This is a genomic window from Pseudomonas sp. FW300-N2A2 (assembly GCF_017351735.1).
GTDB lineage: Bacteria > Pseudomonadota > Gammaproteobacteria > Pseudomonadales > Pseudomonadaceae > Aquipseudomonas > Aquipseudomonas migulae.
Genome location: NZ_JACNDU010000007.1, coordinates 1 through 113,317, shown reverse-complemented (window position 1 = coordinate 113,317; position 113,317 = coordinate 1). Strand labels below are relative to the sequence as shown.

General features: G+C 59.2%; 102 protein-coding genes and 1 riboswitch (1 of these 103 cut by a window edge). Of the genes, 69 read left to right on the top strand and 33 right to left on the bottom strand.

The features are described from left to right. The 12 genes from sdhC to J4E42_RS12405 all read left to right on the top strand — a co-directional run. Nucleotides 1-88, top strand: the final stretch of a protein-coding gene (gene sdhC, locus J4E42_RS12460; RefSeq protein WP_017127965.1) for a succinate dehydrogenase, cytochrome b556 subunit. The gene continues 287 nt to the left of window position 1, outside the view; only the last 88 of its 375 coding nucleotides appear in the window; the start codon falls outside the window, past its left edge; its stop codon occupies nt 86-88. Continuing rightward, nucleotides 82-450 (top strand): succinate dehydrogenase, hydrophobic membrane anchor protein, encoded by a 369-nt coding sequence (gene sdhD, locus J4E42_RS12455; protein WP_008032661.1) that lies wholly within the window; start codon nt 82-84, stop codon nt 448-450. Before sdhC ends, sdhD begins: the two co-directional genes overlap by 7 nt. A 3-nt stretch (nt 451-453) precedes the next feature. Then, nucleotides 454-2,229: a succinate dehydrogenase flavoprotein subunit gene (gene sdhA / locus J4E42_RS12450; protein WP_008032662.1), complete on the top strand. Its 1,776-nt coding sequence runs from the start codon at nt 454-456 to the stop codon at nt 2,227-2,229. Between the two features lie 11 nt (nt 2,230-2,240). Beyond that, nucleotides 2,241-2,945: a succinate dehydrogenase iron-sulfur subunit gene (locus J4E42_RS12445; RefSeq protein WP_008032664.1), complete on the top strand. Its 705-nt coding sequence runs from the start codon at nt 2,241-2,243 to the stop codon at nt 2,943-2,945. A gap of 259 nt (nt 2,946-3,204) precedes the next feature. Beyond that, entirely contained in the window at nt 3,205-6,036 is a 2,832-nt protein-coding gene (locus J4E42_RS12440; protein WP_008032666.1) for a 2-oxoglutarate dehydrogenase E1 component, read from the top strand. Between the two features lie 42 nt (nt 6,037-6,078). Continuing rightward, nucleotides 6,079-7,299: a 2-oxoglutarate dehydrogenase complex dihydrolipoyllysine-residue succinyltransferase gene (odhB, locus tag J4E42_RS12435; RefSeq protein ID WP_207285353.1), complete on the top strand. Its 1,221-nt coding sequence runs from the start codon at nt 6,079-6,081 to the stop codon at nt 7,297-7,299. 108 nt (nt 7,300-7,407) lie between these two features. After that, the gene (gene lpdA / locus J4E42_RS12430) at nt 7,408-8,844 is read left to right on the top strand and encodes a dihydrolipoyl dehydrogenase (RefSeq protein ID WP_008032670.1); all 1,437 of its coding nucleotides are present in this window, start codon (nt 7,408-7,410) and stop codon (nt 8,842-8,844) included. Between the two features lie 196 nt (nt 8,845-9,040). Then, nucleotides 9,041-10,207 (top strand): ADP-forming succinate--CoA ligase subunit beta, encoded by a 1,167-nt coding sequence (gene sucC / locus J4E42_RS12425; RefSeq protein WP_007898980.1) that lies wholly within the window; start codon nt 9,041-9,043, stop codon nt 10,205-10,207. Beyond that, complete coding sequence (sucD, locus tag J4E42_RS12420) at nt 10,207-11,088, top strand: succinate--CoA ligase subunit alpha (protein ID WP_008032672.1); 882 nt, start codon at nt 10,207-10,209, stop codon at nt 11,086-11,088. Before sucC ends, sucD begins: the two co-directional genes overlap by 1 nt. Nucleotides 11,089-11,530: 442 nt before the next feature. Beyond that, entirely contained in the window at nt 11,531-12,844 is a 1,314-nt protein-coding gene (gene brnQ / locus J4E42_RS12415) for a branched-chain amino acid transport system II carrier protein (RefSeq protein ID WP_192417000.1), read from the top strand. A gap of 249 nt (nt 12,845-13,093) precedes the next feature. Next, nucleotides 13,094-13,831 carry a DUF599 domain-containing protein gene (locus J4E42_RS12410; RefSeq protein WP_008032675.1) on the top strand — a complete coding sequence of 246 codons (738 nt, stop codon included), beginning with the start codon at nt 13,094-13,096 and terminating at the stop codon, nt 13,829-13,831. Further along, nucleotides 13,831-14,232 carry an MAPEG family protein gene (locus J4E42_RS12405; RefSeq protein WP_008039237.1) on the top strand — a complete coding sequence of 134 codons (402 nt, stop codon included), beginning with the start codon at nt 13,831-13,833 and terminating at the stop codon, nt 14,230-14,232. Before J4E42_RS12410 ends, J4E42_RS12405 begins: the two co-directional genes overlap by 1 nt. 67 nt (nt 14,233-14,299) lie before the next feature. Here J4E42_RS12405 and J4E42_RS12400 read toward each other — a convergent pair whose 3' ends face one another. Continuing rightward, nucleotides 14,300-14,533 (bottom strand): hypothetical protein, encoded by a 234-nt coding sequence (locus J4E42_RS12400; protein ID WP_008039236.1) that lies wholly within the window; start codon nt 14,531-14,533, stop codon nt 14,300-14,302. 158 nt (nt 14,534-14,691) lie between these two features. Here J4E42_RS12400 and J4E42_RS12395 point away from each other — a divergent pair, with 158 nt between their 5' ends. From J4E42_RS12395 to htpG, 3 genes are all read left to right on the top strand, one after another. After that, entirely contained in the window at nt 14,692-15,168 is a 477-nt protein-coding gene (locus J4E42_RS12395; protein WP_008032683.1) for a PaaI family thioesterase, read from the top strand. Then, the gene (locus J4E42_RS12390; protein WP_008039225.1) at nt 15,165-15,617 is read left to right on the top strand and encodes a PaaI family thioesterase; all 453 of its coding nucleotides are present in this window, start codon (nt 15,165-15,167) and stop codon (nt 15,615-15,617) included. Before J4E42_RS12395 ends, J4E42_RS12390 begins: the two co-directional genes overlap by 4 nt. A gap of 81 nt (nt 15,618-15,698) precedes the next feature. Further along, on the top strand, nt 15,699-17,603 hold the full coding sequence (gene htpG, locus J4E42_RS12385; protein WP_207285352.1) for a molecular chaperone HtpG: 1,905 nt from the start codon (nt 15,699-15,701) through the stop codon (nt 17,601-17,603). A gap of 232 nt (nt 17,604-17,835) precedes the next feature. Here the strand turns inward: htpG and J4E42_RS12380 are convergent, their stop codons facing one another. Both J4E42_RS12380 and J4E42_RS12375 read right to left on the bottom strand, forming a co-directional pair. Then, on the bottom strand, nt 17,836-18,696 hold the full coding sequence (locus tag J4E42_RS12380) for a pirin family protein (RefSeq protein WP_207285351.1): 861 nt from the start codon (nt 18,694-18,696) through the stop codon (nt 17,836-17,838). A gap of 61 nt (nt 18,697-18,757) precedes the next feature. Next, nucleotides 18,758-19,174 (bottom strand): OsmC family protein, encoded by a 417-nt coding sequence (locus tag J4E42_RS12375; RefSeq protein WP_207285350.1) that lies wholly within the window; start codon nt 19,172-19,174, stop codon nt 18,758-18,760. A 264-nt stretch (nt 19,175-19,438) separates the two neighbouring features. On the opposite strand from J4E42_RS12375, the gene J4E42_RS12370 reads away from it, so the two are divergent. Beyond that, a complete protein-coding gene (locus tag J4E42_RS12370; RefSeq protein WP_207285349.1) occupies nt 19,439-20,620 on the top strand; it encodes a hypothetical protein in 1,182 nt (393 codons plus the stop codon). Nucleotides 20,621-20,695: 75 nt separating this feature from the next. Here the strand turns inward: J4E42_RS12370 and J4E42_RS12365 are convergent, their stop codons facing one another. From J4E42_RS12365 to purM, 3 genes are read right to left on the bottom strand one after another with little or no spacing between them, the layout of a single operon-like run. After that, nucleotides 20,696-21,409 (bottom strand): DUF3108 domain-containing protein, encoded by a 714-nt coding sequence (locus J4E42_RS12365; RefSeq protein ID WP_008039220.1) that lies wholly within the window; start codon nt 21,407-21,409, stop codon nt 20,696-20,698. An 8-nt stretch (nt 21,410-21,417) separates the two neighbouring features. Continuing rightward, on the bottom strand, nt 21,418-22,068 hold the full coding sequence (purN, locus tag J4E42_RS12360; RefSeq protein WP_008039219.1) for a phosphoribosylglycinamide formyltransferase: 651 nt from the start codon (nt 22,066-22,068) through the stop codon (nt 21,418-21,420). Then, nucleotides 22,068-23,126: a phosphoribosylformylglycinamidine cyclo-ligase gene (gene purM / locus J4E42_RS12355; RefSeq protein ID WP_008039218.1), complete on the bottom strand. Its 1,059-nt coding sequence runs from the start codon at nt 23,124-23,126 to the stop codon at nt 22,068-22,070. Before purM ends, purN begins: the two co-directional genes overlap by 1 nt. Before the next feature lie 385 nt (nt 23,127-23,511). On the opposite strand from purM, the gene J4E42_RS12350 reads away from it, so the two are divergent. From J4E42_RS12350 to J4E42_RS12325, 6 genes are all read left to right on the top strand, one after another. Beyond that, nucleotides 23,512-24,570: a DUF2066 domain-containing protein gene (locus tag J4E42_RS12350; RefSeq protein ID WP_008039217.1), complete on the top strand. Its 1,059-nt coding sequence runs from the start codon at nt 23,512-23,514 to the stop codon at nt 24,568-24,570. Nucleotides 24,571-24,608: 38 nt separating this feature from the next. Beyond that, nucleotides 24,609-25,682, top strand: coding sequence for an AI-2E family transporter (locus J4E42_RS12345; protein ID WP_008033540.1), 1,074 nt, complete (start codon nt 24,609-24,611; stop codon nt 25,680-25,682). A 230-nt stretch (nt 25,683-25,912) separates the two neighbouring features. Next, a complete protein-coding gene (gene hda / locus J4E42_RS12340) occupies nt 25,913-26,617 on the top strand; it encodes a DnaA regulatory inactivator Hda (RefSeq protein WP_008033543.1) in 705 nt (234 codons plus the stop codon). A gap of 213 nt (nt 26,618-26,830) precedes the next feature. Next, nucleotides 26,831-27,457 (top strand): C40 family peptidase, encoded by a 627-nt coding sequence (locus J4E42_RS12335; RefSeq protein WP_008033546.1) that lies wholly within the window; start codon nt 26,831-26,833, stop codon nt 27,455-27,457. 220 nt (nt 27,458-27,677) lie between these two features. Continuing rightward, nucleotides 27,678-28,214 carry a C40 family peptidase gene (locus J4E42_RS12330; RefSeq protein ID WP_008033547.1) on the top strand — a complete coding sequence of 179 codons (537 nt, stop codon included), beginning with the start codon at nt 27,678-27,680 and terminating at the stop codon, nt 28,212-28,214. Between the two features lie 15 nt (nt 28,215-28,229). Continuing rightward, nucleotides 28,230-28,883 (top strand): O-methyltransferase, encoded by a 654-nt coding sequence (locus tag J4E42_RS12325; protein WP_207285348.1) that lies wholly within the window; start codon nt 28,230-28,232, stop codon nt 28,881-28,883. 119 nt (nt 28,884-29,002) lie between these two features. Here J4E42_RS12325 and J4E42_RS12320 read toward each other — a convergent pair whose 3' ends face one another. Both J4E42_RS12320 and J4E42_RS12315 read right to left on the bottom strand, forming a co-directional pair. Next, nucleotides 29,003-30,316: a sorbosone dehydrogenase family protein gene (locus J4E42_RS12320; protein WP_207285347.1), complete on the bottom strand. Its 1,314-nt coding sequence runs from the start codon at nt 30,314-30,316 to the stop codon at nt 29,003-29,005. 68 nt (nt 30,317-30,384) lie between these two features. Then, nucleotides 30,385-30,969, bottom strand: coding sequence for a hypothetical protein (locus J4E42_RS12315; RefSeq protein WP_008033558.1), 585 nt, complete (start codon nt 30,967-30,969; stop codon nt 30,385-30,387). Between the two features lie 154 nt (nt 30,970-31,123). Then, nucleotides 31,124-31,359, top strand: a riboswitch (cobalamin riboswitch). An 80-nt stretch (nt 31,360-31,439) separates the two neighbouring features. On the opposite strand from J4E42_RS12315, the gene cobO reads away from it, so the two are divergent. The 14 genes from cobO to J4E42_RS12250 all read left to right on the top strand — a co-directional run bounded on the left by cobO (nt 31,440) and on the right by J4E42_RS12250 (nt 42,975). Next, a complete protein-coding gene (gene cobO, locus J4E42_RS12310; protein WP_008033559.1) occupies nt 31,440-32,051 on the top strand; it encodes a cob(I)yrinic acid a,c-diamide adenosyltransferase in 612 nt (203 codons plus the stop codon). After that, entirely contained in the window at nt 32,048-33,430 is a 1,383-nt protein-coding gene (locus tag J4E42_RS12305) for a cobyrinate a,c-diamide synthase (protein WP_207285346.1), read from the top strand. The genes cobO and J4E42_RS12305 overlap by 4 nt, the downstream gene beginning before the upstream one ends. Next, nucleotides 33,427-34,077 carry a 5,6-dimethylbenzimidazole synthase gene (bluB, locus tag J4E42_RS12300; protein WP_207285345.1) on the top strand — a complete coding sequence of 217 codons (651 nt, stop codon included), beginning with the start codon at nt 33,427-33,429 and terminating at the stop codon, nt 34,075-34,077. The genes J4E42_RS12305 and bluB overlap by 4 nt, the downstream gene beginning before the upstream one ends. Then, entirely contained in the window at nt 34,074-34,982 is a 909-nt protein-coding gene (gene cbiB, locus J4E42_RS12295; RefSeq protein ID WP_008033562.1) for an adenosylcobinamide-phosphate synthase CbiB, read from the top strand. The genes bluB and cbiB overlap by 4 nt, the downstream gene beginning before the upstream one ends. Then, a complete protein-coding gene (gene cobD, locus J4E42_RS12290) occupies nt 34,975-35,967 on the top strand; it encodes a threonine-phosphate decarboxylase CobD (RefSeq protein WP_207285344.1) in 993 nt (330 codons plus the stop codon). Before cbiB ends, cobD begins: the two co-directional genes overlap by 8 nt. Continuing rightward, on the top strand, nt 35,964-37,415 hold the full coding sequence (locus tag J4E42_RS12285; protein ID WP_207285343.1) for a cobyric acid synthase: 1,452 nt from the start codon (nt 35,964-35,966) through the stop codon (nt 37,413-37,415). The genes cobD and J4E42_RS12285 overlap by 4 nt, the downstream gene beginning before the upstream one ends. Before the next feature lie 128 nt (nt 37,416-37,543). Then, entirely contained in the window at nt 37,544-38,065 is a 522-nt protein-coding gene (cobU, locus tag J4E42_RS12280; RefSeq protein WP_008033566.1) for a bifunctional adenosylcobinamide kinase/adenosylcobinamide-phosphate guanylyltransferase, read from the top strand. After that, entirely contained in the window at nt 38,062-39,117 is a 1,056-nt protein-coding gene (gene cobT, locus J4E42_RS12275; RefSeq protein ID WP_207285342.1) for a nicotinate-nucleotide--dimethylbenzimidazole phosphoribosyltransferase, read from the top strand. The genes cobU and cobT overlap by 4 nt, the downstream gene beginning before the upstream one ends. Then, entirely contained in the window at nt 39,114-39,689 is a 576-nt protein-coding gene (gene cobC, locus J4E42_RS12270) for an alpha-ribazole phosphatase family protein (protein ID WP_207285341.1), read from the top strand. The genes cobT and cobC overlap by 4 nt, the downstream gene beginning before the upstream one ends. A gap of 2 nt (nt 39,690-39,691) precedes the next feature. After that, entirely contained in the window at nt 39,692-40,426 is a 735-nt protein-coding gene (locus tag J4E42_RS12265; RefSeq protein ID WP_207285340.1) for an adenosylcobinamide-GDP ribazoletransferase, read from the top strand. Between the two features lie 154 nt (nt 40,427-40,580). Next, the gene (locus J4E42_RS12260) at nt 40,581-40,985 is read left to right on the top strand and encodes a MarR family winged helix-turn-helix transcriptional regulator (protein ID WP_008033571.1); all 405 of its coding nucleotides are present in this window, start codon (nt 40,581-40,583) and stop codon (nt 40,983-40,985) included. 52 nt (nt 40,986-41,037) lie between these two features. Beyond that, complete coding sequence (locus J4E42_RS12255; protein WP_008033572.1) at nt 41,038-42,246, top strand: MFS transporter; 1,209 nt, start codon at nt 41,038-41,040, stop codon at nt 42,244-42,246. Next, the gene (locus tag J4E42_RS29450) at nt 42,243-42,365 is read left to right on the top strand and encodes a hypothetical protein (RefSeq protein ID WP_008033574.1); all 123 of its coding nucleotides are present in this window, start codon (nt 42,243-42,245) and stop codon (nt 42,363-42,365) included. The genes J4E42_RS12255 and J4E42_RS29450 overlap by 4 nt, the downstream gene beginning before the upstream one ends. Nucleotides 42,366-42,426: 61 nt before the next feature. Next, complete coding sequence (locus J4E42_RS12250) at nt 42,427-42,975, top strand: glutathione peroxidase (RefSeq protein WP_404943247.1); 549 nt, start codon at nt 42,427-42,429, stop codon at nt 42,973-42,975. Nucleotides 42,976-43,065: 90 nt separating this feature from the next. Here the strand turns inward: J4E42_RS12250 and J4E42_RS12245 are convergent, their stop codons facing one another. The 3 genes from J4E42_RS12245 to J4E42_RS12235 form a co-directional block, all read right to left on the bottom strand. Then, entirely contained in the window at nt 43,066-44,346 is a 1,281-nt protein-coding gene (locus tag J4E42_RS12245) for an OmpP1/FadL family transporter (RefSeq protein ID WP_008039174.1), read from the bottom strand. Between the two features lie 146 nt (nt 44,347-44,492). Continuing rightward, nucleotides 44,493-44,975, bottom strand: coding sequence for a hypothetical protein (locus J4E42_RS12240; RefSeq protein WP_008033583.1), 483 nt, complete (start codon nt 44,973-44,975; stop codon nt 44,493-44,495). Nucleotides 44,976-46,270: 1,295 nt separating this feature from the next. Next, complete coding sequence (locus J4E42_RS12235; protein WP_008031832.1) at nt 46,271-46,495, bottom strand: hypothetical protein; 225 nt, start codon at nt 46,493-46,495, stop codon at nt 46,271-46,273. Nucleotides 46,496-47,492: 997 nt separating this feature from the next. Here J4E42_RS12235 and J4E42_RS12230 point away from each other — a divergent pair. Beyond that, nucleotides 47,493-47,816: a sel1 repeat family protein gene (locus tag J4E42_RS12230; protein ID WP_032832831.1), complete on the top strand. Its 324-nt coding sequence runs from the start codon at nt 47,493-47,495 to the stop codon at nt 47,814-47,816. A gap of 175 nt (nt 47,817-47,991) precedes the next feature. Then, nucleotides 47,992-49,356: a DNA recombination protein RmuC gene (gene rmuC / locus J4E42_RS12225; RefSeq protein WP_207285394.1), complete on the top strand. Its 1,365-nt coding sequence runs from the start codon at nt 47,992-47,994 to the stop codon at nt 49,354-49,356. A gap of 116 nt (nt 49,357-49,472) precedes the next feature. Here rmuC and J4E42_RS12220 read toward each other — a convergent pair whose 3' ends face one another. Together J4E42_RS12220 and J4E42_RS12215 are read right to left on the bottom strand one after the other, a co-directional pair. Further along, nucleotides 49,473-52,943, bottom strand: a complete 3,471-nt coding sequence (locus tag J4E42_RS12220; protein WP_008031826.1) for a hybrid sensor histidine kinase/response regulator — start codon at nt 52,941-52,943, stop codon at nt 49,473-49,475. Nucleotides 52,944-53,191: 248 nt separating this feature from the next. Continuing rightward, entirely contained in the window at nt 53,192-53,731 is a 540-nt protein-coding gene (locus J4E42_RS12215) for a TetR/AcrR family transcriptional regulator (RefSeq protein WP_207285339.1), read from the bottom strand. 91 nt (nt 53,732-53,822) lie between these two features. On the opposite strand from J4E42_RS12215, the gene J4E42_RS12210 reads away from it, so the two are divergent. After that, entirely contained in the window at nt 53,823-55,019 is a 1,197-nt protein-coding gene (locus tag J4E42_RS12210) for an MFS transporter (protein WP_207285338.1), read from the top strand. Between the two features lie 45 nt (nt 55,020-55,064). On the opposite strand, the gene J4E42_RS12205 is transcribed toward J4E42_RS12210, so the two are convergent. Beyond that, complete coding sequence (locus tag J4E42_RS12205; protein WP_207285337.1) at nt 55,065-55,814, bottom strand: SDR family NAD(P)-dependent oxidoreductase; 750 nt, start codon at nt 55,812-55,814, stop codon at nt 55,065-55,067. A 160-nt stretch (nt 55,815-55,974) separates the two neighbouring features. Between J4E42_RS12205 and J4E42_RS12200 the strand changes: the two genes are divergently transcribed. The 4 genes from J4E42_RS12200 (at nt 55,975) to J4E42_RS12185 (ending at nt 60,435) form a co-directional block, all read left to right on the top strand. After that, nucleotides 55,975-56,874 (top strand): LysR family transcriptional regulator, encoded by a 900-nt coding sequence (locus J4E42_RS12200; RefSeq protein WP_207285336.1) that lies wholly within the window; start codon nt 55,975-55,977, stop codon nt 56,872-56,874. 34 nt (nt 56,875-56,908) lie between these two features. Beyond that, nucleotides 56,909-57,220, top strand: a complete 312-nt coding sequence (locus tag J4E42_RS12195) for a cupin (RefSeq protein WP_207285335.1) — start codon at nt 56,909-56,911, stop codon at nt 57,218-57,220. 105 nt (nt 57,221-57,325) lie between these two features. Beyond that, a complete protein-coding gene (locus J4E42_RS12190; protein ID WP_207285334.1) occupies nt 57,326-58,474 on the top strand; it encodes a TDT family transporter in 1,149 nt (382 codons plus the stop codon). Nucleotides 58,475-58,560: 86 nt separating this feature from the next. Beyond that, complete coding sequence (locus tag J4E42_RS12185) at nt 58,561-60,435, top strand: MFS transporter (protein ID WP_207285333.1); 1,875 nt, start codon at nt 58,561-58,563, stop codon at nt 60,433-60,435. Between the two features lie 48 nt (nt 60,436-60,483). On the opposite strand, the gene J4E42_RS12180 is transcribed toward J4E42_RS12185, so the two are convergent. From J4E42_RS12180 to J4E42_RS12160, 5 genes are all read right to left on the bottom strand, one after another. Further along, on the bottom strand, nt 60,484-61,410 hold the full coding sequence (locus J4E42_RS12180) for a GGDEF domain-containing protein (protein WP_008031811.1): 927 nt from the start codon (nt 61,408-61,410) through the stop codon (nt 60,484-60,486). Between the two features lie 377 nt (nt 61,411-61,787). After that, nucleotides 61,788-62,528, bottom strand: coding sequence for a YciK family oxidoreductase (locus J4E42_RS12175; protein ID WP_008031809.1), 741 nt, complete (start codon nt 62,526-62,528; stop codon nt 61,788-61,790). Between the two features lie 179 nt (nt 62,529-62,707). Then, the gene (gene mupP / locus J4E42_RS12170; RefSeq protein WP_008031808.1) at nt 62,708-63,379 is read right to left on the bottom strand and encodes an N-acetylmuramic acid 6-phosphate phosphatase MupP; all 672 of its coding nucleotides are present in this window, start codon (nt 63,377-63,379) and stop codon (nt 62,708-62,710) included. Nucleotides 63,380-63,383: 4 nt separating this feature from the next. Then, on the bottom strand, nt 63,384-64,082 hold the full coding sequence (gene ubiG, locus J4E42_RS12165) for a bifunctional 2-polyprenyl-6-hydroxyphenol methylase/3-demethylubiquinol 3-O-methyltransferase UbiG (protein WP_008031806.1): 699 nt from the start codon (nt 64,080-64,082) through the stop codon (nt 63,384-63,386). 56 nt (nt 64,083-64,138) lie between these two features. Continuing rightward, nucleotides 64,139-65,473, bottom strand: a complete 1,335-nt coding sequence (locus J4E42_RS12160; RefSeq protein ID WP_207285332.1) for a TRZ/ATZ family hydrolase — start codon at nt 65,471-65,473, stop codon at nt 64,139-64,141. 108 nt (nt 65,474-65,581) lie between these two features. On the opposite strand from J4E42_RS12160, the gene mtnA reads away from it, so the two are divergent. The 11 genes from mtnA to J4E42_RS12105 all read left to right on the top strand — a co-directional run bounded on the left by mtnA (nt 65,582) and on the right by J4E42_RS12105 (nt 79,224). Further along, nucleotides 65,582-66,658: an S-methyl-5-thioribose-1-phosphate isomerase gene (gene mtnA / locus J4E42_RS12155; protein WP_008031801.1), complete on the top strand. Its 1,077-nt coding sequence runs from the start codon at nt 65,582-65,584 to the stop codon at nt 66,656-66,658. Nucleotides 66,659-67,085: 427 nt separating this feature from the next. Continuing rightward, the gene (gene gyrA / locus J4E42_RS12150) at nt 67,086-69,740 is read left to right on the top strand and encodes a DNA gyrase subunit A (protein WP_192226146.1); all 2,655 of its coding nucleotides are present in this window, start codon (nt 67,086-67,088) and stop codon (nt 69,738-69,740) included. A gap of 252 nt (nt 69,741-69,992) precedes the next feature. Beyond that, nucleotides 69,993-71,078, top strand: coding sequence for a 3-phosphoserine/phosphohydroxythreonine transaminase (serC, locus tag J4E42_RS12145; protein ID WP_008042110.1), 1,086 nt, complete (start codon nt 69,993-69,995; stop codon nt 71,076-71,078). Further along, nucleotides 71,078-72,172: a prephenate dehydratase gene (pheA, locus tag J4E42_RS12140; protein WP_007899727.1), complete on the top strand. Its 1,095-nt coding sequence runs from the start codon at nt 71,078-71,080 to the stop codon at nt 72,170-72,172. The genes serC and pheA overlap by 1 nt, the downstream gene beginning before the upstream one ends. 10 nt (nt 72,173-72,182) lie before the next feature. After that, nucleotides 72,183-73,295: a histidinol-phosphate transaminase gene (gene hisC / locus J4E42_RS12135; RefSeq protein ID WP_008031795.1), complete on the top strand. Its 1,113-nt coding sequence runs from the start codon at nt 72,183-72,185 to the stop codon at nt 73,293-73,295. 28 nt (nt 73,296-73,323) lie between these two features. Then, on the top strand, nt 73,324-75,531 hold the full coding sequence (locus J4E42_RS12130; RefSeq protein WP_230427588.1) for a bifunctional prephenate dehydrogenase/3-phosphoshikimate 1-carboxyvinyltransferase: 2,208 nt from the start codon (nt 73,324-73,326) through the stop codon (nt 75,529-75,531). Continuing rightward, on the top strand, nt 75,528-76,217 hold the full coding sequence (cmk, locus tag J4E42_RS12125; protein WP_008031791.1) for a (d)CMP kinase: 690 nt from the start codon (nt 75,528-75,530) through the stop codon (nt 76,215-76,217). The genes J4E42_RS12130 and cmk overlap by 4 nt, the downstream gene beginning before the upstream one ends. A 119-nt stretch (nt 76,218-76,336) precedes the next feature. Continuing rightward, entirely contained in the window at nt 76,337-78,025 is a 1,689-nt protein-coding gene (rpsA, locus tag J4E42_RS12120) for a 30S ribosomal protein S1 (protein ID WP_008031789.1), read from the top strand. A gap of 217 nt (nt 78,026-78,242) precedes the next feature. Further along, a complete protein-coding gene (locus J4E42_RS12115; RefSeq protein WP_008042112.1) occupies nt 78,243-78,521 on the top strand; it encodes a hypothetical protein in 279 nt (92 codons plus the stop codon). A 148-nt stretch (nt 78,522-78,669) separates the two neighbouring features. Then, entirely contained in the window at nt 78,670-78,963 is a 294-nt protein-coding gene (ihfB, locus tag J4E42_RS12110) for an integration host factor subunit beta (protein ID WP_008042113.1), read from the top strand. Between the two features lie 21 nt (nt 78,964-78,984). After that, nucleotides 78,985-79,224 (top strand): lipopolysaccharide assembly protein LapA domain-containing protein, encoded by a 240-nt coding sequence (locus tag J4E42_RS12105; RefSeq protein WP_192226150.1) that lies wholly within the window; start codon nt 78,985-78,987, stop codon nt 79,222-79,224. Nucleotides 79,225-79,331: 107 nt separating this feature from the next. On the opposite strand, the gene J4E42_RS12100 is transcribed toward J4E42_RS12105, so the two are convergent. The 10 genes from J4E42_RS12100 to wecB all read right to left on the bottom strand — a co-directional run bounded on the left by J4E42_RS12100 (nt 79,332) and on the right by wecB (nt 91,854). Then, a complete protein-coding gene (locus tag J4E42_RS12100; protein WP_008042115.1) occupies nt 79,332-80,345 on the bottom strand; it encodes a glycosyltransferase family 4 protein in 1,014 nt (337 codons plus the stop codon). After that, nucleotides 80,342-81,301 (bottom strand): SDR family oxidoreductase, encoded by a 960-nt coding sequence (locus J4E42_RS12095; RefSeq protein WP_192226152.1) that lies wholly within the window; start codon nt 81,299-81,301, stop codon nt 80,342-80,344. Before J4E42_RS12095 ends, J4E42_RS12100 begins: the two co-directional genes overlap by 4 nt. 2 nt (nt 81,302-81,303) lie before the next feature. Further along, nucleotides 81,304-82,482 carry a glycosyltransferase family 4 protein gene (locus J4E42_RS12090; protein WP_008042130.1) on the bottom strand — a complete coding sequence of 393 codons (1,179 nt, stop codon included), beginning with the start codon at nt 82,480-82,482 and terminating at the stop codon, nt 81,304-81,306. Between the two features lie 7 nt (nt 82,483-82,489). Then, nucleotides 82,490-84,136, bottom strand: a complete 1,647-nt coding sequence (locus J4E42_RS12085; protein WP_207285331.1) for a heparinase II/III family protein — start codon at nt 84,134-84,136, stop codon at nt 82,490-82,492. Between the two features lie 55 nt (nt 84,137-84,191). Next, on the bottom strand, nt 84,192-86,030 hold the full coding sequence (gene asnB, locus J4E42_RS12080; RefSeq protein WP_008042146.1) for an asparagine synthase (glutamine-hydrolyzing): 1,839 nt from the start codon (nt 86,028-86,030) through the stop codon (nt 84,192-84,194). Beyond that, nucleotides 86,030-87,577 carry an O-antigen ligase gene (locus J4E42_RS12075; protein WP_008042161.1) on the bottom strand — a complete coding sequence of 516 codons (1,548 nt, stop codon included), beginning with the start codon at nt 87,575-87,577 and terminating at the stop codon, nt 86,030-86,032. Before J4E42_RS12075 ends, asnB begins: the two co-directional genes overlap by 1 nt. Before the next feature lie 21 nt (nt 87,578-87,598). Then, on the bottom strand, nt 87,599-88,060 hold the full coding sequence (locus J4E42_RS12070) for a serine O-acetyltransferase (RefSeq protein ID WP_008042166.1): 462 nt from the start codon (nt 88,058-88,060) through the stop codon (nt 87,599-87,601). A gap of 2 nt (nt 88,061-88,062) precedes the next feature. Then, on the bottom strand, nt 88,063-89,307 hold the full coding sequence (locus J4E42_RS12065) for a hypothetical protein (RefSeq protein WP_207285330.1): 1,245 nt from the start codon (nt 89,305-89,307) through the stop codon (nt 88,063-88,065). A 144-nt stretch (nt 89,308-89,451) separates the two neighbouring features. Continuing rightward, nucleotides 89,452-90,717, bottom strand: coding sequence for a UDP-N-acetyl-D-mannosamine dehydrogenase (wecC, locus tag J4E42_RS12060; protein ID WP_192416960.1), 1,266 nt, complete (start codon nt 90,715-90,717; stop codon nt 89,452-89,454). Between the two features lie 3 nt (nt 90,718-90,720). Beyond that, entirely contained in the window at nt 90,721-91,854 is a 1,134-nt protein-coding gene (gene wecB, locus J4E42_RS12055) for a non-hydrolyzing UDP-N-acetylglucosamine 2-epimerase (RefSeq protein WP_008042169.1), read from the bottom strand. Nucleotides 91,855-93,031: 1,177 nt separating this feature from the next. Between wecB and J4E42_RS12050 the strand changes: the two genes are divergently transcribed. The 4 genes from J4E42_RS12050 to fabF all read left to right on the top strand — a co-directional run bounded on the left by J4E42_RS12050 (nt 93,032) and on the right by fabF (nt 97,780). Then, the gene (locus J4E42_RS12050; protein WP_032832695.1) at nt 93,032-95,026 is read left to right on the top strand and encodes a nucleoside-diphosphate sugar epimerase/dehydratase; all 1,995 of its coding nucleotides are present in this window, start codon (nt 93,032-93,034) and stop codon (nt 95,024-95,026) included. A gap of 112 nt (nt 95,027-95,138) precedes the next feature. Continuing rightward, a complete protein-coding gene (locus J4E42_RS12045) occupies nt 95,139-95,474 on the top strand; it encodes a helix-hairpin-helix domain-containing protein (RefSeq protein ID WP_008042174.1) in 336 nt (111 codons plus the stop codon). Nucleotides 95,475-95,678: 204 nt separating this feature from the next. Continuing rightward, nucleotides 95,679-96,473 carry an SDR family oxidoreductase gene (locus J4E42_RS12040; protein ID WP_008031779.1) on the top strand — a complete coding sequence of 265 codons (795 nt, stop codon included), beginning with the start codon at nt 95,679-95,681 and terminating at the stop codon, nt 96,471-96,473. A gap of 32 nt (nt 96,474-96,505) precedes the next feature. Further along, entirely contained in the window at nt 96,506-97,780 is a 1,275-nt protein-coding gene (fabF, locus tag J4E42_RS12035) for a beta-ketoacyl-ACP synthase II (RefSeq protein ID WP_207285329.1), read from the top strand. On the opposite strand, the gene J4E42_RS12030 is transcribed toward fabF, so the two are convergent. After that, nucleotides 97,777-98,334, bottom strand: a complete 558-nt coding sequence (locus tag J4E42_RS12030) for a TetR/AcrR family transcriptional regulator (protein WP_207285328.1) — start codon at nt 98,332-98,334, stop codon at nt 97,777-97,779. The two genes, fabF and J4E42_RS12030, sit on opposite strands and share 4 nt — an antisense overlap. A gap of 176 nt (nt 98,335-98,510) precedes the next feature. Here J4E42_RS12030 and J4E42_RS12025 point away from each other — a divergent pair, with 176 nt between their 5' ends. Both J4E42_RS12025 and J4E42_RS12020 read left to right on the top strand, forming a co-directional pair. Continuing rightward, entirely contained in the window at nt 98,511-99,164 is a 654-nt protein-coding gene (locus J4E42_RS12025; protein WP_207285327.1) for a GntR family transcriptional regulator, read from the top strand. A 15-nt stretch (nt 99,165-99,179) separates the two neighbouring features. Beyond that, nucleotides 99,180-100,031, top strand: coding sequence for a DUF1989 domain-containing protein (locus tag J4E42_RS12020; RefSeq protein WP_008031773.1), 852 nt, complete (start codon nt 99,180-99,182; stop codon nt 100,029-100,031). Between the two features lie 51 nt (nt 100,032-100,082). On the opposite strand, the gene J4E42_RS12015 is transcribed toward J4E42_RS12020, so the two are convergent. Together J4E42_RS12015 and eat are read right to left on the bottom strand one after the other, a co-directional pair. After that, a complete protein-coding gene (locus J4E42_RS12015; RefSeq protein WP_008031772.1) occupies nt 100,083-100,250 on the bottom strand; it encodes a DUF2897 family protein in 168 nt (55 codons plus the stop codon). Between the two features lie 125 nt (nt 100,251-100,375). Beyond that, nucleotides 100,376-101,740 carry an ethanolamine permease gene (eat, locus tag J4E42_RS12010; RefSeq protein WP_207285326.1) on the bottom strand — a complete coding sequence of 455 codons (1,365 nt, stop codon included), beginning with the start codon at nt 101,738-101,740 and terminating at the stop codon, nt 100,376-100,378. A 393-nt stretch (nt 101,741-102,133) separates the two neighbouring features. On the opposite strand from eat, the gene kdpF reads away from it, so the two are divergent. The 6 genes from kdpF to J4E42_RS11980 all read left to right on the top strand — a co-directional run bounded on the left by kdpF (nt 102,134) and on the right by J4E42_RS11980 (nt 110,234). Beyond that, nucleotides 102,134-102,223, top strand: coding sequence for a K(+)-transporting ATPase subunit F (kdpF, locus tag J4E42_RS12005; RefSeq protein WP_007899818.1), 90 nt, complete (start codon nt 102,134-102,136; stop codon nt 102,221-102,223). An 8-nt stretch (nt 102,224-102,231) separates the two neighbouring features. Further along, the gene (kdpA, locus tag J4E42_RS12000; RefSeq protein WP_207285325.1) at nt 102,232-103,926 is read left to right on the top strand and encodes a potassium-transporting ATPase subunit KdpA; all 1,695 of its coding nucleotides are present in this window, start codon (nt 102,232-102,234) and stop codon (nt 103,924-103,926) included. 10 nt (nt 103,927-103,936) lie between these two features. Further along, the gene (gene kdpB, locus J4E42_RS11995; protein WP_032832696.1) at nt 103,937-105,994 is read left to right on the top strand and encodes a potassium-transporting ATPase subunit KdpB; all 2,058 of its coding nucleotides are present in this window, start codon (nt 103,937-103,939) and stop codon (nt 105,992-105,994) included. A 150-nt stretch (nt 105,995-106,144) separates the two neighbouring features. Further along, nucleotides 106,145-106,690, top strand: a complete 546-nt coding sequence (gene kdpC, locus J4E42_RS11990) for a potassium-transporting ATPase subunit KdpC (RefSeq protein ID WP_207285324.1) — start codon at nt 106,145-106,147, stop codon at nt 106,688-106,690. Nucleotides 106,691-106,821: 131 nt separating this feature from the next. Next, nucleotides 106,822-109,479 (top strand): sensor histidine kinase KdpD, encoded by a 2,658-nt coding sequence (locus J4E42_RS11985; RefSeq protein WP_008042182.1) that lies wholly within the window; start codon nt 106,822-106,824, stop codon nt 109,477-109,479. 56 nt (nt 109,480-109,535) lie between these two features. Next, entirely contained in the window at nt 109,536-110,234 is a 699-nt protein-coding gene (locus J4E42_RS11980; RefSeq protein ID WP_032828669.1) for a response regulator, read from the top strand. Between the two features lie 144 nt (nt 110,235-110,378). On the opposite strand, the gene J4E42_RS11975 is transcribed toward J4E42_RS11980, so the two are convergent. Beyond that, on the bottom strand, nt 110,379-111,419 hold the full coding sequence (locus J4E42_RS11975; protein WP_008042183.1) for a patatin-like phospholipase family protein: 1,041 nt from the start codon (nt 111,417-111,419) through the stop codon (nt 110,379-110,381). A 222-nt stretch (nt 111,420-111,641) separates the two neighbouring features. On the opposite strand from J4E42_RS11975, the gene J4E42_RS11970 reads away from it, so the two are divergent. The 3 genes from J4E42_RS11970 to J4E42_RS11960 all read left to right on the top strand — a co-directional run. Next, nucleotides 111,642-111,920, top strand: a complete 279-nt coding sequence (locus J4E42_RS11970) for a hypothetical protein (RefSeq protein WP_008027298.1) — start codon at nt 111,642-111,644, stop codon at nt 111,918-111,920. Nucleotides 111,921-112,015: 95 nt separating this feature from the next. Then, a complete protein-coding gene (locus J4E42_RS11965; protein ID WP_207285323.1) occupies nt 112,016-112,774 on the top strand; it encodes a CHAD domain-containing protein in 759 nt (252 codons plus the stop codon). A 263-nt stretch (nt 112,775-113,037) separates the two neighbouring features. Continuing rightward, on the top strand, nt 113,038-113,317 hold a 280-nt coding region (locus tag J4E42_RS11960), incomplete at its 3' end, for an acyl-CoA thioesterase domain-containing protein (RefSeq protein WP_207285322.1).

The window sequence follows — 113,317 nt, the reverse complement described above, 5'->3', positions numbered from 1 at the left end:
GACGCTGGAAGGCGGCAAGCTGGGCTCGAAAATCGTTATCGCCGTTTCCGTGGTGGTAATCGTTCTGGCAGGAGTTTGGATATGGTAACTAACGTCACGAACCTGTCGCGTTCGGGCCTCTATGACTGGATGGCGCAACGTGTGTCTGCGGTCGTTCTCGCGGCTTACTTCATCTTCCTGATCGGATACGTCGTTGCCAATCCAGGCATCGGCTACGCCCAATGGCATGAACTGTTCGCCAATAACTGGATGCGTATCTTCAGTCTCCTGGCCCTCGTTGCCCTCGGCGCTCACGCCTGGGTCGGCATGTGGACCATCGCGACCGACTACCTGACGCCAATGGCGTTCGGCAAGTCCGCGACCACTGTACGTTTCCTCTTCCAGGCAGTATGCGGCGTTGCGATGTTCGCTTACTTCGTCTGGGGTGTGCAGATTCTTTGGGGTATCTGATTCATGTCTACTACAGTTAATACGCTTTCGTTCGACGCCATCATCATTGGCGGCGGCGGTGCTGGCATGCGCGCTGCTCTGCAGCTGGCACAGGGCGGTCACAAGACTGCCGTTGTCACCAAGGTTTTCCCGACTCGTTCGCACACCGTATCCGCCCAGGGTGGCATCACCTGCGCCATCGCGTCTGCTGATCCGAACGATGACTGGCGCTGGCACATGTACGATACCGTCAAGGGTTCCGACTACATCGGTGACCAGGACGCTATCGAATACATGTGTTCCGTAGGCCCGGAAGCGGTCTTCGAACTCGAGCACATGGGCTTGCCGTTCTCCCGCACCGAACAAGGCCGCATCTACCAGCGTCCGTTCGGCGGTCAGTCGAAAGACTTCGGTAAAGGTGGCCAGGCTGCACGTACGTGCGCTGCTGCCGACCGTACCGGTCACGCACTGCTGCACACCCTGTACCAGGCCAACCTGAAGGCCGGCACCGTATTCCTCAACGAATACTACGGCGTCGACCTGGTCAAGAACGAAGACGGCGCCTTTGTCGGCATGATCGTCATCTGCATCGAAACCGGTGAAACCTCCTACGTTCGCGCTAACGCGACCGTATTGGCGACTGGCGGTGCAGGTCGTATCTACTCGTCCACCACCAATGCCCTGATCAACACCGGTGACGGCGTCGGCATGGCTCTGCGTGCTGGCGTGCCGGTACAAGACATTGAAATGTGGCAGTTCCACCCGACCGGCATCGCCGGCGCCGGTGTACTGGTTACAGAAGGTTGCCGCGGTGAAGGCGGTTACCTGATCAACAAGCACGGCGAGCGTTTCATGGAGCGTTATGCTCCGAACGCCAAAGACCTTGCTGGTCGTGACGTTGTTGCTCGTTCGATGGTTAAAGAAATCATCGCCGGCAACGGTTGCGGTCCGGATGGCGACCACGTAATGCTGAAACTCGATCACCTCGGTGAAGAAGTTCTGCACAGCCGTCTGCCAGGCATCATGGAACTGTCCAAGACCTTCGCCCACGTCGATCCAGCCGTGGCGCCGATTCCGGTCGTTCCAACCTGCCACTATATGATGGGCGGCGTTGCCACCAACATTCATGGCCAGGCAATCACTCAGGACGCTGACGGCGTTGACCAGATCATTCCTGGTCTGTTCGCAGTAGGCGAAGTGGCGTGCGTATCGGTTCACGGTGCCAACCGTCTGGGCGGCAACTCGCTGCTCGACCTGGTGGTATTCGGCCGTGCGGCCGGCCTGTTCCTGGAGCAGACCCTGAAAGAAGGCGTTGATTACGCCCGTCCACGCCAGTCCGACATCGACGCTGCCCTGGCACGTCTCGATGGCCTGAACTCGCGTACCGAAGGCGAAGACGTCGCTACCCTGCGTAAAGAACTGCAAAGCTGCATGCAGAACTACTTCGGTGTATTCCGTACCGGCGAATACATGCAGAAGGGTATTGCTCAGCTGGCTGATCTGCGTGGCCGTATCGCCAACGTCAAGATCAACGACAAGAGCCAGGCGTTCAACACTGCTCGAATCGAAGCCCTGGAACTGCAGAACCTGCTGGAAGTGGCCGAAGCCACCGCCATCGCTGCAGAGATCCGCAAAGAGTCCCGCGGCGCTCACGCCCGTGAAGACTACGAAGATCGCGACGACGAAAACTGGCTGTGCCACACCCTGTACTTCCCGGGTGACAAGCGCGTGACCAAGCGTGCTGTGAACTTCTCGCCGAAGACTGTTCCGACTTTTGAACCTAAGATTCGGACTTATTAAGGGTGGCCGCCATGTTGCAAGTCAGTGTTTATCGCTACAACCCTGATCAGGACGCCGCGCCGTTCATGCAGGAATTCCAGGTCGATACCGGTGGTAAAGACCTGATGGTCCTGGACGTGCTGGCCCTGATCAAAGAGCAGGACGAAGGTTTCTCCTATCGTCGCTCTTGCCGTGAAGGCGTTTGCGGTTCCGACGGCATGAACATCAACGGCAAAAACGCTCTGGCATGCGTCACGCCGCTGTCTTCTGTCGTAAAAGGTAACAAGCTGATCGTTCGTCCGCTGCCAGGTTTGCCGGTTATCCGTGACCTGGTCGTCGATATGAGCATCTTCTACAAGCAATACGAAAAGGTTAAGCCATACCTGCAGAACGACACGCCGGCTCCGGCCATCGAGCGTCTGCAGTCCCCTGAAGAGCGTGAAAAGCTCGACGGTCTGTACGAGTGCATCCTGTGCGCTTGCTGCTCGACCTCTTGCCCGTCCTTCTGGTGGAACCCGGACAAGTTCCTGGGTCCAGCTGCTCTGCTGCAAGCGTATCGCTTCCTGGCAGACAGCCGCGACACCAAGACATCCGAGCGTCTGGCTGCGCTGGATGACCCGTTCAGCGTATTCCGCTGCCGCGGGATCATGAACTGTGTAAACGTTTGTCCGAAAGGCCTGAACCCGACTAAGGCCATCGGTCACGTACGTCACATGTTGCTGCAAAGCGGCGTGTGATTCAGCAGTACCCGTAGGACCGCTGTACCCGTAGATGCTACGGCGCAGGCTTCAACCGGCGCCGTAGTTTTAACCTGAGCAGCAGCTCACAAAGCTGCCGCTCTTATTTTGAAGAAATGAGACAAGCAGGGGCATCCGGGCTGGTACCCGGACTATCAGCGTGATCCTAAGTGGCTTGTTTTGGTCGCTGCATTCGGACTTCTGCAAGTTTGCTCGGTGTCGACGCCGATGGTGTTCCCCTAACCGAGGGTGACCAAGCATGCAAGAAAGCGTGATGCAGCGCATGTGGAACAGCGCCTACCTTTCCGGAGGTAACGCTGCCTATGTGGAAGAGCTTTATGAGCTCTACCTGCACGACCCTAACGCTGTGCCAGAAGAGTGGCGCACCTACTTTCAGAAGTTGCCGACCGAAGGCAACTCTGCCACCGATGTTTCGCACTCCACAATTCGCGATCATTTCGTCTTGCTGGCAAAGAACCAGCGCCGCGCCCAACCGGTTTCCGCCGGCAGCGTGAGCAGTGAGCACGAGAAGAAGCAAGTTGAAGTGCTGCGATTGATCCAGGCCTACCGTATGCGTGGCCACCAGGCAGCTCAGCTTGACCCGCTGGGACTGTGGCAGCGTCCTGCACCTGCAGACCTGTCAATCAATCATTACGGCTTGACCAATGCCGATCTTGATACGACCTTCCGTGCCGGCGACCTGTTCATCGGCAAAGAGGAGGCGAGCCTACGCGAAATTCACGAAGCGTTGCAGCAGACATATTGCCGCACCATCGGCGCTGAATTCACGCATATCACCGATTCCGAGCAGCGCCAGTGGTTCCAGCAGCGTCTGGAAAGCGTGCGTGGTCGTCCGACGTACTCCGCCGACATCAAGAGCCACCTGCTCGAGCGCGTCACTGCCGGTGAAGGCCTGGAAAAATACCTGGGCACCAAATACCCGGGCACCAAGCGTTTCGGTCTGGAAGGCGGCGAAAGCCTGATTCCGATGCTCGACGAGTTGATCCAGCGTTCCGGTTCCTACGGCACCAAGGAAATCGTGATCGGCATGGCCCACCGTGGTCGTCTGAACGTGCTGGTCAACACCTTCGGCAAGAACCCGCGCGAGCTGTTCGACGAGTTCGAAGGCAAGAAGAAGGTCGAGCTGGGTTCCGGTGACGTTAAATACCACCAGGGCTTCTCGTCCAACGTGATGACCGCCGGCGGTGAAGTTCACCTGGCCATGGCGTTCAACCCGTCCCACCTGGAAATCGTATCTCCAGTGGTCGAGGGTTCGGTTCGCGCCCGTCAGGATCGTCGTAACGACCCTACCGGTGAGAAGGTTCTGCCGATCTCCATCCACGGTGACGCGGCATTCGCCGGTCAGGGCGTGGTGATGGAAACCTTCCAGATGTCGCAGACCCGCGGTTTCAAGACCGGCGGCACCGTGCACATCGTGATCAACAACCAGGTCGGTTTCACCATCAGCAACCCGCTGGACTCGCGTTCCACCGAGTACGCGACCGACGTTGCGAAGATGATCCAGGCGCCGATCCTCCATGTGAATGGTGATGATCCGGAAGCCGTGTTGTTCGTGACCCAGCTGGCCATCGACTACCGCATGCAATTCAAGCGTGACGTGGTGATCGACCTGGTCTGCTACCGTCGTCGCGGCCACAACGAGGCCGACGAGCCTAGCGGCACCCAGCCTCTGATGTACCAGCAGATCACCAAACAGCGCACCACCCGTGAACTGTATGCCGATCGCCTGACTCAGAGCGGTGTGCTGGACGTTGAGCGTGTTCAGTCGAAAGTCGACGAATACCGCAACGCGCTGGACAACGGTCTGCATGTTGTAAAAAGCCTGGTCAAAGAGCCGAACAAAGAGTTGTTCGTGGACTGGCGTCCGTACCTGGGCCACGCCTGGACTGCACGTCACGACACGCGTTTCGATCTGAAGACCTTGCAGGAACTGTCCGCCAAGCTGCTGGAAATTCCAGAAGGCTTCGTGGTTCAGCGCCAGGTTTCGAAAATCTACGAAGACCGTCAGAAGATGCAAGCCGGCGGCCTGCCGATCAACTGGGGTTACGCCGAAACCATGGCGTACGCGACCCTGGCGTTCGAAGGTCACCCGATTCGCATGACGGGTCAGGACATCGGTCGCGGTACGTTCTCGCACCGTCACGCTGTCTTGCACAACCAGAAAGACGCGGGTACCTACATCCCGTTGCAGAACCTGTACAACGGCCAGCCACGTTTCGACCTGTACGATTCGTTCCTGTCCGAAGAAGCGGTTCTGGCGTTCGAGTACGGTTATTCGACCACCACGCCTGAAGCGCTGGTGATCTGGGAAGCCCAGTTCGGCGACTTCGCCAACGGTGCCCAGGTGGTTATCGACCAGTTCATCACCAGTGGCGAGCACAAGTGGGGCCGTCTCTGCGGTCTGACCATGCTGCTGCCGCACGGTTATGAAGGTCAGGGTCCGGAGCACTCGTCGGCTCGTCTGGAGCGTTACCTGCAACTGTGCGCCGAGCACAACATTCAGGTAGCCGTACCGACTACGCCGGCTCAGATCTACCACTTGCTGCGTCGTCAGGTGATTCGCCCGCTGCGCAAGCCATTGATCGTTCTGACTCCGAAGTCGCTGCTGCGTCACAAGCTGGCCATCTCGACTCTGGAAGATCTGGCCGAAGGTTCGTTCCAGACCGTTATCCCGGAAATCGATGCACTGGACCCGAAAAAGGTCGAGCGCGTTGTTCTGTGTAGCGGCAAGGTCTACTACGACCTGCTGGAAAAACGCCGTGCCGAAGGTCGTGATGACATCGCCATCGTGCGTATCGAGCAACTGTACCCATTCCCTGAGGACGACTTGAAAGAAGTCCTGGCTCCTTACACCAACGTCAAAAATGCCGTGTGGTGCCAGGAAGAGCCGATGAACCAGGGTGCGTGGTACTGCAGCCAACACCACATGCGTCGTAGCATCAGCAATCTCAACAAGTCTCTCGTACTTGAGTACGCGGGCCGTGAGGCTTCTGCTGCACCTGCATGCGGTTACGCATCGATGCACGCTGAGCAGCAGGAAAAACTGCTGCAAGACGCCTTTACTGTTTAACGCCTTCGCGCACCTGAAACCGAATTTAAGGACTCACAGATAATGGCTATCGAAATCAAAGCCCCCACTTTCCCGGAATCGGTTGCCGATGGCACCGTTGCCACCTGGCACAAGCAACCGGGCGACGCTGTAAAGCGTGACGACCTGATCGTCGATATCGAAACCGACAAGGTTGTGCTGGAAGTGTTGGCCACTGCTGACGGCGTGCTGGGCGCTATCGTCAAGAACGAAGGCGACACCGTTCTGTCCGACGAAGTCCTGGGCTCCATCGAAGCTGGCGGCGCTGCTGCCGCTCCAGCCGCTGCCGCTGCTCCGGCCGCTGCACAGGCTGCTGCTCCAGCCGCCGAAGGCGAAGACGATCCTGTTGCTGCACCGGCTGCTCGCAAGCTGGCTGAAGAAAACGGCATCAACATCGCTTCCGTTGCCGGCACCGGCAAAGGCGGTCGTGTGACCAAGGAAGACGTGGTTGCAGCCGTTGCTGTCAAGAAAGCCGCTCCGGCTGCCGCGCCTGCCAAGGCTGCTGCCCCTGCTGGCGCTGCTCCTGTGTTCGCCGCTGGCGACCGCATCGAGAAGCGCGTACCGATGACCCGCGTTCGCGCTACCGTGGCCAAGCGCCTGGTAGAAGCTCAGTCGAACATGGCGATGCTGACCACCTTCAACGAAGTCGACATGACCGAAGTCATGGCCCTGCGTTCGAAGTACAAGGACCTGTTCGAGAAGTCCCACAACGGCGTACGCCTGGGCTTCATGTCGTTCTTCGTCAAGGCTGCCACCGAAGCGCTGAAACGCTTCCCGGCTGTCAACGCATCGATCGACGGTGGCGACATCGTTTACCACGGCTACGCTGACGTCGGCGTTGCTGTTTCCAGCGACCGCGGCCTGGTTGTACCGGTTCTGCGTAACGCTGAACTGATGAGCCTGGCTGAAATCGAAGGCGGCATCGCCACCTTCGGCAAGAAGGCTCGCGACGGCAAGCTGTCGATGGACGAAATGACCGGCGGCACGTTCACCATCACCAACGGTGGTACCTTCGGTTCGATGATGTCGACTCCGATCGTCAACCCGCCGCAAGCGGCCATCCTGGGCATGCACAACATTCTGCAGCGTCCTATGGCGATCAACGGTCAGGTCGTAATCCGTCCGATGATGTACCTGGCTCTGTCCTACGATCACCGTCTGATCGATGGCAAAGAAGCTGTGACCTTCCTGGTTACCATCAAGAACCTGCTGGAAGACCCGGCTCGTTTGCTGCTGGATATCTGATTTCGTTGCATGGGCCGTGCAGGATGGCGGCCCGTCTGTAATGACCAGCTTCGTCCCACGACGGTCCCCATAAGGGGCCGTCCGGTTTGATTCGAGAAGGAATGACACATGACTCAGAAATTCGACGTGGTAGTGATTGGCGCGGGCCCTGGCGGTTACGTGGCTGCCATTAAAGCAGCGCAACTGGGCCTCACCACTGCCTGCATCGAGAAATACACCGACAAGGAAGGCAAACTGGCCCTCGGCGGTACTTGCCTGAACGTCGGTTGCATTCCATCCAAGGCGCTGCTGGACAGCTCCTGGAAATACAAGGAAGCCAAAGAAGGCTTCGCGATCCACGGTATCAATCACGCTGGCGTGACCATGGATGTGTCGGCAATGGTTGGCCGTAAAGCCAACATCGTCAAAGGCCTGACCTCTGGCGTTGCCACCCTGTTCAAGGCGAACGGCGTCACTTCCCTGCAAGGCCACGGCAAACTGCTGGCCGGCAAGAAAGTCGAACTGACCAAGCCAGACGGCAGCGTTGAAATCATCGAAGCCGAGAACGTGATTCTGGCTTCGGGTTCGCGCCCGATCGACATTCCACCGGCTCCGGTTGACCAGAAAGTGATCGTCGATTCGACCGGCGCACTGGAATTCCAATCCGTACCTAAGCGTCTGGGCGTTATCGGCGCTGGCGTAATCGGTCTGGAACTGGGTTCGGTATGGTCGCGCCTGGGCGCTGAAGTGGTTGTTCTGGAAGCGCTGGAGAAGTTCCTGCCGGCTGCTGACGACGCCGTTTCCAAAGAAGCCTACAAAACCCTGACCAAACAAGGTCTGGACATCAAGCTGGGCGCTCGCGTCACCGGTTCCAAAGTGAACGGCGACGAAGTCGTTGTGAACTACACCGACGCCAACGGCGAACAGAGCATCACCTTTGACAAGCTGATCGTTGCCGTTGGTCGCCGTCCAGTGACCACCGAACTGTTGGCTGCCGACAGCGGTGTGACCATCGACGAGCGCGGTTTCGTATTCGTTGACGACCAGTGCGCCACCAGCGTACCGGGCGTTTACGCGATCGGTGACGTGGTTCGCGGCATGATGCTGGCGCACAAGGCGTCCGAAGAAGGCATCATGGTTGTTGAGCGCATCAAGGGCCACAAAGCGCAAATCAACTATGACCTGATCCCTTCGGTTATTTATACTCACCCGGAAATCGCATGGGTCGGCAAAACCGAGCAGACCTTGAAGGCTGAAGGCGTTGAAGTTAACGTTGGCACCTTCCCGTTCGCAGCCAGTGGCCGTGCCATGGCAGCCAACGACACCGGCGGTTTCGTGAAAGTCATTGCCGATGCCAAGACTGACCGCGTATTGGGCGTCCACGTGATTGGCCCGAGCGCTGCAGAACTGGTTCAGCAGGGCGCGATCGGCATGGAATTCGGCACCAGCGCTGAAGACCTGGGCATGATGGTTTTCTCCCATCCGACCCTGTCTGAAGCCTTGCACGAAGCAGCTCTGGCTGTGAATGGCGGCGCCATCCACATCGCCAACCGCAAGAAGCGTTAAGACAATAAGAAACCACGGCGGTATGGCCCGTCGTGAGCCTTGCATGCAAGACTCACCGCGGAATATCCGCTGGACGCAGTCTTGCGTGGCTGCACCGGGTATCCGGAAAGGCTACGCAAGCAGCAGTCACAGGTGGTGCGGCACTTGAACAAGTGCAGCACCGAATGCGCAGTACCTAACGAAGACGGTAATAAGCATGAATCTTCACGAGTATCAGGGTAAGCAGCTGTTCGCTGAATACGGCCTGCCAGTTTCCACCGGTTATGCGGTAGACACCCCGGAAGCAGCAGCAGAAGCTTGCGACAAAATCGGCGGCACCGAGTGGGTTGTCAAAGCCCAGGTCCACGCTGGTGGTCGCGGTAAAGCGGGCGGCGTTAAGCTGGTTCGCAGCAAAGAAGACGCCAAAGCCTTCGCACAGCAGTGGCTGGGCAAGCGTCTGGTGACTTACCAGACTGACGCCAATGGTCAGCCAGTCACCAAGATCCTGGTTGAATCGTGCACTGATATCGCTAAAGAGCTGTACCTGGGCGCTGTCGTTGACCGTTCGAGCCGTCGCATCGTGTTCATGGCTTCCACCGAAGGTGGCGTGGACATCGAGAAAATCGCTCACGACACTCCAGAAAAAATTCTGAAAGCCACTATCGATCCACTGGTTGGCGCTCAGCCATTCCAGGGTCGCGAGCTGGCATTCCAGCTGGGTCTGGAAGGCAAGCAGGTTGCTCAGTTCGCCAAGATCTTCGTAGGTCTGGCCAAGCTGTTCAAGGATCACGACCTGGCTCTGCTGGAAGTGAACCCGCTGGTGATCAAGGCTGACGGCGATCTGCATTGCCTCGACGCCAAGATCAACATCGACGCCAACGCCATGTACCGTCAGCCTAAGCTGAAGACTTTCCACGATCCGTCGCAAGACGATCCGCGCGAAGCGCACGCTGCCAAGTTCGAACTGAACTACGTAGCGCTGGAAGGCAACATCGGTTGCATGGTCAACGGTGCTGGCCTGGCCATGGGTACCATGGACATCGTCAACCTGCATGGCGGCAAACCAGCCAACTTCCTCGACGTGGGCGGCGGTGCTACCAAAGAACGCGTTACCGAAGCGTTCAAGATCATCCTGTCCGACACTAACGTCGCTGCAGTACTGGTCAACATCTTCGGCGGCATCGTTCGTTGCGACATGATTGCCGAAGGCATCATCGGCGCTGTGAAAGAAGTCGGCGTGAAAATCCCGGTTGTTGTTCGCCTTGAAGGCAACAACGCTGAGCTGGGCGCTAAAGTACTGGCAGAAAGCGGTTTGAACATCATCGCTGCTACCAGCCTGACCGACGCTGCTCAACAAGTCGTTAAAGCTGCGGAGGGCAAATAATGAGCGTCCTGATCAATAAAGACACCAAAGTTATCTGCCAGGGTATTACCGGTTCGCAAGGTAGTTTCCACACCCAGCAAGCCATCGAGTACGGCACCAAGATGGTTGGTGGTGTAACTCCTGGTAAAGGCGGCACCGAGCACCTGGGTCTGCCAGTGTTCAACACCGTGAAAGACGCTGTAGCTGCCACTGGCGCCACCGCCAGCGTGATCTACGTTCCAGCTCCTTTCTGCAAGGACTCCATCCTGGAAGCAGCATTCGGCGGCATCAAGCTGATCGTTTGCATCACCGAAGGCATTCCTACCCTGGACATGCTGGACGCTAAAGTTAAGTGCGACGAGCTGGGTATCACCCTGATCGGCCCTAACTGCCCAGGCGTGATCACCCCAGGCGAATGCAAGATCGGCATCATGCCAGGTCACATTCACTTGCCAGGCAAGGTCGGTATCGTTTCCCGTTCCGGCACCCTGACCTACGAAGCTGTGAAGCAAACTACTGACGCCGGTTTCGGTCAGTCGACTTGCGTCGGCATCGGCGGTGACCCGATCCCGGGTTCGAACTTCATCGACATCCTGAAGCTGTTCCAGGAAGACCCGAAGACCGAAGCGATCGTGATGATCGGCGAGATCGGCGGTTCGGCTGAAGAAGAAGCGGCTGCCTACATCAAGGCACACGTGACCAAGCCGGTTGTTTCCTACATCGCTGGTGTGACTGCTCCTCCGGGCAAGCGCATGGGCCATGCTGGCGCAATCATCTCTGGCGGCAAAGGCACTGCAGACGAGAAATTCGCTGCACTGCAAGACGCAGGCGTTAAAACCGTGCGTTCGCTGGCAGACATCGGCAAGGCCCTGGCCGAGCTGACTGGTTGGGCTGTCAAGTAAGCCTCGCGCTTAACTGACGCTTCACCAAACAAAGGCCACCTTCGGGTGGCCTTTGTCGTTTCCGGGGTTTGTATCGTTGGTGCCGACCCCTTCGCGGGCAAGTCGGAGCGCCGCCCGCTCGCGCCTACAGGTTTTTCGTCGTTTGCCGTACTTGTGATCGACGAAGAACCTGTAGGAGCGAGGCTTGCCCGCGAAGGCGTACTTACAGGCATCTACCATTAACATGCAAAAACGCGACACGGAAATGTCGCAGATCGGATAGTTCGCCCTCTAACAGTGCGTTTGTCGCTCAAATTCGTTAGGCTAGCCGCCATTTTTGCGTCCGCATCCCACAAGGAAGCTTCGCGCTAAAGGGTCGGTCCTATACGGGTCGACAGCATTTCCCTCACCCATAAGGGAAATCCCTCTCTAAATTCCGATTCAGTAGTGTGGTATTTCCTTAATGAAAGTGTTGAAAGGCCAGGACATCCTGGCACTTGGTTTTATGACGTTTGCCCTGTTCGTCGGGGCTGGCAACATCATCTTCCCGCCTATCGTCGGTTTGCAGTCCGGGCCTCATGTCTGGATGGCGGCGCTGGGCTTTCTGATCACCGCGGTCGGTCTGCCGGTGATCACCGTCGTTGCCCTGGCCAAGGTCGGTGGCGCGATGGATGCCTTGAGCAGCCCGATCGGCAAAGTCGCCGGTGGCTTGCTGGCCGCTGCGTGCTACCTCGCCGTTGGCCCGCTGTTCGCGACGCCGCGCACCGCGACCGTATCGTTCGAAGTGGGCCTGGCGCCGCTGACCGGCGAAAGCCCGCTGGCGCTGTTCCTCTATAGCTCGGTGTACTTCCTGCTGGTGTTCTTCATCTCGCTCTACCCGGGTCGTTTGCTGGACACCGTAGGGCGTTTCCTCGCACCGCTGAAGATTATCGCCTTGGCCGCCCTCGGCATCGCCGCGTTCGCGTTGCCGGCCGGTGATATCGGCGTGGCGACGCCCGAGTATGTCGCGGCACCGTTTTCCCAGGGCTTCATCAATGGTTACCTGACCATGGATACCCTGGGCGCGCTGGTGTTCGGCATCGTTATCGTCAACGCCATCCGCTCCCGCGGCGTGGATTCTCCGGCGCTGATCACCCGTTACGCGATCATTGCCGGGCTGATTGCCGGCGTCGGTCTGGCTCTGGTGTACGTCAGCCTGTTTCGCCTCGGTTCGGGCAGCCATGAAGTGGCCGCCGGTGCGACCAACGGCGCGGCGGTGTTGCACGCCTACGTTCAACACACCTTTGGCTCCTTGGGCAGTGGTTTCCTCGCTGTGCTGATTTCGTTGGCCTGCCTGGTTACGGCGGTCGGTCTGACGTGCGCCTGTGCCGAATACTTCAGCCGTGTGCTGCCACTGTCCTACAAGACCTTGGTCATCATCCTCGCCGCGTTCTCCCTGCTGGTGTCCAACCTGGGCCTCACCAAGCTGATTGCGTTCTCGATCCCGGTACTCACCGCGATCTACCCGCCGTGCATCGCGCTGGTCGCCCTGAGCTTCTGCAAGGACTTCTGGCATGAGCAGGGCCGCATCGTCGGTCCGGTGATGTTGGTGTCGTTCATCTTCGGTCTGATCGACGCGCTCAAGGGCGCAGGTCTGGCGGACTGGATGCCGACGCAATTGGCGCATTTGCCGCTGAGTGAGCAGGGCCTGGCGTGGCTGGTGCCGTCGGTCATGACCCTGGTGGTTGCGGTGGTTTGCGACCGCATGCTGGGCAAGCGCGAAGAAGCGCTGGCTTAAGGCGTTTCACGGCCCGCCATAAGCGGGTTTTGAGCGAACATGGAAATGCCCCGTATCAATCGATACGGGGCATTTTTTATGCGCGTGAGGCAGTGTCTTTTTTTGTCAGCTAACGTCGAAGCACTACCTGTAGGAGCGAGGCTTGCCCGCGAAGAGGGGGTAACATTCGACCTAATCTTCGACAGGTACACCGCCTTCGCGGGCAAGCCACGCTCCTACAGATTCAACCAACGTCTCACAAGGACCTGCATGTCGTTCATCCACGCCAACCTGATCCACATCCTCGCCGCCATCTGGTTTGTCATCTGCTGGGGCGGCTACACCCGTTATGCGACGTGGAAGGGCCGCGACACCGCGTGCCTGGCCAGTGTGTTGCACCTGTACCGCGAAGACTGGATGCGGCGCATGCTGATGCGTGACAACCGCATCGCCGATGCCAGTGTGATCGGCAATCTGGAGCGCAACGCTTCGTTCTTCGCCTCCAGCACACTGATTATCCTGGCCGGTATTCTCACCGTGCTCGGTGCGTCGGAACGGGCGGTGTCATTGTTGGCGGACATCCCAATGGTGCAACAGGCCTCCCAGGGCATGTCGGAGATCAAGTTGCTGTGCCTGGCGCTGGTGTTTGTGTATGCGTTCTTCACGTTCAGCTGGTGCATGCGCCAGTACAACTTCGCTGCGATTCTGGTGGGGTCGGCCCCCATGGTCGGCGAGCGGCATGTTTCCGAGCTGGAGCGTAAAGCCTTTGCTGCACGGGCGGCGCGTGTCATCTCCATGGCTGCCAACCAGTTCAACTTCGGCCTGCGTTCCTATTACTTCGGCATGACCATGCTGGCGTGGTTCGTCAGCCCCTGGTTGTTCATGCTGATGAGCGCTGGCGTGGTGCTGGTTCTGTATCGCCGGGAGTTTCATTCCGACGTTCTCGACGTGATGGTCTATACCCCTACAGAGGCGCCATTGCCCGAGGCGAACCGAGAGGCCGCTTGATGAGTATTCCGTTCTGGTGTGTGTTTATCAGTGCCTTGCTGATCTATGTGGCCCGCATGCCCGTGGCCAGGGCCATGAAAGAGCAGGGCGGTTACGACAATCATCTGCCGCGCCAGCAACAGGCACAACTCACCGGGTTTGGCGCCCGCGCAGTGGCAGCTCATCAGAACTGTTTTGAGGCGTTTATATTGTTTGCCGTGGGGGTGTTGATGGCGCACACCACGCAAACGGCGGGCTGGCTGATTGATACGCTGGCAATCATCTTTGTGATTACGCGGGTCATTTACTTAGTGTGCTATTGGAGCGATCTGGCCTGGCAGCGGAGTCTGGTGTGGTTTGTCGGGTTAGTGTGTTCGCTGCTATTGATGATTAGTCCGACTTTTAGAACTATTTTGCTCTAACAAGGCAAATGACAGGCAAAAGAAAACCCGCACGTGGCGGGTTTTCTTTATCACGCTAAAAACTGTTTTAGTTTTTAGGTGCTTCTTTTGCTGCAGCTGCATCCGATTCAGCCTGAGCTTTGGCAGCTTCGGCGTTTTCTTTCGCAGCGTCGTTCACTTTATCCTGAGCTTTGCTCATGTCTTGCTGAGCTTGCTCAGCATGTTTATCGGCTTCTTGAGCTTTGTCCTCGGATTTTTTATCGCAGGCAGCGAGACCGAGGGAAGCGGTCAACATCAAGGCAATAGCTAAAGTCTTACGCATGGGGTGTTTCTCCTTATGGAAAATATCTATCTGGCCTTTCGAGCGTGGATATCAGGGTTAAGTTCCTCAATTCGTTCAGATATATAAGATTATTCCTACGGGAACTTTTACGAATACACCTAATACAATCTCCGAGTACTAAGAAGAGTGTTTACCACATGGCCGAAAACCCCGTTTTTGAGCGCGCGACGCGATTCCTTTCGGCGCTCAGGCATTGCCAGGTACTTGGTTTGCGCGTTCACAGCGCCAGCAGCGATGGACTGACGGTCATCCTGCCGTACAGCCCGCAAATCGTCGGCAATCCGCAAACCGGTGTGATCCATGGCGGGGCGTTGACCTCCCTGATGGACACCGCGTGCGGCATGGCCACACTCTGCGTGCTGCCCGAATTCGAAGTCTGCCCGACCCTCGACCTGCGCATCGACTACATGCATGCCGCCGAACCGCATAAGGACGTCTATGGTTTTGCCCAGTGCTACCGGGTCACCACCGACGTGATCTTCGCCCGTGGCTTTGCTTATCAGGACGATCCCGAGCAGCCCATCGCCCATGTCGTCGGTACGTTCATGCGCATGGGCAAGGGCGTCAAAGGCACCAAAGGGTTTGGTGGCGCCATCGCCGGAGGTGCGAAATGACCGACAACTTCAAGGAGCAACTGCAACAGGCCCATGAGCAGGGCGACTATGCCTCGCTGCTGCATCTGATTCCCTACGCCAAACTGATCGGTGTCGAGTGTTCGCGGGTGGGGGATGACCTGCTGTTTCGCCTGCCGGCGAACAAGGACAACATTGGTAACCCTTTACTGCCGGCGATTCACGGCGGCGTCATTGCTGGCTTCATGGAGCTGTCCGCGGCCTTGCACCTGCTGATTTTTACCGGCTCGCCGGGTGTGCCGAAGATCATCGATTTTTCCCTCGACTACCTGCGCGCCGGGCAGTTTCGCGATACGTGGGCGCGCTGCCAGGTGTGCCGTCAGGGGCGGCGTGTCGCAAACGTGGCAGTGACCGCCTGGCAAAGCACCGAATCCGAACCCATCGCCACGGCCCGCGCCCACTTCAAAATCGATGAGCCCTTGAAATCCTGATCCGAGCCCCCAACTTTGATGACAACCCGCCGCCGACCCTCTAGGTCGCGGCCACTGCCATCTGATTGGAGTTTGATGACCATGAGTGTGGAAACTCAAAAGGAAACCCTGGGCTTCCAGACCGAGGTGAAGCAGCTGCTGCACCTCATGATCCATTCGCTGTATTCCAACAAGGAAATCTTCCTTCGCGAATTGATCTCGAACGCCTCTGACGCTGTCGACAAATTACGTTTCGAAGCCCTGTCCAAGCCTGAGTTGCTGGAAGGTGGCGCCGAACTGAAAATCCGTGTGAGCTTCGACAAGGACGCTAAAACCGTCACCCTCGAAGACAACGGCATCGGCATGAGCCGTGAAGATGCGATCACCCACCTGGGCACCATCGCCAAATCCGGCACCGCCGATTTCATGAAACACCTGACGGGCGATCAGAAAAAGGATTCGCACCTGATCGGTCAGTTCGGCGTGGGTTTCTACTCTGCCTTCATCGTCGCCGACAAAGTCGACGTGTTCAGCCGTCGTGCCGGTGCTGCTGCCAGCGAAGGCGTGCACTGGTCGTCGAAGGGCGAAGGTAATTTCGAAGTTGCCACCGTCGAGAAAGCCGATCGTGGTACTCGCATCGTCCTGCACCTGAAGTCCGGTGAAGACGAGTTCGCCGATGGCTGGCGTCTGCGCAACATCATCAAGAAGTACTCCGACCACATCGCTTTGCCGATCGAGTTGCCGAAAGAAGTGGCAGCGGCTGAAGGCGAAGAGAAGCCAGCTGTTGAATGGGAAACCGTCAACCGCGCCAGCGCCCTGTGGACCCGTCCTCGTACCGAGATCAAGGACGAGGAATACCAGGAGTTCTACAAGCACATCGCTCACGACTTCGAAAACCCGCTGAGCTGGAGCCACAACAAGGTCGAAGGCAAGCTCGAATACAGCTCGCTGCTCTACGTACCGACCCGCGCTCCTTTCGACCTGTACCAGCGTGAAGCGCCGAAAGGCCTGAAGCTGTACGTGCAGCGTGTGTTCGTCATGGACCAGGCCGAGTCGTTCCTGCCGCTGTACCTGCGCTTCATCAAGGGCGTGGTCGATTCCAATGACCTGTCGCTGAACGTGTCGCGGGAAATCCTGCAGAAAGACCCGATCATCGACTCCATGAAGTCGGCGCTGACCAAGCGCGTGCTGGACATGCTGGAAAAACTGGCGAAGAACGAGCCTGAGCAATACAAAGGCTTCTGGAAGAACTTCGGTCAGGTCATGAAAGAAGGCCCGGCAGAAGACTTCGCCAACAAAGAGAAAATCGCCGGCCTGCTGCGTTTTGCGTCCACTCAGGGCGAAGAAGGCGAGCAGGTTGTGGGTCTGGCCGACTACCTGGCTCGCGCCAAGGAAGGTCAGGACAAGATTTACTACCTGACCGGCGAAACCTACGCGCAAGTCAAAAACAGCCCGCACCTGGAAGTCTTCCGCAAGAAAGGCATCGAAGTGCTGCTGCTGACCGACCGCATCGACGAGTGGCTGATGAGCTACCTCAACGACTTCGACGGCAAGAGCTTTGTCGACGTGGCGCGCGGTGACCTCGACCTGGGCAACCTGGATTCGGAAGAAGACAAGAAAGCCGCGGAAGAAGTCGCCAAGTCCAAAGAAGGTCTGGTTGAGCGTCTGAAAACTGCGCTTGGCGAATCCGTGGCTGAAGTGCGGGTTTCCCATCGTCTGACCGACTCCCCGGCGATTCTGGCCATCGGTGAGCAGGACCTGGGCATGCAGATGCGTCAGATCCTGGAAGCCAGCGGTCAGAAGGTTCCGGACTCGAAGCCGATCTTCGAATTCAACCCGGCGCACCCGCTGATCGAGAAGCTCGACAACGAGCAGAGCGACGAGCGCTTCGGCGACCTGTCGCACATTCTCTTCGATCAGGCGGCCCTGGCGGCCGGCGACAGCTTGAAAGACCCGGCCGCGTATGTGCGCCGTCTCAACAAGCTGCTGGTTGAACTGTCGGTTTAACGACGTTGTAAAAAAACCCGCTTCGGCGGGTTTTTTTATGACCTGAAATTTTTTGGCTGTGAACCCGATCCTGTAGGAGCCGGCTTGCTGGCGATGGCGATTTCGACGCCGCCATCGCCAGCAAGCCGGCTCCTACAGTAGACCGCATTCCAATGTGGGAACAGTGATTGCGGCTCGGTCTACTGTAGGAGTGAGCCTGCTCGCGATGGCGGCGGCAATAACGCCACAAATCTCAAGGCAGCTCAATACGCTCGCTTTCCCCCGGCACCGTCGGCCAATCCCCGGCCGCCCAGCGTCGCCGCGCTTCGTCGATAGCCGCCGGATCGCTCGACACAAAATTCCAGTTGATCCGTCGCGGTCCATCCAGCGGCGCGCCGCCAAATAGCACCGCATGACAGTCGCTCTCGGCGAACAGCGTCATTTCTTCCCCGGCAGGCAGCACCACTAGCGAGTACGGCTCTATCGGCTCGCCATCGAGCTGCGCCTCACCGCTCAACACATACAACGCCCGTTCTTCATGCTCGGTGGGAATCAGCAGCGTGGTTGCTGTTTGCAGGTTCAGTTCCGCGTACAGCGTAGGAGAAAGCACCGGCACTGGCGATTCCAGGCAAAAGCCTGACCCGGCGATCATCCGGATCTTTACGCCAAGGTTATCGCTGACCGGCAACGTGGCTGCCGGGTGATGGCTGTAGCGTCCCGGGCCTTGCTCATGATCCTTGGGCGATGCCAGCCAGATCTGCAAACCGTGCATCGTGAAACCGCTGGCCTTCAGGGCTTCGGGCGTGCGCTCGACATGGGCAATGGCACTGCCAGCGGTCATCCAGCTGACGTCGCCGGCCTCCACCACCTGATCGGAACCGAGGCTGTCCTTGTGCTGGATTTTTCCTTCGAACAAGTAGGTAAGGGTCGACAGGCCGATGTGCGGGTGCTGACGGATGTTCATGCCTTTGCCCGCTGGATAACGGGTTTCCAGCATGTGGTCGAAAAACACAAAAGGCCCGACGCTGCGGCATTTGGCTGACGGCAACGGGCGAAGAATCGGTTGGCCTTCGACATCTTCGGCGCGGGGGCGAATCACGAGCGGAGTGTTCATGGTGCATTCCAGGCTGAGCGGGTGACGCGTGGAGCATAACCCGCTTGCCCAAGCCTTGCCGCTATTGGCTGAACGCGCCTTCGCAGAGGTGGGTTTCGATGCTGACTTCGCTGGTGGTCATCAGCTTGTGCACTGGGCAGCGGTCGGCCACGCGATGCAGTTCGTCGCGCTGGGCGTCGGTGAGCACGCCCTTGAGGGTCAGTTTGACGTGCAGGGCGTATTTGCCTTTTTGCTCCTGGCTGTTGTCGCGCTTGACCTCTACGCCAACGCCGGTCAGCGGGATGCCTTTCTTCTTCGCGTAGAGCTTCAGGGTCAGGGCCTTGCATGCGCCGAGCGCTGCATCGAAATAGTCGTGCGGCTCAGGCGCCGAGCCTTCGCCACCGGACGATGTCGGGACATCGGCGAAGAGTTCGTGGTCATCGATTTGTACGCTGTGGCGAAAACCTTCGGCGGAAACGGTATTGACGGTGACTGTCATGGGGAACCTCGGCAGTAGGAAAAGTCATTCGATCAAAAAAGACCTTGAAGGTATAGAGCATTCCTTCTGAGATGCCTTCCAAACTCTTGCCGGGGGGGGGGGGGGGGTAACTGTCATTTATGACAGTAGTCGGGCTTCGTTGAGCGTGTTTGAATCAACTCGACGGGACGCAATCCTTTCTGCATGGGGCGGAGCTCAATGGGTGTTATGCACGCTCTTGCCCAAGGCAAGATGTTCCCTTTTTCAAGTTCAAGGAGAGAAGCAATGGTGACGCATAACGATACACCCGGTGTGGCGGCGAGCGGTGAGCTCGACCCTTCTTTTGCCACAGGCGGAAAATTTCAGGCACCGGCGGGCACAGGCAGAGTGGTGTCACTCTTGGACGAAGGCGAGTCGATGACGCTGGCGATGACAGCGCCAGCATTAACGCGCGGCGACTTCTTTCTATGCCGCGTGAGTAAAAACGGTGTGTTGGACCAAACCTTTGGCACCGGAGGAGTGCTGAAATGGCGTTTTGAAGATGCGGGTTCTTCTATCCTGGGAGCGGCATTGCTACAACCTGACAGGAAAATCCTGTTGATTGGTAACTCCGACCAAGGGGGTAAATCACGGCTGGCCCTGACTCGCGTTAATTCCAGTGGAAGTCCGGATCTTGTCTTCGGGCGAAAAATACACAGCTTGTATCCTGACTCGCACACTCTCTTGAATGGTATCCGTGGATGCTTGCAACCGGACGGCAAGATAATTGTGACCTGCCATTATTCGGTAGGCGGCAAGTATAGTCCGGTGCTGGTCAGGCTGTTGGCCAATGGAGAGCTGGATTCGTCGTTTGGCGTCGACGGTAAAGTCGAAATCCCCTCTGCTGCCTCCGCCATGTTCTCGAGGGCGGTTTCGGTCCAGAGCAGTGGCCGGATTATTGTCGCAGGGTATATGACAGGCCAAAGCTTTGTGGCGGGGTTTAAAGCAGACGGCACCTTGGACACCACTTTTGGAGTCGAGGGGTTTTCGTTTTTTGCGGCAGAGGGGGTAGAGTTTGCCTTTTTTAACATGCTGCTCTTGCAGGATGATCGCATCCGTTGCGTGGGTGGCAATGCTCAAAATGCGGGTATCGGGGCATTGCTGGTGGGGTTGGATAAGAACGGCAAACTAGAGCAGGGTTTTAATGGTGGGCAGCCAGTAATAACTCAGCGGTTGCTTGGCAGATGGCACTCAATTAGCGAGCAAAGTGATGGTAAATTGCTTGTCATTGGTGAGTCTGGAGGAGCTGAACTCGTGTGTTCTCGATTCTTGCCCAGCGGACCAATCGATACCGATTTTGGATGGTCGGGCTTCAGATATTATCCCGGACATCCGGTTGATTGTGTGGTCCAGCCCTACGGTCGTTGGGTGACGGCTGTGCATGATTCTGGTGGTAGGTCGTCCTGGCTTTACGGGCTGACCACCTGAGATACCTGGTTAACCCTCCCTTTATATGTCAAAAAAAAGCCCCGCAATTGCGGGGCTTTTTCGTATCACTGCGGATCAGCTGCCTTTGACAGCCTTGCCGTTGACCTTGCCGTCGAGGAGCATGATGTTGTACTCCTTGCCGTCGGTTTCGACCTGTTGCAGGCGAACCAGCAGGTAATCCCAATCCTTGGCGAACCACAGCACGGTGATGCGCTTGCTTTGTGTCGGGTCGCGCACGCGCTCGACCTTGATCGCGTCGATCTGGCCAGCCTTGGTGTCGACTTTTTCCGAGCCCAGCACGCGGAAGTCATAAGTATCGACTTCACCATCATCGACCACCTGATAGCTCATGCTTTTCTTGCCGGCGGCCACGTCATGCTGCAGGGCCAACTGGTAAGTGGATTTGTCGACCATGCCGCGGTTGAGCGGGATCTTGACCGCGTCGCCGCGATCGGTGCCGGTGACCATTTTGGTGGTCCAGTCGAAATCCAGGTCAGCCTTCTTGGCTTTGCCCAGGCCACCGCGCTCAAAGTGGTAGGACTGTGGCAGCAGGGTGTCCTTGTCCAGGGTCAGGGTGCTTTCTTCGGTCAGGCTGGCAATCATCATCGATGCCTTGAAGCTGAGCTTCCAGACGCCGTTGGCTTCCTTGGTCAGGCTGCGCTCGGCGGTGCCGCTCATGGGCAGCTGCTTCCAGTCGGCGGTGTAGCTGGCGGAGAAGGGTTGAAGTTCTGCAGCCTGCGCGAAAGGCAGGGCAAGCAGAGCGCAAGCGAAGAGCAGGGCGCGACGCATAAAATCTCCTAGGTTCGAATCAAGTGGCCACTGGCCGCGAGTAACTTGCCATCCAGTAAAGCACCTTGTTCACCGAGTGATAAGCGACCTTCTGCAAACCAGCGTACGGCCATCGGGTAGATCAGGTGTTCCTGGGTATGAACTCGCTGCGCCAGACTCTGCGGCGAATCGTGCAACTCTACCGGTATTACTGCCTGTACGACCAGTGGTCCGCCATCGAGTTCCTCGGTGACAAAGTGCACGGAACAGCCGTGTTCAGTATCGCCGGCCTCCAGCGCGCGCTGATGAGTGTGTAACCCTTTGTATTTGGGTAGCAGCGAGGGATGGATGTTGAGCAGGCGACCCGCGTAGTGGCGCACGAAATCAGCGCTGAGGATGCGCATGAAACCGGCCAGGACCACGAGTTTGGGATTGAAAGCGTCGATCAGTTCGATCAGCGCGGCATCGAAGGCTTCGCGGCCTTCGAAAGCCTTGTGATCCAGGGAGCGGGTGTCGATACCCGCGTCCCTGGCGCGTTGCAGGCCGTAGGCGTCGGCGCGGTTGGAAATCACCGCAGCGATGCGGACCGGGCTGTCGCCGGTCCGCGTGCTGTCGATCAAGGCCTGCAAGTTACTGCCGGTGCCGGACAGCAGCACCACCACATCACAGGTGACGGACATTAATGAGCCTTGAGGTTCTTCAGTTCAACCTGGGTTGCGCCTTCGGCAGCAGTAGCGATCTGACCAATGACCCAAGGCTGCTCGCCAGCTTCACGCAGAACGTTCAGCGCGGTTTCAACGTGCTCTTGAGCCACGCAGATCACCATGCCGACGCCGCAGTTCAGTACGCGGTGCATTTCGTTTTCGTCGACGTTGCCTTTCTCTTGCAGCCAGTCGAACACGGCAGGGCGGTTCCAGCTCGCCACGTCAACTACCGCTTGAGCGCCTTTTGGCAGTACACGCGGGATGTTGTCCAGCAGGCCGCCACCGGTGATGTGGGCCATGGCTTTGACCGCGCCGGTTTCCTTGATCAGCTTCAACAGCGGCTTCACGTAGATGCGGGTCGGGGCCATCAGCAGGTCGGTCAGCGGTTTGCCGTCGAGCTGGATGTTTTCGATGTCGGCACCGGAGACTTCGATGATCTTGCGGATCAGCGAGTAGCCGTTGGAGTGCGGGCCGGAAGACGGCAGGGCGAGCAGGGCATCGCCGGCAGCGACTTTCGAACCGTCGATGATTTCGGATTTTTCCACGACGCCGACGCAGAAACCGGCCAGGTCGTAGTCTTCGCCTTCGTACATGCCAGGCATTTCAGCGGTTTCGCCGCCGACCAGGGAGCAGCCGGACAGTTCGCAGCCTGCGCCGATACCGGTCACGACCTGGGTCGCGGTTTCGACGTTGAGTTTGCCGGTGGCGTAGTAGTCGAGGAAGAACAACGGCTCGGCGCCGCAGACCACCAGGTCGTTCACGCACATGGCGACCAGGTCGATGCCGATGCTGTCGTGTTTGTTCAGGTTCAGCGCCAGGCGCAGCTTGGTGCCGACGCCGTCGGTGCCGGAAACCAGCACAGGCTGCTTGTAGCCGGCCGGGATTTCGCAGAGGGCGCCGAAACCGCCCAGGCCGCCCATGACTTCCGGGCGCGCAGTGCGCTTGGCGACGCTCTTGATGCGTTCGACCAATGCTTCACCGGCGTCGATGTCTACACCGGCGTCCTTGTAGCTCAGGGAGGGTTGCTTGCTCATGATCCAGGCCTTTAGGGGGGATTCAGGGGTAACGACCGGGTCCAGTGGGACTGTCGGAACAGACGAAGGCGAGTGCCATGCGCGCTATTCCGACACTGCCCGGCTGTTGCCGGTCTGCGAAGGCGCGCGATTTTATCAGGCTTGAGGGGCAGCGGCCATCCTCAGGCCGACAGCAGGGGCATATCGATACAAAAAAACCGTAATTGCCCGTGTTGGTCGTCTCCCGCTTGGCTGTATAAGGTATCGCGATTAACCGTCTATCGTTATGGCAGTGCGAAAAACTTAACCGGGACGTGTGAATGTTTTGCGTCGGGCGATGGTCACAGCCTTGCTCGATTGTCTTCATGCGGTCAGTTCCAGCCGCTCTTGTCGTCAGGAATCCTCCATGCGTTTTTTCAGATCATTGTTTGTGGGTTGTTTGTCCCTGGTCAGCCTGGCGAGTCATGCTGAAACCGTAAAAGGCCTTTATCAGGTGCGCGAGCCAGTCACCAGTCAGGCGCCTGAAGAGCGCGATCAAGCCACCCAGCGTGCGCTCGACACGCTGGTATTGCGCCTGACCGGCGACCCCAAGGCAGCGCAAAGTCCGGGGTTGGCGGCCGTCCGCAAGGACCCGCAGCAGATCATCAGTCAGTACGGCTTCGACGCCGGCCCGCCGGAAGTGCTGAAAGTCGATTTCGACCCTGCCTCCACCGAGCAGGCGTTGCGCCGTGCCGGGCTGTCGCTGTGGGGGGCAAACCGGCCGTCGATCCTCGGTTGGTGGTTGAATGATTCCGCCGAAGGTTCGAGCCTGGTCGGTGATGGGCAGGCCGCTGCTGCGCCGCTGCGTCGTGCCGCACAACATCGTGGTCTGCCGCTGCGTCTGCCATTGGCGGACTTGAGTGAACAATTGGTCGCCACTGCACCGAATCTGGAAGGTACGGATGCAGCGCCACTGCGCGGTGCATCGGAGCGTTACAACGCCGATGCCTTGCTAGCGGTGCATGCGCGGGAGGAGGGCGGTCAGTGGCAGGCCAAATGGCATTTGTGGCTGGGCGATCAGAAGGAGGCGGGCAGCGTGCAGGGCGCGGATCAGGCCGCTGTGGCTGACGCGGTGCTGCTGGCGGTCAGTCAGCGTCTGGCGCCACGGTTTGTGGTCAAGCCAGGCACTTCGGGTGAGCAGCTGCTGGAAGTGCAGGGCATGAACCTGGAGCACTATGCAACGCTCGGGCGTTTGCTTGAGCCGTTTGGCGCGCGTCTGCAAAGTGTTGACGGTAACCGTATTCTCTACCGGGTCAATGGCAGCGCCGAGCAGTTGCGCTCGCAGTTGTCGCTGGCGAAGTTGCAGGAGGTTCCGGCGGGTGAGGCACCTGCTCCCACGGCGCCTGTCCAGCCGGTGGTCCAGGGTTCGGCGCCCGCTGTTGCGCCAACGCCTGCACCGGTGCCGCAACTGCGTTTCCGTTGGTAAGGTTTTCTTTCTTTATATAGATGCATATGGAGTGGTACATGGCCGATACGCGGCGTTGGTTCTGGTTGGGTGGAGTGGTTCTGCTCTGCGCGTTTATCTGGCTGTTGCATCCGATTCTGACGCCGTTCCTGGTGGCGCTGCTGTTGGCCTACTTGTTCGACCCGCTGGTGGATCGCCTGGAAAAGGCCGGGCTCTCGCGGACGTGGGGCGTGGTGGCGGTGTTCGCGTTGTTCTCTTTGATTTTCACCACGTTGTTGCTGGTGCTGGTGCCGATGCTCGCCAAGCAGTTGTTCCGCTTGTATGAGCTGGCGCCACAGATGCTCGACTGGTTGCAGCACACTGCATTGCCGTGGGCGCAATCGAAGTTCGGGTTATCGGATGGCTTCTGGAAATTCGACAAGCTCAAGGCGGCAATCAGCGAACACATGGGCCAGACCACCGACATTGTCGGCATGGTGTTGAGTCAGGCGACCGCTTCCGGCCTTGCGTTGATCGGTTGGCTGGCCAATCTGGTGCTGATCCCGGTGGTGAGCTTTTACCTGCTGCGGGACTGGGACGTGATGATGGCCAAGATCCGCAGCCTGTTGCCCCGCGCTCGTGAAGAGCGCGTCGTGATTCTGGCCGGCGAATGCCATGAAGTGCTGGGGGCGTTCGTACGCGGGCAATTGCTGGTCATGGTGGCGCTGGGTGTGATCTATTCGGCTGGCCTGATGCTGGTAGGGCTGGAGCTGGGGTTGCTGATCGGGATGATCGCCGGTCTGGCGGCGATTGTGCCGTACATGGGGTTTGTCATCGGGATTGGCGCGGCGTTGATTGCCGGCCTGTTCCAGTTTGGTGGCGACCTGTACCCGATGATTGGCATCGTTGCGGTGTTCATGGTCGGCCAGGCGCTGGAAGGCATGGTGCTGACGCCGTTGCTGGTGGGCGACCGGATCGGCCTGCATCCGGTGGCGGTGATCTTTGCGATTTTGGCAGGCGGTGAACTGTTCGGTTTTACCGGCGTGCTGCTGGCGCTCCCGGTGGCGGCGGTGATCATGGTGCTGGTGCGCCATGTGCATGATTTGTATAAAGATTCTGATATCTACAGTGGCGTAGATGAACCTGAGCTGTAAGGTTCGTTGATAGCCCGTCGCGGGCGGCCTGGTTCAGTGCCAGGCTGGCCCGTATCCCTTGCGTGGCTGTCACATGCGCCGCCAAAGAAACAGTCATAAAACCGGTGCGATAACGCAAACCTTTGATTTTGCTTATGGTCTGTCGCATTGTGCGGTCAGCGTCACGGGTATAAACTTCGCAAACTTTACACAGAGGCCACTAACGGTTCCTTTGGAACTGTTCAGTCAGCATGAAACCGATTCAGCTGCCCCTAGGTGTGCGTCTGCGTGATGACGCTACCTTTATCAATTACTACCCAGGCGCCAATGCCGCTGCACTCGGCTATGTCGAGCGGCTTTGCGAAGCCGACGCCGGCTGGACCGAAAGCCTGATTTATCTCTGGGGCAAGGACGGGGTAGGGCGTACGCATCTGCTGCAGGCGGCCTGTCTGCGCTTTGAACAGTTGGGGGAGCCAGCGGTGTACTTGCCGTTGGCCGAGCTGCTGGATCGCGGTATCGAAATCCTCGACAACCTCGAACAATACGAACTGGTCTGCCTCGACGACTTGCAAGCGGTTGCCGGGCGCGCGGATTGGGAAGAGGCGTTGTTCCATCTGTTCAATCGCCTGCGTGACAGCGGTCGGCGTTTGCTGATTGCGGCATCGACCTCGCCGCGTGAATTGCCGGTGAAGCTGGCGGACCTGAAATCCCGCCTGACCCTGGCGCTGATCTTCCAGATGCGTCCGCTGTCCGACGAAGACAAATTGCGTGCCTTGCAACTGCGCGCATCCCGTCGCGGCCTGCACCTGACCGACGAAGTCGGGCATTTTATTTTGACTCGCGGTACTCGCAGCATGAGCGCGCTGTTCGAGCTGCTTGAGCGTCTCGATCAGGCCTCCCTTCAAGCTCAACGCAAGCTGACCATTCCGTTCCTGAAAGAAACGTTGGGCTGGTAAGGCCCAGGTTTTTCAGGGGTTGCGGCATATTTCAGGCGCCACAAAATCCGCTTTCCTGCATGGGGCAGGCTGCGCGAGCGTCTAAATGGGGCTTAAGCGCTTAGATGTAAACGCGAAACCAAGAAGTCACATAAAGTTCGATTGAATTTGCAAATGAGGTTGATAGCGGGCATAGTCTCGGCTTCTTTACAACTATCAGCCACGGTCGTGCCCATGCTAAATCGCTTCGCACCCCTCGTGCCTCTCGCACTCGTCACCCTGTTGTTCGGTTGCGCTGCTCACTCTCCAGTGTCCCAGCAAGAGCAACAACAGCAGGTTAAAAATTCAGTTACCGCGCAATCTTCTTCCGTTCTTTTCCAGGAAGAACTGGCCACCGATAAAGAACTGGCAGACTTCGCCGACGGCAAGTCCTACCAGCTTCCGGTTCTGGCCGACAGCATCCTCGAGCGTGGCATGTCCCTGATCGGTACCCGTTACCGTTTCGGCGGCACCTCCGAGGCTGGCTTCGATTGCAGCGGCTTCATCGGTTACCTGTTTCGTGAAGAGGCCGGCATGAACCTGCCGCGTTCCACTCGCGAAATGATCAACGTTGACGCGCCACTGGTTTCCCGTAGCGCGCTCAAGCCGGGCGATCTGCTGTTCTTCGCCACCAATGGTCGCCGCGGTCGTGTCAGTCACGCCGGGATCTACCTGGGTGACAACCAGTTCATCCACTCCAGCAGCCGCAAAAGCGGTGGTGTCCGGGTCGATAGCCTGGGCGACAGCTACTGGAGCAAAACCTTCATCGAAGCCAAGCGCGCACTCGCGATGGCCCCGACCGTGGTCACGGCACGCAAGTAATTGTCCAGCCTGTCGCCACATCAGTGGCGGCAACGGCCTCTCTGCAACAGAGTAGGCCGACAGTTTGTAAGGCGAACTTAAAGTCTTACTTGAAGTTTGCCGTGTACCCGCTAGAATCCTGATCTATTATTGATGGCAAACCGCCTGCGTCCTGCGCAGGCGGTTTTCTTTTCTGCCTTTGCGGTGGAAAAAGCCGCAGCCAGATCAGGATGTTCTGCTTATGACGATGTCGGCCCGCCTCGCACTCATGTTCTTCGCAGCGCTGCTCAGTGCCTGCGCCAGCCGCACACCGCCACCTGCGCCGGTGGTTCGCGCACCCATTGTCTTCGGCTCCGCGCAACCCTTTTCGCCTGAGGCGGAAGACGTGTTGTTTCGCGCCTTGGGCCTCGTGGGCACGCCTTATCGCTGGGGCGGCAATACGCCAGATTCCGGGTTCGATTGCAGCGGTCTGATCGGTTATGTCTATCGTGACGTGACGGGCATTTCCCTGCCACGCACCACGCGCGAGATGATCAGCATGCAGGCAGCCAATGTCGGCAAGGAAGGCCTGCAAACCGGCGACCTGGTTTTCTTCGCCACCAATGGCGGCTCCCAGGTCAGCCATGCCGGGATCTACGTTGGCGAAGGCCGTTTCGTCCATGCACCAGCCACTGGCGGCACGGTGAAGCTCGACAGCTTGTCCAAAGCGTATTGGCAGAAAGCTTACCTGAGCGCCAAGCGTGTTCTGCAACCCGAGCATTTGGCGCGTAACCCCTAGTTCGCAGAGGTCGTCATGACCGCCCGCACACTCAATCTCGACGATTCCCTGTATCAATACCTGCTCGACGTTTCCCTTAGGGAAACGCCGCTGCTCAAGCGTTTGCGCGATGAAACCCAGGCGCTGCCGATGGCGCGCTGGCAGGTGGCGCCGGAGCAGGGGCAGTTCCTCGCATTGCTGGTGAAACTCACCGGCGCGAGGCGTTTGCTGGAAGTCGGCACCTTCACCGGTTACAGCGCCTTGTGCATGGCGGCGGCATTGCCGGATGACGGTTCGCTGATTTGCTGTGATATCCCCGGCGACTACAACACCACGGCGCTCCGTTACTGGAAGGAAGCGGGCGTTGCCGAACGAATTGACCTGCGCCTGGCGCCCGCGCTGGAAACCCTGGCTCGGCTGGATCAACCCGGTCAATTCGATTTGATTTTCATTGATGCCGACAAGGCCAACTATCCGGCCTACCTGGAGCACGCATTGCGTCTGCTGCGCGTTGGTGGTCTGGCGGTGTTCGATAACACCCTGTGGAGCGGGCGGGTGTTGGAGCCGAATCCTGAAAGCGCAGACACCCGTGCTATCCAGGCGCTCAACTGTGCCTTGAAGGATGACTCGCGTGTGGATCTGTCGTTGTTGCCGCTGGGCGATGGTTTAACCCTCTGCCGCAAGCGGTAACGCTGATCCCTGTGGGAGCGAGCCTGCTCGCGATAAGGGCAGTACATCCAACATTGATGTTGCCTGATGCACCGCTATCGCGAGCAAGCTTGCTCCTACAGGGTATGTGTGTGGCGCAGTTACTGGGTTGCCGACACCCGCCACACCTTATTCCCCACATCATCCGCCACCAGCAAATCACCCTGCTGATCAATCACCACACCCACCGGCCGGCCCATGGCTTTTTCCTCGTCATTGAGGAAGCCCGTGAGCACATCAACCGGGCTTCCGTTCGGTTTGCCGGCACTGAACGGCACAAAAATCACTTTGTAGCCACTGTGCGGCTTGCGGTTCCATGAACCATGCTGGCCAATGAACACGCCTTCCTTGAATTGCGCTGGCAGCCTGTTGCCTTCAGCGAACGTCAGGCCCAGTGAGGCGGTATGCGGGCCGACCGCGTAGTCCGGAGCAATGGCCTTGGCCACCAGGTCCGGGTTTTGCGGCTCGACGCGAATATCGACGTGCTGGCCGTAGTAGCTGTAAGGCCAGCCATAGAACCCGCCGTCCTTGACCGAGGTGATGTAGTCCGGCACCAGGTCGCTGCCGATTTCATCTCGCTCGTTGACCGCCGTCCACAACGCGCCGCTCCGCGGTTCCCAGGCCATGCCGTTGGGATTGCGCAGGCCCGAGGCGAAAATCCGATGCTTGCCGGTGGCGCGATCCACTTCCCAGATCGCCGCGCGACCTTCTTCCTGATCCATGCCGTTTTCGGCGACGTTGCTGTTGGAACCCACCGTGACGTACAGCTTGCTGCCGTCCTTGCTGGCGATCACATTTTTGGTCCAGTGGTGATTCAGCGTGCCGCCCGGCAGATCAACCACTTTGATCGGCGGCGACTTGATGGTCGTGGTGCCGTCCTGGTAGTGAAATCGCAGCAAGCGGTCCGTGTCGGCGACATACAGGTCATTGCCGACCAGGGTCATGCCGAAGGGCGAATTAAGGTTTTCCAGAAACACCGTGCGAGTTTCGGCGATGCCGTCGTGGTCTTTGTCGCGCAGCAATGTGATGCGGTTCGGGCTCGGCACGCCGGCACCGGCGCGGCCCATGACTTTCTTCATGACCCAGCCTCTAACGCCTTTGCCATCGTCGGGTTTGGGCGGCGCGTTGGTTTCGGCGACAAGCACGTCGCCGTTCGGCAGCACGTACAGCCAACGCGGGTGATCGAGGTTTTCAGCAAATGCCGCCACTTGCGTTCCCGCTGCTGCCGTGGGTTTCGCGCCGTCCGGCCAGCCGATTGCCGGGGCGATGTTCACTGTCGGGATCAGGGTCTTGTTCGGTTCTGGTAGTCGAGGGGACGGGCCGGTACCGTCGGAAACTTGCAGGGTGGAGGTCTCGCCGCAGGCGGCGAGCCCTCCTGTGAGGGCGATGACGAGAACGAGCAGGGGCTTGTGCATGCTGATCTTCCCTATAAATGCAGTGACCTGATCAATAGAGAAGTGCAAGCCTGCGATGGTTCAACCGGTCAGCCGCGGGCTTCCTTGAACAGTACGGCGATGCCGGGATGATAGTTGCCCGCTTCGTTGCGCAACTTGCGGTAGGCGTAGGGGAAATACCAGGCGACCGCGCAACTGTGTTCCTTTTGCAGGTCGTCGACCATGTCCTGGAGTTCTTCCGGCGTGGCGCCGTGCTGGGCTTTTTGCGGGGCGACGAACAGGCAGCCTAGTTTCAGGTCGCTGGCGTAGCTGATGCGCTTGGCGTCGCTGGTGATATCGGCCAGCGCCTGTGTCAGGTTCAAGCTGTTGACCCGTGGCCAGCGTTGCGTGGCCTGGAGGTAGGCGCGTTCTTCGCTGCTGGCGATGAACAGGTCGGCGCGGGCGTTGCGTTCGCCTTCCTCGTTTTGTTTGCGGGTGGGTGTGTTCTGCAGCGTGACCATTTCCGCCATCCACGCGGCAGCCGAGAGCAAGCCGAGGTTGGCTTTTTCGTCGTACCAGTAAGGCGTGTCGTTATCGCCGCGCACCGCGTTGTAGCGGTCGATACAGTCAAACCAGCGCTCCAGCACCGGGCGCAGGAATTCCAGCTTCGGATTGCTGATGGTCATGCCTTGCATGTGGCTCACCCTTGTTATTGTGTTGTCAGGTTGTGGCGCTTTGATATCACTGCTGAGAGTGTGGCACAAGATTGGCGTCATTTTATTGATCGACGGCAGTTATTCGCCCGGCGGTCTCCCGGCTTTAATTGACGCTCCACCCCCAACCCTCTAACCTTCGCGGCTTGTTTCAGGTGCTCTGTGGCGTCGGTCGACAGAGTGAAACAGGGAAGCCGGTGTGTGCGCTCGTTCAATTTATGAACAACCACGATCCCGGCGCTGCCCCCGCAACGGTAAATGAGTGAAGGCTGCGCCTTGAGCCACTGTGTCGAATGTCGATATGGGAAGGCGCGCAGTCAGGCGAAACGCCGCTCATGAGCCCGGAGACCGGCCTGATCCATTCAGCGGCATCACGGTGGGCGATGCCAGGCTTCTTGCCGTCTATTCTTGTGCCTGCCCGCCGTTATCCAGCCTCAACGGAGAGCTCCCCCATGACTGATACTCCCGATCGTGACGAACGCCATCTGGCGCGCATGCTGCGCAAAAAAGCCGTGATCGACGAACGCATCGCCAATTCCCCGAATGAATGCGGCCTGCTGCTGGTGCTGACCGGCAATGGCAAGGGCAAAAGCAGCTCGGCCTTCGGCATGCTCGCCCGCTCGATGGGCCACGGCATGCAGTGCGGCGTGGTGCAGTTCATCAAGGGGCGCAGCAGCACGGGCGAAGAGTTGTTCTTCCGACGCTTCCCGGAGCAGGTGCGTTTTCATGTGATGGGCGAGGGCTTTACCTGGGAAACCCAGGACCGCCAGCGTGACATCGCCGCCGCCGAAGCCGCGTGGGAAGTGTCTCGCGAACTGTTGCGCGATCCGTCAATCGGCCTGGTGGTGCTCGATGAACTGAATATCGCCCTCAAGCACGGCTACCTCGACCTTGATCAGGTGCTCAGTGACTTGCAGGCGCGTCCGCCGATGCAACACGTTGTCGTCACGGGTCGCGGCGCCAAGCCGGAAATGATCGAGCTGGCTGACACGGTCACTGAAATGGGTGTCATCAAGCACGCCTTTCAGGCCGGGATCAAAGCGCAAAAAGGCGTCGAGCTGTGAATCAACCACGTCATTGCCCGGCGGTCTTGATTGCCGCGCCGGCCTCCGGTCAGGGCAAGACCACCGTCACCGCCGCGCTGGCCCGTTTGCATCGCAATCAGGGTCGCAAGGTGCGCGTGTTCAAATGCGGCCCGGACTTTCTCGACCCGATGATTCTCGAGCGCGCCAGCGGTGCGCCGGTGTATCAGCTGGACATGTGGATGGTCGGCGAACAGGAAAGTCGTCGACTGTTGTGGGAAGCCGCCGGTGAAGCGGATCTGATCCTGATCGAAGGTGTCATGGGCCTGTTCGACGGCACGCCGTCCAGCGCCGATCTGGCGCGGCACTTCGGTGTGCCGGTGCTCGGGGTGATCGACGGCACGGCGATGGCGCAGACCTTTGGTGCGCTGGCGCTGGGGCTGGCGAAGTATCAGCCGGACTTGCCGTTCGCCGGCGTGCTGGCCAACCGCGTGGGCACCTTGCGCCATGCGCAATTGCTCGAAGGCAGCCTGACCGAAGGTTTGCGCTGGTACGGCGCGTTGTCCCGGGAAACCGGGATCGAGCTGCCGAGTCGGCATCTTGGTCTGGTGCAAGCCAGCGAGCTGAACGACCTCGACCTGCGCCTCGACGCGGCGGCCGAATCGCTGGCCAACAGCTGCGACGTTACGCTGCCGCCGCCTGTGGAATTCGCCGCTCCAGAAGTGATCGCCGCCGAGCCGTTGCTGGCCGGTGTCCGAATCGCCGTGGCCCGTGATGAGGCGTTCGCTTTCACCTACGGTGCGAGCCTGGATTTGCTTCGGGCCATGGGCGCCGAATTGTCATTCTTCTCGCCGATCCGCAACACGCAATTGCCCGAGGCTGACAGCCTCTATCTGCCGGGCGGCTACCCGGAATTGCACCATGTGGCGCTGTCTCGGAATACTCAAATGCTCAACGCCATCCGCGCTCATCACGCGGCGGGTAAACCCTTGCTGGCCGAGTGTGGCGGCATGTTGTATTTGCTCGATTCGCTGACCGATGTCGAAGGCACGCGGGCGGAGCTGGTTGGTTTGCTGAGCGGTGATGCGGTGATGCAGAAACGATTGGCGGCGCTGGCGTTGCAGGCGGTTGACTTGCCGGAAGGTTCGCTGCGCGGGCATACCTATCATCACTCGCTGACCAGCACCGAGCTTGAGCCGATTGCTCGTGGCCTGAGCCCGAATGGCGGGCGTGGGGCGGAGGCGGTTTATCGTGAGGGGCGGATGACCGCTTCTTATGTGCATTTTTATTTTCCGTCGAATCCGACCGCGATTGCCGCGTTGTTTGCGCCTGACCGGGAGGCCGCCATCGCTGGCAAGCCAGCTCCTACAGTTGATCACCTAACCCCTGTAGGAGCTGGCTTGCCAGCGATGAGGCCATGACCGACAACGCCTTTTCGGAAGCCGAACGCGAAGCGGTCTACCGAGCCATCGCCGAACGCCGCGACATGCGCCACTTCAGCGGCGGCACTGTCGACCCCGAGTTGCTCCGGCGCCTGCTCGACGCCGCGCACCAGGCGCCAAGCGTCGGCCTGATGCAGCCCTGGCGGTTCATCCGCATCAGTGACCGGGCCCTGCGCAGCAAGATCCAGTTGCTGGTGGAAGAGGAGCGCATGCGCACCGCCGAAGCCCTCGGCGAGCGCACCGACGAATTCATGAAGCTGAAAGTCGAAGGCATCAACGACTGCGCCGAGGTGCTGGTCGCTGCGCTGATGGACGATCGCGAGCGGCACATCTTTGGCCGTCGCACCTTGCCGGAAATGGACATGGCGTCGTTGTCCTGCGCGATCCAGAACCTGTGGCTGGCGTCCCGTGCAGAAGGACTCGGCATGGGCTGGGTCTCTTTGTTCGAGCCGCAAGCCCTGGCCGATCTGCTGGGTTTGCCCGCCGGGGCCAAGCCTTTGGCTGTTCTTTGCCTGGGCCCGGTCAAGGAATTCTATCCGGCGCCGATGCTGGTACTCGAAGGCTGGGCGCAAGCGCGCCCGCTCAGTGAAATGCTGTACGAAAATTATTGGGGAGTGAGTCAATGAGTGTGGCGTTGTTGAGTGTCGCCGCGGTTGCGCTGGATGCGCTGCTGGGTGAACCCAAACGCTGGCATCCGCTGGTGGCGTTCGGCCGTTTTGCCGACCGCATCGAGCAACGTTTCAATGGTGGCGGGCGCGGCTGGCGCAGCCACGGTGTCACGGCATGGGTGATTGCGGTGTTGCCGCTGACCTTGCTGGCCACGGCGTTTTCCTGGGCGCCTTACGTTGGCTGGATCGTTGAAATTCTCGCGCTCTATTGCGCCCTCGGCCTGCGCAGTCTCGGTGAACACGTCGAGCCGGTCGCCAAGGCGCTGCGCAGTGATGATCTGGAGGAGGCGCGCACACGCGTTGGCTATCTGGTCAGTCGCCAGACCAGCGAACTGGATCAAACCGAAGTGGCCCGTGCCGCTACCGAATCGGTGTTGGAGAACGGCAGCGACGCGGTGTTTGCTGCGCTGTTCTGGTTTGCCGTGGCCGGTGCGCCGGGCGTGGTGCTCTACCGATTGAGCAATACGCTGGATGCGATGTGGGGTTATCGCAACGAACGCTTCGAACGGTTTGGCTGGGCGGCGGCGAAAATCGACGACGTACTCAACTACATTCCGGCGCGGCTGGTGGCATTGACCTACGCGCTGCTGGGCAAAACCCGACTTGCACTGAAATGCTGGCGCACCCAGGGCCCGACCTGGGACAGCCCGAACGCCGGGCCGGTGATGGCTGCGGGAGCCGGTGCGCTGGGCGTCGAGTTGGGCGGGGCGGCGATTTATCACGGCGAATTGCATCAGCGTCCGCAACTGGGTGAAGGCGTGCCAGCGGACGCCGACTCCATTGACCGTGGCTGGCAATTGGTCCAGCGCGGGGTATGGTTATGGCTGCTGATTCTCTGCGTGGGAGCTGAATTCTATGCTTGAACACGGTGGACGGTTGCGCAAGGCCGCGCTCGAATACGGTATCGCCGAAGCTGATTGGCTTGACCTGTCCAGCGGCCTCGCGCCCTGGCCGTTTCCTGTCCCGGACATTCCGTTGCGCGCCTGGGCGCGGTTACCGGAAACCGATGACGGCCTGGAGCAGGCCGCCTGTGATTATTACGGCACCGCGCAGGTGTTGCCGGTGGCCGGTTCGCAAATGGCGATCCAGTTGCTGCCGCGTTTGCGGCGGGACGGCAAGGTTGGCGTGCTGTCGCCGTGTTACGCCGAGCACGCCGAAGCCTGGCGTCGCAACGGTTACATCGTGCGTGAAGTGCTGGAGCAGGAAGTCGACTTCTTCCTCGACAGTCTCGATGTGCTGGTGGTGGTCAATCCGAACAATCCGACGGGCTTGAGCCTGACTCCGAGTCGTCTGCTCGACTGGCATTCCAGGCTGGCGCAGCGCGGCGGCTGGCTGGTGGTCGACGAAGCGTTCATGGACAACACGCCGCAGCTGAGTCTGGCGCCATGTGCCCATATGGTGGGCTTGATCGTGCTGCGTTCCTTCGGCAAATTTTTTGGTCTGGCCGGGGTGCGCTTGGGCTTCGTACTGGCGGAGCGCAAGTTGCTCAAGTTGCTCGCCGAACAAGTCGGACCCTGGGCCGTCAGCGGGCCGACCCGCGTGTTGGGGCAAGCCTGCCTGAAGGATGCCGAAGGCCACGCCAGACAACGTCTGCGTACCGAAGAAGCCAGCAAACGGCTGGCGCTGTTGCTTGAAGAACACGGCTTCAAACCTCAGGGCGGTTGCGCGTTGTTTCAATGGCTGGTGACCGAGTGCGCCGAAGAGCTGCATGAGTTCATGGCCCGGCGCGGCATTCTGCTGCGGTTGTTCACCCACAACAGCAGCCTGCGTTTCGGCCTGCCCGGCGAAGAAGCCGACTGGACCCGTCTCGCGCAAGCGTTTACAGATTACGCCAAGGAAAGCCGATGACTACGCTGATGGTGCAAGGCACTACATCGGACGCCGGTAAAAGCACGCTGGTGACGGCGTTGTGTCGCTGGGTTACGCGGCAGGGCGTGCGCGTGGTGCCGTTCAAACCGCAGAACATGGCGCTCAACAGCGCCGTGACTGCTGACGGTGGCGAGATCGGCCGCGCGCAAGCCGTGCAGGCTCAGGCCGCCAACCTCGAACCGCACACCGACATGAACCCGGTATTGCTCAAACCCAACAGCGACACCGGTGCCCAGGTGATCATCCATGGGCGCGCCGTCACGACCATGAACGCGGTCGCCTATCACGACTACAAAGCCATCGCCATGCAAGCGGTGCTGGCCTCCCATGCGCGGCTGAGCGCGGCGTATCCAGTGGTCATGGTCGAAGGAGCAGGCTCACCGGCCGAGATCAATCTGCGCGCCGGCGACATCGCCAACATGGGGTTCGCCGAGGCAGTGGATTGCCCAGTTGTATTGATCGCCGACATCAATCGCGGCGGGGTGTTCGCGCATCTGGTAGGCACCCTGGAACTGCTGTCGCCAAGCGAGCAGGCACGGGTCAAAGGCTTCATCATCAACCGTTTTCGCGGCGATATTGCGCTGCTGCAGCCGGGCCTCGACTGGCTGGAAGCACGCACCGGCAAACCGGTGATTGGCGTTCTGCCGTACGTGATGGACCTGCACCTGGAAGCCGAGGACGGCATCGATCAGCGCCAGACCGACAAGGCCGATCAAGTGCTCAAAGTGGTGGTGCCGGTGTTACCGCGCATCAGCAACCACACCGACTTCGATCCGCTGCGCCTGCACCCGCAAGTCGACCTGCAATTCATCGGCCCCGGCCAGGCGATTCCGCCCGCCGACCTGATCATTCTTCCTGGCTCGAAAAGCGTGCGCAGCGACCTTGCGTATCTGCGCGCCAACGGCTGGGAAACCGCCATCAGCCGACATTTGCGCTACGGCGGAAAAGTCCTGGGTATTTGCGGCGGCCTGCAAATGCTCGGCGAGCAGGTGCACGATCCGTTGGGCCTTGAAGGTGCGCCGGGCTCCAGCGCCGGTTTGGGGTTGTTGGCGTTCGAAACGCAACTGGAAGAAGAAAAGCAGTTGCGCAATGTGCGCGGGCGTCTGGCGCTGGAAGATGCGCCGGTCAGCGGCTACGAAATTCATGCCGGCGTCACCACCGGCCCGGCATTGGAAAATGCCGCCGTGCAGCTGGACGATGGCCGTTGCGATGGCGCGCAAAGTGGCGACGGGCAGATTTTCGGCACCTACCTGCATGGCCTGTTTGAATCGCCGGCGGCGTGCAGTGCGCTGTTGCGCTGGGCGGGTTTGCAGGATGTGCAGGAAGTGGATTACCACGCGCTGCGTGAGCGAGATATCGAGCGGTTGGCGGATTTGGTGGAGAAGCATCTGGATACCCGACTGTTGCGTGAGCTCTGCGGGATTTGAGGTGGCTGTTCCGGCCCCTTCGCGGGCAAGCCTCGCTCCTACAAGATCGAGAGTCGCGCAAACCCGTAGGAGCGAGGCTTGCCCGCGAAGAGGCCATTGACCGCACCGCCTATTTGAAGGAATGAACCATGCTGCAACTGATCCTCGGCGGCGCCCGTTCCGGCAAAAGTCGCCTGGCCGAAAAACTGGCAGCAGACAGCCAGCTCCCGGTGACCTACATCGCCACCAGCCAACCTTTGGACGGTGAAATGAGCGAGCGGGTCGCCCACCACCGCGCCCGTCGTCCAGCCGAATGGGCGCTGATCGAAGAACCCGTTGAGCTGGCCCGCGTCCTGCGTGAAACCGCCCGTGCCGAGCGTTGCCTGCTGGTGGATTGCCTGACCCTGTGGATGACCAATCTGCTGATGCTCGACGACGCCGAGCGCCTGACAGCCGAACGCGAAGCCCTGCTGGACTGCCTGGCCGAACTGCCGGGTGAAATCATTTTTGTCAGCAACGAGACCGGAATGGGTGTCGTACCGCTGGGCGAATTGACTCGCCGCTACGTCGATGAAGCCGGTTGGCTGCATCAAGCTTTGGCCGAGCGCTGTCAGCGAGTCGTCCTGACCGTCGCCGGCCTGCCCCTGACTCTGAAAGGAACTGCGTTATGACTCAATCCTGGTGGCTGAACCCGTGCAAGCCGATCGATGCCCAAGCCGTCGAGCAGGCTGAAGCCCGGCAACAGCAACTGACCAAACCGGCCGGTTCCCTCGGGCGGCTGGAGTCGGTGGCGGTGCAGTTGGCGGGATTGCAGGGGCAGGTCAAGCCGAGCCTGGATCAGCTGTGGATCGCGATTTTTGCCGGCGATCACGGCGTGGTCGCCGAAGGTGTGTCGGCGTTTCCCCAGGAAGTCACCGGGCAGATGCTGCACAACTTCGTCAACGGTGGGGCGGCGATCAGTGTGTTGGCGCGCCAACTCGGCGCGTCGCTCGAAGTGGTCGACCTCGGCACGGTCACGCCGTCGCTGAATCTGCCGGGTGTGCGCCACTTGAACATCGGTGCTGGCACCGCGAATTTTGTCGACGGCCCGGCCATGACTCAAGCCCAGGGTGAACTCGCCTTGCAGGCCGGTCGCGACAGCGTGCGGCGCGCCATTGCGGCGGGCGCGCAGTTGTTCATCGGCGGCGAGATGGGCATCGGCAACACCACGGCGGCCAGTGCGTTGGCCTGTGCCTTGCTGGATTGTCCGGTGGTGCACTTGACCGGGCCGGGCACCGGCCTCAATGCGGCGGGTGTCAGTCATAAGGCTCAGGTCATCGAACGTGCTTTGGCCTTGCACAGCGCTCAGCGTGGCGATGCACTGCAAACCCTGTTCAACCTCGGCGGTTTTGAAATCGCCGCACTGGTCGGCGCGTATCTGGCCTGTGCCCAGGAAGGCGTCGCGGTGCTGGTGGACGGGTTCATTTGCAGCGTCGCCGCATTGGTGGCGGTGCGTTTGAATCCGCATTGCCGCGAGTGGCTGTTGTTCGGGCATCGCGGTGCCGAGCCGGGTCATCGCCATGTGCTGGAAACCCTGAACGCCGAACCCTTGCTGGACCTCGGTCTGCGCTTGGGCGAGGGCAGCGGCGCGGCGTTGGCCGTGCCGTTGCTGCGCCTGGCGTGTGACCTCCACGGGCAAATGGCGACCTTCGCCGAAGCCGCCGTGGCGGACCGTCCGGCATGACCTTGCGCCTGGACCTGTTGCGTCACGGCGAAACTGAACTGGGCGGCGGTTTGCGCGGCAGCCTCGACGATGCACTGACCGCCACAGGCTGGGCGCAGATGCGCGCGGCGGTGGTTGCGCAGGGGCCATGGGATCGTCTGGTGAGTTCGCCATTGCAACGCTGTGCGCGGTTCGCCGAAGAACTTGGTGCGCAACTGGGGTTGCCAGTGCAGCTGGATAAAAGTCTGCAGGAACTGCATTTCGGTGCCTGGGAAGGGCAGAGCGCAGCGGCGCTGATGGAAACGGATGCCGAGGCGTTGGGTTTGTTCTGGGCTGATCCCTATTCGTTTACGCCGCCGCAGGGTGAGCGCGTCGCGGATTTTTCGACGCGAGTACTGGCCGCGGTCGGGCGTTTGCAGACTGCCTGCGCGGGCGAGCGTGTGTTGCTGATCAGTCATGGCGGCGTCATGCGTTTGTTGCTGGCGCAGGCGCGGGGATTGCCGCGCGAGCAGTTGCTCAACGTTGAAGTGGGCCATGGTTCGCTGTTTTCGTTGAACGTCGAACCCGGCGTCATTCTCAAGGAAGCGATCTGATCATGTTGCCGTTCTGGATCGCCCTGCAATTTCTGAGCAGCCTGCCGATTCGTCTGCCGGGCATGCCGGCGCCGCAGGAGTTGGGGCGCTCGCTGCTGTTTTATCCGCTGGTGGGGCTGCTGTTCGGCGGGATCTTGTGGGCGTTGAACTGGGCGTTGTCGGGCGCGCCGTTGTTGCTGCACGCGGCGTTGCTGTTGACGGTTTGGGTGTTGCTCAGCGGTGCCTTACACCTCGACGGCCTGGCCGATAGCGCTGATGCGTGGCTCGGCGGTTTTGGCGATCGCGAGCGAACGCTGACGATCATGAAAGACCCGCGCAGCGGTCCGATAGCGGTGGTCACGCTGGTATTGGTGTTGCTGCTGAAATTCGCGGCGTTGCTGGCATTGATTGAGCAGCAGCACAGCGTTTTCCTGATCATCGTTCCGTTGATTGGCCGTGCTGCGTTGCTCGGGCTGTTCCTGACTACGCCGTATGTGCGGGCAGGTGGCTTGGGGCAGGCGCTGGCCGATCATCTGCCGCGTCTGGCCGGCAAGCAGGTGCTGGCGGTCAGTGCATTGGCTTGTGTGCTGATGGCAGGGCTCGGCGGTGTCGTGGCGTTGGTGTTGGCGGCGCTGGTGTTTATCTGGTTGCGGCAGGCGATGCTGCGGCGATTGGGCGGGACCACGGGCGATACGGCGGGGGCGTTGCTGGAATTGCTGGAGATGGTTTTATTGATTGGCCTTGCACTGTTCCTGTAGGAGCGAGTGGTGCGGCGATCCGACTTGCCCGCGAAGAACGATAACTCAGTTTTTCTGTTAGATCGCGGGGCATTCTTCGCGGGCAAGCCTCGCTCCTACAGGTGGCATTGTTTAAATATTTGCATTCATTCAACCGCGGGTATATACACGCACCATGCTCGACTCCCAATGTTTATGCATCAACCTGCGTCGCGCCGCCCGTGGCGTCAGCAGGCACTACGACGGCGCTCTCGACGGCTTCGGAATCAACGTTGCCCAGTATTCTTTGTTGTGCAATCTGCAGCGTCTGAATGAACCGAGTATTTCCACCCTGGCGGAAGCCATGGGCCTGGACCGCAGCACCCTCGGGCGCAATCTGCGGGTATTGGAAGGCGACGGCCTGGTCATGCTGGTCGAGGGCGAAGACATGCGTAATCGCATCGTCAGGTTGACCGAGGCCGGTGCTGAACGCCTGAAAGCGGCCTTGCCGGCCTGGGAGGCGGCGCAGCAGCGACTGGTTGATCGTCTGGGTGCCGAAAAACGCGAAATTTTGCTGAAGCTGCTGGACGAACTGGCCTGACGCCAGTTTTTCCGATCTTAAGCGGGTATATACCCGCTACCGGAGAATAAGAATGACATCGATGTGGCGTACTTGCGGTTGGGTTTTAGTGGGGAGTGCGCTGATCCTTGCGTTGTCTCTGGGCGTGCGACACGGCTTCGGGCTGTTTCTGGCGCCGATGAGTGCCGAGTTCGGTTGGGGGCGTGAGACGTTTGCCTTCGCCATCGCCTTGCAGAACCTGATCTGGGGCCTGGCGCAGCCCTTTACCGGCGCGTTGGCCGACCGCTTCGGCGCGGCGAAAGTGGTGCTGATCGGCGGCGTGCTCTACGCGATGGGCCTGCTGTTCATGGGCTTGTCCGATTCGGCGGTAACCCTGTCGCTGAGCGCGGGCCTATTGATCGGTATCGGGCTGTCGGGCACCTCATTTTCGGTGATCCTGGGCGTGGTTGGCCGCGTGGTACCCCCAGAGAAACGTAGCATGGGCATGGGTATCGCCAGCGCTGCCGGCTCTTTTGGCCAGTTCGCGATGGTACCTGGCACGCTGGGTTTGATCGGTTGGCTCGGCTGGTCGGCGGCATTGCTGGCGCTGGGCCTGCTGGTCGCGCTGATCGTGCCGCTGGTCAGTATGCTCAAGGACAAGCCGTTGCCGGTCCTCGGTCACGAGCAGACCCTCTCCGAAGCCTTGCGCGAAGCCTGTTCCCATTCGGGATTCTGGCTGCTGTCTTTCGGCTTTTTTGTCTGCGGTTTCCAGGTGGTGTTCATCGGTGTGCACTTGCCGGCGTATCTGGTGGATCAGCATTTGCCCGCCACGGTCGGTACGACGGTGCTGGCGCTGATCGGGTTGTTCAACATCTTCGGTACTTACACAGCGGGCTGGCTCGGCGGGCGGATGTCCAAGCCGCGTTTGCTCACCGGTCTGTATGTGCTGCGGGCTGTGGTGATTGTCCTGTTTCTGTGGGCGCCGGTGACGACAACCACGGCGTATCTGTTTGGCATGGCCATGGGCTTCCTGTGGCTGTCGACGGTGCCGTTGACCAACGGCACTGTGGCGACCTTGTTCGGTGTAAGAAATCTGTCCATGCTCGGTGGGATCGTTTTCCTGTTCCACCAACTCGGATCGTTCCTGGGTGGTTGGTTGGGCGGGGTGGTGTATGACCGAACCGGGAGTTATGACTTGATCTGGCAAGTAGCGATTCTTTTGAGCCTGTTGGCGGCTGCCTTGAATTGGCCAGTGCGTGAGCGGCCGGTGGCGCGCCTGCAAACCCGGATGAGCGCGACATGAACAGCCTCTGGCCACGAATCGCCGTGGCAGCGGGCGGCCTGTTGCTGCTGGCCCTGGCGTGGTGGGGCTGGCATCAGGGCGGGCTGGCGTTGATGCAATTGGGCATGGGCGCTTGCTAGCACGATGTGAGGGCGAGTAAGTTCAATGCAGACGACTTTTCAAGGATGCATGGACATGCTGATGCGCTGGTTTGCCGTTCCCGCGTTACTCATGGCGTTTACCGGATTGGCTCAAGCGGCCGACGAGTGCCCTGAGCTTTTGCAAGGCTCGTTGCCCAAGCTGCGGGCCAAGGAAACGATCGACCTGTGCCAGCGCTTCGCCGGCAAACCGCTGGTGGTGGTCAACACCGCGAGCTTTTGCGGTTTCGCCCCTCAGTTCAAAAGCCTGGAGGCGCTGAATCAGCGTTACAAGGGGCAGGGGCTGGAGGTGATCGGTGTGCCTTCCAATGACTTCAAGCAGGAATCCAAGGATGGTGCGGAAACCGCCAAGGTTTGCTACGTGAATTACGGCGTGACCTTCACTATGACCGAGACGCAGAAGGTTCGCGGTGATGATGCGATTCATCTGTTCCAGGTGCTTGCCGCCCAAAGCGATGCGCCGAAGTGGAATTTCTACAAGTATGTGGTCGATCGCAAAGGCAAGGTGATCGCCAACTTCTCCAGCCTCACCACGCCTGACGATCCAGAATTCATCGCCGCCGTGGAAAAAGCCCTGGCTTCACAACCCTGATCGACATCCACTAAAAAGCCCCGCCTCTGTAAAGAGCGCGGGGCTTTTTTGATTCAGGCGGCGAGGGGTTCAGGCTCGCCGTGAATCACATCAGAAGCGGTAGGTCGCACCAATGCCGAAACCGTTCGCCCAGTTTTCATACTTGGCGTTGTAGGTCTGGTTGCGAGGAGCACCGTTGCTGTTGTTGACCTTGACCGACTCTTCGCGCAGGTACGAATACGCTACGTCGATGGTCAGGTCGTCGGTCGGGCTCCAGCCAGCGCCCAGGCTGAAGATCTTGCGATCGCCAGTCGGAATGCGCGGGGAACGGTTTTCGTTGTTGGTCGGCGCCTGGTCGACGGACAGACCGGTACGCAGCACCCATTGCTTGTTCAACTGATAGGAAGCACCGATGGCGTGAGCCCAGGTGTCGTGCCAGTTCTGCTCTTCAGTGATCGTGCGAAGGCCGCGCGCTGCCAGAGCGGCAGGAACGCCTTCGTTCTCGACGGTGATTTCTTTCAGGCGGCTCCAGCGAGTCCAGGTGCTGCCTGCGTAGAGGGTCCACTTGTCGTCTAGCTGATGAGTAACCGAGAAGTCCACGGACTCAGGCGTGGTGATGTCCAGCGAAGCGTCGAACTTCTGGTTCGGGTTCTGGCCCAGCGCCGCGAGCACGCCGTAGTTAACCTTGGTGTCACCGTCCAGCTTGTACTTCACTTTCGAGTGATAGGTCAGGCCGAGGCGAGTGCTTTCGAGGGCTTGAACCATGATGCCGATGTTGTAGCCGATAGCGGTGTCGTCACCCTTGATCTTGACGGTACCGTCCGCTGCCTGCGGGTTCAGCGACAGGTTCGATTCCAGCTTGCCGTCGATGCGGTTGATGGTCGGACCGAAACCGATGGACACCTTGTCGTTGAAGGCGTAGCTGACAGTTGGCTGCAGGGTGACGATCGTGACTTCGCTCTTGCTGCCGAAGTATTTGCCGGCGAAGCCGTTCTCGTAGTCGGTCACCAGGCCGAATGGTGCGTAGACGCCGAAACCGACAGCCCACTGGTCATCGATTGGCTTTACGTAGTAGCCCATGGGTACGCCCATGAAAGGGACCATGTCACCTTTGTTGGTACCACTATTCGGGCGGGAGCTTGCATCGCTGATGTCAGCGTGCGCGTCGATAAATGCAACACCACCGGTCACTTGTTCGCGCTTGAGGCGAGACATACCGGCAGGGTTGCCAAAAACGGTGGATGCGTCGTCGGCAGCAGAAGATCGCCCGGCAAAACCAGTGCCCATCCCACTGATGCTTTGTTCGTTGAGGGCAAAACCACTTGCGAAGATTTGGGTGGATGCCAAGGCAACGGCGAGGCTAAGGGTGGTTTTGAGCATTACTTTTTTCATTATTAGAACTCCTGGTGATCACCGGGGCGAAAATTACCAACATTTTCGTCCCAGCGCTATAGGCTGTATTGCTTGATTTAGAGCGGTTTTGTAGGACAATCCGACCAAAATCGCGACCTGTTGGGCGATCTTGTTGAGCGAGGGGTTCAGCAGGCGACTTGATTCAACGGTGATACACAGGTTTGCCAGGCGTAGGTGAAATCTCTCAGGCGTCCTTGGGGTTGGAAGGTCTGGCGCCAGATTCGGGCCATTCCCAGCAAGTCGTCTGCTTCGGGGAGGGGGGTGTTCTGTTCTTCGACCAGCAGCCAGGCGATGGCTGTGGCGTAACGCAGGTTTACGGTCAATTCGAGGTGTGGGCCGCTGAGGAACGCATGCTGGCTGGCCAGTCCGCGCACCAGGCTCGCGCGTTCCGGATCAAGTGCCAGGTAATGGTCCCAGAGTGCCTGGTGGCGGGGTTCGGCGATTCGGTACAAGCCGTGTCCACGGCGGTCATGCAGGGCGGAACCAAGGGCTGACTGACTGGCGGCGATGCCCAGCAGCAGGGATTCGGCGGTCGCGCTATGGCGTCCCAGGTAGATCAGTGTCGGACGGATCACATAACGGCACAGTTCGCTGGCAGCGATACCCATAAAACCCTCGAACAAGAAGTGGTCGGCGAGTCCTGAACTTAGCGTTGGCAGCGGGTGGATCGACTCAGGCTCGCCGTAAGCGGTTCAAGCCGCTTGAGTTGAAGTGTAGTGTCATATTCGCGCTGTAAAGGTCTGTTTTTAAAATATTTCTGGCGGACAGTTATAACTGTTATATCGGTTAGTGCTTACGCGGCGGCTGCGAAAAGGGAAATATCGGGCAATAAAAAGACCCGTTTTTTAGGGGGGGGGCGGGTGTTCTTTTGTTTGGGTGCATATCCATTCTTGGGGTAACGGCTGCTATTGGTTTCGCTTTTACAGCGAGTCACTTTCGAAAAGCGCGAAAGTAACCAAAGCGCTCTTGCCCCTTTCGTTCGGTGGCTCGCTAATGCTCGCCATGCCCTCGCTCCGGTCCTGCTCCGTGGGCCCGCCGCGATCGGCCATCCCTGGCCGTGCGCGGCTAACCCGGCATCCATGCCGGGTTGCCCACTGCGCAGAACCTCCACTCGGCCTCTCGAGGGGGCGACTACCGCCACAGCCGCCGAGGCGGCCTGAAAGCCGACCTGGTTCTTTAGATGTCCGCGTTGTCCTTCTCTGATGCGTTCACTCATTCCGGATATGTATACCGCTCCCCTGTAGGAGCCGGCTTGCTGGCGATGGCGTCCTTTCAGGCGATAAATGCGTTGACTGACCCACCGCTATCGCCAGCAAGCCGGCTCCTACAGTTGATCGTATTTATCCAAACACATCTGCATTTCCCTTGTAGGAGCCAGCTTGCTGGCGATGGACGTCAACGATAACGCGGGCTGTCTGAATGAACGCGTTGTCCAGACGATTTTCGCCGGCAAGCCGGCTCCTACAGGGAATCCCATACGCTTTTGATTTCCACCACTCATCAGGCCGAGCGTTAGCTCGCCTTCCGCTTTTGATCTGAGCGCCCCCTCGAGAGGCCGAGTGGAGGTTCTGCGCAGTGGGCAACCCGGCATGGATGCCGGGTTAGCCGCCCCCGGCCATGGATGGCCGATGGCGGCGGGCCCACGGAGCAGGGCCGGAGCGAGGGCATGCCGAGCCTAGGCGAGGCACCGAACGAAAGGGGCAAGAGCCCTTTGGTTACTTTGGGGCTTTTCCAAAGTGACTCGCTGTAAGAGCGAAACCAATAGTCGCCGTTACCGAAGAATCGGATATGTACACCTAGCCCAGTCCCAAACGCCCAGAAACGGCCGCACACGAAACAACAGGCAATAAAAAGCCCCGCTTTTCAAGGCGAGGCTTTTGAGGTTTTCAGCGTTTCTGGCGTCTCAGGCAACCAGTGCCTGACGGGTACGCTCGATCACGGCCTGCAGCGGCTCGGCGCTGGAGTATTGATCGGGGTACAGGCGTTCGCTGTGACGAGCGATGCCGTGTTCGTTGACCAGAGTGAAACTGAAGCAGCCTTTGCGAGCGGCCATGATCAGGCAGTTCATTGGTGCAAAAGCGTTGGTTAGGGTGCGAATGGCATCCTGGGTGTGGATTTGAGTAGTCATTAATGGGTGTTCCTACAAGCGACACGGATAAGAACCGTGCAAAATTAAAACGTTCCAGTGACGACGACCACCATTGGTCGAACGAAGAACCCGACTGGAACAAAGCAGCCAGTTTGAAGCGCTGATTAAGTTGGCGCGCTTGGGCTGGCAGGTAGGTACTTAGGAGGGCAGGCAACACATCAAGGGCAAAGGTTCTGGGCCCGGGGTGAAGATCCTGATCAATTTGCAGGCTGGTTCGGTCAGAGTAAGTGAGCTTCGCAACACCCTTTGCTTTCGATTCAAAGGCTGTGTTGGCGCAAGGTTTACCTGGAAACCATCGAGGTGGTCGATCCCGCTTGTTCGGTTGAGGCTTCCTTTGGGAAGGCTGACCGGGAGGATTTGTTCGACCAGAATTGACTTTCAGCTTGGTACTAACGCCGCGGATACTAACGGATTGAATTGCAGAAAGGAAGTGTGTTAGTCAAAAACATCTCCCGGATGCCGCCATTCGTGTGCGGACTGGCGCTTACCCACAGCCAGATAGCGCCGGTTTCGCCCCGTAATGGCACAGATTCCGACCATCGGTCGTCGACGTTCGTCGGTTCGAAACCGGTCTGGATCATGGGTTCGCCAGGGTTTATCCCCAAGCCAGGTGAGAAAATGCGCCGAAAAAGCGCATGGATATAACTGCCTCGAAGGTACTTGTGCACATAAGTTGCGCGGACTGTCACCCCACTGTCATCTGCCCTTCAAACGTAGTGGGTGCCTGTAACCAAAATTTAAGTCAATGAAAAACATCGGTTTTTTTTACTGGTGAAAAAATCGTCAGTTTGACTGCGAGCCCCATTCCACAGGGCTTTGCGAGAGTTCAAGGGCGGTTGTCCACTGAGTTATCCACAGCTTCTGTGGATTGTCCCGAGCGCTTGCTCTAGGACGGGCGTGCCGGGTTTTTTTAGGCTTTACCTGTAAGAAAAAAAGAGTAGAGTGGCGCGCCTTCCGATCTGCCCCACAGTGCTTTATGAAGTTTCGCTCAGTACCAGCTCCCGCAACCTCGACACCTACCAGCGTCACCCCACCCAAGCGCTTTTCGATGCGTGTGGCCGAATGGCTGCTGGACAGCCCGCGCCTGGGCGAAAACCACAACGTCAAACATTTCGCCGGGCGTTTGCTCAAGCAGCCGGCGCGTGAAGGCGTGGTGGCCGCGCAGAGCCGTCTCGGTCAGTTGATGTGCCGCGAGTGCGGGAATGCCCGGGACCGCCGTATCGGCCAGGACCTCTTGCGTCAGGCCGCGCGGGCCGGGGATCGGCGCGCTCAACAGGAACTCGGTCTGATCGAAGACTGAGCTGTCCAAGACCTGACACCTTGGTTAACCTTCAAGCTTTATCGAACGGGCAGGATTGGCTATGGCGATGGACTTGACCAGCATATTGCTCGGTCTGGCGGGTGCTGCACTGCCGTTGCTGGCATTGGCCTGGCAACTTCAGCGCCGTGCGAGCACCTCGCAGTCAGAGGTTGCATTGCTGGAAGAGCGTCTGGCCATGGCCAACCTGGCACAGGACGGGCTGAATGCCCAGCTCGAAGCTGCTCGCGACGAAATCGCTGACCTGGGGCAGGCCAACGCCACCAAGCAGGCAGACCTCGCCGCCTTGCGCCGTGAAGTCGAACTGCTGCAGATCGAACGTGATGACGCCCGCGACGCCGCTCATGCCTGGAACATTGAGCGCGCCGGCAAAGACGTTGAGTTGCGCCGCCTGGACGCTCAAGCCGCCTCGCTGAATGCCGAGCTGCGTGAGCAACAGGAAAGCCATCAGCAGCGTCTCAGTGACCTGCAAGGCTCGCGGGACGAGCTGCGTGCCCAGTTCGCCGAGCTGGCCGGCAAGATCTTCGACGAGCGCGAGCAGCGCTTCGCCGAAACCAGTCAGCAGCGTTTGGGGCAGTTGCTCGATCCGTTGAAAGAGCGCATCCAGTCGTTTGAAAAACGCGTCGAGGAAAGCTATCAGGCCGAGGCGCGCGAACGCTTTTCGCTGGCCAAGGAGCTGGAGCGTCTGCAACAGCTGAACCTGCGCCTGAGCGACGAAGCGACCAACCTGACCCGCGCCTTGAAAGGGCAGAAGACCCAGGGTAACTGGGGTGAGCTGATTCTCGAGCGGGTGCTTGAGCACGCCGGTCTGGAGAAGGGCCGCGAGTATCAGACCCAGGTCAATCTCAAGGGCCCGGATGGCGAGCGGTTCCAGCCGGACGTGATCATTTATCTGCCGGGCGACAAACAGGTGGTGGTCGACTCCAAGGTCAGCCTGACGGCCTATCAGCAATACGTGGCGGCCGAAGACGATGCCATCGGCCAGATCGCCATCAAGCAGCACGTGCTGTCGCTGCGCAACCACGTCAAAGGTCTGGCCGGCAAGGATTACAAACGGCTCGACGGCTTGCACAGCCTGGATTTCGTCTTGCTGTTCGTGCCCATCGAAGCGGCGTTTTCCGCGGCGTTACAGGCGGAGCCAACGCTGTTTCAGGAAGCGTTCGACCGCAACATCGTGATCGTCAGCCCGACCACGTTACTGGCCACCCTGCGTGTCATCGACAGCCTGTGGAAGCAGGAGCGGCAGAGTCAGAACGCCCGTGAAATTGCCGAGCGGGCAGGGTGGCTGTACGACAAGTTCGTGTTGTTCATTCAGGACCTGGATGAAGTAGGCAATCGCTTGCAGCAACTGGACAAGGCCTACAGCTCAGCGCGCAACAAGCTGACGGAAGGCCGTGGCAACCTGGTCAGCCGCAGCGAACAGCTCAAGTTGCTCGGCGCGCGGGCCAGCAAGAGTCTGCCGGCGGACCTGTTGGAGCGGGCGATGACGGATGTCGATGGCCTGGTCGAGTTGCCCGAGTAACCTCAAAAGCATCGCCGGCAAGCCAGCTCCTACATTCGACCGAGTTCTAGACTGTAGGAGCCGGCTTGCCGGCGATGGCGTCCGTCAAAACACCACATCACTAAAAACCTGCCGATCTACAACGGCAAATGCCGACTCAACAACGCCCGCAACGCCGCCGGTTTCACCGGTTTGGCCAGGTAATCCAACCCCGCTGCATGCACCTGCGCCACTGTCTCGGGGTGCCCATCAGCGCTGATCACCACGCCGGGCACCGGCTCGCCCAAACGGGTGCGCAGCCACGCCATCAACTCGGTCCCGGTCTCGCCATCGTCCAGGTGATAATCCACCAGCGCCAATTGCGGACGTACGCCATCGCTGAGCAACGCCGCGCATTCGTCACGATTGCGCGCTGTCCAGACCTGACAACCCCAGCGGGTCAGCAAACTGTTCATGCCTATAAGGATGCTGTCCTCGTTGTCGATGCACAGCACCTGCGCACCGCTCAGGAGTTTGCCGTTAAGTTCGGTGACGTTGGCCGGCGCCGCGATTTGCGCCTGAGCCAACGGCACGCTGACGCTGAACACGCTGCCGCGCCCCGGCCAGGAACGCACTTGCAAGGTGTGGCCCAGAACGCGACACAGCCCGTCAGCAATCGCCAGGCCCAAGCCCAGGCCTTTCTCGGCACGGGTCTGGTGGCTGTCGAGGCGTTTGAACTCCTCGAAAATCACTTTCAGTTTGTCTTCCGGGATCCCCGGACCACGGTCCCAGACCTCCAGGCACAGTTCACCCTTGTGCCGGCGAACCCCTAAAAGCACTGGCCCCTTGGCGTAGCGAAAGGCGTTGGTCAGGAAGTTCTGCAAGATCCGCCGCAACAGTTTGATGTCACTGTCGACCCGCAGCGTACTGCCGCGAACGCGGAATTTGAGCCCCTGGTCCCGGGCCAGCGCCTTGAATTCCGCGCCAAGAATATCGAACAGCTCATTGAGCACGAACGGTTTCGGCTCCGGGTTGATCTTGCCGTTTTCCAGGCGGGAAATGTCCAGCAAATCGCTGATCAGGTCTTCGGCCGAGCGCAGTGATGAATCCAGGTGATGAACCAGTTTCTGCGCTTCGCTGGACAAGCCATCGTCCTGATGGGACAGGGCTGCAGAAAACAGTCGGGCGGCGTTCAGCGGTTGCATCAGGTCGTGGCTGACCGCTGCGAGAAAGCGGGTCTTCGACTGGTTGGCCGACTCGGCGGTGCCCTTGGCTTCGGTCAGGGCCACGTTGAGTTGCGACAGCTCGTGGGTGCGCTCGGTGACCCGTCGCTCCAGGCCTTCGTTGGCTTCGGTCAGCGCCTGCTCGGCCTCGCGGAACGCGGTGATGTCGGTGAAGCTCATGACGAAACCGCCGCCCGGCATCGGGTTGCCGATCAGCTCGATCACACGGCCATTGGGGAAAAGTCTTTCAGAGGTGTGGGCACGGCCCTGACGCATCCAGTGCAATCGGCGTGCGACGTGCACTTCAGCTTCACCCGGCCCGCACAGACCACGCTCGGCGTTGTAGCGAATGATGTCGGCAATCGGCCGACCGACGCTGATCAAGCCATCCGGGTAATTGAACAGTTCCAGATAACGCCGGTTCCACGCCACCAGTCGCAGCGACTGGTCGACCACGCTGATGCCCTGGGTGATGTTCTCGATCGCGCCTTGCAACAAGGCGCGGTTGAATTGCAGCACTTCCGAGGCTTCGTCGGCGATGCGCACGACGTCCTCAAGTTGCATTTCCCGACCTTCGATGGCGGCTTTTACCACCGCCCGCGTCGAAGAAGCACCCAGTACACCGGCCAGCAAACGTTCGGTATGGGCGATCCACTCGCTGTCGGCGTTCTGGTTCGGGTTGAAGCCTTTGCCCTGGCGGTAGGCGAAACGGATAAAACTCTGACGGGCGCGTTCTTCACCGACAAACCGTGCCGCGAGTTGCAGCAGATCTTCGATTTGCACCGCCAGCATTGAACGCGCGCTGGGGCGGGCACTGATTTCCTGGCCGATGAAACGCCCGGCCTGCCAGTGCTCCGAAACCCTTGTACGTGACAGCACCGACACCCAGGCAAACAGCGTGAAGTTGGCCGCCAGCGACAACACCACGCCTTGGGTCAGCGGAGTGAGCGGCAGGTTCAGCGGATTGCTGTGCAACCACGCCAGCCCGGGGAACGTGCTCAGCGACACGCCGAGGCTGTGCGCGGCAATCGGCAGAATCAGCGTGTAAAACCACAGGAACGTACCGGCGGCGAGGCCGGCGAACACGCCACGGCGGTTGGCCTGTTTCCAGTACAGCGCGCCAAGCATGGCCGGGGCCAGTTGGGTCACGGCGGCAAAGGCGATCTGGCCGATGGTCGCCAGGCTCGCGGTCGAGCCCAGCAGTCGATAGCTGACGTACGCCAGCAGCAAAATCACCACGATGCTGACGCGGCGCACCGAGAGCATCCACTGGCGGAACACTTCGAACGGCCGCTCGGCGTTGTTGCGGCGCAGCAGCCACGGCAGCAGCATGTCATTGGAGACCATGGTCGACAGCGCCACGCTGGCAACAATCACCATGCCGGTCGCCGCCGAAGCACCGCCGATAAAGGCCAGCATCGCCAGTGCGGGATGGGCCTGGGCCAGAGGCAGGCTGATCACAAAGGAATCCGGCAACACTGAACTTGGCAGCAGCATCTGGCCGGCCAATGCGATCGGCACGACAAACAATGCCGCCAACGCGAGGTACGCCGGGAACACCCACTTGGCCAGGCGCAAATCCTGCGGGTCGATGTTTTCCACCACGGTCACGTGGAACTGCCGGGGCAGGCAGATGATCGCCATCATCGCCACGCCGGTCTGCACCACCATCGATGGCCAGTTGATGGTTTCCTTCCAGTAGGCTTCAAGGCGCGGGGCGAGCATGGCCTGGTCGAAGAGGTCGTCGAAACCGTCGTACAAGCCGTAGGTCACGAACGCACCCACCGCGAGAAACGCGAACAGCTTGACCAGGGACTCGAACGCAATCGCCAGCACCATGCCGCGGTGGTGTTCGGTGGCGTCGAGGTTGCGCGTACCGAAGACGATGGTAAACAGCGCCAGCACCAGCGACACAATCAGCGCCGTGTCCTGGGCGCGGGTGCCCATGGCGTCGGCACCGGCACCGATCAACAGGTTCACCCCGAGCACGATGCCTTTGAGTTGCAGCGCAATGTAGGGCAGTACGCCGACCAGGCAGATCAGCGCCACGACAATCGCCAGTGACTGGGATTTGCCGTATCGGGCGGCGATGAAGTCGGCAATGGAGGTGATGTTCTCCTGCTTGCTGATCATCACCATTTTTTGCAGGACCCACGGCGCGCAGACCAGCAGCAGGATAGGCCCAAGGTAGATCGGCAGGAACGACCAGAGTTGTTCGGCGGCCTGGCCGACGGCGCCGAAGAACGTCCAACTGGTGCAATAGACCGCCAGCGACAGGCTGTACACCCAGGCGCGCACTCGCGGCGGCAGCGGCGCGCTGCGACGGTCACCGTAGAAGGCGATGGCGAACATGATGGCCATATAGGCCAGGGCGACGGCGGCGATCAGCCCGCTGGACAGCGACATGGAAACTCCAGACAAAAGACACACGGGACGACAGCCCGAACAGACAGTCTCGCACGACCGTCCGCGTTAGTCAGTGTCGACCAAGGTCGTGGAGTGGCGGGGTGTCGCAGGGTGGAGCGTCAGTCAGATTTTAGGTGCTTGTGCTGGCCTTTTCGCGGGCAAGCCACGCTCCCACAGGTTCTGTGTCGTATCCAAATCATGCGGTCAGCACAAACCTGTGGGAGCGAGGCTTGCCCGCGAAGGCGTCATCACTGACTGAACGCAATCTCGATCAACCGATGCAACTCCTCAACCTCGAGCGGCGCCGGCGAAAACAGAATGCGAAACACAGTAGGCGCCGCCATCAGATTGATCAGCCGATCAACACTCGGTTTCGGCTGATCCGGATAACGATCCAGAATCATCTGCAACTGCCCGCCAATGATCGTCACACACAGGCCCGGCGTCGGGCTCGATTGCACATCGCGCAGCATGTTGCGGCCAGGTTCGGAGCTCATCTCGTCCAGATACTGCTCGGCCCAGGCCTGCACATCCCCGCGCAGGCTGCCGGTGTTGGCAGGCTCGCTGTCGGGTTGCATGCGCGCCAGGGCGACATCCGCCAGCAGCGCCGACAGATCGCCCCAGCGCCGATAGATGGTCGACGGCGTAACCCCCGCGCGAGCCGCGATTTGCGGGACGGTCACGGTGGAGCGGTCCTGTTCTTCGAGGAGCGCACGGACTGCCGAATGAATCGACTCTTGCACCCGGGCGCTGCGGCCGCCGGGGCGTAAACCTTCTTTAATAGCCATGGAGCGGACCTTAACACAAAGAATTTGCTTTAAGCGCAGACGAGTAGCACACTCCGCAAAAGCAAAAAGTTAGCTTTTGCGGAGTGTGCGCATGTCGAGTTCTGTTTCCAGCCGTTCAACCCTGTGGTTTCTGGCGATCACTTTACTGAGTTTTCTCGCCGCTTCCACGGCGCCGACACCGTTGTATCACTTGTATCAGGAGCAGCTGCATTTCTCGGCAGCAACCTTGACCGTGATTTTCGGCATCTACGCCATCAGTCTGCTGGTGGCGCTGCTGACGGTCGGTTCACTCTCGGACTACCTAGGACGCAAGCCGGTCATTTTCAGCTCCGTCCTGCTGAACCTGCTGGCGATGCTGCTGTTTATCAATGCCGACAGTGTGGCGTGGTTGATCGGCGCGCGGGTGCTTCAGGGATTCGCGACCGGGATGGCCACCGCCGTATTGAGCGCCGCGCTGCTGGACACCGATCGCCAGCAGGGGCCGCTGATCAACAGTGTCGCGCCGCTGCTCGGCATGGCGGTTGGCGCCGTGGGGTGCGGCTTGCTGGCCGAGTTTGCGCCGCTGCCGCTGCAGCTCACTTATTGGGTGTTGTTCGCGCTGTTTGTGATGCAGGCGCTGTATGTCTGGCGCCTGCCGGAAAGCGTCAGTTCGCAACCGGGGGCATGGGCCTCGTTGCGTCCGACCCTGCATGTGCCGACCCAGGCTCGCTCGACCTTGTGGCGAGTGTTGCCGCTGAATATCGCGACCTGGGCACTCGGCGGTTTTTATGCCTCGCTCGGCCCTTCGTTGCTGCGCACGGCCACCGGTTCCACCTCGAACCTGATGGGGGGAGCGGCAGTCGCCGCATTGACGCTGACCGGCGCGCTGATGATCTTCACCCTGCGCAACCGGCCTGCCGCCAAGGGGCTGTTGCTGGGCGGCACGTTACTGCCCATCGGCCTCGTGTTGCTGTTGCTGGGCGTGCACAGCGCCAGCCTGCCATTGTTTTTCCTCGGCACGCTGGTGGCCGGTTGCGGATTCGGCGCCGGTTTCCTCGGCGCGGTGCGCAGTCTGGTTCCGCTGGCGCAGCCCCATGAGCGGGCCGGGTTGATGTCGGCGTATTACGTGCTCAGTTACCTGGCGTTCTGCTTGCCGTCGTTGCTGGCGGGGAACCTGACGCGCACGTTTGGCCTGGTGGCGACCACCGATGGTTATGGTGCCGTGCTGATTGTCCTGTCGGTCGGTGCGTTGCTGGCGTTGATGCGGCCGCGGTCTGCCGAAGTGTGCCGCGCGACCGGTCATCCATAAAAAAACGCGGCGCCGTTCAAGGCGCCGCGTTTTTGTGTGCAGCGATCAAATCTGTGCAAATCCGCCATCGACGAACAACTCGATCCCATTGATGAAGCTGCTGTTATCCGAGGCGAGGAACACCGCGGCTTTGCCCACCTCCGATGGCGTTCCAAGACGGCCAATCGGCACTTGGCTGGCGAGGTAGTCCAGCAACCCCTGCTGCTGGTCTGCTGGCGCAAGTTCAGTCAGGCCGGGCGTGTGAATCGGGCCGGGGCTGATGACATTGACGCGAATCCTGCGGGCTTTCAAATCCAGCAACCAGGAGCGGGCAAAGTTGCGCACCGCCGCTTTGCTGGCGCTGTAGACGCTGAAGTTTTCCGTACCTTTGGTGGCGGTCGTGGACGCGGTGAGAATCACCGAACCGCCGTCCTTGAGCAGCGGCAATGATTTCTGCACGGTGAACAGCAGGCCTTTGACGTTGACGCCGAAAATCCGGTCGAAGTGTTCCTCGGTAATCGCGCCGAGGGGCAACATGTCGCCACCGCCCGCATTGGCAAAGACGATGTCCAGAGTACCGGCCTTGGTCCTGATCACGTCGAAGATGCGGTCCAGGTCGGCAAGGTTCGCGACGTCGCCCTGAATCCCGGTGACGTTGTGACCAATGCTGCTGACCGCGGCATCCAGTTCGGCCTGGCGGCGGCCGGTGATGAACACCGTGGCGCCTTGGTCGACGAATGCTTGAGCCGATGCCAGGCCGATGCCGGTGGTGCCGCCTGTGATCAGTGCAACCTTGCCTGTGAGTGTGTTGCTCATGAGGTGAATCTCCGCTGAGTCGTTAAGGAAGTTCCTGGCACCGTCGTGCGCCGTTGAACAAACTCTATGCCGGAGGATTCATCGGAAAAATCGCCTGAATCTGGTTTGTTTGTACATGGTTGTGGACAATACTCAAGGCTCGTCCCTTGAGATGTCTGTCATGAATCAACTGTTGGCCATGCGTGTTTTCTCCCGCGTCGTGCAGGCCGGTTCGTTTACCAGGGCCGCCGACTCGCTGAACATGCCAAAAACCTCGGTCAGCAAACTGGTGGCCGAGCTTGAAGAACATCTCGGTGCGCGGCTGTTACAGCGCACCACGCGCCGGTTGACGGTGACTGCGGATGGCATGGCTTACTACGAGCGCGCCTTGCAGTTGATGGTGGAGCTGGACGATCTGGACAACAGTTTCGCCAGTGCCCAGGGCCACCCGCGCGGCAGGATTCGCGTCGATGTCGGCGGCTCGGTGGCGACGATCCTGATCATCCCCGCATTGCCGGATTTCTATGCCCGATACCCGGACATCCAGGTCGAGTTGGGTGTCAGCGATCGGCCCGTGGACCTGATCAGCGAAAACGTCGATTGCGTGATTCGCGGCGGGCCATTGACCGAACTCTCCATGGCTGCGCGACCCCTGGGCCTGTCGTCATGGACCACTTGCGCCACCCCCGGCTATCTCGAACGTTTTGGCTTTCCGATGGACCCGCGAGACCTTGAGAAAAATCATCGCATCGTCAGTTATCACTCGGCGCGTACCGGGCGGGTAATGCCGGCGCGATTCGAGCGCAACGGTGAAAAGTTCGAGATTCGGGGGCAGGGAGCTTTCAGTGTCAACGAGAGCAATGCCCATCTGGCCTCAGGGCTGGCGGGTCTTGGGGTGATCCACACGTTCACTTACACCGTGCAACCGCACATCGAGCGTGGCGAGCTGGTGCCGATTCTTCAGGACTGGCGCCCGCCCCGGTATCCGTTTCACGTGTTGTATCCGCCGAACCGGCACCTGAGTAACCGGGTTCGGGTATTTATCGATTGGCTGGCGCAGCTGTTCGCCGGTTTGGGTTAGCCTTGGCACCGCCATTTCTTTCGACGGACCGCCCATGAAGATCATTCGCAGCCAATCCTTCACCGCTGACCGTGCCTGGGGAGCGCTGGACATCGCCAACATGAACGGCATCACCACGCGTCTGCACTGGACCGATCAGCCATACAAGTGGCATGTGAATGATGGCGAGGAGGTGTTCGTTGTGCTCGATGGCCAGGTGCAAATGCGCTATCGCGAAGCAGGCCAGGAGAAAGCGGTGATGTTGGCTGTCGGCGATATCTTTTACGCCTCGGTGGGCACCGAGCATGTGGCGCATCCGCAGGGGGTGGCGAGGATATTGGTGATCGAATCGGAAGGCAGCGTTTGATGCTATATCTACAAAATAGATAACAGTTAGAGATATTACCCGTTATATAGATATTCGATTTGGACCTACCCTGAACTCCACCTCAACAGAGGACAGGAGTTCGCTATGACATGCCCCAACGCCACCCCCGTTTACAAACCTTTCAGTCATTTGCAGCACCCGCGCGAGGTCATCCGCCAGTTCACCCCGAACTGGTTCGCCGCGACCATGGGCACGGGCGTTCTGGCGCTGGCCTTGGCCCAGTTGCCTGGCGCGACGCCGGGTCTGCATGCGATCGCCGAAGCCCTTTGGCTGTTCAATATCGGTCTGTTCATCTTGTTCACGGCGCTGTACGCGGCGCGCTGGGTGCTGTTCTTCGATGAGGCCCGGCGGATTTTCGGGCACTCCACGGTCTCGATGTTTTTCGGCACGATTCCCATGGGGTTGGCGACCATCATCAATGGCTTCCTGCTGTTTGGCCTGTCGCGCTGGGGCGAAGGTGTCGTCCATGTGGCCGCGCTGCTGTGGTGGCTGGACGTGGCGATGTCGCTGGCCTGCGGTGTGCTGATTCCCTACATGATGTTCACCCGCCAGGAGCACAGCATCGATCAGATGACTGCCGTTTGGCTGCTGCCAGTGGTGGCGGCGGAAGTGGCGGCCGCCAGTGGCGGGTTGCTGGCGCCGCATTTGGCCGAGGCCCATGGGCAACTGGTGGTGTTGGTGACCAGCTACGTGCTCTGGGCATTTTCCCTGCCGGTGGCGTTCAGCATTCTGACCATTCTCATGCTGCGCATGGCGCTGCACAAACTGCCTCACGAAAACATGGCCGCGTCGAGCTGGCTGGCGCTCGGCCCGATTGGCACCGGGGCACTGGGCATGTTGCTGCTGGGCGCCGACGCGCCGGCCATCTTCGCCGCCAACGGGTTTGCCGGCCTGGGTGAAATCGCGGCGGGGCTGGGGCTGGTAGCGGGGATCACGCTGTGGGGCTTCGGTTTGTGGTGGATGCTGATTGCGCTGCTGATCACCGGGCGTTACCTGCGCGCCGGGATCCCGTTCAACCTCGGCTGGTGGGGTTTCACCTTTCCGCTGGGCGTCTATTCTCTGGCAACGTTGAAACTGGGAAGCACGTTGAACCTGGCGTTTTTCAATGCCTTTGGCTGTGTGCTGGTGGCGTTGCTGGCGATGATGTGGCTGATCGTTGCCAAACGCACGGTACAAGGCGCGTGGCGGGGTGAGTTGTTTGTCTCGCCGTGCATTGCAGGTTTAAACAAATAACCGGGTAATGTGTGGCCTGGATCGGCGTGCGGCATTCCAATCACAGTATCCACGCCACTCTCTAACAACATCAGGGCACACGGAAGATGAGTCACCCCTCACAGTTCACCTTGCTTCGCACCCGGCGCTTCCTGCCGTTTTTCGTGACCCAGTCCCTCGGGGCGTTCAACGACAACGTCTTCAAGCAATCGTTGATCCTCGCCATTCTGTACAAATTGACCATCGAGGGGGATCGCTCGATCTGGGTCAATTTGTGTGCGCTGCTGTTCATCCTGCCGTTCTTTCTGTTTTCGGCGTTGGCCGGGCAGTTTGGCGAGAAGTTCGCCAAGGACGCGCTGATCCGTCTGATCAAGCTCGGGGAAATCGCCATCATGGCGGTCGGCGCGGTGGGGTTTGTTTTCGATCATCTGTCGCTGATGCTGCTGGCGCTGTTCGCCATGGGCACGCACTCGGCGCTGTTCGGGCCGGTGAAATACTCGATCCTGCCCCAGGCCTTGCATGAAGAAGAGCTGGTGGGCGGCAACGGTCTGGTGGAAATGGGCACCTTCCTGGCCATCCTCGCCGGGACCATCGGCGCCGGGATCATGATGTCCTCCGCGCATTACGCGCCCATCGTGTCCACGGCGATCATCGGCATTGCCGTGCTCGGTTATCTGGCCAGTCGCAGCATTCCGCGGGCGGCGGCCTCATCGCCGGAAATGCGTCTGAACTGGAACATCTTCAGTCAATCCTGGGCCACCTTGAAACTGGGACTGGGGCAAACGCCGGCGGTGTCGCGCTCGATTGTCGGCAACTCGTGGTTCTGGTTTGTCGGGGCGATTTACCTGACGCAAATCCCGGCGTACGCCAAGGAATGGATGCACGGCGACGAAACCGTGGTGACGCTGATTCTGACCGTGTTTTCGGTGGGGATCGCACTCGGCTCGCTGCTCTGCGAAAGACTGTCCGGACGCAAAGTCGAGATCGGTCTGGTGCCGTTCGGCTCGTTTGGCCTGACGGTATTCGGATTGCTGCTTTGGTGGCATTCCGGCGGAATTCCCGAGAGTGTCGACGGCCATGGCTGGATCGAAATCCTCGGCTTTGGCCACACTTGGCTGGTATTGATCGACATTCTCGGTCTTGGGGTTTTCGGTGGTTTCTACATCGTGCCGCTGTACGCGCTGATCCAGTCGCGCACCCCGGAGAACGAGCGTGCACGGGTGATTGCCGCCAACAATATTCTCAACGCGCTGTTCATGGTGGTCTCGGCGATTGTCTCGATCGTGTTGCTGAGCCTGGCCAAGTTGTCGATCCCGCACCTGTTCCTGGTGGTGTCGCTGCTGAACATCGGCGTCAACGCCTACATCTTCAAGATCGTCCCCGAGTTCAGCATGCGTTTCATGATCTGGCTGCTCAGCCATTCCATGTACCGCGTAGAGCATCGCAATCTGGAGCTGATTCCGGATGAAGGCGCGGCGTTGCTGGTGTGCAACCACGTGTCTTTCGTCGATGCGCTGCTGATTGGCGGCGCGGTGCGTCGGCCGATTCGCTTTGTGATGTATTACAAGATCTACAACCTGCCGGTGCTGAACTTTATCTTCCGCACGGCCGGGACGATCCCGATCGCGGGACGTCAGGAAGACATTCAGATTTACGAAAGGGCCTTCACGCGTATTGCTCAATATCTGAAGGATGGTGAGCTGGTGTGCATCTTCCCTGAAGGCAAATTGACCGCCGATGGCGAGATCAACGAGTTCAAGGGCGGGTTGACGCGGATTCTCGAAGAGACGCCGGTGCCAGTGATTCCATTGGCATTGCAGGGGCTGTGGGGGAGTTTCTTCAGTCGCGATCCCGACAAGGGCCTGTTCCGTCGATTGTGGTCGCGGGTGACTCTGGTGGCGGGGCCGGCGGTGTCGGTAGAAGCGGCGGAGCCGGCGAAGCTGCAAGGGATGGTCGGAGAGTTGCGCGGCGCTGTCCGCTGATCCCTGTCGATGCGGGCCGCTACTTTCGCGAGCCCGTGCTGGCGGGAGTCAGCCCGCCATCGCCAAGCGGTTACGTCCTTCGCGCTTGGCCACATAAAGCGCGCTGTCGGCCCGACGCAGCAGGCTCTCGGCCGATTCGCCGGGCAGCAGGGTCGAACAGCCGAGGCTGACGGTCAGCTCGATCAGGTTGCCATCAGCCGAAAAATCCTTGGCTTGCGCCGCGAGTCGCAGGCGCTCGCCGACCATGGCGGCGGCTTCCCGGCCGGTGTTGGACAGCAGAATCAAAAACTCCTCGCCACCAAAGCGGAACACCATGTCCACGTTGCGCAGCTGGCTTTTGATCGAGGCGGCGACTCCCTTGAGCACGTCATCGCCAGCGCTGTGGCCATGGGTGTCGTTGATTTGTTTGAAATGGTCGATGTCCAGCATCAACAGCGACAAGGGCTGCAGGTGCCGACGCGACATGTCGATTTCCCGTTGCAGCGTCTGGTCCATGGCAATGCGGTTGCCGGTGTCCGTGAGCGGGTCGCGCAGGGCGCTTTGGGTGGCGGCGCGGTAGAGCAGGGCATTGCGCATCGGGTACAGCAATGCGGACAGCAGCGACTCAAGGTTGCCCAGTTCCTGCTCGCTGAAACGCTGATTGCGACGGAACACCAGTTCACCCAGCTGCTCGCCTTCGTGGCTGAGGGTGTAACTGATCGAGTGGTGGCCGCGCTGGCCGTATTCCAGGCGCAAGTCGCTGGCCTTGTGCTGGTAGCTCAAGGCGTCGAGCGGTACGAGACGCTGAATTTCACGGTAGAAGAGCCCAAGAATGCGTTGCGGCTCAAGACTGGTTTGCAACTGCAAACTCAGTTGCTGGCGCAATTGCGCGAGGCTGACCGGCCTCTCCAGAAGAGGGGGCTGCTGACCAAAGCCCAGGCGTTGCAATTTGGCGCTATCGAAGTCAATTGCGTTGGTCTGGGAAGGTGATTTCATATGGCGTGCGCCCCTAAGCAGTAAGGCTGTCTTACAGGCTGGGTGAGAGCGGCTTTGGGCTGCGCGTCATACTGGTCCATCAGTCCCGTAGGACATTTGGCGCAAGTCTAATCTGCTTTGCTGAAGATTAGTAACCTATCGACTCGAAGGCCTGCCCGACTGCTTTCACTCACTCGGCGTGTCTGAGCAGATATAGAGCGAAAGTCATGCCATTCGGTTCATTTGAATAAAAGCTGTTGAAAATCAATGCCTTGAAAGTGTTTTTGGCTTTGTCTGGCCCGTTTCATGACATTTATTTGACTAAAAACAGGTGCGGTTGCGACGCTTTTTAAGTGCCGTGACGGTAATTCGCCACGGCACAAAAGCGACGCACGGTGTTACTGCGCGTTGAATGCCTGGCCGTTGATGCCGGTGCTGTCCGGGCCCATCAGGTAGAGGTAGACCGGCATGATCTCCTCGGGCGTCGGGTTGTTCAGCGGATTTTCACCGGGATAAGCCTGGGCGCGCATGCTGGTGCGGGTGGCGCCGGGGTTGATGCTGTTGGAGCGCACCGGTGCGACGGTGTCGACTTCGTCGGCCAGGGTTTGCATCAAGCCTTCGGTGGCGAACTTGGAGACGCCATAAGCGCCCCAATACGCACGACCCTTGCGGCCGACGCTGCTGGAGGTGAACACCACCGAAGCGTCCTGCGACAGTTTGAGCAGCGGCAACAGGGTACTGGTGAGCATGAACATCGCGTTGACGTTGACTTGCATGACACGCATGAAGTTCTCGCCGGAGAGCTGTTCGATCGGCGTGCGCGGACCAATGATCGAGGCGTTGTGCAGCAAGCCGTCGAGGTGGCCGAATTCGGTCTCGATCATCGCCGCCAACTCATCGTATTGATGGGGCAGGGCGGTTTCCAGGTTGAACGGGATCACCGCCGGTTGTGGATGACCGGCGGCCTCGATTTCGTCGTAGACCTGAGTCAGGTTGGCTTCGGTCTTGCCCAGCAACAGCACGGTGGCACCGTGGGCGGCGTAGGTTTTCGCGGCAGCGGCGCCGATACCACGACCAGCGCCGGTGACCAGGATGACCCGGTCCTTGAGCAATTCAGGGCGGGCGGAATAATCAAACATAAAAAAACCTCAACAAAATTTTTTCCGGACAAGCGCTATCCCTGTGGGAGCGAGCCTGCTCGCGATGGCGGTATCGCAGGCAACATCGATGGCGACTGAGCCGCCGCTATCGCGAGCAGGCTCGCTCCCACATGAGTAATGCACAAACCTGTAGGAAGCCGTGCTCCTGCAAAAGCGGCTTAACAACTACACAGAGCGCTATCAAGTACCTTGCGCAACTCCAGCGGATGATCGACCACCACATCCGCACCCCAATGCCGTGGGTTATCGTCCGGGTGAATGTAGCCAAAGGTCACGGCGGCGGTCTTGGTGCCGGCGTCACGACCTGATTCGATATCGCGCAGGTCATCACCGACAAACAGCACGCTGGCCGGATCGAGGTCGAGCATCTTGCACGCGAGGATCAACGGCTCCGGGTCCGGTTTGCTGTTCTTCACGTGATCCGGGCAGATCAGCAGCGCCGAACGCTCGGCCAGCCCGAGCTGCTGCATGATCGGTTCGGCAAACCGCAGAGGCTTGTTGGTGACCACGCCCCAGATCAGGTTGGCTTTTTCGATGTCGGCCAGTAGCTCGCCCATGCCGTCGAACAGCTTGCTGTGCACCGCGCAGCCCACGAGGTAGCGCTCCAGGAACTCCAGGCGCAGCTCTTCAAAGCCTGGCGATTCCGGGTCCATGCTGAACGTCACCGCGACCATCGCCTTGGCGCCGCCGGAGATCTCGTCGCGGATGTGCTTGTCGTTCATCGGCGGCAAGCCCCGGTCGGCGCGCATTGCCTGACAGATCGCAATGAAGTCCGGCGCGGTGTCGAGCAGCGTGCCGTCCATGTCAAAAAGGACTGCTCTGATTCGCATCGACTTATTCCTCGCGCAGGGTCTGGATCATGTAGTTGACGTCCACGTCGGCCGCCAGTTTGTAGTGCTTGGTCAGCGGGTTGTACGTCAAGCCGATGATGTCCTTGACGGTCAGGCCCGCCATGCGGCTCCAGGCACCCAGCTCGGAAGGGCGGATGAATTTCTTGAAGTCATGCGTGCCGCGCGGCAGCAGCTTCATGATGTATTCGGCGCCGACGATGGCGAACAGGTACGCCTTCGGGTTGCGGTTGATCGTGGAGAGGAACACCTGGCCGCCCGGCTTGACCATTTTGAAGCAGGCGCGGATCACCGAGGAGGGATCCGGTACGTGCTCAAGCATTTCCAGGCACGTGACCACGTCGAACTGTTCCGGCATTTCTTCTGCCAGGGCCTCGGCGGTGATCTGCCGATATTCGACGTTCACGCCCGACTCAAGCTGGTGCAGTTGAGCGACGGCCAGTGGCGCTTCGCCCATGTCGATACCCATCACGGTCGCACCGCGTTGCGCCATGGCTTCGCTGAGGATGCCGCCGCCGCAACCGATGTCGAGAACCTTCTTGCCCGCCAGATTGACTCGTTCGTCAATCCAGTTGACCCGCAGCGGGTTGATGTCGTGCAGCGGTTTGAACTCGCTTTCGCGGTCCCACCAGCGATGGGCCAGGGCTTCGAATTTGGCGATTTCGGCGTAGTCGACGTTACTCATGGTTCATCCTCTAAAACTTGAAAAATCCTGTTGCCCCGGCGGTGAGTCCGGGGTGCTTACAATTCGGTGTGGCCGCTGATGCGCTGGCCCCAGGCCTTGGCGGTGGCGCACAGCTGTTCTTCATCCAGGCGGGTCAGGCGACGGTCGTCGAGCAATTGCTTGCCACCCACCCACAGGTGTTTTACGCAGTCGCGACCGGTGGCATATATAAGCTGCGAAACCGGGTCGTAGACCGGTTGCTGAGCCAGGCCCGAGAGGTCGAACGCGACGATGTCCGCCGCTTTGCCGACTTCCAGCGAGCCGACGTCGGCCTCGATGCCCATGGCGCGTGCGCCGTTCAGCGTGGCCATGCGCAGCGCGCGATGAGCGTCCAGCGCGGTGGCCGAACCGGCAACGGCTTTGGCCAGCAACGCGGCGGTGCGGGTTTCGCCGAGCAGGTCGAGGTCGTTGTTGCTGGCCGCGCCGTCGGTGCCGACAGCCACATTGACGCCCGCCTGCCACAAACGTTCTACCGGGCAGAAACCGCTGGCCAGCTTCAGGTTCGACTCCGGGCAATGAATCACATTGGTGTTGCTTTCTACCAGCATCACCAGGTCTTCATCGCTGATCTGCGTCATGTGAACGGCCTGGAAGCGCGGCCCCAGAAGGCCCAGGCGTGCCAGTCGGGCCAACGGCCGCTCGCCACGCTGCTCGACGGCTTGCTGTACTTCGAACGCAGTTTCGTGGACGTGCATGTGAATCGGCGCGTCCAGTTCTTCGGCGATCACCCGGATTTTCTCCAGGGTTTCGTCGCCCAAGGTGTAGGGCGCGTGGGGGCCGAAGGTGACTTTGATGCGCTCGTGGTGCTTGAGATCGTTGAACAGTTCGACGCCCTGACGAATGGCGTCATCCGCCGTGCCGGCCCCCGGGATCGGGAAATCGAGGATCGGAATCGCGATTTGCGCGCGTATGCCGCTGTTATGCACACGTTCGCTGGCAACCTTCGGGAAGAAATACATGTCAGAGAAGCAGGTAATGCCACCTTTTATCTGTTCGGCGATGGCAATGTCGGTGCCATCGCGTACAAAAGCTTCATCGACCCATTTGGCTTCGGCAGGCCAGATGTGGTTTTCCAGCCAGGTCATCAGCGGCAGGTCATCGGCCAGGCCGCGGAACAGTGTCATCGCCGCGTGCCCGTGAGTATTGATCAGGCCGGGGCTGAGCAGCATGCCCGGCAGTTCGCGGACTTCGGTTGCGTTAAGCTTCAGCGCGGCGGACCGCGGGCCGATAAACACAATGCGCCCGTCGCGGATGCCCAGGCCATGCTCTTTGAGGACAACGCCAGCGGGTTCGACGGGTACCAGCCAGGTCGGCAGCAATAACAGGTCGAGCGCAGCGGCAGTGTTCGGCATCGAGGGTCGGTTCCAGTGCTTTTGTAAAGGATGGCGAAGTATACCCGAGCGTCTTCGCGGGGGGATCGCTATAATCGGCGGCTTTTGTTCATGAGTGCGGGGTGAAGGATGCGCGATCGACTGTTGGCTGCGGAGAAGGTGAAGGCCATCGATTGGCGTGATGGCGCCCTGTACCTGCTGGATCAGCGTATTTTGCCGTTCGAGGAAACCTGGATTGCCTACACCAGCGCGGCTGGCGTGGCCGAGGCTATTCGTTCGATGGTGGTGCGCGGCGCGCCGGCGATTGGTATCAGTGCCGCCTATGCCATGGTGCTTTCAGCCCGCGCCCGAATTCTCGAGGGCGGTGACTGGCAGGCCGCGTGGGAAGAGGATTACGCGTTGCTGGCCGATTCCCGTCCAACGGCGGTGAACCTGTTCTGGGCGCTGAGTCGCATGCGTGACCGCCTTGATCGTATCAAGGGCGATGCCGACCCTCTCGCGGCGCTGGAGGCAGAAGCCATCGCCATTCATGAAAGTGATCGCGAAGCCAACCTGACCATGGCGCAACTGGGTGTGGACCTGATCCGCAAGCACCAGGGCAACGCCCAGGCGATCCTGACCCACTGCAACACTGGCGCACTGGCCACCGGTGGTTTTGGTACGGCGCTGGGCGTCATTCGCGGGGCGTTCATCGAAGGCATGGTTGAGCGCGTTTATGCCGACGAAACCCGTCCCTGGCTGCAAGGTTCGCGACTGACGGCGTGGGAGCTGGCCAACGAGGGCATCCCTGTGACCCTCAATGCCGACTCCGCTGCGGCTCACATCATGAAGACCAAAGGCATCACCTGGGTCATCGTCGGTGCCGACCGGATCACCGCCAATGGCGACGTGGCCAACAAGATCGGCACTTATCAGCTGGCGGTCAACGCCATGCACCACGGCGTGCGCTTCATGGTGGTGGCGCCGAGTTCGACCATCGACATGAACCTGGCCAGCGGCGATGACATTCCGATTGAAGAGCGAGATGGGCGCGAGTTGCTGGAAGTCGGTGGCAAGCGGGTCGGGGCGGATGTCGATGCGTTCAATCCGGTGTTCGACGTCACCCCGGCAGATTTGATTGACGCGATCGTCACGGAAAAAGGCATCGTCGAACGCCCGGACACCGCGAAAATGGCGCAGTTGATGTGCCGCAAGCGGTTGCATTGATTGGCCGTGGCGTTCGAAAGGACGCCATCGCCAGCAGGCTGGCTCCCACAGGGTTTGTGATCGACACGGATCAAATGTGGGAGCCAGCCTGCTGGCGATTAGGGTCTGAAAGTCAATAAACATCTGTAATTCAGCCCCAAATTCTGCATTCGCAGCAGCTCTAAGCCCCTCTCGTCCCCTTCAAGCCTGCCATCAGTCAACTAACTACACTCCATGCGCATCTGGGGGATAGGTGCGTGGCGGCTCTTGTGATAACATCCGGCGTTTTCCGAGGCAGTCCCACGGGGTTGTCTTTACTGCGCAAATCCATGGCATAACTCGTTGATTTGTCGTAAGTCGGTGCATGGCACTCAGCCTGCAGCGGCGAGCTTCGTTCGTCCCATATGGATGTGACGAGGTTTCACCAGAAAAAGGAATCGAGCTTCTCATGGGCGAACTGGCCAAAGAAATCCTCCCGGTCAATATCGAAGACGAGCTGAAGCAGTCCTACCTCGACTACGCAATGAGCGTAATTGTCGGGCGGGCACTGCCGGATGCGCGCGATGGCTTGAAGCCCGTGCACCGGCGCGTGCTGTTCGCGATGAGCGAGCTGGGCAACGACTTCAACAAGCCGTACAAGAAATCTGCCCGTGTTGTCGGTGACGTGATCGGTAAGTATCACCCGCACGGTGATACCGCGGTGTACGACACCATCGTTCGGATGGCGCAGCCATTCTCGCTGCGCTACCTGCTGGTAGACGGTCAGGGCAACTTCGGTTCGGTGGACGGCGACAACGCCGCGGCCATGCGATACACCGAAGTGCGCATGACCAAGCTGGCGCACGAGCTGCTGGCTGACCTGCATAAAGAAACCGTGGACTGGGTGCCGAACTACGACGGCACCGAAATGATCCCGGCGGTCATGCCGACCCGTATTCCCAACCTGCTGGTCAACGGCTCCAGCGGTATCGCCGTGGGCATGGCGACCAACATCCCGCCACACAACCTCGGTGAAGTCATCGACGGTTGCCTGGCGCTCATCGACAACCCTGAGTTGACCATCGATGAGCTGATGCAATACATCCCTGGCCCGGACTTCCCGACCGCTGCGATCATCAACGGTCGCGCCGGTATCATCGAAGCCTACCGCACCGGTCGCGGCCGCATTTACATGCGCGCCCGCTCGATCATCGAAGACATCGACAAGGTCGGTGGCCGTCAGCAGATCGTCATCACCGAACTCCCTTACCAGCTGAACAAGGCCCGTCTGATCGAGAAGATCGCCGAGCTGGTTAAAGAGAAGAAGCTCGAAGGCATCACCGAACTGCGCGACGAGTCCGACAAGGACGGCATGCGCGTTGTGATCGAGCTGCGTCGCGGCGAAGTGCCTGAGGTGATCCTCAACAACCTCTATGCCCAGACCCAGCTGCAAGCGGTATTCGGTATCAACATCGTTGCGCTGATCGACGGCCGTCCGCGGATCCTGAACCTCAAGGACCTGCTGGAAGCCTTCGTTCGTCACCGTCGCGAAGTCGTTACCCGTCGCACCGTGTTCGAGCTGCGTAAAGCGCGCGAACGTGGCCACATTCTGGAAGGCCAGGCGGTTGCCCTGTCGAACATCGACCCGGTCATCGCGCTGATCAAGGCCTCGCCAACGCCGTCGGAAGCCAAGGAAGCGCTGATCAGCACGCCTTGGGAATCCTCCGCCGTGGTGGCGATGGTTGAGCGTGCCGGTGCCGACTCTTGCCGTCCGGAGACCCTGGATCCGCAATACGGTCTGCGTGAAGGCAAGTACTTCCTCTCGCCGGAACAGGCGCAAGCCATTCTGGAACTGCGTCTGCATCGCCTGACCGGTCTGGAACACGAAAAACTGCTGGCCGAGTATCAAGAGATCCTCAACCAGATCGGCGAGCTGATCCGCATCCTCAACAGCGCCACGCGCCTGATGGAAGTGATCCGCGAAGAGCTGGAAGTGATCCGCGCCGAATACGGCGACGTGCGCCGCACCGAAATTCTCGATGCCCGTCTCGACCTGACCCTGGGTGACATGATCCCGGAAGAAGATCGCGTCGTGACCATTTCCCACGGTGGCTACGCCAAGACCCAGCCATTGGCTGCGTACCAGGCCCAGCGTCGTGGCGGTAAAGGCAAATCGGCGACCGGCGTCAAGGATGAGGACTACATCGCTCACCTGCTGGTCGCCAACAGCCACACCACGCTGCTGCTGTTCTCCAGCAAGGGCAAGGTGTACTGGCTGAAAACCTACGAAATCCCGGAAGCGTCCCGCGCTGCCCGTGGTCGTCCGCTGGTCAACCTGCTGCCGCTGGACAGTGATGAATACATCACCACCATGCTGCCGGTCGAGGAATACACCGAAGGTCACTTCATCTTCATGGCCACCGCCAAAGGCACTGTGAAGAAGACCCCGCTGGAATCCTTCAGCCGTCAACGCAGCGTCGGTCTGATCGCGCTGGAACTGGACGAAGGTGACGTACTGATCTCTGCCGCCATTACCGATGGCGAGCGCGAAGTCATGCTGTTCTCCGACGGCGGCAAGGTCACTCGCTTCAAGGAAACCGACGTTCGTGCCATGGGCCGTACCGCTCGCGGTGTCCGCGGCATGCGTCTGCCGGAAGGCCAGAAGCTGATTTCCATGCTGATCCCGGAAGAAGGCAGCCAGATCCTCACCGCTTCGGCGCGTGGTTTCGGCAAGCGTACGGCGATCACCGAGTTCCCTGAGTACAAGCGTGGCGGCCAGGGCGTTATCGCCATGGTCAGCAACGACCGTAACGGCCGTCTGGTCGGTGCGGTCCAGGTGCTCGACGGCGAGGAGATCATGCTGATTTCCGACCAGGGCACGTTGGTTCGTACCCGTGTCGACGAAGTTTCCAGCCTGGGTCGTAATACCCAGGGCGTGACCCTGATCAAACTGGCCAGCGATGAAACGCTGGTCGGTCTGGAGCGGGTACAGGAGCCGTCGGAAGTCGAAGGCGAAGAGCTGGAAGGCGAAGAGGGTGCGGTGTTCGACGGCGAAGTCGTGATCGACGACGTTGTTGAAGACCAGCAACTCGATGCTGCCGCTGACGAAGAACCGCAAGAGTAAGCGGACAAACAGGGGGCGGATGAAAATTCGCCCCCTTGTTGTTTGTCCGAACGGAAAATTTCGATATCCAGGGACATCCCATGTGGGAGCGAGCCTGCTCGCGATGCAGGCGCCGCGGTACCTCTGAAGCACCGCGGTGATGCATTCGCGAGCAGGCTCGCTCCCACAGGTTTTCTGCTTCGGCAGAGACCCTGTGTCGATTGATGTTGTGATTTATTGCGTGATTACCACCAAATCAGAGCGAGATTGGATGTGAGCAAGAGAGCCTATAACTTCTGTGCCGGTCCTGCGGCACTTCCCGAAGCTGTCCTGCAGCGCGCCCAGGGTGAACTCCTTGATTGGCACGGCAAGGGTCTGTCGGTCATGGAAATGAGCCATCGCAGTGATGAGTTCGTGTCCATCGCTAACAAGGCCGAGCAGGATCTGCGTGATCTGCTGAATATCCCCTCGAACTATAAAGTGCTGTTCCTGCAAGGTGGCGCCAGCCAGCAGTTTGCTCAGATCCCTCTGAACCTGTTGCCGGAAAGCGGCACTGCCGACTATATCGACACCGGTATCTGGTCGCAGAAAGCCATCGAAGAAGCGTCGCGCTACGGCCACGTCAATGTTGCCGCCACCGCCAAGCCTTACGACTATTTCGCGATTCCCGGCCAGAACGAATGGAAGCTGTCGAAAGACGCGGCCTACGTTCACTACGCGCCGAACGAAACCATTGGTGGCCTGGAATTCAACTGGGTCCCGGAAACCGGTGACGTTCCGCTGGTCGCCGACATGTCTTCGGACATCTTGTCGCGCCCGATTGATGTTTCGCGTTTCGGCATGATCTACGCCGGCGCCCAGAAAAACATCGGCCCGAGCGGCATCGTCGTCAACATCGTTCGCGAAGACCTGCTGGGGCACGCCCGTTCCCTGTGCCCGACCATGCTCAACTACAAGGTCGCGGCCGATAACGGCTCGATGTACAACACCCCGCCAACATTGGCCTGGTACCTGTCTGGCCTGGTGTTCGAGTGGCTGAAAGAGCAGGGTGGCGTCGAAGCCATCGGCAAGCTCAACGAAGTGAAACAGCGCACGCTGTACGACTTCATTGATGCCAGCGGCCTGTACAGCAACCCGATCAACAAGTCGGATCGCTCGTGGATGAACGTGCCGTTCCGCCTGGCTGACGATCGTCTGGACAAGCCATTCCTGGCCGGTGCCGACGAGCGTGGCCTGTTGAACCTCAAGGGTCACCGTTCCGTGGGCGGCATGCGCGCCTCCATCTATAACGCCGTCGATATCGTTGCGGTCAACGCACTGGTTTCGTACATGGCAGAGTTCGAGAAGGAACACGGCTAATGTCTGAGCAAGAACTCAAGGCACTGCGCCTGCGCATTGATGCCCTGGACGAAAAAGTCCTGGAGCTGATCAGTGAGCGCGCACGCTGCGCCCAGGAAGTTGCGCGAGTAAAGATGGCCTCGCTGGCCGAAGGCGAAGTGCCGGTGTTCTATCGTCCTGAGCGTGAAGCTCAGGTGCTCAAGCGTGTGATGGAGCGCAATCAGGGCCCGCTGGGCAACGAAGAAATGGCGCGGTTGTTCCGCGAAATCATGTCTTCGTGCCTGGCCCTCGAGCAGCCGCTGAAAGTGGCTTACCTCGGTCCTGAAGGCACCTTCACTCAAGCGGCGGCCATGAAGCACTTCGGCCACGCGGTGATCAGCAAGCCGATGGCGGCCATCGACGAAGTGTTCCGCGAAGTGGCGGCCGGTGCGGTGAACTTTGGCGTGGTCCCGGTGGAAAACTCCACCGAGGGCGCGGTCAACCACACGCTCGACAGCTTCCTCGAACACGACATGGTCATCTGTGGCGAAGTCGAGTTGCGGATTCACCACCATCTGTTGGTCGGTGAAAACACCAAGACCGACAGCATCAGCCGCATCTATTCCCACGCCCAGTCGCTGGCGCAGTGCCGCAAGTGGCTGGATGCACACTACCCGAATGTCGAGCGCGTCGCGGTTTCCAGCAACGCCGAAGCGGCGAAGCGGGTCAAGGGTGAGTGGAACTCGGCGGCGATTGCCGGCGACATGGCCGCAGGCTTGTACGGGCTGACCCGTCTGGCCGAGAAAATCGAGGATCGCCCGGACAACTCCACGCGATTCCTGATGATCGGCAGCCAGGAAGTGCCGCCAACCGGCGACGACAAGACGTCGATCATCGTCTCCATGAGCAACAAGCCAGGCGCGCTCCACGAGTTGCTGGTGCCGTTCCACGACAATGGCATCGACCTGACACGCATCGAGACACGTCCTTCGCGTAGCGGTAAATGGACCTACGTGTTCTTCATCGACTTCGTCGGCCATCACCGCGATCCGCTGGTAAAAGGTGTGCTGGAAAAGATCAGTCAGGAAGCAGTGGCACTTAAAGTGTTGGGTTCCTACCCGAAAGCCGTTCTCTAAGGGGTAGCAAATGAGTGGCAACTTCCTCGCTCTGGCACAGCCGGGCGTGCAACAACTGTCGCCTTACGTTCCGGGCAAGCCCGTGGACGAACTGGCGCGCGAGCTGGACATCGATCCGGCCAGCATCGTCAAACTGGCGAGCAACGAAAACCCGTTGGGCGCCAGTCCAAAGGCTTTGGCGGCCATTCGCGAAGAATTGGCCGAGCTGACCCGTTATCCGGATGGCAACGGTTTTGCGCTCAAGACCCTGCTGGCCGATCAGTGCCGCGTCGAACTGAATCAGGTGACGCTGGGCAACGGTTCCAACGACATCCTGGAACTGGTCGCGCGTGCCTATCTGGCGCCGGGCCTGAATGCGGTGTTCAGTGAGCATGCGTTCGCGGTCTATCCGATCGTCACCCAGGCCGTCGGTGCGACGGCCAAAGTGATCCCGGCCAAAGACTGGGGCCATGATCTGTCGGCCATGCTGGCCGCGATCGATGCCGATACCCGTGTGGTCTTCATCGCCAACCCGAACAACCCGACCGGGACCTGGTTTGGCGCCGAAGCGCTGGACGAGTTCCTGCAGGATGTGCCGGAGCACGTGCTGGTGGTGCTGGACGAGGCCTACATCGAATACGCCGAAGGCAGCGACTTGCCGGATGGCCTCGACTTCCTGGCGGCGTACCCGAACCTGCTGGTTTCGCGCACCTTCTCCAAGGCCTACGGCCTGGCAGCGTTGCGCGTTGGTTACGGCTTGTCCACGGCGGTGGTTGCCGACGTGCTGAACCGTGTGCGTCAGCCATTCAACGTCAACAGCCTGGCCCTGGCCGCTGCGTGCGCTGCGCTGCAGGACGCCGAGTACCTGGCTGAAAGTCGCCGCCTGAACGAAGCCGGCATGCTGCAGCTGGAAGCGGGTTTCCGTGAGCTGGGGCTGAGCTGGATCCCGTCCAAGGGCAACTTCATCTGCGTCGATCTCGGCCGTGTTGCCTTGCCGGTCTTCCAGGGCTTGCTGCGTGAAGGCGTGATCGTGCGTCCGGTGGCCAACTATGGCATGCCGAACCACTTGCGCATCACCATCGGCCTGCCGGCGGAAAACAGCCGCTTCCTTGAGGCGCTGACCAAGGTTCTGGCTCGTGGTTGATGTCACTGCTCTGCAATCTGCTGAACCTATGATCGGTCGCCTGGTGGTGGTCGGTCTGGGGTTGATCGGCGGTTCGTTTGCCAAGGGGCTGCGTGAAAGCGGCCTGTGCCGCGAAGTGGTGGGCGTCGATCTCGATCCGCAGTCGCGCAAGCTCGCGGTCGAGTTGGGCGTGGTGGATCGCTGCGAAGAAGACCTGGCCGTTGCCTGCCAGGGCGCCGACGTGATTCAACTCGCGGTGCCGATCCTGGCCATGGAAAAGATGCTCGGCCGGTTGGCCGGCATGGACCTTGGGCAAGCGATTCTGACGGATGTCGGCAGTGCCAAGGGCAACGTCGTGCGCGCCGCGACCGAGGCGTTTGGCGGCATGCCGGCGCGTTTCGTGCCGGGCCATCCGATTGCCGGTTCCGAGCAGAGCGGGGTGGAAGCCTCCAATGCCGAACTGTTCCGTCGCCATAAAGTGATTCTGACGCCGCTGGACCAAACCGATCCGGCCGCGCTGGCCGTGGTCGACCGGTTGTGGCGTGAACTGGGCGCCGATGTCGAGCACATGCAGGTCGAACGTCACGACGAAGTGTTGGCGGCGACCAGCCATTTGCCGCACTTGCTGGCGTTCGGTTTGGTCGATTCGTTGGCCAAGCGCAATGAAAACCTTGAGATCTTCCGTTACGCTGCCGGCGGTTTCCGCGATTTCACGAGAATCGCGGGAAGTGACCCGGTCATGTGGCACGACATCTTCCTCGCCAACCGCGAAGCTGTCCTGCGCACGCTTGATACATTTCGCAGCGACCTCGACGCCTTGCGCGACGCGGTCGATGCAGGGGATGGGCACCAATTGTTGGGCGTGTTCACGCGCGCCCGGGTTGCCCGCGAACATTTCAGTAAAATCCTGGCTCGCCGGGCTTATGTGGACGCTATGAACTCCAACGACCTGATTTTCCTGGGACAACCTGGTGGCCGCCTGACTGGGCGGATTCGTGTACCGGGCGATAAATCGATTTCCCACCGTTCGATCATGCTCGGCTCCCTGGCCGAAGGCGTCACCGAAGTCGAAGGCTTCCTCGAGGGCGAAGACGCTCTGGCGACCTTGCAGGCCTTCCGCGACATGGGTGTCGTGATCGAAGGTCCGCACCACGGTCGCGTGACCATCCACGGCGTCGGCCTGCATGGCCTGAAGCCTGCGCCGGGCCCGATCTATCTGGGCAACTCCGGCACTTCGATGCGTCTGCTGTCCGGCCTGCTGGCTGCGCAGAACTTCGACAGCACCTTGACCGGTGATGCCTCGCTGTCCAAGCGTCCGATGAATCGCGTGGCCAATCCGCTGCGTGAAATGGGCGCCGTGATCGAGACCGCCGCTGAAGGTCGTCCACCGATGATCATTCGTGGCGGTAACAAGCTCAAAGGCCTGACCTACACCATGCCGATGGCCAGTGCCCAGGTTAAATCCTGCCTGCTGTTGGCCGGCCTGTACGCTGATGGCAAAACCACCGTCACCGAGCCTGCACCGACGCGCGACCACACCGAGCGCATGCTGCGCGGCTTCGGCTACCCGGTCAGCGTCAACGGCGCTACGGCGTCGGTCGAATCCGGGCACAAGCTGACCGCGACCCACATTGAAGTGCCGGGCGATATTTCGTCGTCGGCGTTCTTCCTGGTGGCGGCGTCCATTGCCGAAGGTTCCGAACTGGTGCTCGAGCATGTCGGCATCAACCCGACCCGTACCGGCGTGATCGACATTCTGCGTCTGATGGGCGCTGACATCACCCTGGAAAACCAGCGTGAAGTCGGCGGCGAACCGGTAGCGGACCTGCGCGTGCGTGCAGCTAAACTCAAAGGTATCGAGATTCCCGAAGCGCTGGTTCCATTGGCCATCGACGAATTCCCGGTGCTGTTCGTGGCGGCGGCCTGTGCCGAAGGGCGCACCATCCTGCGTGGCGCCGAAGAATTGCGCGTCAAGGAATCGGACCGGATCCAGGTCATGGCCGATGGCTTGCTGGCACTGGGCGTCAAATGCGAACCGACCCCGGACGGCATCATCATCGACGGCGGCCTGATCGGCGGCGGCGAAGTGCATGGTCACGGCGATCACCGGATTGCCATGGCTTTCAGCGTGGCATCGCTGCGTGCCACTGCGCCTATTCGCATCCATGACTGTGCCAACGTCGCAACGTCGTTCCCGAACTTCCTGGCGCTGTGCGCGCAGGTCGGTATCCGTGTTGCACAAGAGGCTCAGTCGTGAAAAACATCGCACCGGTCATCACCATCGATGGGCCAAGCGGCTCCGGCAAGGGCACGGTAGCTGGCATCCTGGCCAAGCGTCTGGGCTGGAACCTGCTGGATTCCGGTGCGCTTTATCGGTTGCTGGCCTTCGCTGCGCACAATCACGGCGTCGACCTCACCAATGAAGAATTGCTGAAAAAACTTGCCGCTCATCTGGATGTGCAGTTCATCGCGGCGACCGACGGTCAGTTGCAGCGCATCATTCTCGAGGGCGATGAAGTCAGCGATGTGATTCGCACCGAAAGCATCGGCTCCGGCGCCTCGCAAGTCGCGGCGTTGCCCGCAGTGCGCGAGGCGCTGCTGCAGCGCCAGCGTGCATTCCAGGAAGCGCCGGGCCTGGTGGCCGATGGTCGCGACATGGGTACGGTGGTTTTTCCGGATGCACCGTTGAAGATTTTCCTTACCGCCAGTGCCGAGGAGCGTGCGCGCCGTCGATACTTGCAGTTGAAGGGCAAAGTCGATGGTGTTAGTCTGTCGAGTCTGCTAGATGAGATACGTGCACGCGATGAGCGTGACACCCAGCGAGCGGTAGCCCCGCTCAAACCGGCGGCTGACGCCATACAGCTGGATTCCACGGAATTATCCATCGACCAGGTGCTGGAACGCATCATGAGCGAGATCGCCATTCGCGATATCGCCGGGTGACCAAGAAGGCCGCAGGGGACCAGTCATAGTCCTGTGGCGCTTCTTTTAAATGAAACTAACCCACACCGTCTGGGGTGTGGAGATGGGCGTATTCTTCGCCCTCATCAACAGGAATTAAAATGAGCGAAAGCTTTGCGGAACTCTTTGAAGAAAGCCTAAAAACCCTGAACCTTCAGGCAGGCTCCATCATCACCGGTGTTATCGTTGATATCGATTACCAAGCTCGCTGGGTAACCGTTCACGCTGGCCTGAAGTCTGAAGCACTCATCCCGCTTGAGCAGTTCTACAACGACGCTGGCGACCTGACTATCAACGTCGGTGACGAAGTTCACGTTGCGCTGGACTCGGTTGAAGACGGCTTTGGTGAAACCAAGCTGTCCCGTGAAAAAGCCAAGCGCGCTGAATGCTGGATTGTTCTGGAAGCTGCCTTCGCAGCCGAGGAAGTGGTCAAGGGCGTTATCAACGGTAAGGTTAAAGGCGGCTTCACTGTCGACGTTAACGGCATCCGTGCGTTCCTGCCAGGTTCCCTGGTTGACGTCCGTCCTGTGCGCGATACTACGCACCTGGAAGGCAAAGAGCTGGAATTCAAGGTCATCAAACTCGACCAGAAACGCAACAACGTTGTCGTTTCCCGTCGCAGCGTCCTCGAAGCCGAGAACTCCGCCGAGCGTGAAGCTCTGCTGGAATCCCTGCAGGAAGGTCAGCAAGTCAAAGGTATCGTCAAAAACCTCACCGATTACGGCGCATTCGTCGATCTGGGTGGCGTGGACGGCCTGCTGCACATCACCGACATGGCTTGGAAGCGCATCAAGCATCCTTCCGAGATCGTCAACGTTGGTGACGAAATCGACGTTAAGGTTCTGAAATACGATCGCGAACGCAACCGTGTTTCCCTGGGCCTGAAGCAACTGGGCGAAGATCCATGGGTTGCTATCAAAGCCCGTTACCCAGAAAGCACTCGCGTTACCGCTCGTGTAACCAACCTGACCGACTACGGCTGCTTCGCTGAGCTGGAAGAAGGCGTTGAAGGTCTGGTACACGTTTCCGAAATGGACTGGACCAACAAGAACATCCACCCTTCGAAAGTCGTACAAGTCGGCGACGAAGTGGAAGTTATGGTTCTGGACATCGACGAAGAGCGTCGTCGTATCTCCCTCGGCATCAAGCAGTGCAAATCTAACCCATGGGAAGATTTCTCTGGCCAGTTCAACAAGGGCGATAAAATCTCCGGCACCATCAAGTCGATCACCGATTTCGGTATCTTCATTGGTCTGGACGGCGGCATCGACGGTCTGGTTCACCTGTCCGACATCTCCTGGAACGAAGTGGGCGAAGAAGCCGTTCGCCGCTTCAAGAAGGGCGACGAGCTGGACACCGTTATCCTGTCGGTTGACCCAGAGCGCGAGCGTATCTCCCTGGGTATCAAGCAACTGGAAAGCGATCCGTTCTCCGAGTACGTTCAAGAGAACGACAAAGGCGCAATCGTTAAAGGCATCGTGAAAGAAGTTGACGCTAAAGGCGCCATCATCACTCTGGCCGACGATATCGAAGCGACTCTGAAAGCCTCCGAAATCAGCCGTGACCGCGTTGAAGACGCGCGCAACGTTCTGAAAGAAGGCCAGGAAGTAGAAGCCAAGATCATCAGCGTTGATCGTAAGAGCCGCGTAATTCAGCTGTCGATCAAATCGAAAGACGATGCTGAAGAGAAAGAAGCCATCCAGAGCCTGAAAACTGCTCCGGAAGGTGAAGCTGCTGCTGACACCACCATGGCGGCACTGCTGCGCCAGGCAATGGCCAAACAGAACTAAGTTCTGCTTGATCATTAAAAAGGGCGACTTCGGTCGCCCTTTTTTGTGCCTGCGATTTGGTGTGTGCGGTAACCACATCGCACGACATTGTTCGCCCGTGAAACCAATAGCCCCCAAAAGCTGTCTCTTTCTTTAATCGGATCAATCGTTTATTTACAGCTAGTCTTTAGTCAGAAGCGAACGACAGTCGGGCAGGGCGCCCGGCATAAGGAAATGAATGAACAAGCTCGTTGTCGCACTAGCCGTTCTGACATTGGCGGGTTGTACCACTAATGCGAAGACTCACGCCTCACGTGGGGTTAGTGGTATCGAGATCGATTGTTCGGGGTTGGGGTCGGGGTGGGAGAAGTGTCACAAACGCGCTGCCAAGGAGTGCAAGGGCGCTGGCTACAAGGTGGTCACGAGATCTGATGACGCCAAAGACGAAGATGAGTATCCCTTTGGCTTCAACCCGGCAGGTTATGTGACACGCACCATGCTGGTTATCTGCAGATGAGCAGGTCGGGCTTGATCAGGCTTCTGTTCTGAAATCGGCATCCCATTGCTGGCGAAGATATGTCAAAGCTCGGGCTGTTCAAATTCCTTCGGGCATGCTAAAACCTTTGAAGCGCTTTTCCTAGCTGCTTGAAAAAGAAGGGAAAAATATGACGAAGTCGGAGTTGATCGAACGAATTGTCACCCATCAAGGGCTGCTCTCATCAAAGGATGTGGAGCTGGCTATCAAGACCATGCTTGAACAAATGTCCCAATGTCTGGCCACCGGTGATCGCATCGAGATCCGTGGATTTGGCAGCTTCTCCCTGCACTACCGCGCACCGCGCGTAGGCCGCAATCCGAAAACCGGTCAGTCCGTCAGCCTTGACGGCAAATTCGTTCCCCATTTCAAGCCGGGGAAAGAGTTGCGGGATCGGGTAAATGAAGAAGAGGAAGAAGTTTGAAATCCAGACAGGGAGGGGCTCATGAGTAGCTTGAAGCGCGTGCTGGTTATGGTCGTTCTACTGTTGCTGGTGCTGGCGATACTGGCTTTTGTGCTTGAGAACCAGCAGTCGGTTTCCTTGCTGTTCCTTGGATGGGCTGGGCCGCAGCTACCAGTTTCCGTTGTAGTGGTGGTTTCATTGCTGATAGGGATGGTCGCAGGGCCTGCGATTGGCTGGATCGTTGGTCGCACCGCAAGAGCGCGGCGCAAGCGTCTGGTTTGATCTACAACGATGGAAGCGTCACCGGTTACTTCCAGTGGTTGGCCGGAGGAGGGGGCTAGTGCCATCCCCCATCCCCCATCCCCCATCTCCATTTTCTGACTCGGCTGTTAAGCCTCTTTTTCCCCAGCCTTGAACTTGACGGCTAAAACTACCAACGGCAGATAAGCCAGGCACACTCCCGACAGGCCATCCAGTTTGCCGCTCCCGACCACCAGGGCGATCGGTAACAGCCAGCACAGATTGATCGCTGCGACCGTCAGGGTGACTGGCAAGTGCTTGCCAAACTGGCGGGAAGCAAATTGATAGGCATGGCTACGGTGGGCTTCATAGACCTTGTCACCCCTGAACAAGCGGCGAAGCAGAGTCCACGTAGCATCAACAATGAATACGCCGAGCAAAATCAACCAGCTCCAGAGAAGCTGTGGTGCCGTCCAGGCAGCCTGCAACGACAGTACCCCCAAGGTAATGCCCAGGAAGCCGCTGCCGGCATCACCCATGAAAATCCGCGCCCTGGGGAAGTTCCAATACAGGAAGCCTGCTACCGCAAAAGCCAGTAACAGAGGCAACAGCGCCGCCAGTTCATTCCCCGCCAGCCAGTACAACAGCGCACCGCTCAGGCATACACAGATAGCTTCGACACTGGCAATGCCGTCAATCCCGTCCATAAAGTTGTACAGGTTCAGCAGCCACACCAGATAAACGGCAGCCAACGCATGACCGATCCATCCCAGGTCGAGCGCGAATCCAAACAGTGTCAGCGGCGGCAAGCCACCTATCCAGAACAGCGCCCAGGTGGCTGCAATGAAGTGGCCCAGCAAGCGCCAACGAGCGCTGATATGGCCGTGATCATCCAGAAACCCCAGTACCGCAATACCGACGCCTGCGCCCAGTAATGCCCAGGTCAGAGGCCAGGCAACGAAGCCCAGACTGGCCGTCCACATCAATGCCAGCAGAAAGCTCACTACGATCGCTACACCACCACCTCTTGGTGTCGGCACGACGTGCGAGCTGCGCGCATTCGGTATGTCGATCAGGCTTCGAGCCAATGCGTACCGGCGCAGGGCGCCAGTCAGAAAAAGTGCGACAACGGCCGCAGCCGGTAACAGCCACCACATATTCATTGAGTGTGTAGTTCCAAAAAGTGTTTAGCCGTGTTGCGCAGCGCTTCGTCGACGCTGACCGGCGGTTTCCAATTCAATAGTTCACGAGTCTTGCTGATATCGACCTGAAGTGAACCGCACAAACGCTGGGCCAGTGCTTGCTTGCCCAGGAGTGTCGCGCCGGTTTCAAGCATCCAGCTCGGCACCGGCAGCAAGCGCGCAGGCTTGCCCAGGGCCGTCGCCATTCGACGCAACAACATGGTAGTCGAAAGATCCTCACCATCACTCACGAGGAAGGTCTGGTTTGCTGCTGCGAAGTGCTCGGTGCACGTCACAATCAGGTCAACCAGGTTATCCAGGGCAACGAGGCTGCGTTGGTTGTGAATGGCGCCAAACGGCAGGGGTACGCCTTTGTCCAGCCAGCGCATCATGCTGAGGAAGTTGGCTCGTACACCTGGCCCATAAACCAGCACCGGACGAATAATTACCACTTCCATGCCGGTTTCAGCTGCCAGCGCTCTCAGGGCATGTTCCGCTTCCATTTTGGAAATGCCGTAAGGGTCGCTTGGCGCCTCCTCTCCATCGGCAACGTAAGGCTTGCCGAGAGCCGTGCCTTCGCCATTGACCTTGATTGAGCTGAGAAAAATGAAGCGCTTGACCCCGGCGTCAGCGGCCTGCCGAGCCAGATTGAGCGTTCCTTCGACGTTAACCTTGCGATATTCGGCAAGGGGGTCGGAGGATTCGTCACTCATGACGTGTACGCGAGCAGCCAACTGGATGACCAGATCCTGGTCCTTCAACAATCCCTGCCAATCCTGATCGGCCGACAGCCCATTGACCAGGCTCTGTGTCACACGCGAGTCGAGATCAACCTTCAACTTGCGTACGGCGGCGGTAATTTCGTGGCCACGCTCGAGCAACGGTGCGATTAGCCCGCTGCCGACAAAGCCGCTGGCCCCTGCCAGAAGAATGCGCATGATTAACGAGCCTCCTTCAGGGAAAGAATGTCTTGCGACATTTCGCGCATGATATTGCCGCGGGCAAAACGCTCGACGAAGGCATGCCGCGGGCTGGTCAGAATATTCAGGTTCTCGAAAGATCTGGTTGCAGCATCCACATCGCAAGGTTCGAAGACGGCTGTATTTTCGATATGTTCAGCGACAAAGCTTGCCGCGTAACCCGAAATACCGGCCCAGATCGGTTTACCCAGCGCGGCGTATTCAAACAGTTTGGACGGCAAGACCTTACGGAACGCGTCGTAGTCATTGAGGTGCAGGAACAGCACATCTGCCGACTGATAGACCTGAATCAGTTCATTGCGCTTGACCGGGTTCAACAGCTCAACGTTAGTGCAGCCGGCTGAACTGATAGCCTCCTTCAGGTGAGCGAGTCTCCCTCCATCACCGATCACTCGAAATCGCAACTTCCCCTCAAGGCGTTTGGCTAGCGCAGGAATGATCGTGTGCAGCCCTTGGCCTTCACCGATGTTTCCGGCGTAGACCACGTCCAGGACCGGATTCAGACTCGCGGAGCTCTCGACAGGCTGGACATCCAGGAACTCGTCATCGATACCGTTTGTGAACAGCGAGTAGTGCTGGTCCGGATACCGGGATTTGAAGTAAGGGAGAAAACCGGCGGAAACCAGATTGACCTTCTTGGCCGACTTGATGGTAAAACTTTCAAGTAGCGAAAGCATGGGCTTGAGCAGCCAGATCAGCTTCTTCGGCAGAATATCCTTGATCGTGTCGACAAAAATATCGCGAATGTCCAGATAAAGCGGAGTCTTTTTCTGGCGGGCGATGAGGGCGCCCAGCGACGCGGTCATCAGGCGCGAAGAGGTCGCATAGATAAGGTCATATTGTTTGTTCTGAACAATTTTGCGCACGCCGTTCGCGTAAACCAGAAAAGCCTTGGCTTGATCTGCCATACCGCTTTTGTGGGCCGGCAATGCGATTCGGCGAATGGTCAGGCGAGGATGCTCTTCCAGTTCCGGCGCTTCGCTGCTGAACGAGCTGTAGCGGTTTGGCAAGGTTGTAATCAGCTCGATATGCGCGTGCGCTGGCAGTTTCTCGAGAAGCGCCTTTACCAATGCCGTCGTACGAAACGATCCGGCAGATAAATCAGGCTGGTAGTAAAAGCTCAGGATTAAAAGTTTCAAATAAACCTCACCAAGTTATACGGGTGGTCAGCGTGTTCGACGACAGCTCAGCGACGATGCACTGGTTCGGAACAGACTTGCCAAATTCTGGATGCCACGTTGAAGTAACTACGTTGATCTTGGTTGCACCCTCCAGGAAAACGGAAGCAACCTGGCCGCCGGGAAGGGTGATCGTCAATTGCCCGCCATTTTGAACAACCAAGGCCTCGGGGTGTACAAAAAACCTGGCTTTCGCTCGGTTAAAACTTCCTGTGAGCGAATCCGTGATCTGCAGCTCGTCAACTTTTGCGAGCCATTCACGGGTGTGCAGGTTTTTCCCTTTCAAACGCTTGTAACCATCATGACTACAGCGGACGCGGACGATGCCATCGGCCTGGTCGAACGTATCCAGCGCAACACGCGCACGCCGGGCAACCCTGAAGCCGGCCCAGACTTCGGAGGAACTCTCGCCGTCCACTTCGACGGTGTTGTGTGCTGCTGTACTGCGTTGGCGGTGACGTTCGGAGTCTTCGCCGTACTGCGATGTTCCGGAGTTAACGAAGACGCGCTGACCAAAGAGGCTGAGTTCGAAACTCAGGGTATCGGCATGGGTATGCCCCGGTTGGTAGTCGGGGGCCACCTGCGCAAGGTTCAATAGCGCCTTGCATTGATTGCCAAAATCAATCGAGACGTAGCCGCTTTCGGCGTGATGTTCGGCCGAGACAGCAGTGGCAGTGCTGTTTTTTTGCTCTGGCAGGCAATTGAGCAGGCGTGCGTATGTTTCGATATCGTGCAGCGCGGGAGCGATGCCGAACGCCGAATCGTTAAAGAAAGGGATGCCACCGTCGGGGTGCTGGAGGCTGCGTAGCCAGACGATGCCTCGTTCGACAACGTGCTTCCATTCGTCCAGTCGGTTTCTTAGTGGTGCAAGTTTGGTATGGGTGGCCAGGTTCACCAGGTCGCACATGTCCCACAACAGGGAGGCGTGGTACATGGGGGACAATTCAAAGTGCGCGCCGTCCGCCAGAAACTGCTCCTTGACCTCGCTATCCAGAATCTCCAGTCCCAGCGACTGCCAGCGTTCAGCATGAGCGCCTTCCAGGAAGGTGCCGGCAAACACGAGCGCCTTGCCGTTCACGAACAGATGGTTTGCCAGGATGTGATATTCCACCTGTTCGGACAGGGCATGGGTTTGCATGGCGAGGCTGTCCAGCCAATGGCCTTCCAGGCTCGGCTGTCTCTGCAGCCACTTCACCAGGTTCACGATGCGCAGAGAGAGCGTATAGGGTTCCCATCCGCAACCGCCGAAGGGAGGGTTATTCACAATCCAGCTGTTGACCAGGCGGGTGTCGAATGCAGTGGATGCCTGGTCGGATGCCGCCAAATGGTCGAGGTAATGCAGGTTGTATTGCCAGATTTTCGGGAGTGTCGTGTTGCTCCACTCGATGGGCGATTTCATGCCCATGAAGTCGAACTGCTCGTCCGTCGTAAAGCGGGACGCACTCCAGCCTGGGGCTTTTGCCAGATCAAAGGCCGATCGCTTGCCGAATCCGGTTGCCGTAAAGGGTTTTACTTTGGCGAAACGGTAATAGATCCGGTAGAAAATCTGCTTCAACCGTAACATTTTGGCTGTGTGGTAGAGCTTGAAAAGCCGAGATGTCAGCGCATTGCCCATAAAAATCACTTAAATAATGAAAGATGTCGTCGTTTACAAGCGGACCTGAAAGCTTTTACGCAAAGTTCAGTTTCAACCAACGTTCAAAGTACAGCACCTGCCACAGCTTGTACGTGTTGTTGATTGCGCCCGAAAAATGATTCGTCACCAGCTTTTCCACTTCTTCGCGCTCTAGATACTGATAAATCCGCTCGAACTCGCTGAGCAATCGCTCCGCCCCTATCCGACGGATAATGCCGTCGAGGGGAGGGTTGAAGCCGGTTTTCGGGCGATCCACAAGAGCGGCTGGAAGCAGGCTTTTCAATAGGCTCTTCAGAGGGGCCTTTGGCGCGCCATCCTTCAGCAGTTCTGCACTTGAGGTGGCGAAACCATTAGCAACGACTCGCTCATCGAGCAAAGGCACACGCAACTCGATACTGGCGAGCATGCTCGCTTTATCGGAAACACTGAGGTTGTGGCTTAGAAAGCCTGTCAGGTCAAAGTGTTGTGCACATTTTACTTTGTCTGCGGGATCGCCCTTGTAATTGACGAGCACGGACTCAAGGCGTTGCTTGTAATGCTGTTCCCGTTTCGAGTAATCGGGGAAAAAGCCTTTCAACTCCTGCCTGGAGAAATATCCCAGCATTCGTGAATACGCCAAAGGCCAGTAACTTTCCTGGGCATAGGACACCAGTCGTTCGAATTTTTTGTCGAGCTGCTTGGGAAACAGCTTGAATTTCAGCAGAGCATTCAGCACTGGGTAGAGCCGCCGAATCAGCCCGTGATGCTTCAGGACTTTGTAGCGTGGATAACCGGCGAATGCCTCGTCCCCACCCATCCCGCTGAGCATTACGGTGTAGCCGCTCTTCCTGGCTTCTGTTGATAACCGATAGGTAGCCCAGAATGTGTAATCGGAAACCAGCTCTTCCGTATTCGCTGCGACGAAATCGATCGACTCGAACACGTTGGTGTTCGAATCGAGAATCTCTGTCACCACAAGTTTCTTGCCCAGGTGTTCAGCGATATCAGCCGAGAACTTCATATCGACAGCAGAATCTTCCGTCGCTTCGTACTTGGCGAAAAACAGATCTGCCTCACCCGTGTAACTGGCCAGAATACTGGAGTCAGCGCCGCCACTGAAAAATACGCCAACCGGAACATCCGCCTCCAATTGCCGTGTCACCGCGCTGCTCACATCTGCGGCGAGGTTTTGCTCGGTCTTGAAGTTCATCACGGTCTGGTAACGCTGGGTCTCGCAAGCGCCCGTGAGCAGATCGAACTCAAGGTAAGTCCCGGGCATCAATTTTTTGATGGCTTTGTAGCCGGTGTTCGGTTCGTAGAGGAAACCGTTATTGAAGAACTCGAAAACGTCATCGTGATCAATATCGGCGGTGACCTCCGAATAACTCTTGAGGCCGCGTATTTCCGAGCAGGCGTAGATGCCGTTCGTGCTGGAGTAGCAGTACACAGGCTTGATCCCGATAACATCTCTTACCAGGAAGAATTTATTTCTGGCTTCATCCAGGATGACAAAAGTGAACATGCCTTCAAGCAGTTTGAAAGCGTGTTCCTTGTGCTCAACATAAAGCTGAAGAATGACCTCTGTATCCGAGGTGCCCTTGAATGAGTAGCCTTTTTCGATCAGCTGATTACGCAGTTCATGATGGTTGAATACCTCACCATTGAATACGATGCTGACGCCATTGCCGGCGAACATTGGCTGACTGCCGGTCGGCGAAAGGTCCAGGATGCTGAGCCTGTTATGTCCGAGGCCTACCTGGTAGTCCCCGACACTGGCGAAGTAAGTACCAGACGCATCCGGGCCGCGATGTTTGGTGACGGCCAGGCTTGATTCCAGCTGGCTCTGAACTCCGAGGACCTCGCGTTTAACAGCAAAAAAACTTAGGCCGCACATTATACAGATAGCTCCACATTTTTTTGATCGGCAGGCTCATGCCCAACAGGCTTTTCTTTGGTTTGAGTCGAGGCCGTGTGTGAATGTACGGCATGGGCGCTAGACGCACGGTTCTCTCGGGACCACTTATGCGCGAAGACCACTCCCCAGGCAGCAGCAAGCAACAGGTTGAACGAAATCAGACGGAATACCGCGAAAAACAAACCATAGACCGCCAGTGTCATGACGGCTGCACGAACAACTGTTAAATGTGCAGACTCAGATCTGAGGGACGTAAGACGATAGAGAACGGGGCCTGCGATGACCAACGAATAAACCAGAAAGCCCAGCAGTCCGCCAACCATCAGCATGTAGAGCGGCCAGTTGTGTATGTACGCAACCATCTCGGTGAAGGAGACACCTTCAGAAGTTTCCCAGCGCATTCCATGCTTGATGCCCATCCCGTTGCCCAGCACTGGATGGCTCAAGAACATTTCCCAGGCGATTTTGTATTCTTCAAGCCGGGACATTACGTTGAAGTCACCTTTTCGTTTCCAGGCGGCCCCCGATAACAAACTCAAGCGTCCGAGCCAAACCTGATCCATGCCAGTGGAAAAGATGAATGCAACGCCAAATACGCCCTGAGTGGCCAAATTGGCCGACAACTTCACGCGCAAGTTTTTATGGGCGAAAAATGCATAGAGCGAAAAGAGCAGCATGACCAAAAGGGCGCTGATCAGCATGCTTCTTGTGAAGGTGATCAGTACGGCTGCCATGCAAAGCATGGCCACCAAAGCGCCGACAATAGTAATCCGCCGGTCTCGTGCCAACGTGCTTACAACGAACCCTACAACCATGCCGACAGGCAGCAACGCATCTGTTGCCTGTGCCAGCAGCATGGTGATCCGGTCGCGCATCGGCCCCATGGCGTTGACGTTGTTCAAGGCCGCTTCTTGAGAGATTTTGACTTCCTCTCCGTTAGTCAGGATGAGCCAGTACGGTTGCCACATGTCGTGGTAGAAGTAGTAGAAAACGATGTAGCCGGCGGTCAGGAAAATCAGGGTTCCCACTGAAGCGCCGACCCAGCGGATCTTGCTTTCGTCACCGCTGACCAGTGCGCAGACAGGTATCAGTGCATATATAAACAGAAAGGGAATGACGCCCCTGATCCAGTCCAGCATCGGCACATGATTGTGCATGGCCACGGCCAGGTTGATGCTCAATATTCCCGCGCCTATAAGCAATGGGATACCGAAAAGGCGCAGTACGGACCTGATTCCGCAAGTGCGAAGCAACTTGATCAATGCAGCAATGAATATCACTGCCAGCAAAGCGGCGAACGATATTTCTTGAGCCCCTACTGACGGTGGGGCCGGGCGCAAGGCAAAGGCCAGCGGGAATAGCGCCAACAGGCCCAGCCAAGGCGAAATAATGGCCGTCAGCACAAGCAGGGAAACACCAACAATGCCGGTGTAGAAAAGAACGCCAGGATCCTGCATAAGCAGAATGGAAATGCACGCGGCCGCTGCAATTGCCATGCTGTTTTTCATGCAGTCGTTACTACTCATTGCGATACTCCGTTCGCCATTTCAGGGGCGTATAGCTTTATAGTCTACAGAGGTCTGTCCAATCACTCGGGCTGGAATGCCGACAACGATTGAATTGTTGGGTATGTCTTTCAGTACTACGGCCGATGCTCCAATCTGGCAGTTATCCCCGATTTTAATATCGCCAATGATCTTTGCACCCGCACCGATGTAGCAGTTGTCCCCAATCACCGGGCATTTGTTGATCTCGCTGGTGACATAGCCTTCTGCAGCACCAATCGTAATTCCTTGGCCTAATACACAGCCCGTCCCGACTTTAGCGTTCGCGTGAAGTACGACACCAATGGCGCCGTAAGCGAAAATGGTGCCTTTTCCAAGATTGGCGGACACCGGAATGTATGAATTGAACAAAAGAAAAATCAGGTTGCGAATCAGGCCAGGTACGACGGGTACACGACGCTGATAAAACCAGTTTCCTACGCGATACAACTTAACTGCGTTCATTGTCAAAACCTCAAGGTGCGAAAGTCAGCCGGACGAAGCCGAAGTATCCCAACCGCAATGATCAAAAGAGAAAGCATATAAAGAACGCCCCAGATCAAATTGACGTCTTTCAATACGATTGCGAAAGGGGAGAGTACAGAGACCCAGAATATGACCGGTAGACGGATTCCTGGTCGGCACAGCAAGTGCAAAAACAATAAATAGGCAGAGAACCCAAGCGCATAAAACAGTTCTGCCTGTTTCAGGCCTTGAACGAACAGGATCATCCCGGCCACAGCCAGTGCGCCCAGGACGAGGTTGGCGATGATTACTTTACGATGAAGCCCGGAAGCAACGAGATACCTTTCTGTCACCACGGCCCAGTACAGGACTGGCAGGCAAGGAAGCATCGCCAGATAAGCGGAGTATTGCGGGAACAGCCATCCCATCGCATAGCCGGACAAGCCAACCAGTGCGAAGTAGAAAAGGGCGACGGACATGATGATTCTGTATTGCTCTTGACGCTGTCCCCCGGAGACAAACGCAACAAATACAGCCCTGACATTTATAGGGAACAGGCTCGTCGCTGACTGAATGATCGACACGATCACCCGGAAGAGTCCAAGGTCCCGAACGGGCAGACTCTTCGAAAGAATGTAGGGCAGGATATTGGTAAACAGATTGAAGACCAGAGTGATGGATACCATTCTAGGCAACAAAAACAAGACGTTCTTGCAGGTGGACAATAACTGTCTGCCCACTGGCAGTTTTGCGCCATGGCTAAACAGCACCGCCACGGCAAACAGGCACGGTATCAGATTCGTCAGCAGCAGAATGTCCACGATACTCAGCGGCAGGATCTGTTGATAACTGATGAACAAGAGGACGAAAAAAACACACAGGAAGAGAACGAGGTATCCGACTATCCAGCGCTGCAAACGAAGCCCGAACAGGGAAAGCAGGCACGCTGAGCTGAGCAGCATGACACTCAGCAATAAAGGATTACCGATGTCGTCTACCAGGCTGACCACACTGAACAGTAAAAAAATCAACGTCGCCATAAATAATGAGGTGACGAGGATGTACTCGGCTTCGACACTGGCAATAAGCTGCTCGTTAACGATGTCGAGAAGTTTTTGAAATAAAAATACAAGCACATTGGCCTTGATGAACGCGCCATACGCATCCAGTCCATACAGGCCAGGAATAACAAAGTTTACAACCAGGCCACTTATCAGCGTCAGCACCTGAATTAGTAGATTGACCATGCCGGAACCTCTTAAACCTCATCATGACAAATTCGAGCACACGATCATCTAGAGTAAAAATCGCTGTCGCTTTATAGCGCAAAAAAATCAGGTGAGTGTATGACCCACCTGATTTCTGTACGCAATCAAGTTACCCCTGATTTTTCAGGTCCAGACTCCGCGGGTATCGATAACTTTCAGCGATGACAAGCGGGTTTTCGGGATGGTTTTAAACGCACTGTGATCTACGAGCAGAACGATGACGTTGGCCGAAGACAGGGCCTGATCGACCGGGCTCAGGGTTGCGATGCCTTCCAGGCGAGCAGGGAGGCGCTCGATGTTCGGCTCAACGGCCAGAACGGTGCCCGGATGATTTTTTGCAATCTGCACAGTGATCTCAAGGGATGGGCTTTCGCGCAGATCATCGATGTCCGGCTTAAACGCCAGGCCCAGACAGGCGACAGTCACATCCTTCGCTGTTTTAGCCGGGTTCTCTTGCAGATACTTGCCGATTGCGAGCGCGACCTGATCGAGTACCCATTGCGGCTTGCTGTCGTTGACCTCGCGCGCGGCGCGAATCAAGCGCGCTTCATCGGGGGTCTTGCTCACGATAAACCAAGGGTCGACAGCGATGCAGTGACCGCCTACACCAGGGCCAGGTTGCAGGATGTTGACTCGCGGGTGGTGATTAGCCAGGCGGATCAGTTCCCATACGCTGATGTCGAGCTTGTCGCAGATGATCGACAGTTCGTTGGCAAAAGCGATGTTGACGTCGCGGAAGCTGTTTTCGGTCAGCTTGCACATTTCTGCAGTGCGCGCGTCGGTGATGATGCATTCACCTTCCACGAACGTTTTATACAGACGCATTGCAGCATCCGAGCACTTGGCGGTCAGGCCGCCGATGATGCGGTCGTTCTCGATCAGCTCGCGCAGCACGTGACCCGGCAAGACGCGTTCAGGGCAGTGTGCAATACGAACGTCAGAGTCTTCGCCGTGCGTTTGCGGGAAGCTCAAGTCCGGGCGCGCTTCAGCCAGCCATGCGGACATTTGCTCGGTTGCGCCGACCGGAGAAGTCGATTCAAGGATGACCAGATCGCCTTTCTTCAAGACTGGAGCGATGGCTTTGCTGGCTGACTCGATGTAAGACAGGTCCGGTTCGTGGTCGCCCTTGAAAGGGGTCGGTACCGCAATAAGGAACGCATCGGCCGGTTCGGCAGTGGTGGTTGCGCGCAGATAACCTTCGGTTACCGCTGCCCGCACGACAATGTCCAGATCCGGTTCGATGATGTGAATTTCACCGCGATTGATCGTTGCAACGGCGTGAGGATTAACATCGACGCCTATGACTTTTTTCTTGCGTGCGGCAAAAACTGCGGCAGTGGGCAATCCGATGTAGCCGAGGCCGACTACGGAAATGGTTTCAAAGCTCATAGGTTAGCCTCTTTTAAATTGGGAAAGAGTTTCAAGAATCCGCGCGCACGCCTTGCCATCACCGTAGGGGTTGTGAGCGAAGCTCATCTGGCTGTAAGCGTTGGAGTCCGTCAGCAGGCTGCGCAAGTTGCCCGTGATAACGTCGATGTCGGTGCCAACCAGTTTGACAGTGCCTGCCTCGACGGCTTCCGGTCGTTCAGTGGTGTCACGCATGACCAGAACGGGTTTGCCCAGCGAAGGTGCTTCTTCCTGGATGCCGCCCGAATCGCTGAGGATCAGGTAGGAGCGGTCCATCAGGTACACAAAAGGCAAATAATCCAGTGGTTCAATCAGGTGAACGTTGTCGATGCCGGCCAGGAGTCGATTGACGGGCTCGCGAACATTCGGATTGAGGTGGACGGGGTAGACGATTTCGACGTCGGGAAATTCTTTCGCCGTCGTGAGCAGTGCCTGGCAGATTTTTTCAAATCCGTCACCGAAGCTTTCGCGGCGATGGCCGGTGACCAGGATGATTCGCTTCCCTTCACCCAGGAAGGAGAATTGTTGGTGAAACTGTTGCTGCAGGGTGGCGCTGTTTTTAATTCTCGCCACGACGTCCAGCAGGGCGTCGATCACTGTGTTGCCCGTGACGTGAATGCTTTGAGCGGCGACCCCTTCCCGGAGCAGATTCTGACTGGAGGTGTCTGTCGGGGCAAAGTGCAGGGCTGCCAGAGCACCGGTCAACTTGCGGTTGGCTTCTTCTGGCCAGGGCGAATAGAGATTGCCCGTGCGCAGGCCGGCCTCGACATGAGCGACAGGGATTTGCTGGTAGTAGGCCGCCAGGGTGGTGGCGAAAGTGGTAGCAGTGTCGCCATGCACGAGGACGATGTCGGGCTTGAACTCGGCGAAGACCGATTTCATGCCTTGCAAAATAGTGGTGGTGACGTCCGTCAAGTCCTGGCCAGACTTCATGATGTTCAGATCGAAGTCAGGCGTGATCTCGAAAAGATTCAGTACCTGGTCCAGCATCTCGCGATGCTGGCCGGTTACACATACCTTGGCTTCGAAGCGTTCGTCCGCCGCGAGGCTTAACGCCAAAGGGGCCATTTTGATTGCTTCGGGGCGCGTGCCAAACACACACAAGGTTTTCAAAGTCATAGCTACACCGCTATTAAAAAATAAAAAAAATTATTGCGTGCACAGGCCTATCACGCGAATGAGAGAAGGGCGAATTCGATTGGTTTTTGCACTGTTTCCTTGTGCTGCACAGAACCGCTATTTACCGCTAACGGAGTAGCGGCGCAGGCACGCAGGGTTTTGCCGGGAGTCTGATCCACAAGCAGCCCGGTGTGCGGGCGCAGGATCATTGTCTGGCGCAGATTGTCTCTGGTTGCCAAGCGGCCATCGCCGAACCCTTCCAGTATCAGAGGAGCAAAAAACATGGGCGTCGGCGAGTGTAGGAGATGGATATCATTGTCCTTTGGGGCGCGCTGTTCAATCGATCTAATCCACCCCTTCCTGGAGACAGCCTGATCCCTCTCGAGAGGGTGCTCGCAGCGGGTCTGTTTACTTCCGCTGGCATGATCTCGATCGCGGAGTGACATCTTTGTCATCGGGGGTCAACCGTTCAGTTCGTGTTAGCCGGGTCTTTCGTCGGAGACAGAAGTTTCTTACAGCGTGTCCCTGCTCGCTCTTCTTTATCGCTAAGAACTGGAAAGCTTTTTAGGCGCCGCGGATTATAGCCTTCTTTGTTCGATGCTTTCCAAGGTTGCAGCTTGATGCGTCTTCGATGCAGTGAATTTTCTTCCGGATTGGTTGTCAGGGTGCCGGCCGATTGCCAGATGTGCCTCGCCAATCGTGAAAGGCCTGATGGCGAGAGACTATTCCTTGTGGTCATCTTGATCAGTTTTGATACAACACCGGAGGGGTGTAGCTGCGATTCTTATAGGCTGCGTGCAGTTCGGGGCATTGTATCAGGTAGGAACCGCGATTCCGGCACGTTCGTCATTTTTTACCAGCACCTGCCGGGGTAACCGAGGCCGCCCGGGTTGCCCTTGCGTTTGATGGCAGTAATTTTGCCTGCAATCAGGGATTTCTGCCGCAACACAGGTATTATATCGGGATTGCCTTCGGTAGCCTGTCAGGCCCTGCCTCCCTCCAGCTGTTTTGGTACAAGGGTGCCTGATCGAAGTTTATTTTTTGATGCAGTCCTTACGCTGGTGCGGCATTTGCCCGCGCTGGTATTTCATCGTAAATCGGCCGGTTTTCTTTGCGGGTTCAAAGGCAATAGTTTATTTTTTGATTTCAGGAGCTTGGTGAGGTGTTCGATAGGGTTATGGATAAAATAAGAGCTTTTTTGTTGAGCCTTCCGCGCCGACACAAGCGGGTCCTGCAGGTAGTTGCCGATGTTGGTTTGGTTTGGGTCTCGTTATGGATGGCTTTTGTCGTTCGTCTAGGGATCGACGAAATGAACAGCCCTGTTCAACAGCACCTCTGGTTATTTCTTAGTGCTCCCGTCGTTGCCATCCCGTTGTTTATTCGATTTGGCATGTATCGCGCCGTGATGCGTTATTTCGGTAATGATGCACTTATCGCGATAATTAAAGCCGTCAGCCTTTCTTCGCTTATTCTTGGCGTCATCGTCTATTTATATAGCAATCATCAAACGGTCGTGCCCCGCTCGATTATGTTCAACTACTGGTGGTTGAGCCTGATCATGATTGGTGGCTTGCGTTTGGCAATGCGCCAGTACTTTTTGGGTGATTGGTTCGCGGCGGCGCAACATGTGCCTTTTGCCAATCGTGATAATGGTTTGCCGAAAGTGGCCATTTACGGCGCTGGCGCCGCAGGCAACCAGCTTGTTGCGGCGCTGCGCATGGGCAGGGTGATGCGCCCGGTTGCGTTCATCGATGATGACGGAAGTATTGCCGGTCGTGTCATTTCCGGGTTGCAGGTGTTCAAGCCCAAGCATATCCAGCAACTGATTGACACGACAGGTGCTCAGGAAATCCTGCTTGCAGTCCCTTCGGCCAACCGTGGGCGCCGCCGGGAAATTCTGGGCTACCTGGAGCGCTTCCCGCTTCATGTGCGCAGCGTGCCGGGATTCATGGATCTGGCCAGCGGCCGGGTCAAGGTCGACGATATCCAGGAAGTGGACATTGCCGACCTCCTTGGGCGTGATGCGGTACCGGCTCAAGAGGACCTGCTGGAGCATTGCATCACCGGCCAGTCAGTGATGGTTACCGGTGCGGGCGGATCAATCGGTTCGGAGCTGTGCCGGCAGATACTTGCTTTAAGGCCTACGACCCTGTTGTTGTTCGAACACAGCGAGTTCAACCTTTACAGCATCCTGTCCGAGCTTGAGCAGCGAATTGCGCGTGAATCGTTGTCCGTCAAACTGCTGCCGATCCTGGGTTCTGTCCGTAACGAGAACAAGTTGCTGGACGTCATGAAGACCTGGCATGTCGATACGGTTTACCACGCCGCAGCGTACAAACATGTACCTATGGTCGAGCACAATATTGCAGAAGGCGTGTTGAACAATGTCATGGGCACGTTAAATACGGCCCAGGCTGCACTTCAGGCCGGAGTTGCAAACTTTGTACTGATTTCCACCGACAAGGCTGTTCGCCCCACCAATGTAATGGGGAGTACCAAGCGACTTGCAGAGTTGACATTGCAGGCGCTCAGCCGTGAAAAAGCGCCTGTGTTGTTTGGCGACAAGTCCAGCGTGTCTCGCGTCAACAAGACCCGTTTCACCATGGTCAGGTTCGGTAATGTGTTGGGCTCGTCAGGTTCCGTGATCCCGCTTTTCCACAAGCAGATCAAGGCTGGCGGACCGTTGACCGTCACACACCCGAAAATCACCCGGTATTTCATGACCATTCCCGAGGCCGCTCAGTTGGTGATCCAGGCCGGGTCGATGGGGCAGGGCGGGGACGTTTTCGTGCTGGACATGGGCGAGCCGGTAAAAATCATCGAGTTGGCAGAGAAAATGATTCATCTGTCAGGGTTGAGTGTCCGGTCGGACAAAAATATCCACGGTGACATTTCGATCGAATTCACCGGCCTGCGTCCAGGTGAAAAGCTCTACGAAGAGCTGCTGATCGGCGACAACGTTGCGGCGACCTCGCATCCGATGATCATGACGGCCAGTGAAGATTACCTGACCTGGGATGTGCTGAAGGCGCGGTTGGGCGAATTGCTGGCAGCGGTTGATCAGGATGATTATTCGAGAGTCCGCCAGCTTCTGCGCGAAACGGTCAGCGGCTATACCCCTGACGGCGAGATCGTCGACTGGATCTATCAGCAGCGTCGCCTTGAGCCCTGATTGTTTCACATCCTGTAACTGACACATTTTTGACAGGCTCCAGACATCGCCTAAGTTTGGAAGGCAGCTTCGGAAAAGCTGCTTTCCCAATTGATGTCATGGAGCTTCATTTATGCGTACTGGCTACTTCTACTCTCTGATTTTTGCCCTCCTGAGCACTGCCTCTGTCGCCGCTATTGCTGCACCTGCGGCCAAGACGGAGGCGGGCACTGCACCTCTGGTCATGGAGGTCGCTCCCAAGGTTCAGTCCGAAAAGGTTGATTTGAATCAGGCCGACGCGTCGACCCTGCAACGGGAGTTGTCCGGCATCGGGGAAGCCAAGGCCAAGGCGATTGTTACCTATCGTGAGAGTAATGGGCCGTTTGCATCGGTGGACGAGCTGCTCGAAGTGAAGGGGATCGGCAAAGCCATTCTGGATAAGAACCGCGAAAAGCTTGAGGTGAACTAAGCTTGTAATTCAGCGCCATGGGCCGGTCATTGACCGGCCTTTTTGCATTCTGGCGTACGTGGTGATTTAGCGCCTTCCGTCGGCAGATGAAAAATTACGGCTATCATATTGTGATTAAATTATGCCTATAATAAATTCGTCATCCAGCTTGGCGCTCTGAAGCGCAGGCGCTTTTCTTTTCCTTACACATTCCAGGAGCACGTCATGAATTCTGTCCAGACCCAAGGTACGGCTCTTGTCACCGGTGCTTCATCCGGGATTGGTGCCATTTACGCTGAGCGCTTGGCCGCGCGCGGTTTTGATTTGTTGCTGGTCGCACGTGACGAACAGCGTCTTCAGGCCGCGGCGAGCAAGCTGCGCGCCGAGCATGGTGTTCAGGTCGAGGTGCTGAAAGCGGATCTCACGCAAAAGGATGATGTGCTGAAACTTGAGCAACGCCTTCGCAGCGATTCGAGTATCAGTCTGCTGCTGAATAACGCGGGTGTCGCGGCAGATGGCTTGCTGGCCAACGCCGATCTGGACCAACTGGAACGTTTGATTCAATTGAACGTAACGACGGTCACGCGCCTGGCTTCGGCGGCGGCCGCCAGTTTTGCCAAAGCCGGCCGGGGTACGATCATCAACATCGCCTCGGTGGTGGCGTTGTTCCCCGAGCGCTTCAACGCCACTTACAGCGCCAGCAAGGCTTATGTGTTGAGCCTGACCCAGTCGTTGAATGCCGAGCTGGATGGCACCGGGGTCAAAGTACAAGCGGTGTTGCCAGGCGTGACACGCACCGAAATCTGGGAGCGTTCCGGTATTGACGCAAGCCAGATCCCGGCGGACATGGTCATGGAAGCGGGCGAGATGGTCGATGCATCGTTGTCGGGGCTGGACCAGGGAGAACTGATCACTATTCCTTCGTTGCCGGATGCCTCTGACTGGGATGCGTTTGTCGCGGCGCGTCTGGTGATGGCGCCGAATCTTTCCAAAAGCAAGGCCGCTTCGCGTTACAAGTGAGGCACTCTCCATTGGCTTGAGGTAGTTGCGGTATGAGTGAACGTCGAGTGGTTGTAACGGGCATGGGTTTGGTGTCTCCGCTGGGTAGCGGGGTCGAAGCCGTCTGGGAGCGTCTGTTGGCCGGGCGTTCGGGATTGCGCAACTTGCCGGACGAAGTCGTGGCTGATCTGCCGGCCAAGGTCGGTGGCGCAGTGCCGACGCTGGCCGAAGATGCCGAGGCGGGTTTTGACCCGGATCGTGCGACGCCCCCCAAAGAGCAGAAGAAGATGGACCGCTTCATTATGTTTGCCATGGAAGCGGCGCGTCAGGCGCTTGAGCAAGCCGGTTGGCAGGCACAGGACGCCAATGCCCAGGAGCGTACGGCGACCATTATCGGTTCGGGGGTCGGTGGTTTCGGCGCGATTGCCGATGCGGTACGCACCACCGACAGTCGTGGCCCGCGGCGTTTGTCGCCTTTCACCATTCCCTCGTTTCTGGTCAATCTGGCCGCGGGCCATGTGTCGATCCAGCACGGATTCAAAGGCCCCCTGGGTGCTCCGGTAACGGCGTGCGCGGCCGGGGTTCAGGCGATTGGCGATGCGGCGCGGCTGATCCGTTGCGGCGAGGCGGACATTGCGGTGTGTGGCGGTGCGGAGGCGTCGATCGATCGTGTCAGTCTCGCCGGGTTCGCTGCGGCTCGCGCGTTGTCCAGTGGATATAACGAAACCCCGGAGCGGGCTTCGCGTCCGTTCGACCGTGACCGCGATGGTTTTGTCATGGGTGAGGGCGCAGGCCTTCTGGTGATCGAATCCCTGGAGCATGCACTGGCCCGTGGCGCGCAACCGCTGGCGGAACTGGTCGGTTACGGCACCAGCGCCGACGCCTATCACCTGACCGCCGGCCCCGAAGATGGCAGTGGTGCGCGACGGGCGATGTCGCTGGCGCTGGCTCAGGCGGGCGTTGCTGCGGCACAGGTTCAGCACCTCAATGCTCACGCAACCTCGACGCCGGTTGGGGATCTGGGCGAGTTGGCAGCGATCAAATCGTTGTTCGGCACGGATAACAAGATTGCGGTCACGTCGACCAAGTCGGCCACCGGGCATTTGCTCGGCGCGGCGGGCGGGATCGAGGCGATCTTCACGCTGTTGGCGATCCGTGATCAGATCGTGCCGGCCACCCTCAACCTGGATAACCCGGATCCGGCGGCGCAAGGTGTGGACATCGTCCATAGTCAGGCGCGGCCGATGGCCATCGAGTATGCGCTGTCCAACGGTTTCGGGTTTGGTGGGGTCAATGCCAGCGTGCTCTTCAAGCGCTGGCAGGGTTAATCCCGCGGCTTTTTGAGAAATTCGCGCGTGACGTCGAGAATCCGCTGGGCCAGATCGGCGCTCTCGACACTGCGCGACAACAGCAGCGCCCCGACCATTGCGGACATGATGAAGATGCTCTGGTCGGCGGCATCATCACCTTCAAGGGTGCCTTGTATTTGTTCGAGCCGCGCATTGAGCACCACGTCGGAGGTCGGACTTGGCTGTCCGCGCAGGCCGAGTTCCGATGACATGGTCGGCAACGGGCACCCTTCATGGGGCGAAGTCTGGTGCCATTCGGACAAGTACGCGTCAATGAACGCCTCGAGTGGGCGTTCCTGAGCGAACAGTTCGGCGCAGATGACTTCCACCTCGGCGCCTGCAGCCTGCAGGGCCTTTTCTACCAGCTCATCCTTGGACTTGAAATGCGAATAGAAGCCGCCGTGAGTCAAGCCCAGCGCTTTCATCAGGGGCTGCAAGCCGGTCGCGCCAATACCGTCGCGGCGAAATCGCGCTGAAGCTTCCTTGATGATGCGTTGGTGGGTCTGAGCTTTATGGTCCTGCGAGTAACGCATCTGGTATCTCCGCAACAATGCGCCATCTTAACCAATGGAAATGGGATGGTGACTGTACTTCTATTTCTAAAAAGCATGCAGATGCGTCCAACTCCTTCATGACGTCTCGAACAAACTGGCACGGATAGTGATTACCCGTTAGCTGACGATTGTTGAACAATCATGAGGCGATAAGTATGAACAGCGGACTGTCCCTGGCCGACCACATCACCCTGGAGTTGCGCGCCGACATCATTGGCGGTCGTTTGCTGCCCGGCATGGCGCTGGTGGAAAACGATCTGGTGTCAGCCTACAACGCTTCCCGCAACACCATCCGCGAAGCCTTGCATCGATTGGGGCAGGAAGGTCTGACCCGTTATGTGCGCAACAAAGGCGTGATGGTGCGTCGCTTGGGCGTCGACGATGTTCGGGATCTGTTCAACGTCCGCCGCACGCTGGAGTTGCAGGCCATCAGTGCCAGTCAGCCGCTGCGCGATTATCAGTCCGACCGGATGCTCGAAGCCCTGGAAGCCACCGAACTGGCCCGGGAGCGCGAAGACTGGCGAGCCGTGGGCACGCACAGCCTGGCGTTTCATCAACACATCGTCGGGTTGCTGCGCAGCCCGTTGTTCGATGAGTTCTTCACCAATGTCGTCGCGCAACTGCGCCTGGTGTTTTGCGCCGCGCCCGATGAATCACGGTTTCAGGCGCCCTGGCTGGCGCGTGACCGGCGGATTCACGAGCTGCTGGCCGAAGGCGACAAACGCGCCGCCGAGGACGCCATGAGCCGTTATCTCGACGATTCCGAGCACCTTCTATTGCAAATGCTTGCCCCTTCTTCCCATCACTGATCGAGGATTCGTGCCATGTACAAAGACTATCCGGCGGCCTACCAAGTCAGCAAAGGTTCGGCCTTGCAGGTGGATAAAGCCTTCTATGAAAAGATCCGGGATACGAAGGAGGGGCGCACGCTGATCGAGCAGTTCGAAGTGCCGATCCGCACCGGCCGCGCCTGGCATGTCCCGGCCGGGCACGTGTTTCGCGTGACCACGCCGGTCGGCCCGCAAGTCGGGGATTTCAACGTCTGGAATGCCAACGATCCGCGTGAACGCTTGTGGGCTTCGCGCACGCGGCAGTTGCAAGGGGCGCATGTCAGCACTCACGACCGGCTCTGGTCGAACCTGCCATTCTTGCGGCCGCTGGTGACCATCACCGATGACAGCCTGGCCGACTACGGCATTGACGAACATGGTGGGCGCCTGCACGACTTGCTCGGCACCCGCTGCGATCCCTATGTGAACAAAATGCTCACCGGTGAAGACTTCCACCATCACTGCCACTCCAACCTGACCCGCGCAGTGTTGCCCCATGGCCTGACCGAGTTCGACGTGCATGACGTGCTGAACATTTTCCAGTGCACCGGCCTCAATCACGACGACATGTACTTCATGAAAGCCTGTCCGGCGCAGAAGGGCGACTACCTGGAATTCTTTGCCGAGATTGATCTGTTGTGTGCGCTGTCGACCTGCCCGGGGGGCGATCTGTCGCTGGCCATGTGGGGGCCGGACGCGCAGGACCCGCTGAGCGTGTGTCGCCCGCTTGGGGTGGAGATCTACAAACTGGAGGATTCACTGCTCGAAGGCTGGAGCCAGCCGGAGCGTGCAGCGTACAAAGGGCTGCATGGCTTGCACATCGCCAAGGCCGATTGGGAAAAATAACCGTCACCTGTAGGAGCGAGCAGGCTCGCTCCTACAGGGATCAGGTTTTTTTCAGCGGTCCTGCGCATCCTTGGCATCCGCTTGCGCGTTGCGTTCAGCGACGCGTTTGCGTTGCTCATCGGTCAGTTCGACCTTGTGGGCGGTGTCACGCAACAACATCAAACCACCCACGATCGAGCCGATTGCAACGATCAGAATCAACCAGGCATACCAGGGCATAGGGCTCTCCTTGAGGGCAGGCCGATTGGCGGGTTTCGCCAATCGATCGTGCATACCACTTTGAGCGATTCAATTTCGCAGTGGTTCCATTCTATGCCTGATCGACCCGCAACACCTGCTGCGATTCAGAGCCCGGTCAACATCGCGTCCGCGGGTGCATCGGCGCGCAATTGCGCGGTCAGCATGAAGTGCACGAAACCCACGGCCATGAAGCCGAGGAAAATCGCACCGATCAGCGCGTTGAACCATGCCATCGCCACCAGGCACACCACCGCCAGCGCCAGTGCAATGGCCGGCACCAACGGGTAGCACGGCGCGCGGAAAGTGCGCTCCAGGTTCGGCTCGGTTTTACGCAGCTTGAACAGGCTGAGCATGCTCATGATGTACATCACGATCGCGCCGAACACCGCCATGGTGATCATCGCGGCGGTCAGTGTCATGCCGCCGAGGTTGATCAAGCCGTCGCTGTAGATCGCCGCGATCCCGATGACACCGCCGGCGATGATTGCCCGGTGCGGCGTCTGGAAACGCGAGAGTTTGGCCAGCGACGCTGGCAGGTAACCGGCTCGCGCAAGGGCGAAGAACTGCCGCGAGTAACCGAGGATGATCCCGTGGAAACTCGCCACCAGACCGAACAGGCCGATCCACACCAGCATGTGCAACCAGCCGGAGCTTTCGCCGACCACGGTTTTCATCGCTTGTGGCAGCGGGTCGTTGATGTTCGACAAAGTGCGCCAGTCGCCGACGCCGCCGGCAAAGAACATCACGCCCATGGCCAACAACACCAGGGTCAAAATGCCGCTGATGTACGCCTTGGGAATCGTGCGTTTCGGGTCCTTGGCTTCTTCGGCGGCCATGGCGGCGCCTTCGATGGCGAGGAAAAACCAGATGGCAAACGGAATCGCCGCGAACATCCCGGCAATCGCCGGTGCGCCGAACACATCGGAGCCGGCCCAGCCATTCAGCGCGAAGTTACTGAAGCTGAACGCCGGCGCAACCACGCCCATGAACACCAGCAATTCAGCCACCGCGAGTACGCAGACCACCAGCTCGAAGGTGGCCGCCAGTTTCACCCCGAGGATGTTCAGGCCCATGAACACGATGTAGGCGCCGACCGCTGCGTGTTTCGGGTCGAGGGCGGGGAATTGCACGTTGAGGTAGGCGCCGATCGCCAGTGCGATGGCCGGTGGGGCGAAGACGAATTCGATCAGCGTCGCCAGCCCGGCGATCAATCCGCCTTTCTCGCCAAAGGCGCGGCGGCTGTAGGCAAAGGGACCGCCGGCGTGGGGAATCGCGGTGGTCAGCTCGGTGAAGCTAAAGATGAAGCAGGTGTACATCGTGGCGACCATGAAGGACGTCACCAGAAAACCAAGTGTGCCCGCCACGCCCCAGCCGTAACTCCAGCCGAAATACTCACCGGAAATCACCAGCCCGACCGCGATGCCCCACAGGTGCAGCGTGCCCAGCGTGGGTTTGAGTTGTGTGTTCATGCGTTTGCTCCCTGAACGGTTTGGACAGCTCGGGGAGGGCGTGTGCAGTGGGCGTGCCAGTGTGGTGATGGCCGTCGTAAAGCGCAAAAAGGTGTCGTATCGGGGATGTTCGGCGCTGGATGGATGGGTTTTATGCATCAGTTGGGGGCGTTGGTGTCTGTTATGCCGTCTTCGCGGGCAAGCCTCGCTCCTACAGTTTTGAATGCGCCGATCCCCTGTAGGAGCGAGGCTTGCCCGCGAAGGGGCCCGCCCAAACACCGCTGTAACAAAGGCATAAACCCACTCTTTACACTTTCTTTATGCCCAGCCAACCCCCTCGATCTCGCTCCTTTACAGCCTTCCTTCCGACAATGACTCCACACGCGGCAATACGCCGTAACACGGAGAACTTCCATGAGCGTTCTGGACGGGGTGTCACTGCTGTTGGCAGTGGGGCTGTTCATTTATCTGTTGGTTGCGCTGTTGCGCGCGGACCGGAACTAGGAGCGGCTATGCACAGTTATGACTATTGGCTGATCCTGGCCTTCTTCGCCGTGGTGCTGATCCCGGCACCGTTTCTCGGGCGGTTCTACTACAAGGTCATGGAAGGCCAGCGCACCTGGCTGACACCGATCCTGGGACCTGTGGAGCGTGGCTGTTATCGGGTGGCCGGCGTTGATCCGCAAGCCGAACAGAGCTGGCAGAAATACACCCTGGCCTTGCTCGCCTTCAACCTTGCGGGCTTTTTGCTGTTGTTCGTGATCCTGTTGTTCCAGGACCACTTGCCGCTCAACCCGCAAAACCTGCCGGGTCAGGAGTGGACGCTGGCGTTCAACACTGCCGTCAGTTTCATGACCAATACCAACTGGCAGGGCTACAGCGGCGAAGCCTCGCTGAGCTACCTGAGCCAGATGGTCGGCCTCACCGTGCAGAACTTCGTCAGCGCCGCCACCGGCCTCGCTGTGCTGGTTGCGTTGTGCCGGGGCATCGGTCGCAAATCGACCAAAAACCTGGGCAATTTCTGGGTCGACATGACCCGCGCCACCCTCTACGGCCTGCTGCCGCTGTGCCTGCTGCTGGCGCTGTACCTGGTCTGGCAGGGCGTGCCGCAAACTTTCGCGCAGTACGTGAATGCGGTGACGATGCAAGGCGTCGATCAGGTGATCCCGCTCGGCCCGGCCGCCAGCCAGATTGCGATCAAGCAACTGGGCACCAACGGTGGCGGCTTCTTCGGCGTCAACTCGGCGCACCCGTTCGAGAACCCGACGGCGTGGAGCAACCTGTTCGAGGTGGCCTCGATCATCCTGATCCCGGTTGCCCTGGTGTTCACCTTCGGTCATTACGTCAAAGACCTGCGTCAGAGCCGCGCGATCATCGCCTGCATGCTGGCGCTGTTCCTGATTGGCGGCGCGACCTCGCTGTGGGCTGAATACCAACCGAACCCGACCCTGAACAACGTCGCCGTCGAACAGACCGCGCCGCTGGAAGGCAAGGAAGCGCGCTTCGGCACCACCGCCACGGTGTTGTGGTCGGTGACCACGACTGCCGCGTCCAACGGCTCGGTCAACGGCATGCACGACAGCCTTAACCCGCTGAGCGGCATGGTCGCGATGGTCAACATGATGGTCGGCGAAGTGATCTTCGGCGGCGTCGGTGCCGGGCTCTACGGCATGTTGCTCAACGTGCTGATCGCGGTGTTCCTCGCCGGCCTGATGATCGGCCGCACCCCGGAATACCTCGGCAAGAAACTGCAGGCCAAAGAAGTGCAATTGCTGGTGGTGACTTTGCTGGTGATGCCGGTCGGCGTGCTGGTGCTCGGTGCGATTGCCGCGAGCCTGCCGGGCCCGGTCGCCTCGGTGAGCAACCCCGGTGCCCACGGTTTCAGCCAGTTGCTGTACGCCTACACATCGGCGAGTGCCAACAACGGTTCGGCGTTCGGCGGCTTCGGTGCCAACACCGCGTTCCACAACCTGATGCTCGGTCTTGGCATGTTGATCGGTCGCTTCGGTTACATCCTCCCGGTACTGGCCCTGGCCGGCAGCCTGGCGATGAAGAAAACCGCACCGATCGGCCAGAACAGTTTCCCGACCCACGGCCCGCTGTTTGTGACGTTGCTGACCGTGACCATTTTGCTGGTGGGTGGTTTGACCTTCCTGCCGACACTGGCACTGGGTCCGATTGCAGAACATTTGAGCATGGGCTTCTGAGGAATCAATGATGAATATGCCCGTAAGTAAAGCCGCCACCGTCAAGGCGCCGGAACAACCGAAAACCGCGATCTCGGCCCTGTGGCGTCCGGCGTTGGTGCAAGCCTTCGTCAAGCTCGACCCACGGCAATTGCAACGTGCGCCGGTGATGCTGGTGGTCGAACTGACCGCCGTCCTGACCACCGTGCTGTGCTTCATTCCCGACAGCGCCGTGCCGACCTTCGTCGCTGCGCAAATTGCCTTGTGGCTGTGGTTCACCGTGCTGTTCGCCAACTTCGCCGAAGCCTTGGCCGAAGGTCGCGGCAAGGCCCGCGCCGACAGCCTCAAGGCTGGTAGCGAAGGCTTGAGCGCACGCCGCAAAACCGGCAACGGCGCCTTTCAAGTGGTGCCGGCCACCAGCCTGCGCAAGGGCGATGTGGTGCGCGTCGAAGCCGGGGAAATGATCCCCGGTGACGGCGAAGTCATCGAAGGCATCGCGGCGGTCAACGAAGCGGCGATTACCGGTGAATCCGCGCCGGTGATCCGTGAATCCGGAGGCGACCGTTCGGCCGTCACCGGCAACACCCGACTGGTCTCCGACTGGCTGCTGGTGCGCATCACCGCCAACCCTGGCGAGTCGACACTGGACCGCATGATCGCCCTGGTCGAAGGTGCCAAACGCCAGAAAACCCCGAACGAAGTGGCGCTCGACATCCTGCTGATCGGCCTGACGCTGATCTTCCTGCTGGTGGTCGTGACCCTGCAACCGTTCGCCCACTTCGCCAACGGCAGCCTGCCGCTGGTGTTCCTGGTGGCGTTATTGGTCACGCTGATTCCGACCACCATCGGCGGTTTGCTCTCGGCCATTGGTATCGCCGGCATGGACCGTCTGGTGCGCCTGAACGTGATCGCCAAGTCCGGGCGCGCCGTGGAAGCGGCGGGGGACGTACACGTCCTGCTGCTGGACAAGACCGGCACCATCACTTTCGGTAACCGTCGTTGCACCGCGGTGTATGCCGCACCGGGTGTCAGCGCCAAGGAGCTGGCCGAGGGCGCGCTGTTCGCTTCGCTGGCCGATGACACCGCGGAAGGCAAGTCCATCGTCGAGTACCTGCGCGGCATTCATCCACAACCCGAGCCTGCCACCGAAGTGCTGACAGCGGTGCCGTTCAGCGCCGAGACTCGCTTGTCCGGTGTCGACTATCAGGGCCGTGTGTATCGCAAGGGCGCGGTGGATTCGTTGCTGGCGTTCGTCGGCCTGAAACGCACCGATCTCGCCCCGGCACTGTCCCGGGAAATCGACAAGATCGCCCAGAGCGGCGGCACACCTTTGCTGGTGTGCGCCGACGGTAAATTGCTCGGCGCGATCCACCTCAAGGACGTGGTCAAGCCAGGCATCCGCGAGCGTTTTGCCGAGCTGCGCAAACTGGGGATTCGCACCGTCATGGTGACCGGCGACAACCCGCTGACCGCCGCGGCGATTGCGGCCGAAGCCGGTGTGGACGACGTGCTCGCTGAAGCTACGCCGGAGAAAAAACTGGCGCGCATTCGTCATGAGCAGAACGACGGTCGTCTGGTCGCCATGTGCGGCGACGGCGCCAACGACGCCCCGGCACTGGCCCAGGCCGACGTCGGCATGGCGATGAACGACGGCACGCAAGCCGCGCGCGAAGCGGCCAACATGGTCGACCTCGACAGCGACCCGACCAAGCTGCTGGACGTGGTGCAGATCGGCAAGGAATTGCTGGTGACTCGCGGTGCACTGACGACGTTTTCCATCGCCAACGACGTGGCCAAATACTTCGCGATTCTGCCGGCGCTGTTCGCCTCGATCTACCCGCAACTGGGTGTGCTCAACGTCATGCAACTGAGCAGTCCGCAGAGCGCGATTCTGTCGGCAATTGTGTTCAACGCCTTGATCATTGTGGTGCTGATTCCACTGGCCTTGCGTGGCGTGCGGGTGCAGGCGGCGAGTGCGGCGGCGTTGCTGCGCCGCAACCTGTTGATCTACGGACTGGGCGGGATTCTGGTGCCGTTCGTGGGCATCAAGGCGATCGACATGCTGTTGACGGCGTTGCATCTGGTTTGACCCTTGGCGAGCGCTTCGCGCTCGATCGCCGGCAAGCCGGCTCCTACAGGTGTGACACCGCCCTGTAGGAGCGAAGCTTGCTCGCGAAGAATGCACCACGGTTCATCTATATGAACACCGAATCTGTTACCCGAATTCGAGGATTTTGAAATGTCCACAATGATACGTCCGGCCCTGAGCCTGCTGGTCCTTATGACCCTGATCACCGGCATCGCTTATCCGTTGGTGGTCACTGGCGTCGCGCAGGTCGCGTTCCCTGACCAGGCCAATGGCAGCCTCGTGCGCGACGCCGACGGCAAAGTCCGCGGCTCTTCGCTGATTGCCCAGGATTTCACCGGTGACGCGTGGTTCCATCCACGCCCGTCGGCCGGTGCTTTCGCCACGGTATCGAGCAGCGCCAGCAACCTGTCGCCAAGCAATCCCGCGCTGGCCACTCGGGTGATCGACGATGCCAATAAACTGCTGGTGCCAGGCCAGGGGGCGGTGCCGTTGGCGCTGCTGACCACTTCTGGCAGCGGGCTTGATCCGCACTTGCCACCAGCGGCGATTGCCTATCAACTGGCGCGTGTTGCGGCGACGCGGAATCTGCCGGTGTCTACGCTTCAGAATCTGCTGGCCGCGCACATCGAACAGCCGTTGGTAGGCCCGCCGGTGGTGAATGTGTTGGCGCTGAACATGGCGCTGGAAAAGTTGTAAATCGGTGGCGTCGCCAATCGCTAGCAGGCTAGCTCCCACATGGAAATGCATACCCCCTGTGGGAGCTAGCCTGCTAGCGATGGCGATAGAACAATCACCACATCAACACCTGAAAAAAGAGAGCTTCAAACATGAGTGACTCCGGCCGCGCCGACGCGCTGTTAGCAGACCTGCCCCGCGATGGCCGTGGCCGGCTCAAGGTTTTTCTCGGTGCCGCGCCCGGTGTCGGCAAGACCTACGCCATGCTGCAAGCGGCCCACACTCAACTGCGCCAGGGCGTAAAAGTCATCGCCGGCGTGGTCGAAACCCACGGCCGTGCCGAAACCGAAGCGCTGCTCGGCGGCTTGCCGCAGCAACCGCTGGTGCGCTCGGAATACCGTGGCGTGATGCTCGAAGAAATGGACCTCGACGGCCTGCTCGCAGCCAAACCGAAACTGGTGCTGGTCGACGAACTTGCCCATAGCAACGCCCCCGGCAGTCGTCACGCCAAGCGCTGGCAAGACATTCAGGAATTGCTCGCCGCCGGCATCGACGTCTTCACCACGGTCAACGTCCAGCACCTGGAAAGCCTCAACGACCAGGTGCGCGGCATCACCGGTGTGCAGGTCCGCGAAACCTTGCCGGACTGGGTGCTGCAAGAAGCCTATGAACTGCTGCTGATCGACTTGCCGCCACGCGAGCTGCTCGAACGACTGCGCGACGGCAAGGTCTACGTGCCGGAGCAGGCGCGGGCGGCCATCGATGCGTTTTTCACCCAAACCAACCTCACCGCCCTGCGCGAATTGGCGATGCAGACGGCAGCGGCTCAGGTCGATAACGATCTGGCGCAAGGGTATCGCCAGCTCGGCCAGGCGGCACCTGCAGTGCGCGGTCGGCTGCTGGTCGGTGTCGATGGCGATGCTCAGGCCGAACGCCTGGTGCGTCACGCCAGTCGTGTCGCCCAGCGCCGGCATTTGCCGTGGAGCCTGGTGCACGTGGACAACGGCAGCGTGCGCGACGAGCAATCGCGCCTGCGTCTGCAAAGTGCCCAGCAACTGGCCGAACGTCTCGGTGGCGAAGTGGTGTTGTTGCGTGCCGGCGAAGTTGCGAAAACCCTGATCCAGCACGCTGCCGAACGCCGCGCCAGCCTGGTGTTGGTCGGTCAGTCCCGGCAGCGTTTGCGTCGGCGCCTGTTCGGCGGTGGTCTGGCCTCACGCTTGCTGCGCGATGCACGTGGACTGGAAATCAACGTCCTCGACAGCGATCACGAACAGCATCAGCCGCGCCAGCGTTCGGCGCAGTCACTGGTGTGGTTCGACTATGCGCTGGCGCTGGTTGCAACCGTGCTCGCCAGCGCACTGGCCTGGGCCGTGGCGAGTGTCTTGCCGCTGCCGAACATCTCGCTGGTGTTCCTCGCCGCCGTGTTGCTGGTGGCGGTGCGCAGCAGCCTCGGCCCGGCGCTGGCCTGTGCGGCGCTGTCGTTTCTGACCTACGATTTTTTGTTCATTCCGCCGAATTTTTCCTTCAGCATCCAGCGCGAAGAAGACGTACTGACGCTGCTGTTTTTCCTGCTGATGGCTGCGCTCACCGGCAACCTCGCGGCGCGCCAGCGCCGGCAATTGCAGGCGTTGCGCGATACGCAGGAAGAGACCACCGAACTGCTCGACCTGTCGCGCAAACTCACCGCCGCCACCGACCGCCAGGCCGTGGTCAGCGCCGCCGCGCAGCACCTCAACGGCTGGAAAGACGTGCAGCTGTGCCTGCTTAATCGCGACGGTCAGGCGGGCTGGAAAGTCGAAACCGGTGGCCCCCTGGAATTCACCGAAGCCGAACGCGCCGCCGCCGATTGGGCCTGGCAACACGATCAACCGGCGGGCGCGGGCACCGGCACGTTGCCGTTCGGGCGTTGGTGGTGGTGGCCGCTTTCGGTGGAAGACGGGCCGCTGGCGTTGCTCGGCGTCTGTGCCAAAGAAGGGCAGACCTTGAGCGGTCAGCGTCGACGTTTGTTGACCGCGCTCAGTCAGCCGCTGGCCCAGGCGCTGGCACGCGCACAACTGGCCGAAGACCTGGAAGCGGCGCGGCTGCACGGCGAAACCGAGCAACTGCGCAGTGCCTTGCTGGCCTCGGTATCCCACGATCTGCGCACACCGTTGACCTCCATGCGCGGCAGCATCGACAGCCTGTTGGCGCTCGGCGAAGCCATCCCGCTGGAGGATCGTCGCGAACTGCTTGAAGGCACGCGTGATGAAGCCGAGCGCCTCGATCGCTACATTCAAAACCTGCTGGACATGACCCGCCTCGGTCACGGCGCGCTGAAGCTCGCGCGGGACTGGGTGTCACCGGCCGACATCGTTGGCAGTTCGCTCAATCGCCTGCGTGCGGTGCTGGCGCCGTTGCAGGTCAGCACTGATGTGCCCGCGCAACTGCCGCTGCTGTTCGTTCACGCCGCGCTGATCGAGCAGGCGCTGGTCAACGTGCTGGAAAACGCCGCACGGTTTTCACCGGTGCATGGGCGTTTGCAATTGCGCGCTGGCGTGGATGAAAACGAGCTGTTCTTTTCGGTCAGCGATGAAGGCCCGGGCATTCCGGAGGAGGAGCGGGCGAAGATTTTCGACATGTTCTACACCGCCGCACGCGGTGATCGTGGCGGGCAGGGGACCGGGCTGGGGCTGGCGATCTGTCAGGGCATGGTCGGCGCGCACGGCGGGCGCATCAGCGTCGGTGACGGCATCGACGGGCGCGGCACCTGCATCACCCTTCACTTGCCCTTGCAGGAACAGCCTTCCTTTGAAATCGAGAGCGGACAGTGAGTACTGAAAGTGAAGCCTGATACCCTTTGGACATCTCCATGCCGCGACCGGAAACCATGAGCCAGACCGCGACCATTTTGGTCATCGACGACGAACCGCAGATCCGCAAGTTCCTGCGCATCAGCCTCGCCTCCCAAGGCTACAAAGTGCTGGAGGCCGGCACCGGCACCGAAGGCCTGGCGCAAGCCGCATTGAACAAACCCGATTTGCTGGTGCTCGACCTCGGCCTGCCGGACATGGACGGCCAGCAAGTGCTGCGCGAGTTCCGTGAGTGGTCGACGGTGCCAGTGCTGGTGCTGTCGGTGCGCGCCGGTGAAGGTCAGAAGGTCGAAGCGCTGGATGGCGGAGCCAATGACTACGTGACCAAGCCGTTCGGCATTCAGGAATTTCTGGCGCGGGTGCGTGCCCTGTTGCGTCAGGCGCCGGTGGGCGAGGCGCAACAAGCGGCGTTGACGTTCGGCCCGTTGACCGTGGATCTGGCGTATCGCCGGGTGCTGCTCGAAGGCGTCGAAGTGGCGTTGACCCGCAAGGAATACGCAGTGCTGGCGCAACTGGCGCGGCATCCGGGAAGGGTCATCACCCAGCAGCAATTGCTCAAGGATATCTGGGGGCCGACCCATACCGAAGACAGTCACTATCTGCGGATTGTGGTGGGGCATTTGCGGCAGAAGCTGGCGGATGATCCGACGCAGCCACGGTTTATCGTGACCGAGGCGGGGGTTGGGTATCGGTTGTTGAGTGAGGGTGGCCTCTGATTTTTGCGCTGGATTTTCAGGCCCCATCGCGAGCAGGCTCGCTCCCACAGTAGATTGAGGTGAACCACAGATTTTGCGTCCACTGAAAATCAAATGTGGGAGCGAGCCTGCTCGCGATGAGGCCCTCACATTCACCCGAGACCCTCAGGAATCCCGCTCATTCTCATACCGATCCAAGGTGTCCCGCGCAATCTCGCGCCCCAGCGCGATCAACTCCGGGGCCTTGTAAAACTCGAAGAACCGGCACACCCGCTTCGGCACGTTGATCAGAATATCCGGCGGATAGCCGGCGATCTTGTACTGCGCCAACGACGTCTGCATCACCTCGAAACTCTGGTTGATCAAATCCAGCAAGGACGCCGGTCCCACGTTGTCGATGATGAATGAACCGGTGGCCGACTTCGGCGCACCGTCGCGTTCAGGGGCGGCTGCCGGTTGCTGGGCTTCGGGTTCGGCGGACTCGACCCAGGGATTGATCTCGGCCGCCTCAGCCATCAACGCTTCCTTTTCCAGCAACAGCAATTGTTCTGCCTGTTTGCGGCGGAACGGCATTTTCGAACCCAGCGAGTTGATCAGGCTGTCGAACCGGGTCCTGAACGCGGCAGGGCGCTGGATCACCGGCAATTGATAGTGACGCTGGTTGGTGGAGTTGAGGTTGACCGCGATGATCAGGTCGCAATGGCTCGACACCACGGGCACGATCGGCAACGGGTTGAGAATGCCGCCGTCCACCAGCATGCGATTGCCTTGCATCACCGGGGTGAACAGGCTCGGGATGGCCGCCGAGGCGCGCATCGCCTGGTGCAGACAGCCTTCCTGAAACCAGATTTCCTGCTGGTTGGTCAGGTCGGTGGCCACCGCCGTGTAGGGGATGCGCAAGTCTTCGATATTGATTTCGCCGACGATTTTGCGGATCTGCCCGAAGACCTTCTCGCCGCGAATCGCCCCCAGCCGAAAACTGACGTCCACCAGGCGCAACACGTCGAGGTAATCCAGGCTTTCGATCCAGTTACGGTATTCGTCCAGTTTGCCAGCGGCATAAATCCCGCCGACCACCGCACCCATCGAGCAGCCGGCAATGCAGGAGATGTCGTAGCCACGCCGTTCGATCTCTTCAATGACCCCGATATGGGCATATCCTCGGGCCCCACCTGAGCCCAGCACCAGTGCGACGCGCTTTTTCATGAATCGCCCTCGTCTGACAAGGTTCAACAATGCACCCATCGAGGGGCGCGCTTCAATCGTCAAGGTCGCTTGGCAGGGTGAAGGCGTCGTTTTTTCGACACTCCATGGCGGCAGATGGTTATTCTCCCGAGCGCTATAGTTTCGGCGGCGGGAGCAAGGCACTTTTCACGCGCCGGACCGTCTTACGTGCACGACTGTTTTCCTATTGTTGAGGTGTGAGTGATGAAAGCCTGGATCTGTGTGCCCTTGATTGCGCTGGCACTCGCCGGTTGTGCCGGCAAAACCGCTTACCGTGACAGCTGCGGCAACGGGCTCGATGCGGCGTGGCGTGAGCTGGACCTGGCCAAGGCCGAAGGTTTTGCCGGCACCGTCAGCTACTCCAAGGCCCTGTCGTTGCTGACCGGCGCCAAGACCCAGCAGCAATTCGAAGCGTTCGAAGGCTGCGCCAGGAAAGCCGAGAAGGCGCGCTTTTATATTCGTGAGTCACGCGCTGGCCGTTAAACAAGGCGCTAATCTGTAGGAGCCGGCTTGCTGGTGAAGGCGTCATCACGGCTGCCATCGCCAGCAAGCCGGCTCCTACAATTGGAGTCGATCACATGATTAATCGGTTGGTGGCTCAAGTTCTGGGCCTGGAAGTCCGTTTACTGGCCTGTCAGGCCCGATTGAATGCCCGCACCGACCCGGAAGCGTTGCACGATCTGCGCACCACGGTTCGCCGTTTGCGCAGCCTGCTGCGACCATTGCGTGGTTTGCCCGGTGTCGAGCAACTGGAAGCGGCGGCGTCGGCCGTGGGGCAGTTGACCACGCCGTTGCGCGATCGCGAAGTGCTGGCGGCGTATTTGCTCGAGCACGATCAACCCGAGGCGGCGCAACGGCGCATGGCGCAGATGGCCGAGGCTTACCCGGCGGTTGCGGCGAGTCCTGAGCTGTTGCAGTTGCTGATGATCCTTGACGCCTTTCCGCGCTTTATACGCGCCTCGCAGCGTCAGGGTTTGCTCAAGGGCTTGCGTCAACGGATCGAGAAACGCCTGGCCAAACAATGGAAGAAACTCGACCAGGCGCTGCACGATCCCGCCCATGATCGCCATCGTCTGCGCTTGTTGATCAAGCGCGTGCGCTATGGCATCGAGGCGTATCCCGAGCTGGATCGCTTGCCGAAACCGGCGCTGCCCAGACTGAAGTCGGCCCAGGCCGCGTTGGGCGATTGGCACGACTGCTGGCAATGGCTGGCCCGGGCCGAACAGGAAGCCGATTTGCAGCCTTGCGTGGCGGTCTGGAAAACTACCATGGCCCAGGCCGAGGGACGCGCGGACCGTGTGCTCGACAAACTAAGTGCCAGCTGTTTCAGATCCTGAAACCACCATGGATGACTTGATCACTAATTGGCTGGACAACACAGAACCTTGTGGGAGCGAGCCTGCTCGCGATCGCGGTAAATCAGCAGCATCAATGTCGGATGTTGTACCGCTATCGCGAGCAGGCTCGCTCCCACATGGGTTCGGTGTGGAGCCGAGCCATGCGCGGCCCATCTGTCCGTACTTTTGGCCGGAATAAGCGCTGTGCCGTTTTAGCTGGCTGGTTAAGATCTCTTTATTCCTTTTCTGCCCTTGAGGTTTCCATGCGCTTTTCCGATCTGCTCGACGCCGTCCGCAGCCAGCCGCTGGAGCTGTCTATTCCGGCCGAATGGGCGCAGGGTCGCGCCAGTTTTGGTGGCCTGGTGGCCGCCTTGCAATACGAAGCCATGCGCGCGAAGGTGCCGGCGGATCGTCCTGTACGTTCGCTGGCGATCACCTTTGTCGGGCCGGTCGAGCCTGAAGTGCCGGTCAGTTTTGAGGTCGACGTCCTGCGCGAAGGCAAGGCGGTCAGCCAGGTACTGGGTCGGGCGATGCAGAAGGGCC

What these genes read in the sequence shown, in the direction of transcription:
- sdhD (WP_008032661.1), top strand. Translation starts at nt 82, where the DNA reads ATGGTAACTAACGTCACGAACCTGTCGCGTTCGGGCCTCTATGACTGG.
- sdhA (WP_008032662.1), top strand. Translation starts at nt 454, where the DNA reads ATGTCTACTACAGTTAATACGCTTTCGTTCGACGCCATCATCATTGGC.
- J4E42_RS12445 (WP_008032664.1), top strand. Translation starts at nt 2,241, where the DNA reads ATGTTGCAAGTCAGTGTTTATCGCTACAACCCTGATCAGGACGCCGCG.
- J4E42_RS12440 (WP_008032666.1), top strand. Translation starts at nt 3,205, where the DNA reads ATGCAAGAAAGCGTGATGCAGCGCATGTGGAACAGCGCCTACCTTTCC.
- odhB (WP_207285353.1), top strand. Translation starts at nt 6,079, where the DNA reads ATGGCTATCGAAATCAAAGCCCCCACTTTCCCGGAATCGGTTGCCGAT.
- lpdA (WP_008032670.1), top strand. Translation starts at nt 7,408, where the DNA reads ATGACTCAGAAATTCGACGTGGTAGTGATTGGCGCGGGCCCTGGCGGT.
- sucC (WP_007898980.1), top strand. Translation starts at nt 9,041, where the DNA reads ATGAATCTTCACGAGTATCAGGGTAAGCAGCTGTTCGCTGAATACGGC.
- sucD (WP_008032672.1), top strand. Translation starts at nt 10,207, where the DNA reads ATGAGCGTCCTGATCAATAAAGACACCAAAGTTATCTGCCAGGGTATT.
- brnQ (WP_192417000.1), top strand. Translation starts at nt 11,531, where the DNA reads ATGAAAGTGTTGAAAGGCCAGGACATCCTGGCACTTGGTTTTATGACG.
- J4E42_RS12410 (WP_008032675.1), top strand. Translation starts at nt 13,094, where the DNA reads ATGTCGTTCATCCACGCCAACCTGATCCACATCCTCGCCGCCATCTGG.
- J4E42_RS12405 (WP_008039237.1), top strand. Translation starts at nt 13,831, where the DNA reads ATGAGTATTCCGTTCTGGTGTGTGTTTATCAGTGCCTTGCTGATCTAT.
- J4E42_RS12400 (WP_008039236.1), bottom strand. Translation starts at nt 14,533, where the DNA reads ATGCGTAAGACTTTAGCTATTGCCTTGATGTTGACCGCTTCCCTCGGT.
- J4E42_RS12395 (WP_008032683.1), top strand. Translation starts at nt 14,692, where the DNA reads ATGGCCGAAAACCCCGTTTTTGAGCGCGCGACGCGATTCCTTTCGGCG.
- J4E42_RS12390 (WP_008039225.1), top strand. Translation starts at nt 15,165, where the DNA reads ATGACCGACAACTTCAAGGAGCAACTGCAACAGGCCCATGAGCAGGGC.
- htpG (WP_207285352.1), top strand. Translation starts at nt 15,699, where the DNA reads ATGAGTGTGGAAACTCAAAAGGAAACCCTGGGCTTCCAGACCGAGGTG.
- J4E42_RS12380 (WP_207285351.1), bottom strand. Translation starts at nt 18,696, where the DNA reads ATGAACACTCCGCTCGTGATTCGCCCCCGCGCCGAAGATGTCGAAGGC.
- J4E42_RS12375 (WP_207285350.1), bottom strand. Translation starts at nt 19,174, where the DNA reads ATGACAGTCACCGTCAATACCGTTTCCGCCGAAGGTTTTCGCCACAGC.
- J4E42_RS12370 (WP_207285349.1), top strand. Translation starts at nt 19,439, where the DNA reads ATGGTGACGCATAACGATACACCCGGTGTGGCGGCGAGCGGTGAGCTC.
- J4E42_RS12365 (WP_008039220.1), bottom strand. Translation starts at nt 21,409, where the DNA reads ATGCGTCGCGCCCTGCTCTTCGCTTGCGCTCTGCTTGCCCTGCCTTTC.
- purN (WP_008039219.1), bottom strand. Translation starts at nt 22,068, where the DNA reads ATGTCCGTCACCTGTGATGTGGTGGTGCTGCTGTCCGGCACCGGCAGT.
- purM (WP_008039218.1), bottom strand. Translation starts at nt 23,126, where the DNA reads ATGAGCAAGCAACCCTCCCTGAGCTACAAGGACGCCGGTGTAGACATC.
- J4E42_RS12350 (WP_008039217.1), top strand. Translation starts at nt 23,512, where the DNA reads ATGCGTTTTTTCAGATCATTGTTTGTGGGTTGTTTGTCCCTGGTCAGC.
- J4E42_RS12345 (WP_008033540.1), top strand. Translation starts at nt 24,609, where the DNA reads ATGGCCGATACGCGGCGTTGGTTCTGGTTGGGTGGAGTGGTTCTGCTC.
- hda (WP_008033543.1), top strand. Translation starts at nt 25,913, where the DNA reads ATGAAACCGATTCAGCTGCCCCTAGGTGTGCGTCTGCGTGATGACGCT.
- J4E42_RS12335 (WP_008033546.1), top strand. Translation starts at nt 26,831, where the DNA reads ATGCTAAATCGCTTCGCACCCCTCGTGCCTCTCGCACTCGTCACCCTG.
- J4E42_RS12330 (WP_008033547.1), top strand. Translation starts at nt 27,678, where the DNA reads ATGACGATGTCGGCCCGCCTCGCACTCATGTTCTTCGCAGCGCTGCTC.
- J4E42_RS12325 (WP_207285348.1), top strand. Translation starts at nt 28,230, where the DNA reads ATGACCGCCCGCACACTCAATCTCGACGATTCCCTGTATCAATACCTG.
- J4E42_RS12320 (WP_207285347.1), bottom strand. Translation starts at nt 30,316, where the DNA reads ATGCACAAGCCCCTGCTCGTTCTCGTCATCGCCCTCACAGGAGGGCTC.
- J4E42_RS12315 (WP_008033558.1), bottom strand. Translation starts at nt 30,969, where the DNA reads ATGCAAGGCATGACCATCAGCAATCCGAAGCTGGAATTCCTGCGCCCG.
- cobO (WP_008033559.1), top strand. Translation starts at nt 31,440, where the DNA reads ATGACTGATACTCCCGATCGTGACGAACGCCATCTGGCGCGCATGCTG.
- bluB (WP_207285345.1), top strand. Translation starts at nt 33,427, where the DNA reads ATGACCGACAACGCCTTTTCGGAAGCCGAACGCGAAGCGGTCTACCGA.
- cbiB (WP_008033562.1), top strand. Translation starts at nt 34,074, where the DNA reads ATGAGTGTGGCGTTGTTGAGTGTCGCCGCGGTTGCGCTGGATGCGCTG.
- cobD (WP_207285344.1), top strand. Translation starts at nt 34,975, where the DNA reads ATGCTTGAACACGGTGGACGGTTGCGCAAGGCCGCGCTCGAATACGGT.
- J4E42_RS12285 (WP_207285343.1), top strand. Translation starts at nt 35,964, where the DNA reads ATGACTACGCTGATGGTGCAAGGCACTACATCGGACGCCGGTAAAAGC.
- cobU (WP_008033566.1), top strand. Translation starts at nt 37,544, where the DNA reads ATGCTGCAACTGATCCTCGGCGGCGCCCGTTCCGGCAAAAGTCGCCTG.
- cobT (WP_207285342.1), top strand. Translation starts at nt 38,062, where the DNA reads ATGACTCAATCCTGGTGGCTGAACCCGTGCAAGCCGATCGATGCCCAA.
- cobC (WP_207285341.1), top strand. Translation starts at nt 39,114, where the DNA reads ATGACCTTGCGCCTGGACCTGTTGCGTCACGGCGAAACTGAACTGGGC.
- J4E42_RS12265 (WP_207285340.1), top strand. Translation starts at nt 39,692, where the DNA reads ATGTTGCCGTTCTGGATCGCCCTGCAATTTCTGAGCAGCCTGCCGATT.
- J4E42_RS12260 (WP_008033571.1), top strand. Translation starts at nt 40,581, where the DNA reads ATGCTCGACTCCCAATGTTTATGCATCAACCTGCGTCGCGCCGCCCGT.
- J4E42_RS12255 (WP_008033572.1), top strand. Translation starts at nt 41,038, where the DNA reads ATGACATCGATGTGGCGTACTTGCGGTTGGGTTTTAGTGGGGAGTGCG.
- J4E42_RS29450 (WP_008033574.1), top strand. Translation starts at nt 42,243, where the DNA reads ATGAACAGCCTCTGGCCACGAATCGCCGTGGCAGCGGGCGGCCTGTTG.
- J4E42_RS12250 (WP_404943247.1), top strand. Translation starts at nt 42,427, where the DNA reads ATGCGCTGGTTTGCCGTTCCCGCGTTACTCATGGCGTTTACCGGATTG.
- J4E42_RS12245 (WP_008039174.1), bottom strand. Translation starts at nt 44,346, where the DNA reads ATGAAAAAAGTAATGCTCAAAACCACCCTTAGCCTCGCCGTTGCCTTG.
- J4E42_RS12240 (WP_008033583.1), bottom strand. Translation starts at nt 44,975, where the DNA reads ATGGGTATCGCTGCCAGCGAACTGTGCCGTTATGTGATCCGTCCGACA.
- J4E42_RS12235 (WP_008031832.1), bottom strand. Translation starts at nt 46,495, where the DNA reads ATGACTACTCAAATCCACACCCAGGATGCCATTCGCACCCTAACCAAC.
- J4E42_RS12230 (WP_032832831.1), top strand. Translation starts at nt 47,493, where the DNA reads ATGAAGTTTCGCTCAGTACCAGCTCCCGCAACCTCGACACCTACCAGC.
- J4E42_RS12220 (WP_008031826.1), bottom strand. Translation starts at nt 52,943, where the DNA reads ATGTCGCTGTCCAGCGGGCTGATCGCCGCCGTCGCCCTGGCCTATATG.
- J4E42_RS12215 (WP_207285339.1), bottom strand. Translation starts at nt 53,731, where the DNA reads ATGGCTATTAAAGAAGGTTTACGCCCCGGCGGCCGCAGCGCCCGGGTG.
- J4E42_RS12210 (WP_207285338.1), top strand. Translation starts at nt 53,823, where the DNA reads ATGTCGAGTTCTGTTTCCAGCCGTTCAACCCTGTGGTTTCTGGCGATC.
- J4E42_RS12205 (WP_207285337.1), bottom strand. Translation starts at nt 55,814, where the DNA reads ATGAGCAACACACTCACAGGCAAGGTTGCACTGATCACAGGCGGCACC.
- J4E42_RS12200 (WP_207285336.1), top strand. Translation starts at nt 55,975, where the DNA reads ATGAATCAACTGTTGGCCATGCGTGTTTTCTCCCGCGTCGTGCAGGCC.
- J4E42_RS12195 (WP_207285335.1), top strand. Translation starts at nt 56,909, where the DNA reads ATGAAGATCATTCGCAGCCAATCCTTCACCGCTGACCGTGCCTGGGGA.
- J4E42_RS12190 (WP_207285334.1), top strand. Translation starts at nt 57,326, where the DNA reads ATGACATGCCCCAACGCCACCCCCGTTTACAAACCTTTCAGTCATTTG.
- J4E42_RS12185 (WP_207285333.1), top strand. Translation starts at nt 58,561, where the DNA reads ATGAGTCACCCCTCACAGTTCACCTTGCTTCGCACCCGGCGCTTCCTG.
- J4E42_RS12180 (WP_008031811.1), bottom strand. Translation starts at nt 61,410, where the DNA reads ATGAAATCACCTTCCCAGACCAACGCAATTGACTTCGATAGCGCCAAA.
- J4E42_RS12175 (WP_008031809.1), bottom strand. Translation starts at nt 62,528, where the DNA reads ATGTTTGATTATTCCGCCCGCCCTGAATTGCTCAAGGACCGGGTCATC.
- mupP (WP_008031808.1), bottom strand. Translation starts at nt 63,379, where the DNA reads ATGCGAATCAGAGCAGTCCTTTTTGACATGGACGGCACGCTGCTCGAC.
- ubiG (WP_008031806.1), bottom strand. Translation starts at nt 64,082, where the DNA reads ATGAGTAACGTCGACTACGCCGAAATCGCCAAATTCGAAGCCCTGGCC.
- J4E42_RS12160 (WP_207285332.1), bottom strand. Translation starts at nt 65,473, where the DNA reads ATGCCGAACACTGCCGCTGCGCTCGACCTGTTATTGCTGCCGACCTGG.
- mtnA (WP_008031801.1), top strand. Translation starts at nt 65,582, where the DNA reads ATGCGCGATCGACTGTTGGCTGCGGAGAAGGTGAAGGCCATCGATTGG.
- gyrA (WP_192226146.1), top strand. Translation starts at nt 67,086, where the DNA reads ATGGGCGAACTGGCCAAAGAAATCCTCCCGGTCAATATCGAAGACGAG.
- pheA (WP_007899727.1), top strand. Translation starts at nt 71,078, where the DNA reads ATGTCTGAGCAAGAACTCAAGGCACTGCGCCTGCGCATTGATGCCCTG.
- hisC (WP_008031795.1), top strand. Translation starts at nt 72,183, where the DNA reads ATGAGTGGCAACTTCCTCGCTCTGGCACAGCCGGGCGTGCAACAACTG.
- J4E42_RS12130 (WP_230427588.1), top strand. Translation starts at nt 73,324, where the DNA reads ATGATCGGTCGCCTGGTGGTGGTCGGTCTGGGGTTGATCGGCGGTTCG.
- rpsA (WP_008031789.1), top strand. Translation starts at nt 76,337, where the DNA reads ATGAGCGAAAGCTTTGCGGAACTCTTTGAAGAAAGCCTAAAAACCCTG.
- J4E42_RS12115 (WP_008042112.1), top strand. Translation starts at nt 78,243, where the DNA reads ATGAACAAGCTCGTTGTCGCACTAGCCGTTCTGACATTGGCGGGTTGT.
- ihfB (WP_008042113.1), top strand. Translation starts at nt 78,670, where the DNA reads ATGACGAAGTCGGAGTTGATCGAACGAATTGTCACCCATCAAGGGCTG.
- J4E42_RS12105 (WP_192226150.1), top strand. Translation starts at nt 78,985, where the DNA reads ATGAGTAGCTTGAAGCGCGTGCTGGTTATGGTCGTTCTACTGTTGCTG.
- J4E42_RS12100 (WP_008042115.1), bottom strand. Translation starts at nt 80,345, where the DNA reads ATGAATATGTGGTGGCTGTTACCGGCTGCGGCCGTTGTCGCACTTTTT.
- J4E42_RS12095 (WP_192226152.1), bottom strand. Translation starts at nt 81,301, where the DNA reads ATGCGCATTCTTCTGGCAGGGGCCAGCGGCTTTGTCGGCAGCGGGCTA.
- J4E42_RS12085 (WP_207285331.1), bottom strand. Translation starts at nt 84,136, where the DNA reads ATGGGCAATGCGCTGACATCTCGGCTTTTCAAGCTCTACCACACAGCC.
- asnB (WP_008042146.1), bottom strand. Translation starts at nt 86,030, where the DNA reads ATGTGCGGCCTAAGTTTTTTTGCTGTTAAACGCGAGGTCCTCGGAGTT.
- J4E42_RS12075 (WP_008042161.1), bottom strand. Translation starts at nt 87,577, where the DNA reads ATGAGTAGTAACGACTGCATGAAAAACAGCATGGCAATTGCAGCGGCC.
- J4E42_RS12070 (WP_008042166.1), bottom strand. Translation starts at nt 88,060, where the DNA reads ATGAACGCAGTTAAGTTGTATCGCGTAGGAAACTGGTTTTATCAGCGT.
- J4E42_RS12065 (WP_207285330.1), bottom strand. Translation starts at nt 89,307, where the DNA reads ATGGTCAATCTACTAATTCAGGTGCTGACGCTGATAAGTGGCCTGGTT.
- wecC (WP_192416960.1), bottom strand. Translation starts at nt 90,717, where the DNA reads ATGAGCTTTGAAACCATTTCCGTAGTCGGCCTCGGCTACATCGGATTG.
- wecB (WP_008042169.1), bottom strand. Translation starts at nt 91,854, where the DNA reads ATGACTTTGAAAACCTTGTGTGTGTTTGGCACGCGCCCCGAAGCAATC.
- J4E42_RS12050 (WP_032832695.1), top strand. Translation starts at nt 93,032, where the DNA reads ATGGATAAAATAAGAGCTTTTTTGTTGAGCCTTCCGCGCCGACACAAG.
- J4E42_RS12045 (WP_008042174.1), top strand. Translation starts at nt 95,139, where the DNA reads ATGCGTACTGGCTACTTCTACTCTCTGATTTTTGCCCTCCTGAGCACT.
- J4E42_RS12040 (WP_008031779.1), top strand. Translation starts at nt 95,679, where the DNA reads ATGAATTCTGTCCAGACCCAAGGTACGGCTCTTGTCACCGGTGCTTCA.
- fabF (WP_207285329.1), top strand. Translation starts at nt 96,506, where the DNA reads ATGAGTGAACGTCGAGTGGTTGTAACGGGCATGGGTTTGGTGTCTCCG.
- J4E42_RS12030 (WP_207285328.1), bottom strand. Translation starts at nt 98,334, where the DNA reads ATGCGTTACTCGCAGGACCATAAAGCTCAGACCCACCAACGCATCATC.
- J4E42_RS12025 (WP_207285327.1), top strand. Translation starts at nt 98,511, where the DNA reads ATGAACAGCGGACTGTCCCTGGCCGACCACATCACCCTGGAGTTGCGC.
- J4E42_RS12020 (WP_008031773.1), top strand. Translation starts at nt 99,180, where the DNA reads ATGTACAAAGACTATCCGGCGGCCTACCAAGTCAGCAAAGGTTCGGCC.
- J4E42_RS12015 (WP_008031772.1), bottom strand. Translation starts at nt 100,250, where the DNA reads ATGCCCTGGTATGCCTGGTTGATTCTGATCGTTGCAATCGGCTCGATC.
- eat (WP_207285326.1), bottom strand. Translation starts at nt 101,740, where the DNA reads ATGAACACACAACTCAAACCCACGCTGGGCACGCTGCACCTGTGGGGC.
- kdpF (WP_007899818.1), top strand. Translation starts at nt 102,134, where the DNA reads ATGAGCGTTCTGGACGGGGTGTCACTGCTGTTGGCAGTGGGGCTGTTC.
- kdpA (WP_207285325.1), top strand. Translation starts at nt 102,232, where the DNA reads ATGCACAGTTATGACTATTGGCTGATCCTGGCCTTCTTCGCCGTGGTG.
- kdpB (WP_032832696.1), top strand. Translation starts at nt 103,937, where the DNA reads ATGAATATGCCCGTAAGTAAAGCCGCCACCGTCAAGGCGCCGGAACAA.
- kdpC (WP_207285324.1), top strand. Translation starts at nt 106,145, where the DNA reads ATGTCCACAATGATACGTCCGGCCCTGAGCCTGCTGGTCCTTATGACC.
- J4E42_RS11985 (WP_008042182.1), top strand. Translation starts at nt 106,822, where the DNA reads ATGAGTGACTCCGGCCGCGCCGACGCGCTGTTAGCAGACCTGCCCCGC.
- J4E42_RS11980 (WP_032828669.1), top strand. Translation starts at nt 109,536, where the DNA reads ATGAGCCAGACCGCGACCATTTTGGTCATCGACGACGAACCGCAGATC.
- J4E42_RS11975 (WP_008042183.1), bottom strand. Translation starts at nt 111,419, where the DNA reads ATGAAAAAGCGCGTCGCACTGGTGCTGGGCTCAGGTGGGGCCCGAGGA.
- J4E42_RS11970 (WP_008027298.1), top strand. Translation starts at nt 111,642, where the DNA reads ATGAAAGCCTGGATCTGTGTGCCCTTGATTGCGCTGGCACTCGCCGGT.
- J4E42_RS11965 (WP_207285323.1), top strand. Translation starts at nt 112,016, where the DNA reads ATGATTAATCGGTTGGTGGCTCAAGTTCTGGGCCTGGAAGTCCGTTTA.